Below are 92,202 nucleotides of genomic sequence, written 5' to 3' on the forward strand. Positions count from 1 at the left end.
TACGGCATTGGCAAAACCAGGCTTGCCAGTACCGGCGTTGGCATTACCGGTGTTGATCAGCAGGTAACGTGGAGCCGTTTCCTGCAGGTGCTTGCGGCACAGTTGAACCGGCGCGGCACAGAAGGCATTAAGGGTAAACACACCAGCAACGGTAGTACCCGGTGCAACTTCAATCACCACCATGTCATCACGGTTGGCGTAACGGACCTTGGCCTGAGCAATACCCAGACGAACACCGGCAACCGCCTTGAAGTCTTCAAAAACCTTGAAATTAACTGCCATTTTTTCTCTACGCCTTATGACAATGTGCCATGACAATGCTTGTATTTCTTGCCGGAACCACACGGGCAAGGATCGTTACGGCCAACCTTTGGCTCTTCACGTACAAACGGTTGGGCCTGCTCGTCAGCGGCTGGCTCCGGAGTTTCCTCTTCCGCCATCGCCGAAGCTGACGCATGTTCGTAAGTCGCGGCACGTGCCTGGGCTTCCGCCTCGGCACGACGACGCTCTTCCATTTCACGAACGTCTTCTTCCATACGTACTTTCACGTGGGACAGAACACGAACGGTATCGCGCTTGATGTTGGTCAGCAGCTGCTGGAACAGGATAAAGGATTCACGCTTGTATTCCTGTTTAGGGTTCTTCTGGCCGTAACCACGCAGGTGAATTCCCTGACGCAGGTGATCCATGGTCGCCAGGTGCTCTTTCCACAGATTGTCGACGATCTGCAGCATCACCTGCTTCTCAAAGTTGCGCATGGTTTCAACACCAACAATCGCTTCTTTCACGTCGTAAGCAGACTGAACAGCGGCCACCATACGTTCACGCAGCACTTCTTCGTGCAGGTTTTTCTCGGTAGCCAGCCACTCCCCCACCGGCAGCTCAACATCGAACTCGGACTTCAGGTGCGCTTCCAGACCAGGAATATCCCACTGATCAACAATGCTCTGTGGCGGAATGTAGTCGTTGATCGCTTCGTTCACCACGTCAGAACGAATCGCAGTCACGATAGACGAAATATCGTCCATGGCCATGATATCGTTACGTTGCTCGTACACCACGCGACGCTGGTCGTTGGCCACGTCATCGTATTCCAGCAGTTGCTTACGAATGTCGAAGTTACGACCTTCTACCTTGCGCTGGGCTTTTTCAACAGCGTTGGTCACCATCTTGTGTTCGATGGACTCACCGTCTTTCATACCCAGAGCCTGCATCATGCCGCGCATACGCTCGGACATGAACATACGCATCAGGTTGTCTTCCAGAGACAGGAAGAAACGGGTAGAACCCACGTCACCCTGACGACCGGCACGACCACGCAGCTGGTTGTCGATACGACGGGATTCATGACGCTCGGTACCAATAATGTGCAGACCACCGGCAGCCAAAACCGCTTCGTGGCGTTTCTGCCAGTCGGCTTTGATGGCTTCAACTTTCTCCGGAGTGGACTCTTCGAGGTGAGCCACTTCCATTTCCCAGTTACCGCCCAGCATGATGTCGGTACCACGACCGGCCATGTTGGTAGCAATGGTTACCGCACCAGGACGACCAGCTTCGGCAATAATCTGGGCTTCGCGAGCATTTTCCTTGGCGTTCAGAACATTGTGCGGAATTTTGGCTTTCTGCAGCAGTGTTGATACGTACTCAGAAGATTCAATAGAAGCAGTACCCACCAGAACCGGACGGCCCTTGGCAACAACTTCACGAATTTCCTCGATCACTGCATCGTATTTTTCTTTCTGGGTCGCGAACACAATATCGTTATGGTCGATACGCTGGATTGGACGGTTGGTTGGAATCACCACGACGTCCAGACCATAAATCTGGTTAAATTCGAACGCTTCAGTATCAGCAGTACCGGTCATACCACCCAGTTTCTGATACAGACGGAAGTAGTTCTGGAAGGTGGTAGACGCCAGCGTCTGGCTTTCAGCCTGAATCTTGACGTTTTCCTTGGCTTCGATGGCCTGGTGCAGACCTTCGCTCCAGCGACGACCCGGCATGGTACGGCCGGTGTGCTCGTCTACGATCACGATCTGACCGTTCTGGATGATGTAGTCAACGTTACGCTGGTAAATAGCGTGAGCGCGCAGAGCAGAATGAACGTGATGCAGCAGGGTCAGGTTCTGGGTGGCGTACAGGCTTTCACCTTCGGCCAGCACACCCGCATCCAACAGCATCTGCTCAACAAACTCGTGACCTTCTTCGGTCAGCTCAACCGAACGGCTCTTCTCGTCGACAACATAGTGACCGCTGATAGGACGATCGTCCTCACCACGCTCACCTTTTTCCAGACGAGGAGCCAGCTCATTGATCTTGCGGTACAGCTCGGAGTGATCCTGGGCTGGGCCGGAAATGATCAGCGGAGTACGGGCTTCGTCGATCAGAATGGAGTCCACTTCGTCGACGATGGCGAAATACAGTTCACGCTGTACTTTCTCCTCCTGGGAGAAGGCCATGTTGTCACGCAGGTAATCGAAACCGAATTCGTTGTTGGTACCGTAAACGATATCGCAGGCGTATTGCTCACGCTTCTCCGGGGTCACCTGGCCAGGTACCACAATACCCACACTCAGACCCAGGAACTGGTACAGCGGACGCATCCACTCGGCGTCACGACGGGCCAGGTAGTCGTTCACGGTTACCACATGTACCGACTTGCCAGTCAGAGCGTTCAGATAGGTCGGCAATGTACCCACCAGGGTTTTACCTTCACCAGTACGCATTTCCGCGATACGGCCTTCGTGCAGGGTGATACCACCAATCATCTGCACATCGAAGTGACGCATCTTCATCACACGGCGGCTGGCTTCACGACAAACAGCAAACGCTTCAGGCAGCAGGTTATCGAGGGTCTCACCTTTCTCCAGACGAGCGCGGAATTCAGGGGTTTTGGCCTGCAGTTCAGCATCACCCAAAGCCTTGATCGTCTCTTCCAACGCGTTGATGCGGGCCACCAGTTTGCCCATACGCTTGAGTTCACGGCTGTTCTTGCTGCCGAGCAGCTTCCGGAAAAGGTTACCAATCATTTTGTTTTTAAATCCAGTTTACGAATACGGTAGGCACCGGCAACAGTGCCCGGGCGGGCAGCTGTAACCGAAAATCATGACAATTTGAGGAGATTGGCGAATTATCGCAGGGTGCGATGAATGTATGCCGATGGGTCAACCGTACGACCGTTACGGTAAACCTCGAAGTGAACGTGCGGCCCGGTAGAACGCCCGGTAGATCCCAGCAGTGCAATCACATCGCCCTTGCGAACGATTTCACCTACCTTGACCTTGATTTCCTTGCAGTGGCCATAACGGGTCTTGAAGCCGTTACCGTGATTGATTTCAACCAGCTTGCCATAACCCGTCTTGTCGTCCGCCCAGGTCACAACACCGGACGCAACAGCAATAATGTCAGAGCCAGCTTTACCAGCAAAATCGACGCCAGCGTGCCAGGCAGATGCACCGGAAAACGGGTCGGAACGACCACCGTAACGGGACGAAATAAAGCCTTTACGCACCGGGATGCCCGATACAAAGGTATCCTGTTCGAATTTGCTTGAGCTGATAAGATCATCAAGAACTTCCAGCTGCTGCTCACGCTGGCCAATTTTTTCGGCAAGTTGATCAAGCACACTGCCAATCGCCGGCATCTGATAGCTGTCATCAGACATAACCGGGCCACCAATGGCAGGACCATCGGTAAAATCGAATTCTTCAGGTTCAAGACGGGTGATGTCGACCAGGCGTTCGCCCAGTGCATCAAGACGTGTGAGTCGCGACTGTAGTTCAGCCAGCCTGACCGTGAGGGCCTGCATTTCAACAGCCGTTTTTTCACGAATTTCCTGAAGCTCCTGACGTTGCAAATCGAGATCTGCCTGCCATGCTTCAGTAGTAGTGCTTTCGAGGATAAAACCTTCGTCAGCCAACCAGTCACTTAACCAGAAACCGCCAAAACCCATCGCGAAGGGCAAAGCAACCAGACACCCAAACAATAATGTTTTGGCTGGTCCGGTCAGGCGGTAAGTGCGTGACTCACCGTGGCGCTGTCCAACAACGATAATATTCATAGTCTGTCGGGAAAAATCTTAAAAGCCCAAAGTTTCTACAATCAACTGCCCATTTGAGGGCTGCCATCTTTCCCTGATGCCAAAGTCCATTGCATGAATTCCAGATCGGTTCATCCACACGATTTGGAAACAGGCAGTAATCTGCCACAGGAGCATTAACGTTTCTACCGTCAGAATCAACAAAAACAAAAAAACCGGGTCTGGAGTAACCAGAACCCGGTCTTTTTTACAATTCCGTACGGATCAGTGTGCAGCAGCAGGACGCATGTAAGCGATTGGTGCAGTTTCCTGAGTGAACTCCACAAACTCCCAGGCATCTTCCTGAGCAAGCAGTTCACGCAACAGACGATTGTTCAAACCGTGACCTGACTTGTAACCCACAAACTCACCGATCAGGCTGTAACCCAGGAGGTAGAGGTCACCCACCGCATCGAGAATCTTGTGTTTTACAAACTCGTCTTCATAACGCAGACCATCTTCGTTGAGGATGCGATAGTCATCTACAACGATAGCGTTCTTCACGCTGCCACCCAGTGCCAGATTCTTGGAGCGCATGTACTCGAGGTCCTTGGTAAAACCGAAGGTACGAGCACGACTCACTTCCTTGACGTAGGAAGCCGATGAAAAATCCAGGCTGGCTTTCTGGACACTCTGCTTGAACACAGGGTGATCAAAGTCGATTTCGAAGGATACCTTGAAGCCGTTATATGGGATAAAGGCGGCGTATTTTTCCTTGTCGTGAACTTCGATCTTGCGTTTCACGCGAATAAAGCGCTTCGGTGCATCCTGTTCCAGAACACCAGCGGACTGGATCAGGAACACAAATGGACCGGAACTGCCGTCCATGATAGGCACTTCCTGGGCACTCAATTCTACAACTGCGTTGTCGATACCCAGACCTGCCATGGCTGACAACAGGTGTTCTACGGTATCTACCTTGGCATCACCATTCACAAGAGTAGTGGCCATGGTGGTTTCACCAACGTTCAGTGCGCTGGCTGGAATGTCTACCGGGGGATTAAGGTCGGTACGACGAAACACAATCCCTGTGTTCACCGGCGCAGGCTTCAGGGTGAGATAAACTTTCTCGCCTGAATGCAGACCCACACCTGAGGCGCGGATAGTGTTCTTGAGCGTGCGTTGAGGGATCATGTCGACAATCCTGCCTTTACTGAACATTTTTCATACAATCGTCTGAATACCGATTATAACAACATTACCCGGCGACGCCACAACAGATATCAATCTGCCTGGCGACGCAGGAATGCTGGAATATCCAGATAGTCCATGTCCTTGTTCACCTGTGGCTGTGGACGAGCCACTTTGGCCGCGCCCTGACGACTGACTGTCGGGCGTTCCAGGTTACGATAATCAGTGGTGCCATCTGGTTGAACCGGAGTGTTATCGACTACCTTGCGAGCCTTTGGTTCCATTACCGGAGCCTGAACAGCAGCAGGAGCAGCACCCAGACCAGTTGCCACTACGGTTACACGCAGTTCAGCAGACATTTCCGGATCAATAACAGTACCCACAACCACGGTAGCGTCTTCAGCGGCATAGCTGCTGACGATGTCGCCCACTTCAGAGAACTCGCCCAGTGACAGGTCAAAACCGGCAGTTACGTTAACCAGAATACCGCGAGCACCTTTCAGGTTCACGTCTTCCAGCAGCGGGCTGCCAATCGCTGCTTCAGCGGCTTTGCGAGCACGGTTTTCGCCACTGGCAGAACCGGTACCCATCATTGCCTGACCCATTTCAGACATTACGGTACGTACGTCAGCAAAGTCCACGTTGATCATGCCACGCTGAGTGATCAGGTCAGCAATGCCTTTTACCGCGCCAAACAACACATCGTTGGCAGCCTTGAAGGCATCCATCAGAGTGGTAGTTTTGCCTAGAACAGAAAGCAGCTTCTCGTTGGGGATCGTAATCAGGGAATCTACATGCTCACTGAGTTGCTTCAGGCCGATTTCAGCCATCGCCATACGCTTCTTGCCTTCGAACGAGAAAGGGCGAGTTACCACGGCAACCGTCAGGATTCCCATCTCGCGCGCAATTTCAGCTACAACAGGAGCAGCACCAGTGCCAGTACCACCGCCCATACCGGCAGTGATAAACACCATATCTGCACCTTTCAGTGCTTCTGCAATACGTTCACGGTCTTCCATAGCAGCCTGACGACCAATATCCGGATTGGCACCAGCACCAAGCCCCTTGGTCAGTCCACCACCCAGCTGGATAACTGAACGCGCACCAACATTACGCAACGCCTGGGCATCGGTATTGGCACAAATAAACTCTACACCGTCGATATTGCTTTCAACCATGTGTTGAACAGCATTACCGCCACCGCCACCAACGCCGATTACCTTGATAACGGCATTTTCCAACAGATCATCTGCCAGCTCGAACATATCGCCTTCTTTCTGATTCGCCATGATTTCCCCCTTTCCTGCACGCCAGAACCCGACGTTAGAAATTACCCTTAATCCATGATGTTATCTGTGATAGCAATCCGGGTTTTGGTTTTTCTACTACTGCCGCGACAGATTTATTTTTCGACTGTTTGGCTGCATACAGCAACAACCCTACGGCAGTGGAGTAAATCGGATTATTAATCACGTCAGTCAATCCGGTTACTCCATGTGGACGTGCCAGTCGAACAGGCATATGGAATATTTCCTCTGCCAACTCCACCACACCTTCCATTTTAGCCGTTCCGCCAGTAAGTACCACTCCCGCCGGTATTAATTCATCATAGCCGCTGCGTCGCAATTCCGCCTGAATTAACGAAAACAATTCGTCATATCTGGGCTCCACAACATCCGCTAATGCCAGTCGTGACAATTGACGTGGAGGACGGTCTCCCACACTCGGCACATTGATAAGTTCATCATCACGAGCCAACTGGCGTAAAGCGCATGCGTACTTGATTTTGATCTCTTCGGCATGTTGGGTTGGTGTCAGCAATGCCATGGCAATATCGTTGGTCACCTGATCACCGGCGATCGGAATTACCGCAGTGTGACGAATGGCACCGTCAGTAAAAATCGCTATATCAGTAGTACCACCACCAATATCGACCATACATACACCGAGCTCGCGTTCGTCATCGGTCAGAACCGCATAACTGGATGCCAATTGCTCAAGAATAATATCGTCAGTCTGCAATCCGCAGCGCTGTACACAACGTTCAATATTTTGCGCCGCATTTACGGCCGCCGTAACCAGGTGCACCTTTGCTTCAAGACGCACACCGGCCATACCAATCGGTTCGCGTATGCCATCCTGATGGTCGACAGAATATTCCTGCGGCAACACATGGATTGTTCGACGATCCTGCGGTATCGCAACAGCCTGGGCAGCATCTATTACTCTTTCGACATCTGCCTCGGTAATTTCCTCACCACGAATAGCCACAACGCCATTCGAATTCTGGGAATGTACATGGCTACCAGCAATACCCGCATATACTGAATGGATACGACAACCAGCCATCAATTCGGCTTCTTCCACCGCGCGACGGATCGATTGCACAGTGGATTCAATATTCACCACCACGCCTTTTTTCATACCGCGACTCGGATGACAGCCGAGGCCAACGATTTCGATCCCACCCTCAGGTGTTACTTCGCCTACAATTGCCACAATCTTGGATGTGCCAATATCAAGCCCCACCAGCATCTTGCCTGCCTGAGAATGAACCATTACCCGGTCTCTCCCGTTGTCTGCCATCGGATTGCAGCCCCCTTGCCATAACGCAAGTCCACCTGTTTGATCTGTTGTCCATCCAGATTCGATATCAGGAGAATGAGTCGCTGCAATCGTTCGTCAAAATATTGTCGCCCAAACCTCACAACCCAGCCATTAGACAAGGATGCGTCAACACTTCGTACAGCATTAACGTTCATGGAAGTCACCTGAACGCCAGTTCCGACCAACGCCTGCTGCAGACGTCTGAAGATCCTCACCGAGTCAGACTGTACCGGGTCTGCCCCATACAGTTTCATCAACTCACTGGTATCAAAACCTTCCGGTATGGCCGACAGCCGACCAGAGGCAGTGAGAATCTGGTCATCATTCCAGATTGCTACCGGCAAATCCTCAAACACCAGAATTTGCACAGTAGCAGGCCAACGTTTACGAACCGCGACACTGGCCACCAGGGGTAATCCCTGTAATTCCTGATAGACTTTATAAACATCTACCGAAAAAAAGTTCTCGTCCTTGATCCACATGACGTGTTCTGCAAGTTCATACGGATCCAACACACTTAGTCGGCCAACAATTTCGACATCAGTCATCGGCCAATGCTTCAGTCCTTCTCGCCCCGCTACCGCCAGTACCGCCACCACCATGCAGGCCAACAACAAACGTGGCAGATAGTAGGTTATAAAAGTCGGAACCCGGATCCGGATCTTTATCGGTTCCCTCTTCTGTGGCAATGGAACCGCGCCACGCGGCGCTTCCTTGACTGCCATGATTAACGGCCCCTGACCTCATCAAGCAAGGTTAATACCAGATCACTGAAGTTCAGTCCGGCATGACGAGCCGCCATGGGCACCAGGCTATGGTCGGTCATACCAGGAGCGGTATTCACTTCCAGCAACCAGAATTTGCCATCTTCATCCTGCATAACATCAACACGCCCCCAACCACGGCAACCCACTACATCAAATGCGCTGCGGACCAGCGCTTTCAATTCGGCTTCCTTGTTTTCTTCAAGACCACATGGCAGCAGATACTGGGTATCATTGGCTTCGTATTTGGCTTCGTAATCGTAAAATTCGTGGCTGGTCACCAGACGAATCGGTGACAACACCTGATCACCCAACACGGCAACGGTATATTCACGGCCGGTGATCCACTGCTCCGCCAAAACCAGTGCATCGTACTGACTGGCGAACTCGAAACTTTCCTGCAACTGGGCAGCATCGTGAACACGACGCATACCAATGCTCGAACCTTCATGCGCCGGCTTTACAATAGCGTTGAAGTTCAACTTGCTGATGACATCCGGCCATTGGCTGTTGCGATCCAGCAAACAAGCGGCCGGAGTGGGCAAACCTGCGGCACTCCAGACCATTTTGGTCCGCCACTTGTCCATCCCCAGCGCCGATGCCAGCACACCACTCCCGGTGTAAGGAATCTGCATCCATTCCAGCAAGCCCTGAATACTGCCGTCTTCACCACCACGACCGTGGAGCGCAATAAACGCCATATCAAAATGCTCGGATGCCAGGCGAGTAGCGATGTCGTTACCCACATCAATCGCAACCGCGTTGACACCACGACTGACCAGAGCGCTATGAACAGCACTGCCACTGCGCAGGGAAACCGGACGTTCGGCAGAAGTGCCGCCCATCAGAACCGCAACACGTCCATATACAGACGGATCAAACGCCATGACCACTCTCCTGCAGCAACTGTGGCAATTGTTCAGCCAGCTGGAGAGCCAGTGAACCAATATCTCCCGCACCCTGGGTCAACAGCAGATCCCCCGGGCGCAATACACTTTTCAGCACGTCGTTAACGCCTTCACCGCGCTCGATAAACACTGGGTCGACCAAACCACGCTGGCGAATACTGCCACACATAGAGCGACCGTCAGCACCGGCAATCGGTTTTTCACCCGCCGGGTATACATCCATCAGCAACAACACATCGGCACGAGACAGGACTTTCACAAAGTCTTCATACAGATCACGAGTACGGCTATAACGGTGTGGCTGGAATACCATCACCAGACGACGCTCCGGGAACCCTTTGCGAATCGCTTCAATGGTCACTTCCAGCTCACGCGGGTGGTGGCCATAATCGTCGACCATCATGACATTGCCATCACCGACCGGAAATTCACCACAAACGGTAAAACGACGTCCCACACCTGCGAACTTCTCCAGTGCTGCCTGAATCGCGGAATCCGGCACACACTCCTCGTCAGCAACGGCAACCGTCGCCAGCGCATTCAATACGTTGTGAGCACCCGGCATACGCATACGCACATGCAACGATGGGCGATCTCCAGGACGCACCAGGGTAAATTCGGTGAACAGGCCTTCCTGCCTGAGATCAATTGCACGGTAATCGGCATCATCCGAGAAACCATAGGTAATGGTCTGACGGCTGATTTGCGGCAGAATTTCACGCACGGTCGGATCATCAATACACACCACCGCCAGTCCGTAAAACGGCAGATTGTGCAGGAACTCAACGAAGGTCTGCTTCAGACGCTCGAAATCGCCACCATAAGTCGACATGTGGTCCGCATCGATGTTGGTCACAATCGACACCATTGGCTGCAGGTGCAGGAAGGACGCATCGGACTCGTCAGCTTCGGCCACCAGATAACGACTGGCACCCAGACGAGCATTGGAACCGGCACTGTTCAGTTTGCCACCAATGACAAACGTCGGGTCCATACCGGCTTCTGCCAGAATACTGGTCATCAGACTGGTCGTAGTGGTCTTGCCGTGGGTCCCGGCAATGGCAATACCGTGACGGAAACGCATCAGTTCCGCCAGCATCTCGGCACGGCGAACCACTGGCACACGGTTTGACAATGCCTGAGCGACTTCCGGGTTGGTTGCATCAATGGCGGAAGACACCACCACAACGTCAGCGCCCACAACATTTTCGGCTACGTGACCAATAAATACGTCGGCACCAAGCGCCACCAGACGTTGAGTCACGGCAGAACTGCGAATATCGGAACCACTGATGTTGTATCCCTGGTTCAGCAGTACTTCGGCAATACCACACATGCCAGTACCACCAATACCAACAAAGTGAATACGACGGATGCGTCGCATTTCGGGAATCATCGCCTGCATCGGGCTGGCGTTGCTGGAATCAGTGGGCACGGGTCATCCTCTCGATAATATCTGCGGTGTCGCGGGTCGCGGTTGGCATCGCCAGCTTGCGGCTGTTGGCGGCCATACCGGCCAGACGGGCGCGGTCAGAATTCAGTTGGTTAACAGTCTCCAGAAGCCACTCCGGAGTAATTTCTTTTTGCTGCTTGAGCAATGCAGCACCGGCTTTCACCAGATAACCGGCATTCACTGTCTGGTGATCATCAACCGCAAACGGGAATGGAACAAATACCGCCGCCTTGCCTGCTGCTGCCAGTTCGGACACCGTCAGGGCACCTGCACGGCAAATCACCAGATCAGCCCATTGATAGGCTTCGTTCATGTCGTCGATGAAGGCTGATACGTTTGCCTCAACATCGGTTCCGGCATACGCCGCCGCCATACGCTCATAATCTTTCTGGCCAGTCTGATGACGCAGTTCCGGGCGGGCATCTACTGGCATCATGCTCCAGCAGGCCAACACCACATCGTTGAGCGCTACCGCACCAAGACTGCCGCCAACCACCAGTACACGCAGACGACGCGGTTCTTCAATCGCAGCGCTCTTCAGTGAATCCAGCCCGGCACGCACCGGATTACCAACCACCTTCGCCGTTGGCAATGCTCCCGGAAACGCCTGCAGGCTGACATGTGCAATGCGACTCAGCAGGCGATTGGTCATTCCAGCCAGCGCATTTTGCTCATGAATCACCAATGGCAAACCACACATACGTGCCGCAACACCACCGGGACCAGCGATATAACCACCAAAACCCACTACGATGGAGGCCTTGATCTGATGCATCACTTTCATGGACTGCCAGGTCGCCTGGGCAATACGCAGCGGCGCCATCAACAAACCGGCAACCCCCTTTCCACGCAGGCCTTTGATATTGACAGCATGCAGCGGAATACCATTGGCAGGCACCAGACGTTGTTCAATACCAGCTGGAGTGCCCAGCCAGTGAATGTCATAACCACGCTGCTGTAGCTCTTTGGCCACAGCCAACGCCGGAAATACATGGCCGCCAGTACCGGCAGCCATAATGAGAGCCGTACGACTCATGCTGCCGCTCCCTTGGTGGCAGAACCACCCACTTCCATCTGCTCTGCCTCATGATGAATTCGCATCACCATTCCTACCATCACACATGCCAGTACCAGACTACTGCCGCCATAACTGAAAAACGGCAGCGTCAGCCCCTTGGTTGGCAACAGACCAATATTCACACCCAGATTGATCACCACCTGAAACGCCAGCATGGAACCAATCCCCGCAGCGACATAAGCACCAAACATGTAGCCATTTTGCTGAGCTTTCCAGACCGTTTGCCAGATTCGCCCCACCAGGAACGTCAGCAGACCAATCGCGACCAGCCCGCCCACCAGACCGGTTTCCTCCGCCCAGATAGCAAATACAAAGTCAGTATGCGCTTCCGGCAAATAAAAGAGCTTCTGGATACTTTCGCCAAGGCCAACCCCCCAGATGTCACCACGACCAAATGCAATCAGGGATTGAGTTAACTGGTAACCCGTGTTGTACACATGCTCTGGCGCCCAAGGATCAAGGTAAGCCATCAGACGCTGTACCCGCCATTCCTCACTGGTTACCACAATCACTGCCAGCACAAGAGTGCCGATGGTCAATACAAAATACTGACCAGCACGAACACCACCGAGGAACAGCTGGATCATCGCCGATCCCAGCAATACCACCGCGGCACCGAAGTCCGGCTCAACCAGCATCAGCAGCACCATCACCACCAGAATCACCATGGGTTTGACGAAGCCCCAGAAACTCTGCAGCACTTCATTCTGCCGCCGCACCAGATAACCAGCGATGTAATACACAGCTGCCAGCTTGGCCAGCTCCGATGCCTGTATCTTGATAATCCCAAGGTTCAGCCAACGACGGCTACCATTTACCTCGTGACCAATCCCCGGAATCAACACCATCACCAGACCAATAAAAGCTGCAATCATCATGTGCAGCTCAAACTGGCGCCAATAGGCAATTGGAATGCGCGATATGTACAGCATTGCCACAATTCCCAGCAGAACATAAATACCGTGGCGAATCGAAAAGTACGCAGAATTACCGGTATAACTGGCAGCAATACCGGTAGATGCCGATGTCACCATCAACCACCCCATCCCCAGCAAACCCAACACCGGCAAGAAATAGACCGAATTCCATTGCCAACCCAGTTCACCCAGCTTCAGTTGCATGCGTGGACCTCCACCATGGAGCGGAAGCGTTGACCACGTTCAACGTAGTTACGGAACTGATCCAGGCTTGCACAAGCAGGAGATAGCAACACCAGATCGCCCATACCAGCACGGCTGATCGCCAAATCAAACGCTGCCTGCATATCCTCAACCACCGGACACTCAGCAACCGATTTCAGGGTTTCAGCAATACGGGCACCGTCACGACCAAAACAGATCACGGCGCCACAATAACGGGAGCACGGCTCCAGCAAGGGTAAAAAATCCTGACCTTTTCCGTCACCCCCCGCCAGCAGCCAGATGCGCCCGGAGGTTTCCGGACCCAGGCCATTCAGAGCGGCGAGCGTGGAACCCACGTTGGTGCCCTTGGAATCATTGATAAAATCTACGCCTGCAACCTCATCCACCCACTGGCAACGATGATCCAGGCCACCGAAGGTTTTCAGCGTTTGTACGGCACGGGAAGGCTCAACACCAACCGCAGCCACCAGCGCCAGCGCTGCCATGGCATTCGCCAGATTGTGACGACCTTTGATACGGACATCCGCGCTGTGAATCAGACGCTCACCATTCTGCACAATCCAGCAACCGTCCGCGTCTTCGACCAGGCCAAAATCAGAACCCTGAGGTTCTGTCAGCGTAAAACCGGTCTCACGGGCAACCCTGGTCGCCGGGATGGTGGTGTGATCATCACGATTAATCACCGCCAGCTCAGCATGAGCAAATATCCGCTGTTTGGCCGCCAGGTAATCTGCCATTCCCTCGTAACGATCCATATGATCTTCACTGAGGTTCAGAATCACAGCACCAGCCAGCTTCAGGGATGCGGTGGTTTCCAGCTGAAAACTGGACAGTTCCAGAACGTACACATCCGGCGCTTCGCCCAACAGCAGATCAAGCACCGGCACACCGATGTTGCCGCCCATTTCAGCCTTGCAACCGGCTTCGTTGAGCATATCGCGCACCAGAGTGGTGACGGTGCTTTTACCGTTGGAACCGGTGATCCCGATTACCGGACGCTGCGCCACCCGGGCAAACAGCTCAACATCGCCAACCACCTCAACACCGGCTGCCAACGCAGCCTGGATAGCAGGCTCGGCGAGAGCAATTCCAGGGCTGACAATCAGGGTCTGGTAGGCGCACAGGCGTTCCGCCGTAAAAGTTCCACAAAACAGTTGCGACTGCGGAAATTCAGCACGCAGTTCGGCCACTGCTGGCGGGTTGTCACGGCTGTCAGCCAGATCAAACGCCCAGCCCATTCGCTGGCAGTAACGGGCAGTTGCCAGTCCGGATACCCCCAGACCAACCACCAGATACTGTTTGCCCGCCATCGCAGTGCCTGTCATGACCATCCCCTTAGCGAATCTTCAGCGTGGCCAGACCGACCAGCACCAGAATGATGGTGATGATCCAGAAACGTACAATGACACGTGGTTCCGGCCAGCCCTTCAGTTCGAAGTGGTGGTGCAGCGGTGCCATGCGGAAAATACGTTTGCCAGTCATTTTGAACGAGGCAACCTGCAGGATGACCGACACGGTTTCGGCCACAAAAATACCGCCCATGATAAACAGCACCAGTTCCTGACGAATGATCACCGCCACGATCCCCAACGCTGCCCCCAGTGCCAGAGAACCCACATCACCCATAAATACCTGGGCCGGGTAAGTGTTGAACCACAAGAAACCGATACCGGCACCCACCATGGCACCACAGAACACCACCAGCTCACCGGCACCCGGGATATACGGAATATGCAGATAACTGGCAAACGCCGCGTGGCCAGCCAGATAAGAACACACGCCCAGTGCTGCACTGACCATTACGGTTGGCATGATAGCCAGACCATCCAGACCATCGGTCAGGTTCACAGCGTTACTGGAGCCAACGATGGTGAAATAGGTCAACAGGATGAACAGCAAGCCCAGCTGCGGCATCACGTCCTTCATAAACGGCACCACGAACTGGGTTTCGGCCGGACTCTGGGCGGTTGCATACAGGAAACTACCCGCCACCAGCGCCAGTACGGACTGCCAGAAATACTTCCAGCGTGCAGGCAGACCACGAGAGTTTTTCTCGACCACCTTGCGATAATCATCAACCCAGCCAATCGCACCAAACAGCAGGGTTACCAGCAGTACGATCCAGACAAAACGGTTCTCGAGGTTGCCCCACAGCAGGGTACTGATGGCGATCGCCAACAGGATCAGCACACCCCCCATGGTTGGAGTACCGGCCTTGCTCAGGTGTGACTTCGGACCCAATTCACGGATAGCCTGGCCAATCTGGTATTCACGCAGTTTGCGGATCACCAGAGGTCCAAACATCAACGACACCATAAGGGCCGTAATGATGGCGAAAATGGTACGAACGGTCAGGTAGCCTACAACCCCAAACCCGGATTGGAATTGGGACAGCCATTCCCCCAGCCACAGCAACATAAGATTTATTCCCCAGATACGACTTGCAGGGCGCGGACCACGTCATCCATGCCGGCACTGCGTGAACCCTTGACCAGCACCAACGTCTGTTCAGGGGCATTGTTTTTGATGTATTCCACAACAGCCGGTTTGTTATCAAACCAGACACCGCTGGCCCCAAACGCTTCTGCTGCAAAACGGCTTAATGGCCCGGTCGCAACCAGAACCGCTACTCCCTTTTCCCTGGCATAACGACCTGCGTCGCCATGGGCCTTGTCAGCGTCTTCGCCAAGCTCGGCCATATCGCCCAGAACCAGCCAGGAATTTGGCGCGAGGCTTATTACATCAATCGCTGCATTAAGTGAAGCGGGATTTGCGTTGTAGCTGTCGTCGACCAGAGTCAGGCCGTTAACTGCGGCCACACGCTGCATACGTCCCTTCACGGCAGTCGCTTGTTGCAGACCTGCAGCGATTACTTCAAGTGGCATACCCAACGCCAGAGCAGCCGCGGCAACGGCGAGTGCATTACGTACGTTGTGACGGCCCGGCAGAGGCAGTTCAATGGCTACCTGGGCACCGACAAAACACAGTTTGAACTGACTGGAAACCAGTCCGCATTCCAGTTCAGTGGCAGTGACATCCGCAGGCTTATCCAGGCCAAATGCCAAAATCTGGCGCTCACCGGCACGCTGACGCCACTGTTCATACGCAGCGTCATCGGCGTTCAGAACCACACAGCCATCCGCAGCGACGTGATCAATCAGTTCGCCTTTGGTTTCCACCACACCCTGCAGACTGCCAAAACCTTCCAGATGCGCACCGGCAGCGTTGGTAATGATGCCAACCCGCGGTTTTACCTGCCGGGCAGTCCAGGCGATTTCGCCACGACCACTGGCACCCAGCTCGATTACAGCGGCTTCATGCTCCGGCTGTAACGCCATCAGGGTCAAAGGTGCACCAATGTGATTATTCAGGTTGCCCTGGGTCATCCAGGTATTGAATGACTGCGCCAGCACACCGGCCATCAACTGTTTGGTTGAGGTTTTGCCAGCACTACCGGTAATTGCTACCACCGGGCCTTTAAACGCATCACGCTGCCACCCACCCAGCTCAGCCAGAGCGGTCAGAGTGTCATTAACCTGCAGACAGCGGTCTTCCAGACCAACCGGCGGCTCTTCATCGGTAATGGCCGCCACCGCACCGGCAGCCAACGCATCACTGACGAATTCGTTACCGTTAAAACGTTCTCCACGCAGGGCAACATACAGGTCGCCCGGGCGAATTTTGCGGGTATCCGTGCAAACCCCGGTACACTCCAGCTCATCGGCACGCTCCGGAGCCTTGACTCCCAGACGTTCGGCCGCCGCTGCAAGGGTAAAATCAAACAACATCTTCGCCCCCGGCGCGTTGATAACCCATTTCCAGCAGTACATCGGCATCCCGATACGGATGCCGTACTCCTGCAATTTCCTGATAGTTTTCATGACCTTTGCCGGCAATCACCAGCAAACCATCGGCAGGTGTTGCTGCCAGTGCTCCAACAATCGCACGCTCGCGATTGTGCTCGCAGACCACACGCCCGGCACCATCAACATCCAGCGCATCCACCCAGATTTGTGCTGGGCTTTCACCGCGCGGGTTGTCGTCGGTCAACCAGACCTGATCTGCCGCCAGAGCGGCTTCGGTCATCAGCGGACGCTTGCTGCGATCGCGCTCGCCGCCACAGCCGTATACCAGCGTTAATGGCCGATTCCAGGGGCGCAGCGCACCAATTACCGTACTGATAGCGTCCGGGGTGTGAGCAAAATCCACCACTACCGACGGACTACCATCACGAACGTACAGCTCCATACGCCCATCGACGGGACGCAGACTGGCAGCCGCTGCCACCAGTGCATTGAAATCAAAACCGGCAGCCGCCAGCATGCTGATCGCCATCACCGCATTAACCAGGTTAAAACCGCCAATCAGCGGCACCTGCAGGCGAGCTTCTCCCCAAGGGCTGGTCAGCTGTGCTGACATCCAGCGGCTGCTGAACTGCGGATCACGAATCATGATGTCCGCATCCTGCTCACACGACAGGGTTAACCCCGGCACTCGCAGATTGGCCTGATGGCGCATCGCCGCAATTCGGGCGTCATCAAGGTTCAGAATCGCCTGACCCAAAGGAAAATCGGTAAACAGGCGCTGTTTGGCCGCCTGATAATTATCCATGGTGCCGTGATAATCGAGATGATCCTGGGTGATGTTGGTAATCGCAGCGACCGCAAACTCCAGTCCGCTGACACGCCCTTGATGCAGGCCGTGGGACGACACCTCCATCGCCGCCAGGCAGGCACCCTGCTCTTGCATCTCTTCGAGGCAGCGCAAGGTCGTCGCCAGATCCGGTGTGGTATTGCGGGTCGGTTGCAGATCAGGCCAGATACCGTTGCCGGTTGTACCAATCACGCCACAACGTTGCCCCAGACGGCTGACCAGCTGGGCCACATACTGCACGGTTGAGCTTTTGCCATTGGTGCCAGTCACTGCCAACAAGGGCAACGTCCGGGCCTGCTGGTAACGACGCAGTAACCAGCCCGGTAATTGACTAGCGAGGTCAGGCACGCTGAATACCGGCACACCACCCGCTTCACAACGAAACCCGAATTCACCCTCTTCCAGCACGGCAATCGCACCAGCCGCCAGGGCTGCCTTGATAAAATCCTGGCCACGGGCCAGACTGCCGGCACGGGCAATAAACAGATCACCGCGTTTGACATCACGACTGTCGAGCACGATGTGATGGCATTCGCGATCCCACTCCGGCGGCACAAACATGCCCGCACCCACAATCTGGCTGATACGCATAGTGGCCATAATTACTGGGCTCCTCCGGCAATCTGCAGTCCGTTTTTGCCAACGTTATCCGGCGGCACCTGACGCAGACGCAATGCCTGTTCCATGATGCGACCAAACACCGGGGCAGATACCTCACCACCGTAGTATTCCTTACCCTGCGGATCGTCGATCACCACCACCATCACGAGATCCGGATTGGTAATCGGTGCCACACCGGCGAACACCGCGGTATAGGAAGATTCTTCATAACCATGATCACCGACCCGGTGAGCGGTACCGGTTTTCCCCCCCACGCGATAACCCATAACGCGCGCACGACTGGCGGTACCCACGTTGGACGTTACGGTTTCCATCATATCCAGCACCTGACGGGCGACTTTTTCTGACATCACCGGATGACAAGGCTCTTCACGGCGTGCCTCTGCCACCAGATAGGCAGGTTTGCGGCAACCCTGCTGGGTAAACGAGGTATAAGCCTGCGCCAGTTGCAATGGCGACATGGCGATACTGTAACCGTAGGAAGCCGTTGCCAGACGCAGTTCATCCAACTGTTCAGGGAACGGCAAAACCCCGACGCTCTCACCGGGGAAGCCAAGGCCGCTCGGCTGCCCCATGCCTGCATCGCTGAACATTTTCCACAAGGCCTGAGGACCAATGGTCTTGGCCAGGAAACGTGACCCCACGTTACTGGACTTGGTGATAATGCCAGTCAGATCCAGCACACCGTAGTTACGGTGGTCACGAATGGTTTTATTGCGCACCCGCACCCACCCCGGATTGGTATCCACCAGAGTGGTTGGCTGGAACAGACCAGACTCCAGCGCTGCCGCCACCGTAAAAGGCTTGACGGTGGACCCCGGTTCAATCACATCCGCTACCGCACGGTTACGCATATTGGAAGCCACAAAATTGGCGCGATTGTTAGGGTTGTAAGCACCTTGATTAACCATCGCCAGAATCTCACTGGTACGAGCATCCAGAATCACCGCGGACCCTGATCGGGCATGGTGAGTCTGTACTGCAGCCATCAGTTCGCGATAGGCCAGATACTGCAGGCGCAAATCAATGGTCAAAGTAATATCCCGACCAGGCTCAGCAACAGAATCAACACTGACCTGTTTGACGATATGGCCGTAACGATCTTTTACCACCGTACGTTTCCCATCCTTACCAGTCAGGTATTTGTCGTATGCAAGCTCAAGACCTTCCTGGCCCTGACCGTCAATATTCACAATACCCACAACGTGGGATGCTACTTCCGCTGCCGGGTAAAAACGACGAAAGCCTTCCTGCAACTGGATCCCATCAATCCCCAGCTCCGCAATAGCTTTGGCCAGATCCGGCTCTACCTGACGATCCAGATAAATAAAACCACGGCCCTTGGCGGCGGCCTCACGAACGGTACGCACCATCGCGTCTGCAGGTTGCCCTAAAATACGGGCAATCTCCGGAATACGAGCCAGATCAACCTGGGCCGGGTGCAAACCGATATCCACTACCGGAGTACTCACAGCCAACGGGTTACCGAAGCGATCAGTGATCATGCCGCGACGAGCCGTTTCCAGCTGCGCCCGCACAACACGCTTTTCACCCTCTTCAAACAGGAACGGCTGATCAATGGTATGCAACATGATCAATCGAACCAGAATCGCTCCCAACAGCAACCCCAATGCGACCAGAACGACAATAAAGCGCCAGCGCGGAATACTATAAGTTGACGACTCTTCGGAGTGAGCGTTCATGGCTTTAATACTCTGACGTCGTCAGCTTCCATCATGTCGAGCTCAGCGCGGGCACGCAGATCGACGCGCGTGTAGGAAATCAGGGTCCCCAGCTCCAGCACCATACGGGTTTGTTCCAGTCGCAGATCTTTGACCTGCCGGTCCAGAAGACTCCATGCCTGCATCAACTCACGATTGCTCTGGGTAATCGCAATCTGGATCAGAGCGGATGCCATAACACAGATCCAGATCAGGATATTGAACTGACTCACGGCAGACGCTCCGCAATACGCAACACGGCACTGCGCGCTCGGGCATTTCGTTTGACTTCTTCATCGTCCGGCATGATGGCTTTGCCAATGTGGCGCAGCGTCTTGCCCAGCTGATCTTCCGGAATCGCCAGACCCGGTGGCAAATCACGGCCCTTTTCAGCGGCACGAATAAAACGCTTCACCATGCGGTCTTCCAACGAGTGGAAGCTGATGACCGACAAACGACCACCCGTGGCCAGCAAGTCAATGCTGTCATCCAGCACGTTTTCGAGATCACCCAGCTCGTTATTTACCGCAATACGAATCGCCTGAAACGCACGTGTCGCTGGATGTTTGTGTTTTTCCCAGGCTGGATTGGCTGCCTTGATGATTTCGGCCAACTGCACGGTACGGGTAATGGCTTCGCGGCCACGAGCCTCTACCAGCGCACGCGCCATACGGCGGGCGAAACGCTCTTCACCGTATTCTTTTAATACACGGGCAATTTCGGATTCAGCTGTAGTAGCCACCCATTCCGCAGCACTCAGACCGGCATCCGGATTCATACGCATATCCAGCGGGCCATCACGCATAAAGCTGAAGCCGCGCTCGGCGTCATCCAGCTGTGGAGAAGACACCCCAAGGTCGAGCAGGATGCCGTTAACCTTTTCAATGCCACGCGCAGCCAGCTCGGCTTTCATATCGGCGAAGCTGGACTGGATGATGGTAAAGCGCGGATCTTCCTGTTCGAGAGCCTGGCCCGCGGCGATGGCCAGCGGGTCCTTGTCAAATCCGAACAGACGGCCACCGCTGCCAAGACGGGACAACAATAGACGGCTGTGCCCACCACGACCGAACGTACCATCAACATAGATGCCGTCCGGATGGTTAAGACAACCCTCCACGGTTGGCTCCAACAGCACCGTGGTATGGGCAAATTCACTCAGATTCATAATGACAGGCTCTTCAATTCTTCCGGCAGGTCGTCCAGCGACATTGGCTGTTGCAGGTAACGGTCGAGCTCACCATCCCAACGAGCCTTATCCCAGAGTTCCAACTTGTTGCCTTGCCCCATGAGCACACACTCACGCGACAATCCGGCATATTCTCGCAGCGCCGCGCCCAAGAGGATGCGGCCACTGCCGTCAGGTTCACAATCGGTGGCATATCCCAGCAGCATGCGCTTGATCACACGTACGCGGGCATCAAAACTCGGCAAGGCCTGTACTTTGGTTTCAATCACGGACCATTCCGATACCGGATATAGCATCAGGCAACGATCCTGAGTGTCCACCGTCACCACCAGCCCAGTCGACCCGAACCCTTCCAGCACTTCTCGTACCCGGGTTGGAATCGCCAGACGCCCTTTGGCATCGAGACTGATGTTGAACATTCCGCGAAACACGTTAGCAGCCCCAAACGACCGACTGGACAGGTTTGCACATCAACCAATCGGGCCTGCATGCCACACAGGACTGCAACTGACCATTGGACAGTGACGAAGGTTCAACCTTCGCAGACTCAGCAATTGGACATTCATCGCCACTATCCCCATATTTTTCCCGTTTGTGCCACTTTCTGACACTTTGCGACACTATAGGAATGCCCCCGTTCTTTTGCAAGTTACCAGCCTGCACTCACTTCACAAAATATGCTTTATTCACAAGCACTTAGCGCAATTCAGGGTAATAAAAAAAATCCTGTCAGACGAAATCGGTACAACCGTCATAATGCTGCAACTCACACTTCAAGTAACTTCTGAAGAAAGTGCTCTCAATGAGTGGGAAACGAGCCCAAATAGCAACAATCCATCTGTAAAACAACCCAACACAAACATCACTCAACCGTTCGGCAACATGTTTGTAAAACGGTAAACTGAGCACCCCCTCTGGAGACAAAACATGCGTTATCTGTTGAGAATTGTCCTGCGTGGCTCCGCCGTCACCCTGCCAATGGTTGTAACGGCCTGGATATTGTGGTCAGCACTGGAATGGCTGAACCATGTCGGTCTGAAGTTGCTGGAATGGATTTCAATGCCAATTCCTGAAATTCCAGGCACTGGCCTGATTGTGATGCTGGCCACCTTGCTGGTGATTGGTCTGCTGTTCCAGATCAACCCGATCAGTTGGTTATTTCAGGAACTCGAAGACTGGTTGCTGCGTTTTCCGGTAGTGAAAACCCTCTATGGGGCAGTGAAGGATTTTGCCGGGATGTTTGAAGGCAAGAAAAAACAGTCACAGCAGGTAGTGCTGGTTAATATGCCGGGACAAGGTACAGCTGTCGGATTTATCACCTCCCCGGAAACACCCCTGGCCGTCAGCAAGGTAATGCCGGAACAGGATCTGGTAACCGTTTATTTACCCATGAGCTACATGGTGGGCGGGTATACACTGTTTTTGCCACGCACCCAGATAACACCAGTGGACTGGTCTTTTGAGGATGCCATGCGTTTTGCGCTAACGGCCGGCGTATCACAGAGCACCAGTCGGTTGAGTAAGGGGAGCAATCCGGATAAAAGTTCGGATAAAAACGATGAAAATACAGACAAGAATCGCAATTCTGCAATCAAACAAGCGGGATAGCCTGGCATTTGCTAGACTTGTAGGAATGTTAAACATTGCCCTTTGATTGAGATCCAATGCATCCGCTGCTAACCCCTGAACGTCTCAAGAACTTTATTCCGTTCGACGACCTTTCTGAAAATGCCATCGGAGAATTGCTCCCACACTTTATTGTGCGAGAGTTGCCAGCACGCAAAATTCTCTTCAAACGTGGCGATGCCGAGAAATATTGTTATTTCCTGCTTCAGGGGCAGGTTGATCTGGTGGATGACCGTTTTCAGGTCAACCGTGTCGAGGGCGACGACGACGCCAACATTCTTGCCCTTGATGCAACCCACGCGATTCATCGCAACGCCGCCATCACCCAGACCGATGCAATCATTGCCGTGATCAGCCGCCAGCATGTGGAACTGATCAGTACCTGGCTGGAATTGTCGCATAGCTACCGCGAAGAGCCGGAAGAACAGGACTGGCTGGAAGCACTGCTGACGTCCGATCTGTTCAACAAGATTCCGCCCGGCAATATCCAGAAACTCATCAATCGCTTTGCCGAGCGCGAAGTCAAACTGGGGGATGTCATCATTTCCCAGGGTGACGAAGCATCGGAATGTTATGTCATCAAACGCGGCCGGGCGCTGGTCACCCGTCAAACCCCCAAAGGTCTGGAAACCCTGGCCGCTCTTGGAGCTGGCGCCCTGTTCGGTGAAGATGCCCTGATCAGCCAATTACCACGCAGCGCCAATATTACCATGAGCAGTGATGGCATTCTGATGGTGCTCAACAAAGACGACTTTGACCAGCTGCTGAAGTCCTTGGTATTGGAGTACATCGAAGAAGCCGACCTCGACGACCTCATCGAAAACAGCGACACCGGCGTGGTTCTGCTTGACGTTCGTAATAACGAAGAAATCCAGCACAATCCGATCCCGCGTAGCCGGGCCATGCCACTGGCACGTCTACGCACAGAAATGCGCAGCCTCGACAAGGTGTTCATGTACGTCATTATTGGTGGCGGTCGTGCCGAAGCCGCAGCCTATATCCTGATTGAGGACGGTTATCAGGTAAAAGTGATGCGCCAACCGGAAATTGAGAACAAACCTGCCGCCGACTCGCTGGAGTCCGACGAATAAACCAATAAGCGGCAACAGCAGCACGCGGTTGCCGTTGGCTTGTGTATAATGCGGGGCCCTGTAATTGGTTACCCCGCACACACTCCATGATACGAATTACCGAACTGCGCCTGCCGCTTGATCACATTCCGGAAGCCCTCCCTGCTGCCATCATCGACCGCCTTGGCATCGCTGGCACCGACCTTCTGAATTTTGAAGTGTTCAAACGTGGTTATGATGCTCGCAAACGCGATGCCATCGTGCTGGTGTATACCCTTGATATCCAGGTAAACAACGAAGCCGAGGTACTGGCACGTCATCAGCACGACCAGCACGTTCGTGTCGCACCGGACACCAATTACAAATTTGTTGCCCGCCTGGATGCGCCGGTCGAAGCTCGTCCGGTGATTGTAGGATTCGGTCCTTGCGGCCTGATGGCCGCACTTGTTCTGGCTCAGATGGGTCTGCGTCCGATTGTGCTGGAACGCGGCAAAAAGGTTCGTGAACGCACCAAGGACACCTGGGGGCTGTGGCGTAAAAACAAGCTCAACACCCAATCCAACGTCCAGTTTGGCGAAGGTGGCGCAGGCACGTTCTCGGACGGCAAGCTCTACAGCCAGATCAAGGACCCGCATCATTATGGCCGCAAGGTTCTGACCGAATTCGTCAAAGCTGGCGCCCCGGAAGAAATTCTCTACGTCAGTAAACCGCACATTGGTACATTCCGGCTGGTCAGCATGATTGAAAACATGCGCACCGAGATTGAAAGCCTTGGTGGTGAAATCCGCTTCGAACAGCAGGTGACCGACGTCATCATCGAGAAAGACCAGCTGCGTGGTGTAATCGTGAACAGTGAACAGGAACTGCGCACCGACCACGTCATTCTGGCTCTCGGCCACAGTGCTCGCGACACCTTCGAAATGCTCCACGAACGTGGTGTATTCATGGAAGCCAAACCGTTTTCCATCGGTTTCCGGATCGAACATCCACAGTCTCTTATCGACCGCGCCCGCTTTGGCAAAAGCGCTGGCAATCCGTTGCTGGGTGCAGCTGACTACAAAATCGTTCATCACGCCAAAAACGGCCGTGGCGTATACAGCTTCTGTATGTGCCCAGGCGGCCGTGTGGTTGCTGCGACGTCAGAAGAAGGCCACGTCGTTACCAACGGCATGAGCCAATATTCCCGTAACGAGCGCAATGCCAACGCCGGTATTGTGGTAGGCATTACGCCGGATGATTATCCAGGTGGTCCGCTTGCGGGGATTGCGTTCCAGCGTCAGTGGGAAAAACGTGCCTACGAACTCGGCGGTGGCACCTATGAAGCCCCTGCTCAACTGGTTGGTGACTTTATTAAAGGCAAGGCATCAACGTCTTTGGGGGATGTCATTCCATCCTACGAACCAGGTGTACACCTGACCGACCTGGCAACGGCACTGCCGGATTACGCCATTCAGGCAATCCGTGAAGCATTGCCTGCGTTTGATCGCCAGATCAAGGGATTCAACCGTTACGATGCGGTACTGACCGGTGTGGAAACCCGCACTTCGTCACCACTGCGCATTACCCGCGGTGAAAATCTGCAGAGTCTGAACATTCGCGGCCTGTACCCTGCTGGTGAAGGTGCCGGTTATGCCGGTGGCATCCTGTCCGCCGGAGTCGACGGTATCAAGGTTGCCGAAACAGTAGCTATTGATCTGATCAAAAGCTGTACGGCCCAATACTGATCCTATAGAAGATCGGAAAATGTCCGGATGGTACTCCAGGTGAGTACCATCCATTCGTGACAATCTATATACCTGCCAGTCTTGCAAAACTGCCGATATGACAAAAGATATTTTTCTATCAGGCATTATAACCCGCTGTTTTCGCGTAAAGTTTGTGCGAGAATCGTCAGCGGCCAATATATGAATCAGCGCAGTGAAACGCCCCGCCGTTCGGCATATTCTGGCATCATCACACTGCGTCTAAGCTCGTCCGAGCAAATAAGAGCCTCCTGTAATCTGATATTCTGGTTTTAATAAGCGTTTTGGCGGAGTACCCGTATGCCTAATCGTCTGGCTGGCTTCTTTCGAGCAGGCAGCTACACCCGTGTCCTGGCCGCTGTTGGGCTCGGATTTGGACTGAGTCTGTCTTACCTGGCTGACGGCCAGACCACCACAGCCGCAGCAACCACACCAAGCCGATCCAATGCCCCACAGGCGCAAGCCAAACAGGAATCGGCTTCAACCGCTACCACAGCCCAAGCGGCCGAGCAACCACCGGAACCCAAAGAGCCATTAACCGCTGCCAATCTGTTTGAAGCGGTCGATAGGAAGGCCAAACGTCTGGCAGGCAAACCGTACGAGCCGATTCACGCCAATACCACCCCGGCGCTGTCTGCCATGAATTACGATCAGTATCGTCTGATCCGATTCCGCCAGGACGCCGCCCTGTGGAAAGACCAGTCTCTATTTGAAATCCAGATGTTCCACCCGGGTTTCCTGTATCGCGAGCCAATTGTCCTGCACACCAATCCAGACAACTTGCGCGACGAACAGGCGTTCCGTCAGGAATTTTTCAGTTACGAAGGTGACGCCGCAGCCGTTGCTGGTGAAGTACCGGAAAACGCCGGTTTTGCCGGTTTCCGCGTGCATTACCCGATTAACAGCGCTCACTACAAGGATGAGTTTCTGGTATTCCAGGGAGCCTCCTATTTCCGTCTGGTTGGCCCAGGTCTGACCTACGGTTTGTCTGCACGCGGTCTGGCAATCGACACGGCCGAACCCAATGGTGAAGAGTTCCCGATTTTCCGTGAATTCTGGCTGGTCAAACCGGGGCCGAATGACACTCATCTGGTGATCTACGCTCTGCTCGACAGCCACTCCGTTACCGGAGCCTACCGTTTTGAAGTGCATCCGGATGCACCCACCGAAATGACCGTTGAAGCCCACCTGTATGCCCGTCAGGACATTCGCAAGCTGGGTATGGCACCACTGACCAGCATGTACATGTGGGGAGAGAACCACGTCGGTCCGGTCGATGACTATCGCCCGGAAGTACACGACTCCGACGGCCTGCTGATGGCAACCGCCAACGGGGAGTGGGTATGGCGTCCGCTGACCAATCACAAAGGCCTGCATGTGTCCTCATTCAGCGACACCAATCCGAAAGGTTTTGGTCTGATGCAGCGCGATCGTGATTTCAACCACTACATGGACCTCGACTCCCTGTACGAAACCCGCCCATCCATGTGGATCATGCCAACCAGTGATTGGGGCAGTGGTCGAGTAGAACTGGTGGAAATTCCAAGCGACAGCGAAACCAATGACAATATTGTTTCCTACTGGGTGCCATCCAAGCCATTCAAGGCGGGTGAAACCATGTCGTTCAGCTATAAACTGCGCAGTGTTGATAACTACATTCCGGAGAACACTGGCGGCAAGGTCGTTGGCACCCGTATCGGTTGGGGCGCCATTCCTGGTGAACAAAACCCACCACCCCACAGTGTGCGTCGGATTGTCGTCGACTTCCGTGGTGGTGAACTGGACAAACTGTCGCCAGATGCCCCCGTGCACGCCGACCTGTGGACGTCTTCCGGTCAGATTACTGAAATGAAAGTGGTGCGTTTGCCAGATGGAAAAACCTGGCGAGCGTCCTTCAAACTGCAACCCGATGGCAATAACCTGAGTGATATGCGCATGCACCTGCAACTTCGGGATCAGCGACTGAGCGAGATCTGGAGTTACGTCTGGTATCCAAGCGCCGTCAACTGAGCTAACCGGGAATTCTTAATCCGTCTGAACTGAAATGATGAATAGCCAGTATTCTGCAGAAAAGGCCACCCAGGACCCGGTGGCCGAGGTCGAACTGCACGACCAGATGCGCCCGGATGTCATCCGGGTGCCTGCCAAAAAAGCCAGACGGATCCTGTTTATTATTCTCAGCGTCCTGACTGCGGCCGCCGGTGTGTACACCATGTACGACATCCTCGCGGCCAACGGTCTGACCACCCTGGAGGGCATCCTGCTGGTGCTGTTTTCAGTCACCTTCTGCTGGATCGCCATGGCATTCTGGAGCGGTCTGTTCGGTTTTATCCTGCAGATGCTCAAACGTGATCCTCTGACATTGGGACCTGCAGTCAGCCCAACCCTCAATCAGTCACCGCTCACCACCCGCACCGCCGTGGTGATGCCGGTGTATAACGAAGATATCACCCGCGTGATTGCCGGGTTCGAGGCGACCCTGCGTTCCCTTGAAGACACTGGCGAAATTGCCCACTTCGATTTTTACCTGCTGAGTGACACCACCAGCCTGTATATCGCCCAGAACGAGCGTAATGCCTGGGCCCAACTGCAGGATCGTCTGGGGCCAATTGGTCAGCAATGTTTCTACCGTCGTCGTGAAAAGAATATCGGTCGCAAGGTGGGTAACCTGTCCGACTTCTGCCAGCGCTGGGGTAGCAACTACGAGCATATGATTGTTCTGGATGCCGACAGCGTTATGAACGGTGACACCCTGCTGACCCTGGTACGTACCATGGAAGCTAACCCGCGTGCGGGTCTGGTCCAAACCGTGCCGATCCCAGTGCGTCAAACCACCTTCTTCGGCCGTTTTGTGCAATTTGCTGCGGTGCTGTACAGCCCGATGCTTGCCACCGGTATTGCCTTCTGGCAAGCCGAATCCGCCAACTATTGGGGCCACAACGCCATTATCCGTGTCCGTGCTTTTATGGATCACTGCGGCCTGCCAACACTGGAAGGCAAGGCGCCTTTTGGTGGTGATATTCTCAGCCACGACTTTGTGGAAGCCGCCCTGCTGCGTCGCGCTGGCTGGCGTGTGCTGTTGCTATCCGATCTTGGTGGCAGCTTTGAAGAAGTACCGTGCAACATCATTGACTACGCCAAGCGTGACCGTCGTTGGGTTCAGGGCAATATCCAGCACCTGGGTCTGCTGAAACTGCCAGACCTGCATCCAATCAGCCGTCTGCACTTTTTTATGGGTGCCATTGCCTATATCACCTCGTTTATCTGGCTGATGATGCTGGTACTGAGTACGGCCGACGCGGTAATCCGTGCCCTCCACGCCAATGTGTATTTCACCGGGATTTACCAGCTGTACCCAAGCTGGCCGATTGATAAAACACCGCAGATCGCGGCCCTGATTATTCTCACCATCACCTTGCTGATGGGGCCAAAACTGCTGGCGATTATTCTGACCATCACCCACCGTCGTCAGGAGTTTGGCGGTACGCGGGCGATTATCAAAGGCTCAATAATCGAAACCCTGTTTGCCATCCTGATTGCACCAATCATGATGAGTTACCACGCCTGGTTTGTGTTGTCGGTATTCCTTGGCTTCAAGGTGAACTGGGATGCTCAGGATCGTGAAGGCCGTATGCTGCCATGGGGCGAGTCCATTGCCCGTACATCCCGCATGACCATTCTGGCGTTGCTCTGGGGTTGGGTTACCTACACCTATGCACCGATTTTCTTCTGGTGGTTGCTGCCAATCACTACCGGGATGGTGCTGTCATCCGCCATTGTACGTTACTCGTCCAGTCTTGATCTGGGTACAGTCTGCCGTGAAAACGGTATTTTTGTTTGCCCGGACGAAACCAACGAACCCGATGTTCTGACTCGTCTGCGTGAACTGCAGGCAGAAGAATACCCGCCACTGGAACAGCCCGCCGATACGCCGGCGCTGCCGCCGGAAAACTGGCGTGACATGCCTCACCCGCCTCTGACCCAGTATTACCGCGCGCCGTTCGCGCGCCGGTAATCCTGGCAGGAACCCGACAAGCCAGTCAGACTGGCTTGTCGGGTTCCGGATCGACCCGCAAATCGCGCGGAATCGGCATATCCGGTTTGCGCGCCGGTCTTGGCCCCTTGCCTTTGGCGAACATATCCATCTGGTAGATGTACGCCAGCACTTGAGCGACCGCCACATACAAGCCCTCCGGAATTTCGTCGCCGACCTTGGCATGTGTGTATAACGCCCGCGCCAACGGTGGTGCCTGCATACGTGGAACGTTGTGCTCCTTGGCCATTTCCCGAATCCGGAACGCCACCTCATCAGCACCTTTGGCGACCACCACCGGTGCTCGCATGCTTTCCGACTGGTATTTGAGTGCCACAGAGAAGTGCGTCGGGTTGGTAATCACCACATCCGCCGTTGGCACATCGGCCATCATGCGACGTTGTGCGGCTTCCCGCTGCAACTGGCGAATCCGGCCTTTTACCTCAGGTTTGCCCTCAGTTTCCTTATATTCGTCCTTGATATCCTGCATGCTCATGCGCAGCTTTTTCATATGACTGTGGATTTGCCAGGGCACATCCACCATCGCAATCAGCGCGGTCGACAGGCAAATCAGCAGAAACGCCATAATCAGAATATCAACCGCGCCACGCATGGCGCCTTCTACCGGCATGCGCAACAGACTGAGTGCCCCCGGAAAGAAATAGACCAACACCAACCAGGAACTGAACCCCACCACCAGCACCTTGGCCCACGACTTCACCAGCTCAACCACCGAGTTGGCCGAAAACATCCGCTTAAGACCAGCCAGCGGGTCCATCCGGCTTAACTTGGGCTCAATTGCCTTGGTCGAAAACAACCAGCCCCCCACTCCAATCGGGCCGATCAACGCCGCAACCAGCATCAGGGCCAACCAGGGCGCAAGACCAATACCAGCCTCCTGCACAGAGGTCAGCAGATGAATCGCCATCAGACGCGGATCAAACGCCGTCTCACGGTCAAATTCAAAACCGTATTTGCCAACATCGACAATACGCTCACTCATAAACGGCCCAAGCGCGTACAACCCGGCCGCTCCTAATGCCAGTACCGCGGTGGTATTCAGTTCTTTTGATCGGGGGACCTGACCTTCTTCACGGGCTTTTTCAAGCCTTCGCGACGTGGGTTCTTCGGTCTTCTCCTGCCCGCTGTCTTCTTCAGCCATGGCGGTTGCCCTCCAGCCTTACCCGGTGAGCTTGCGGGTAAAGGTGAACACTTCCTCCATTAATCCCTGAAAGCCCGACGCCATTTCACTCAACGTCAGCCAGAGAATAAAGAGGCCCACAATCATGGTTACCGGAAAGCCCAGCGAGAAAATATTCAGCTGTGGTGCCGCCCTAGTCATCACCCCAAACGCCAGGTTCACCACCAGCAGCGCGGTTAACGCCGGCAGCGAAATCACCAGAGCAGCCGCAAACATCCAGCTGCCCCATTGCACAATACTGGCGAAGGCATCCGGGCCCAGTCCTTCAAAGCCCACCGGCAAACGGAAAAAGCTGTCGATCATGATACCAATCAGCACCAGATGACCATTGAGCGACAAAAACACCAGACTCACCAGAAACAGCAACCACTGACTGATCACCACCACCGACGCTCCCTGGGAAGGATCAACGGTGGTGGCAATACCCAAGCCGGTTTGCATGGCAATCAGCTGACCCGCCAACACAAACACCTGGTTCAACAGCTCCACCACAAAGCCCAGTGCCACACCAATCAGAATTTGCTGCAGCACAATCACCATGGCCGCCACCGATAGCGGATCCACCACCGGGAACGGCGGCAGAATCGGCACCACAGCCAGGGTCATCATAATGGCCAGAATCAGGCGGATACGGGTCGGCACCAGACGAGTACCGAGCAGTGGCATCACCATCAGCAAACCGGCAATCCGGGCGAATGGAAACAGGTAACGACTGATCCAGTGCCCCACTTCAAGGGCATCGACCTCGTACATGGCGTCAGCCAATCAGGAAGGGAATATTCATAAAAATCTGGCGGGTGTAGTCCACCACCATATTGACCGCCCAGGGGCCAAGGCCAATCAGGGCCAGCATGGTCACCACCAGACGAGGCAGGAAACTCAGTGTCTGTTCGTTAATCTGGGTCGCCGCCTGAAAGGTACTGACGATCAAACCAATCACCAGCCCAGGCACAATCATGGCCACCACAATCAGCAGCACCAGATACAAGGCATGGGTAAAAATATCGCCAATATCATTTGGGGTCATAACCGGCTCCTGTCATAAAACCGCCGACGACAGAAATCCGTCGTCCATCGGCGGGCTTACTACAGGTAATGCGGGAATCGTGCCGGTTTAGCACGCGAGAAAACGGTTTTTGCAGCCAATAAAAAAGGCGGCACAAGGCCGCCGAATAACCGCATCTCAGACAACAACATCGAGCACCAACAGAACAACTGGAGAAAAACACGGGAGAAAAACTGATAACAAACCTTGGAGCAAACCCGCCAGGAACATCAGACGACAACATTCATCAGCTGGCTCACCAATAAATTAACCATAGACCACAAATCACCACTGTGTGGTTCAAACCGTACCAAATGAGTTGGCGAGCGTGCCCATAATCAGCGCCCAGCCATCAATCAGGACAAACAGCATGATCTTGAACGGTAACGAAATGATCACCGGTGACAACATCATCATACCCATCGCCATCAGGATACTGGCGACGACCAGGTCGATGATCAGGAACGGAATAAAAATCAGAAAACCAATCTGAAAAGCCGTTTTCAGCTCACTGGTAATAAACGCCGGAATCAGAACATGCAGCGGAGTATCCGCAGGCGTCGCAATATTCTGGGAGCCGCTGATACGCATAAACAGATCGAGATCGTTTTCGCGGGTTTGCCCCAGCATAAACTCATGCAGGGGTTTGACTCCGGTTTCCAGCGCCTGTACCGACGTCATCTGTTCGTTAAGATAGGGCTGAATGGCATCCGTGTTGATCTTCTGGAAGACCGGCATCATCACAAACAGGGTCAGAAACAACGACAGCCCCAGCAGTACCTGATTTGAAGGCGTCTGCTGCAAACCGATGGCCTGACGCAGAATCGCCATTACCACGATAATCCGGGTAAACGCCGTCATCATGATCAGTAAAGATGGCAACACCGACAGCAATGTCATCACCGCCAGAATCTGGATAGTGACGGTATATTCGCCACTGCCAGACGGTGCAGGTTTATACAGCAGGGCCGGAATCCCCAGGCTGGCCAAAGACTGGCTGTTATCGGCGGCCAGAGCCGTCAGCGGCGTCATCAGCAGGGCAAAACCTGCCCACACCAGCGTACGAATAGCGCCAGAGACCATAATCCAACCCCCAAATGTGCCCGAACGGGCGTACAACGGCGAACGGTTCAGATGCCCGGCATCAGACCCGTGCCAGCGTTTTTTTCAGAACCTCGGCAAATGCCGATGTAATGGCCTGGCTCCCCACCGTTTTGCCAGCACCAGCAACTGACGACTCGGCCTCTGATGCGGATGAAAATACCGTTGATGTCTCCGCCTGCTGCTGATCAAAAGCCTGCTCGGCACTGCTCTCCAGCGGCAACTCGGCCAGCGTGGTAATTTGCTGTGAGGTCACTCCCAACAACAGACGTTTGCCACCCACATCAACCACCAGCAGTTTTTCTTTTACACCGAGGTTCAAAACTCCGGCGGTGCGAATAGCGACGTCATCCTGACGCCCGGTTTGTAACCATTTGAGGTGTTGCAAACGCCGCGCCAGCAACGCCAACCCGGCAATCATCACCAGAATCAGCACCAGTGACGCCATCACCTTGCCGGTAGTCGCCATCGGGCCCGGTGCGGCTGCCGGTAGCTCGGATGCCAGCACCGGAGCCGTCAAACCCAGAGCCAACCCGCCGAGCACAACAGCGCAAAGACGTTTAACGCAGACGCTGGATACGTTCACTCTGGCTCACCACATCCGTCAGGCGGATCCCGAATTTGTCGTTCACCATCACCACCTCACCGTGGGCAATGAGGGTGCCGTTTACCAGCACGTCCAACGGCTCACCGGCCAGACGGTCGAGTTCGACTACCGAGCCCTGGTTGAGCTGCAGCAGGTTACGAATAGGAATCTGGGTGCAACCGACTTCCATGGAGATTCGCACCGGAATATCCAGAATCACATCCAGTTCCGGGCCATCGCCGTTTTGATAACGAACCTTGCCCTCGTCTTTCAGCTCTTCCAGCTGGACCTTTTCCACTTCGTCTTCCGGAATATCACCGGATTCCGCCATGGCCGCTGCCCACTCGTCAGCCAGCGCCTGATCATCCTGCTGGGCAGCGATCTGGTCTGCCAGCGCCTGAGGGTCCAGATCATCGTTTTTACTGCTCATGATGGTTTCCTCTCAACCAGTGCCGTTCCCGGCTCGTTATTGCGTCGTTTCGGTTTGATCTGGTCAATAATCTTGACCGCCAGGTTTTCACCAGAAATCCCCATCTTGCCGCGGAAAATCGGTACACCATTAGCCTGCAAAATAAATTCTTCCGGCATGTCCACAGGGATGACATCACCCGCTTTCAGCGCTGCGACCTCTCGCAGACTCATACGACGCTCAACAAGAGTGCCATGCATCGGCACCTGAGCCTCAAGAATGTCTTCGCGCAACGACTGCAACCAGCGCTCGTCAACGTCATCCACGTCACTCTGCACACCGGCATCGAGAATTTCGCGAATCGGTTCAATCATGGAATACGGCAGAGTCAGATGCAGATCACCGCCACCACCGTCGAGTTCGATATGGAAGGTACTGATCACCACTACTTCACTGGGACTGACGATGTTGGCCATCGCCGGGTTTACTTCCGATCCCACGTACTCGAAGTCAACTTTCAGTACCGGTGACCAGGCCTCAATCATGTCGTTGAACACCTGATTCAGCACCAGCTGCACCACTCGAATTTCGGTCGGCGTAAATTCACGGCCTTCGATCTTGGCGTGGCGGCCATCCCCACCAAAGAAGTTGTCCACCAGCTTGAACACCAGCTTGGCGTCGAGAATAAACAGCGCAGTACCGCGTAACGGCCGCATTTTGACAAGGTTAAGACTGGTGGGTACGTACAGGGTATGGACGTATTCACCAAATTTCATGATCTGCACACCACCCGACGATACGTCGGCGCTGCGGCGCAGAAAGTTGAACATGCTGATACGGGTGTAACGAGCAAAACGTTCATTGATCATCTCAAGGGTCGGCATCCGCCCCCGAACGATCCGGTCGTTACTGGTGAGGTCGTAAGCTCTTACACCATCCCCACCAACAGCGTCATCCTGTTCGATGGCGCCGTCGTCGACCCCATGTAACAAGGCATCAATTTCATCTTGTGACAGTAAATCCTGCACGATAGTGATTCCTTACTGCATAACAAAGTTGGTAAACAGCACGGCTTCGATATCTTCCGGCCGGAGGTTGGCCTCACGTGACAACACCAGCCCCAGTTGTTTTTGCAAGGCATCCTGCAAAGCCATACGGCCGTCGTTGGTACGCAAACGATCAAAATCCTGGTCCCCAATGATCCGGATGATTTCATTACGAATCATGGGTTCATGCAGGGTTACGGCTTCCGATACGGTTTTCTTGCGGCTCATGATTTCGATACTGGTCTGCAGGAAACGCTGACGAGTGCCGACCTGAAAACTCACCACAAACTCCGGCTTGAGAATGATGTACTCGGCCGGAATCTGCGGCTCGGCTGCCAGCTCCGCCTTTTTCTTTTCTTCTTCGGCAGCCGCCGCGGCCGCAGGATCCACTTCGGTTGCCGGCTCTTCTTTCATAAAGAAAAACCAGGCTGCCCCACCACCACCGCCTAGCACCAACAACGCCACCACAATAATAATGATCAGCTTGAGTTTGCTTTTCGGCTTGGCTTCTGCGCCTTCCTCGATTTTCAGGTCCTGATCGGCCGCCATGTCACTCTCCTGACGTTTGGGACTTTTTCCCGGTTGTCGTAATTACAGTTCAGCAAGCAATGTGCCAGCGCCATTACGTCAAAATCCCGACATTTATGACTGAACTGTCAACACAAACCCTTCACTGGCTACCTCAACAGCCAATGGCCTATCGGCGCGATACCGCAAAATACGGAACAGAAGGGATTTACCAAGTGTAGACGCTCGGGCGCGATTGGCCCGGCGCTCAGGAGTTGCCTTGTTGCAGGCGCTGGAAAGCTGCGCGGTTGGCCCATTCATCGGCCTGCCGCTGTTCGGCTTTTTGTTGCTGCTCTTCCCACTCACGGTCGAGCTTGTCGATCAGGCGTTGCAACCCGTCGGTTTTGCCTCGCTTGGTCAGATAGACCTCACGCGCACGCTCAATGCGGGCCTTGAGCAGATTAATTTGCTGGGCCTGGCCTTGCACGGCCTGTTCGACCTGCGCCAGAAATCCGAGGGTATTGTGAATGGTGGCGGCCTGGATCAGGCCAGTCGAAGGGGCGGTAATCTGGCGTCGATAATCATCGGCATACTCCAGCAATTGCTGGCGCTGCTCTTCTTCTTCCAGCAACTTCTGCTGCAATTGCCCCCAGTCGGCCAGCGCCTGCTGCTGCTGTTGTTGTGCCTGGCGATAAACCGGTAACAGGCGTTTGCCTCGGGGATGGCGGGGTTGGGGTAATTCATTCATCGCTGTCTCCCCGTATCAGATTATTGGCGCGCGGGTGTTTTCGGCAGCAACTCGTACAGCTGTTGCTGGCTTTCTTCCAGAGTCGAACCTTCGTCAAGACGTTGACGCAGCATAGCCTTGATTCTGGGAAGAGCCTCAATCGCAAAATCGAGCATAGGATCAGCGCCTTTCTGATAAGCCCCCACCGCAATCAGATCCTGATTCTGGCGATAGTGCGCCACCAGCTGTTTTAACAATTGCGCCCGCTGCAGCCAGTCGGTATCCACAATGTGTGGCATTACCCGGCTGACCGACGCTTCGACGTCAATGGCCGGATAATGACCTTCTTCAGCCAGACGTCGCGACAACACAATGTGGCCATCCAGAATCGCCCGACTGGCATCGGCAATCGGGTCCTGCATATCGTCGCCTTCACTCAGCACGGTGTAAAACGCGGTAATCGAACCACCTCCGGCCGGGCCATTACCGGTACGTTCAACCAGCTTGGGCAGCTTGTTAAACACCGACGGCGGATAACCCTTGGTCGCCGGAGGCTCCCCCACCGCCAGTGCAATTTCGCGCTGGGCCTGGGCGTAACGGGTAAGGGAATCCATCAGCATCAGCACCTGCAATCCCTGATCACGGAAATACTCGGCAACCGCCGTGCAGTACTGGGCCGCGCGTAAGCGCATCAGCGGGGAATCATCGGCGGGCGAGGCCACCACCACCGAACGGCGCAGACCTTCCTCGCCGAGAATGTCGTCGATGAACTCCTTCACCTCACGACCCCGTTCACCAATCAGCCCTACCACCACGATGTCGGCGTTGGTAAAACGGGTCATCATGCCCAGCAGCATACTTTTGCCGACCCCGGAGCCGGCAAACAGACCGATACGTTGACCACGCCCCACGGTCAGCATGCAGTTGATGGCACGAATCCCGACGTCGATGGGAGTACGGATCGGATCACGCTGTAATGGGTTAATCACACTCCCCTGCAGATTGCCGTGCTGAGCGGCCACCAGCGGACCTTTGCCATCTAACGGTCGTCCTGCTCCGTCCAGCACCCGCCCCAGTAATGGATAACCGACCGGAACGTCGGCACTGCCTTGTAATGGCCAGACTCTGGCACCGGGCTGTACTCCATCGACCTGTTCGATTGGCATCAGGAAAATACGCTGCTGGTCGAACCCCACCACCTCCGCTTCGATATCGGTGCCGGGCTTGCGCTCAACCAGACAACGATCACCAACCCGGACGTTGAGGCCCACTGCTTCGAGGGTCAGCCCCACCATACGCACCAGCCGACCACTGACGCGAATCGGCGGCGGTGTGGTTGACGGTGTGATATGACGCCAGCAATCAGACAGCATCAGGATTCTCCTCGCTGTTCTCTTCGCTGGATGGCTTGGATTTCAGATCGCTTTCCTGATTGTTTTTCAAGGCGGCAGAGACCGCAGATGCAGAGCCTGCTTGTGCGGCCTCTGGCAGGTCGTCCAGATCGCCAAAACCTTCGAGGTCCTGAGCCTCTGCGGCTGTTATTGGTTCAGGCTGGGGTTCAGGTTCAAACGCCAGTTCATCCGCTACCAGGTCTTCGGGCACAGATTGCGATTCAAGCGCCAACTCTGGTTCGTTGTGATCCGATGCGTCGGACTCAGCCATCAGTTGAGCGGCCAGACGTTCAGCCTCTTCCGCTTGCAAACGGGCTTCTGCCGCCAGACGTTCGGCTTCTTCGGCTTTACGCTCCAACTCCTGATGCTGCCATTCCAGCTCGTGGCTCAACTCCTGTTCCAGAGATACCGCGGCCTGCTCCATATTCGGAGCGGCCTGCTCCAGTAATGGCAGGGTTTCCTGCATCACATGCTGCAGCTGGTCATACAGGCTGAATTCGGCGCGGCTGTGTGGGCTTTGAATTCGGCATTCACCACTGCTCAACTGGCTGTCGGCGCGATAATGCAGTTCCAGTCCGGTTTCCAGCAGATGATGATCGAGGCACGCGGCATCCGCCGGGCTTACCCAGATCTGTACCTGATTCTGTTCAGACTCCGGCAACCGGGCGATAGTGGCGTTAACGTAGTCAAGAATCCGGCGGGCACCGTCCTGTAATTCGTATCCCAGTACCTGCTCACAACTGCGCTGGATCAGAGTCGCCAGCACTTCCGGTAATTCGAGATCACGCTCCAGCAGAGATTTGCGCACAATCGCCTGCAAGGCTTGTAACGCGCGCACTTCATCGTCGATTTCCTGACGGGCTTTAGCCAGCCCCTCGTCGCGCCCCTGTTTCAGCCCTTCGCCCTTGCCTTCGTTTAATCCCTTGTCATGGCCCGCTTTACGACCTTCCGCAAAGCCGGTGTCATAACCCGCCTTATGGCCTTCCTGCCGCCCTTCCACCAGCCCCTGTTCGAGGCCGGCATTCCAGGCTTCGCGGCGGATATTTTCCAGCTCTTCGGCGGTGGGCAGAATAATCTCGACTTCATCGGTTTCCGGTACGGGTGGCTCCGGTGCCTTGCCGCGCCGCGACGCCATACGATCACGGGCTTCACGGCGTGCCATCACCAGCGCCAGGTTGTCGCGTTCCAGCGCGTAGCCCGGCTCTTCGGTCCAGAACGGCAACGCCCAGGGTTTGGCATCATCGCCGTCATTCATCACGGCATCACGTGGATCACGCCCCATGCACCAGTCTCCTTTCCACCAACGTTACAGCATGGCCTCGCCACCACCACCCAATACGATTTCACCAGCATCGGCAAGACGGCGGGCAATGGTGAGGATTTCTTTCTGCGCCCCTTCCACCTCGCTGACCTTGACTGGCCCCTTGTTCTCGAGGTCGTCGCGCAGCAGCTCGGCCGCCCGTTTGGACATGTTCTTGAAGATTTTTTCCTGTACCAGTGGATCAGCACCCTTGAGTGCCAGCACCAGCAGGTCGCTGGACACTTCACGCATAAGCGCCTGAATACCGCGGTCGTCAACATCAGCAAGGTTATCGAATACGAACATAAGATCCTGAATCTGGGTACCGAGGTCTTCGTCAATTTCGGTAATGCGTTCGAGCAGTTCCGCTGCCATGGTACTGTCCACCAGGTTGACAATATTGGCCGCCACTTTGACGCCACCCATTGAGGTCGTCTGAGATCCACCCTTGCCGGAAAACTGACGCTCAAGAATGTCGTTGAGTTCTTTCAAGGCCGCCGGCTGCACCGCCTCCAATGAAGCTACACGCATGATGATATCGAGGCGCACCTTGTCATCAAAGTTCGAGAGGATTTCGGCCGACTGGTCAGGGTCAAGATAGGAGACCACAATAGCTTGAATCTGCGGATGTTCGTGACGAATCAGGTCAGCCACCTGCCGTGGCTCCATCCACTTAAGGGAATCAAGGCCAGACGTGTTACCGCCCAACAGAATACGGTCGATCAGAGCACCGGCTTTGTCAGCACCCAGCGCCTGGGTCAGCATGTTCCGAATGTACTCGTCAGAACCCAATCCCATACCGGTTTGGCCACTGACAGCTTCGAGGAATTCCGAGACAACGCCTTCAACTTGAGACTGGTTAATATTCGACAGGGTTGCCATGGCGGTACCGACCTTCTGTACCTCTTTGGGCCCCATGTGTTTGAGAATCTCGGCAGCGTCTTTTTCACCGAGGCTCATGAGCAGGATAGCGGCCCGCTCCACCCGACTGAGTTTGGAAGCATCGTTATCAGGCATTTTCTTCGTTCACCCATCGAATCATGACTTGCGCCACTCGAGCCGGATCTTCGGCGATCAGACTCTTAAGGGCATCCAGCTGACGCTCATAGGTTTCGGAAGCGCCCGGCAACAGGAACTCATCCATACCGGCAATAGAGACCTTGTCATCGTCGAGTCCAGCCTCAGCGTCTTCCAGTTCACCCAGCAGCACAGCATCCTGTTCCTCGCCTTTCTGGGCGAGACTCTTAACTGTAGGCCGGATCACACCGAAGATCAGAATCAGGATAAAAAGTCCGGCGAGAATCTGTTTCATGATTTCCCAGAACCATGGTTGGGTCCAGAAATCCGGGTCACCCAGACCTTCATCCACCTTGCCCATAAAGGGTGAGTTGATCACGTTGACGCTGTCACCACGGGCGGCATTAAAACCAACCGCATCTTTTACCAGGGTTTCCAGCCGCAGCAGGTCGTTGTCGGTCCAGGGCTGATATTCCACCACGCCGTCGGCATTGGTCACCGCCCGGTCATTTACCACCACGGCGACGGTCAGGCGCTGCAGACGTCCAGTCTGGTGCTGTTTGATGTTGATGGTGCGGTCCACTTCATAATTGCGGGTCGCTTCGGAACGACGTACCCCGTTGCCAGCCCCACCGGCGGCGGCATTACGGGCATCTTCCGGAGCACCGGCATCGGCCGGAGGCTGGTTCGACAGCGCGCCAGGAATACCACCAGCCTTGTCCCCCCCATTGGCTTCATCTATCAGTTGTTCGCTGCGCAGCGCTACCAGGTCAGGATTAAACAGCTCCTGCGCCTGCTCCATACGAGTGAAATCGATATCGGCAGATACTTCAGCTTTGTAGTTTTCAGTGCCCAGCACCGGTTTGAGAATGTTGTTCACCGCTTGAATAACGTTTTCTTCGACCTTTTGGGTGTACTCCAGCTGTTTGGCCGCCAGAATTTCGTCACTCTTGTCTTCGGTTTTGGAGAGCAGATTGCCGTACTGATCCACCACAGACACATCGGCGCGGTCCATTTCGGACACACTGGACGCCACCAGATTTACAATCGCCTCAACCTGGTCACGCGACAGGTCACGACCCGGATACAGCTCCAGAAATACCGACGCACGAGGACGGCGCTGGTCACGCACAAACACCGACTGTTTTGGCAGCGCCAGATGAACACGGGCATTACGCACGGATTTGACGCTGGAAATGGTACGCGCCAGCTCCCCTTCCAGACCCCGACGATAGCGGGCATCTTCAATAAACTGGCTGGTACCCAGGGTGCTGTCCTTGTCGAGCACTTCGAGGCCAACGGTCTTGTCGTCAATCAGGCTGGCAGAGGCCAGTTTCAGACGGGCATCATGCAGGTCAGCTGCTGGCACCATCAGAATCTGGGTAGCAGGATCGATTTCAAACAGGATATTTTCACGCTGCAACACCTCGATGATTTCCTGGGCGTTGTGATCCTGAAGACGGGTAATCAGGGGTTTCATGGTCGGTTCATGCGACCACAACATCATGGCAATGGCGAGAGCAACCACCAGAGCAACACCGGCAATGGTCGCAACCTGGCGACCCATCGGCAGCTTGTTAAAGCCTAATAATACCGGATGACCGGATGACGCAGCCGCTTGCTCGATCCGGGTGCGATCAACACCGGAATCAGCAACATCAGCGGTCTGGGCGGGTACATCTGCCATGGTCAAATCTCACTGTCAGATTAAAGACGCCGGTACAAACAAGAATCACCGGGCCTGGGCGCAGGAGGTTCTCAGGTGGTTCGCACAACACTCAGCAGACTGAGCAATGAACCGTCGGAATTCCGGCACCGGTTATAGCGGCATATTCATGATGTCTTTGTAAGCCTCAACCAGCTTGTTACGCACCTGGGTCATAGCCTGGAAAGACACCGATGATTTCTGCATCGCAATCATTACTTGTGGCAGATCAACACTGGTGTCGCCCTGCTCAAAGCGCTGGGCCAGATCACTGGCGGTCTGCTGGTTCTGATTCACCGAACCAATGGCATTACGGAACATGGTCTGGAAATCAGCACCGGTGCTGGTCGCGCCAAACGGATTGTCGTCACGACTGGAAGCAGCAGGACGATCAACCCCAGCCACATTGCTGACGCCTGTGGTTTCACGGATACGGCTGTCCAGTTCGGCACGGAAAGCCGATGGCTGAGCCACACTGGCTGGTGCTACAGGAGCCTGTTTGGCCATGGTTACCGCGGCCTCTTGCTGGCTCCGCAGCTGTGTTTTGATTTGACGCATTTGCATAAGCACTGAGTTCACATCAACACGATCCACCATATCCCACTCCCTATCTTTCGCGGTTATTACCGGGCTGTTCAGTTACTGTGACGAGCAAACGTCGATTTATTGTCGTTTTTCTCGGGATAGACGCGTCTTTTGCGTCAATACCAGTACCTACAGCAACTTGCTTGCCAGTTTTTTACCAATCGTCTTCTGTTTGCCACTCAACGTTTTTTTGTCTTTGCCGATAGCCCAGACAGATCAGCCATTTTTGTGCCAGAAGGCATTCGGATTTTTTTCGGCATCTTGTCAATCGGCGTCTACGCTTAGGTAAACAGGTTACCCAGACAGGAAGAGGTATGAGTCAGACAGTCACGATCCAGTGCGGCGAACGCCTGAGTATTGAACGGGTTGAGAGTCTGTACAGCGAAATGGAAACAGCTATTCGGGACGCGGCCGATATCGAACTGGCCGCCGGTCAGGTGCAATTTTGCGATACCGCCGGCCTGCAACTGATTCTCGGGCTGTTTATCCGACTGCAGATCAATAGCCAACAATTGCGCTGGGCTGAGCCGAGTGAAGTTATTTACGAAACCAGTGCCCTTCTTGGACTGCAGGATCGTTTGGGACTACCGAAACGAGCTGTCTGAGCCCCAACCACTTTATTTTTAATCCTGCACCTTTATCGCGGTGCACCTCTGGTGTTACTTCACCGAGGTTTGGCAACTAACGGGAGTTACAACATGCCAAGTATCTTAGCGGTCGACGATTCTGCGTCCATGCGCCAGATGGTGTCGTTTACCCTCAAGGGTGCCGGCTATCAGGTCAAGGAAGCCAGTGATGGCGTAGAAGCCCTGGCCGAAGCCAAACGTGCCAGGTACGACCTGGTGCTGTCAGACGTCAACATGCCCAACATGAACGGTATCGAACTCTGCAAGAACCTGCGTCAGCTGGGTGATTACAAGTTTGTGCCGGTACTCATGCTCACCACGGAGTCCGCCGGTGATATGAAGATGCAGGGCAAACAGGCAGGGGCAACCGGCTGGATCGTCAAGCCGTTCAACCCTGAGCAACTGCTGAGCACCATCAAGCGCGTATTGGGGTGATTCCATGAGCATCGATCTTTCGCAGTTTCACCAGGTCTTCTTTGAGGAAAGCTTCGAAGGCCTGGACGTGATGGAGAGCGAACTTCTCGCACTGTCACCGGAGAGTGTCGATGCCGAGACAGTTAACACCATCTTCAGGGCAGCCCACAGCATCAAGGGGGGCGCCGGGACTTTCGGTTTTATGCAAGTCTCGGAATTCACCCATCAGCTGGAAACCTTGCTCGATGAGATTCGTGCAGGACAACGGACGCTGGAGAAGTCCCATGTCGACCTGTTCCTGCAATCGGTCGACTGTCTGCGGGCCATGCTCACCAGTCTCAAAGACCACGAAGCACCGGATATGAGCCGCGCCGAAGAGCTGAAAAAACAGTTCATCGCGATCCTCAAGGGAGAAGTGGCCAGTTCCCCGGCCAACGAAGCCGATGCACCCGCGCCAGAAACGGCAGCAGATGCTGGTCCCGAAGGCTGGGTCGTACGTTTTATTCCGTCTACCGACCTGCTGCAAACCGGTAATGAGCCGTTCCGGATGTTCCGTGAACTGCAATCCTTGCTGGAAGACGGCAGCCAGCTGCAGATTGAAGTCGACAGCAGCAGGCTTCCAGAGTTTGAGAACCTTCAACCAGAACAGTGTTATCTGAGCTGGACCCTGACCGTTACCGGTGCCATCAACAAGGCCGATATCGAAACGGTGTTCGAATGGGTTGTGGATGAGTGCGACATTACCTACCGCCGTCTGGGTGAAGCTGCCAGTGCCGACAACGCCAGTACCGACAACGCCGGTGCCAACAATGCCAGTGACAGTTCCAGTGAAAGTGAAAGCAGCAGCGATGCTGCCAATATCGCGACCGACACAAATAATGTAACGGTAGCCAGTGTCGCTGAAGCTCCGGCTCCGGTACAGGCACAGATCACCAGCATTCCGGTTGCAGATGCCACCCAGGCACCCGCCCCCAAACCCGCCAAGAGCGCTGATCAGTCTTCGATTCGTGTTTCGATCGACAAGGTCGACAGCCTCATCAACATGGTGGGCGAACTGGTGATCACCCAGTCGATGCTCGGACAACTGGGGCAAGATTTCGACATGTCGCGCCTCGCCCGATTGCAGGAAGGCCTCAGCCAGCTCGAACAGAACACCCGTGAGTTGCAAGAAAGCGTCATGAAAATCCGCATGATGCCGATCAGCTTTGCCTTCAGCCGTTTCCCGCGGCTGGTACGCGATCTTGGCGCCCAGCTGGGCAAGAAGGTCAATCTGGTCATGCAGGGTGAAAACACCGAGCTGGATAAAACCGTGATGGAAAAAATCGGTGACCCACTGGTGCACCTGGTGCGTAATTCCCTCGATCACGGCCTCGAAACCACCGAAAAACGCATTGCCTCTGGCAAAAACGAAACCGGCACCATCACCCTTAACGCCTTTCATCAGGGTGGCAACATCGTGATCGAAGTACGCGATGACGGTGCTGGCCTGAACGAAGAAAAGATTCTGCAAAAAGCTCGCGATCGTGGTCTGGTAGCCCAGCATCAGGAACTCAGCTCGGAAGAAATCCACCAGCTGATTTTCCTGCCAGGTTTCTCCACCGCCGATGTGGTCAGTGATATTTCCGGACGTGGCGTCGGTATGGACGTGGTCCGCCGAAATATCAGTGAGCTCAACGGCACCATCGAGGTGAAATCCAACCGTGGCACCGGTTCAACCTTCGTGATTCGCCTGCCCCTCACCCTCGCCATTCTCGATGGCCAGCTGGTGCGGGTACGGGATCAGACCTACATCTTCCCGCTGGTATCGATTGTCGAATCCATCCAGCTGCAGAAGCAGACCCTCAACAACATCACCGGCAGCCAGCCGGTCATGAAGTTGCGTGAGGAGTACATCCCGATTGTTCGCCTCGACCAGATTTTCCATCTGCGTCACCGCAATGAAAGTGTCGACGACGCCATGCTGGTAGTGGTGGAAGGCGACAACGAGAAGATCGGCATTGTGGTAGATGACCTGCTGGGGCAGCAGCAAGTGGTGATCAAGAGCCTGGAAGCCAACTACCAGAAAGTCTCCGGCGTGTCCGGAGCCACCATTCTGGGCGACGGCACCGTAGCCCTGATTATCGACATCTCCGGTATTGGTAAAAAAATCGAACACCGGGGAGCACAGCCCGGCAAAGAACAGGCAGCGTAGGTGAACCTATGACAGCAGTAGCAGATTCAATCTCGATGGAAAGGGCCGCTCAGGATGAACAGCAATACCTGACCTTCATCATGGCCGGTGAGGAGTATGGAGTCGATATCCTCGCTGTTCAGGAAATCCGGGGGTGGGAACAGTCCACCGTTATTCCCAATGCCCCCGACTACATCAAAGGGGTAATCAACCTGCGTGGCACGATCGTGCCCATCATGGACCTGCGTGCACGATTCGGCCTGGACCGCGTCGAGTACAGCCCGGTAACCGTGGTGATCATTCTCAAGGTCGATGGCCAGCACGGTGAGCGGGTCATGGGGATTGTGGTGGATGCCGTTTCGGACGTTTACACCATTGCCGAAGGCACCACGCGCCGGGCACCGGAGCTGAGTGAAGACAACAACTCGGTATTCATCAAAGGGCTGGTCAACGTCAACGACAAGATGGTGATCCTGCTGGACGTAGCCTCGCTGCTGTCTATTCCGGGACGATTATCGGACAACTGATTCATATCCATAGCGACCGTAAGTCGCTACTTCAGGCCGGAGCCGCCCGAGGCGTACCGCTCCGTGAGAATTGGCATGAGATGCTGACAGGAAGGTAATTATGAGTTTTCTGAAAAATCTGTTCGGTGAACAGAATCAACAGCAACTGCTGGAACAGCAGAACCAGCTGCAAGCCCAACAGAAGCAGATGCAGGACCAACAGGACACCCTGCGCGAGCAACAGGAAAAAATTCGAGAGATGTCCTCACTGCTGGCGGCCCTCGACAAAAGCCAGGCGACCATAGAATTCCAGATGGATGGCACCATTATTACAGCCAACGACAACTTTCTGTCTGTATTGGGTTATCGTCTGGATGAAATCAAAGGCAAGCATCACAGCATGTTTGTGGATCAGGCCTACGTCAATAGCGCAGAATACCGCCAGTTCTGGGCAGATCTGGGCGCAGGCCGCTTCCAACAGGCGGAGTACAAGCGGATTGCCAAAGGCGGCAAGGAAGTCTGGATTCAGGCGTCCTACAACCCCATGTTTGATGCCAATGGCCGACCTTACAAGGTCGTGAAATACGCAACCGACGTGACTGCTCAGAAAAACGCCATGGAAGAATACAATCGCGTGGCACGTGACCTGGAAGCCAAGGTAAACGCCCTCGACAAAAGCCAGGCCTGTATCGAGTTCCTGATGGATGGCACCATCATCACCGCCAACGATAACTTCCTGGGGGCGATGGGCTACAAGCTGGATGAAATCAAAGGCAGACACCACAGCATGTTTGTGGATCAGGCCTACGTCAACAGCCCAGCCTATCGCCAGTTCTGGGCCGATCTGAATTCGGGTCGTTTCCAGCAAGCGGAATATCCTCGGATAGCCAAAGGCGGTCGTGAAATCTGGATCCAGGCTTCGTATAACCCAATCCAGGGGGCCGATGGCAAGCCCTACAAGGTCGTGAAATACGCCACTGACATCACCGCCCAGAAAGAACAGGCCAAAATCAACGAGAAAAACTCGCACATCGCCAACGCCCTGAAGCTGTGTCAGGCCAACGTGATGCTGGCCGACAACGACATGAACATTGTGTACATGAACGACTGCCTGGTTGAGATGCTGAGTGATCGGGAAAAGGATATTCGAAGTTCGATTCCTTCTTTCAACACAAACAAACTGATAGGCACTCAGGTCGATATTTTTCACAAGAATCCATCACATCAGAAAAATATCATCCAGAGTTTGAGTAAGCCTCTGAAAACGGTTTTGACACTAAATGACGTTGTTATCAATCTGACAGCATCTCCATGGCTGGACTCTGATGGCAAACGGTTAGGAACCGTCGTGGAATGGCTAGACCGTACCGATGAAGTCTCGACCGAAAAAGAAATTGACTCAATTGTGGACGCTGCCGTACGTGGAGATTTGTCACGTCGAATAGACGTTCATGGAAAGAGTGGATTCCAGCTAAAACTGGCTGAAGGTCTCAACCGCCTGCTGACCATTTCCGACAGCGTGGTGAGTGACACCATCCGGGTGTTTGATGCCCTCGCCCACGGCAACCTCACCCGTCGCATTGACGATGAGTACCAGGGTTCCTTCAACAAGCTTAAACAGGACGCCAACGCCACCGTTGAACGCCTGACCGACATCATTACCCGCATCCGCGAAGCTGCGTCCACCGTTTCCACCGGTGCCAGCGAAATCGCTCAGGGTAACGCCGACCTCAGCCGCCGTACTGAATCGCAGGCGTCCAGTCTCGAAGAAACCGCATCCAGCATGGAAGAAATGACCAGTGCGGTGAAACAGACCGGTGACAACTCCATGCATGCCAACGAACTGGCTTCCGCTGCCAAGCAGAAAGCCCAGACCGGTGGCCGCGTGGTCAGCAAGGCCGTTACCGCGATGGAAGAAATCAACAGTGCCAGCAAGAAGATCGCTGACATTATCAGTGTGATCGACGAAATCGCCTTCCAGACCAACCTGCTGGCCCTCAACGCCGCGGTAGAAGCGGCGCGAGCCGGTGAACAGGGTCGAGGCTTCGCGGTAGTAGCCGGTGAAGTACGTAACCTGGCGCAACGCTCTGCCGGTGCCGCCCGTGAGATCAAGGATCTGATCCGCGACAGCGTCGACAAGGTAGACGCCGGTACGTCTCTGGTGAACGAATCCGGCCGCACTCTCAACGAAATCATTGATGCTGTTGACCGTGTATCCGAGATGATCCGTGAAATCAGTACCGCTGCCCGTGAGCAGTCTGCCGGTATCGAGCAGGTGAACGCGGCCGTGGCACAGATGGACGAGATGACCCAGCAGAACGCTGCACTGGTAGAAGAAGCTTCGGCAGCCGGTGAAGCCATGGCCGAACAGGCCCGCTCAATGATGGAAATGATGGAGTTCTTCACCATCGACGGCCATCAGCCAATGCGTACCACGTCAGCGCCATCAGCCCATCGTGCCGCGCCAAAAGCAGCCACCGCACCAGCGGGCAGAGTGAACGGTACTAATGGCTACTCGGTGAGTGGTGGTGACGACGACGACTGGGCGGAGTTCTGATTTATGGCAGTAGCACCAGTGCGTTCCGTCAGCCCCGCCGCCATGGCAACGGAATTCCAGATGACCGATGCCGACTTTGCAGCGATTGCGGCGAAAGCCAGTCGCTATACCGGCATCGTGCTCGGCGAGCACAAACGCAGCATGGTGTACAGCCGGATTGCCCGCCGCCTGCGGGCAACCGGTCTGGGAAACTTTCGGGATTACCTCGCGTACCTGGAAGCCAACCCCGACAGCGAGATGGAAAATTTCATCAATGCTATTACCACCAACCTCACCTCTTTCTTCCGGGAACCGCACCACTTCAAGTTCCTGGAAGAGGAACTGCTGCCAAAACTGAAACGCACCAACGCCAACAGCCGCCGCATCCGGATCTGGTCGGCGGGCAGTTCGATTGGCCAGGAAGCCTACAGTATTGCTATTTGTGTGTTGCGAGCCAAATTTCCAAAAGACTGGGATGTACGCATTCTGGCTACAGATCTCGACTCCAGTGTCCTGGAAACCGGTCGTAATGCCGTCTATCCCATCGACCACCTGGACCCGGTGGAGGACGAACTGCGGCACAAGTATTTCCGGATCAGTCCGGATGGTCGCAAGATCACCCTGATTCCGGAGGTGAAATCCCTGGTGTCGTTCAAAAGACTGAACCTGCTTGAACCCTGGCCAATGAAAGGTCCGTTCGATCTGATTTTTTGCCGCAACGTGGTGATTTATTTCAACAAGGACACCCAGCGGGTTCTGTTTGATCGTTATGCCGACATGTTGCCACCGGAAGGTCATCTGTTTATTGGCCATTCGGAAAACCTCGCCGGGGTATGCGATCGCTTTCAGAACCTGGGGCAGACCATTTACCGGAAGATCCGTTGATGAGAATAGACAGCCGCCCCGTTCAACCGTCGGTCAGTTCCGGCTTTGAACACGTAAACCGCTACTGGGATGACGTTCACCAGGTATGGGCTGCCAAGATCCTGCCGGGTGAGTTTTACGTATCGACCCAGGGCGAAATGATCGTCACTGTGCTGGGCTCCTGTATTGCCGCCTGTATTCGCGACAAGGTGCGCGGCATTGGTGGCATGAACCACTTCATGTTGCCCGAACAGAACGAATACTCGTCGGACGTCTGGGGTGGCAACCCCGGTACCACTGCATCACGTTATGGTAACTGGGCGATGGAATTTCTGATCAACGAAATTCTCAAGCGTGGTGGCCGTCGCGAGAACCTTGAGGTCAAGCTGTTTGGTGGCGGCCAGATGATTGCCTCCATGACCGATATCGGCCAGCGCAACATCCTGTTTGCCTACAACTACCTGGCCAGTGAAGGACTGAAAGTCGCTGCGTCTGATGTCGGTGATGTCTATGCTCGCAAAGTGCTGTATTTCCCTGATACCGGTGCCGTCAAGGTACGCCGCATCAAGGACATGAAAAACGATACCCTGCTCAAACGCGAAAACTCCTACCGCAAGCAAGTGGAAACCACTGCCCTCGTACAGAGCGGTGGTGTGGATCTGTTCTGACATCCGTGTGCTGACAGGAGCCTTGTGATGAACAAAATTCGTGTACTGGTCATCGATGATTCGGCACTGGTGCGCAAGATGCTGACCGTTGTTCTGGCGGAATGCCCGGATATCGAAGTGGTTGGCACCGCGAATGACCCGCTGATTGCCCGTGACAAGATCAAACAACTGAACCCGGACGTCCTGACCCTCGACGTCGAAATGCCCAGGATGAACGGCATCCAGTTCCTCAGCAACCTGATGCGACTGCGGCCAATGCCCGTGGTAATGGTATCGACCCTCACCGAAGCCGGTGCACCGGTAACGCTGGAAGCACTGGAAATTGGCGCGGTGGATTACATCGCCAAACCCCAGGCTGAAGACGAAGCCCAGCTGAAAACCTTTGCCCGTAATCTGGTCGACAAGGTACGCATGGCAGCCAACGCCAGGGTGCGGGCCCTCACCGACCAGCATCAGGTGCGCTTCCGCCAGAAACCCATGGCCAGTGATGGCAATTACAAACGCTGGGTGGTAATTGGCTCCTCTACCGGTGGCACCGAAGCCATCAAGGAAGTGCTGCAGGATCTTCCTGCCAACTGCCCCCCCATTCTGATTACCCAGCATATTCCAGCGGTGTTCAGTGCCTCGTTTGCCCAGCGTCTCGACCGCACCGTTGAGCCGGAGGTAGTCGAAGCCTGTAACGGTCTGGAAGTGCGTCCGGGGCGTGTGATTATCGCCCAGGGCGATCACCACCTGACCTTCCGTAAAGAAGGCGATCGGGTGTTCTGTGTACTGAATGCCGCCGCTCCGGTAAACCGCCATCGCCCTTCGGTAGAAGTGATGTTTGATGCCATCACCTCCGTACGCCCCGCCAACACACTGGTAGCGGTGATGTTAACCGGCATGGGCGCCGACGGTGCCGCTGCGATGAAACGACTGCATAACGGTGGAACCCTTACTATTGCTCAGGATGAACATACATCCGTAGTCTGGGGAATGCCGAAAATGGCGACGGAATATGGCGCCGTGGACCAGGTGTTGCCACTCCAGAATATCGGCCATGCGCTGCTGGAGCTGGCGCGCACGGCCTGAGTAGCTTCCACCGAATACTGACAGGCACACAGCAGTAGCGCCTACGCTCACAAAAGCCATCCCGGTATGACGGCTAACCCCCCGTTTCCGTTAATACATCTATCTGCAGCGCTGCCATCTGCCGTGCAAGTCAGGATATTTGTGCTAGACATATAAGAACCGGGGAAACATACGACTAACAGATTTTCAGAGGTGAACTATGTCGGTCGACACCAACCTGTCCAGCGATGGTCGTGAACTGACTATCCGGGTTTCAGGACGCTTTGATTTCAGTGCTCATCAGGCCTTCCGTGACGCTTACGAGAACCTGGCACCTGACGCCAGTTCCTACATCATTGACCTGCGGGATACCTCGTACCTCGATAGTTCGGCACTGGGGATGTTATTACTGCTGCGTGATCATGCAGGTGGTGATAGTGCCCAAATCAGTGTCATCAACTGCAATGCCGATGTGAAAAAAATCCTGAAAATATCCAACTTTGAGCAGCTGTTCAGGATCTACTGATCTTGTCAGACAAACGTGTCAGGGAGAATCAGATGACGGGAATCCGAGTGCTGATTGCCGACGATAATCTTGTCGACCGCAAACTTCTGTCACGTATCGTGCGAAATCAGGGTAACACCGTCGTCGAGGCAACCTGTGGCGAAGAGGCTATCCTGGCGTTTCGGGAACATCACCCCGACATTGTCCTGATGGACGTGCTGATGCCGGGTATCGGCGGCAAGGAAGCGGCCCGTTGTATCAAAGCCGAAGCCGGTGAGGATATGGTCCCGATTATTTTCCTCACATCACTGACTGATGCTCACGACCTCGCCGCCTGCCTCGAATCCGGGGGCGACGACTTTATGAACAAGCCTTATAACCCGGTGGTACTGGAGGCCAAGATCCGCTCGTTTTATCGCATGCGCGATATGCATCGGACCTTGCAGGCACAGCGCGATACCATTGCTGTTCACAACGACCACCTGATCCGTGAACAGGAAACCGCCAAAGCGGTTTTTGATAACGTCGCTCACCACGGTTGCCTATCCTCACCCAATATCCGCTACATGCTCTCCCCGCTGGCCGTTTTTAATGGTGATGTACTGCTCGCGGCCCGCTGCCCAGGTGGCGGTATGCATGTATTGCTGGGGGATTTCACCGGCCACGGTTTGCCAGCCGCCATTGGTGCCATGCCCATGGCTGAAATTTTCTACGGCATGACCGCCAAGGGGTTTGGTATCCGCGATATCGTGCGCGAGATCAACCTCAAGCTGCACAACATCCTGCCGGTCGGTTTTTTCTGCTGTGCAACCATGGCTGCGCTGGACTTTGACAACAAGACCACCAGCCTGTGGATGGGCGGAGTGCCTGATGGTTACCTGTTGCGCAGCAAGAACCGCGAACTGGAGCCTCTGTGCTCCACTCACCTGCCGCTGGGCGTGCTCAGTAATGCCCGCTTTAACGACTCCGTCATCGACCTCAACTTCAACAACGATGACCGTCTGTTCTTCTGGTCGGATGGCATTCTTGAAGCACGTAACTCCGCAGGAGAAATGTTTGGCCAGGAGCGTCTGGAACATGTCATGCGTTACAGCATCAGCCCAACGCTGGTATTCGAGGATATCCAGACCGCTCTCAGCGAGTTTCAGGGCACTCAGAAAAACGATGACGATGTGACCCTGCTGGAAGTCGTTATGATGGATCGTGAACTACTGGGGGAAACCCCTGTCGGCCCGGCAAATGCTCCGGCCAGTGGCCCGCTCGACTGGTCGCTCAGTTATCGTCTGGGTCCACAAAGTCTGCAAACCTTTAATCCTCTGCCACTCATGATGCACATCATCATGGAAGTACCGGGATTACAGAGTATTAACGGACAACTCTATTCGGTGCTGTCAGAGTTGTACTCGAATGCACTGGAACACGGTGTACTGGGCCTCGACTCCAGCCTCAAGCATTCGCCGGAAGGATTTATGCGCTATTACCAGGAGCGCGAAACACGTCTCCAGCAAATGGGAAATGGCCACGTCATTATTGAGATGGAACACTCAGGTAATGTCGAGCATGGCCGATTGGTCTTGCGCTTCCGTGACAGCGGCCCAGGGTTTGATTGGCAAACAATGGTCAATCGCAGCCGTTGCACACCGGGGGACGCTCACCGATACTGTGGCCGAGGCATTCCACTCCTGAGCAGTATCTGCACGTCATTGGAATACAAAGAAAAAGGCAATGTGGTTGAGGCTGAAATTATGTGGCCACCCACAGCAGAGGGATAACGCATGAGCAGCCAAGAACACTTTGATAATGAATCCCTGCAGACACTACAAGAAATCATGGAAGATGAATTCAACGAGCTGATCGAACTGTTTATCAGTGATTCTGGCAAACGTTTACCTGCCATGGAACTGGCATGGGAAACCCGCAACGCCGTCGGCCTACGCATGGAGGCACACTCGTTCAAAGGCTCCAGCGCCAACGTCTGTGCCCGTGAGCTATCGCGCTTGAACATGGAGCTGGAAGACCTGTTGCGCGACCGCACTCCTGACGACAGTGAGTGGCAAGAGTTGCACAACAAGATCAACGCCATTCGTGCCGAAACCGGTGTCGTTCACGACTATTTTCAGCAAATGCTGCAAGCCTGATCGCTCCATAATCCCGTCGGCGCCAATCGGTTGGCTGGCCCGAACCTTGCAAAATCATCTCAGCAACCTTTCGCTCACCTGCTCCGGGAGCTGTGATGATTCCATTGATGCATTCCTCTGAGCTGCGCCCTGCAGCCACTCAAACGGCTAACCCTGCTGGCACAACCAGCACCAGTACCAGCAATGGCGCGGGCAGCGGAACATCTGCAGCCAACACAGGTAATACAGCCGACAGCGATAATAGTGGTGCCAGCAGTGGTTTTTCTGAATTACTGGGGCAGATGCAACCCGGCAACGGTGGCAAAGCTCTGCCTCTGTCCGGCGGCAATCGTTTGCCTTTGGGCCAAACCAACACCGCCATGGCCAGCAGCCTGCTGAGCAATGGCCAGGCAGTCGCTGGCCTCGAAAACGGTTTGCCACTCCGTAATCTCGCCACCCGTCTCAGTGCCACCACCACAGTGGCACTTGACGCGGCTACCGCCGATGCCAACGCAGAAAGTGCCACCAGCATGGACGCCTTTCCCATGGCCAGTGATCTGTTACAACAGATTCGGCAGGCGTTTCAGCCCGGCAAACTGGCGGCGGGTTCGGCGGGTATGGATAGTGCGGGCAAGGATACCGATGACGAGACACTGACAGATGACGCACTGACGGGCGAAAACGCCAACAGCCTGGCAGCACTGTCCGCAGTATTGCCGCTAACACCTCCGCCAGCCGTTCCCACCAACGCAGCCACAGATTCCGCCTTACCAGCCATGCACGATGTTCGCCGCTTTGGTGACAGCCCAATCAATGGTGTTGACTCAGCCGCCGATGGCAGTGCCAGCTCAACTGACAATAACCGTCTGGATAACAGCAGTCTCACCAGCAATATCACCAGCAATCTGGCCGATAACGCTGCTAACGATAGTGGCCAAAGTGGCGCCCAGAACAGTAACGGCAGTAACAGCCTGGATGCGCTTGATCTGACGGCGAGCAATCGCACCAGTACCGGCAGCGCTTTCAGTACCCAACTGGCACAGCACAGCCGGGTTGATACCAGCCAGACCAGCACGGCGGCAAACAGCACAACGCAAGACCCATTACTGAATAACCGTAACGACGCCCGTCTGGCGCTGGATGCCGACACCGAAGCCTGGGGCCAGCAAATTGGCAGTCGCATCATGACCCTGATCGGCAAGGATATTCAGGAAGCACGTATTCATCTTGATCCGCCGGAACTCGGCTCGCTGGAAATCCGTATGACGGTGGACTCCCAGGATCAGACCCGCATCCAGATTCATGCCCAGCATCCGCAAGTGCGGGATGTACTGGAAGCCCAGTCGAACCGCTTGCGGGATGCCCTCGCCCAGCAAGGTCTGAGCCTGAATGAATTCAACGTATCGGATCAGAGCCAGCAACAGGCGGGTGCCGGCTCTGGCAATCAGGGTGATAACAGCGGTAACGGAACTGGCGGCAGTGGTCAGGACACCACTGCAGAGGCGGTTGAGCTGGATGCTGACAACCCGGCGGTGCGGGTTACCCAGCATCAGAGACTGGTCAGTACCTACGCCTGATCGGCCCGGAACAATTCGCCAAGAACAATAACAGCAGGCCCGAAAGGCCTGCCAGAACCTGAATTAACCCAGCACTTCCAGCGCGTAACGGGCGATCTCCAGATCTTCGTCGGCCGTGCCACCCGCCACACCAATGCCACCCAGGGCAATACCCTGACAGCTGATGGGCAGACCGCCGTTAAACAGCGCCAGGCCGCCATTGCTCAGTTCAATTCCGGTCAACGGACGCTCACGCGCCACCTTGCCAAACGCACCACTTTCACGACGGAACAAGGCCGATGTCACCGCCTTGCGCTGACTGACTTCCACCGGACCCGGCGCGGCGTTGTCCATACGGGAAAAACCGAGCAGATGGCCACCGGCGTCAACAATGCAGATCGAGGCAAACACGTTGATTTCGGCGGCTTTTTCTTCAGCACGCAGCAGCATGTTTTTGACTTGCTGGCTGGTCAGATGATTCATGGCATGTCCTGTCTTGTTGGCAAACGGGCGCGCATGGTAACGAGCCACAGCCGTACAGGAACAATTGCTTTTATGCCGAACCTGATTGTTTTTGCAGTGTGATTGACAGGTATCAGCATGGGAATGGGCTTTCCGCACATCAGTACATATGCAACACTTATACAAAGCTCTACAGGTTTTGCATCATGCGTATGGGTCTGATTCTGGGCGACCAGTTAAGTCTGCAACTGCCTACCTTGCGGGTGTTGAATCCGCAGGACGATATTCTGGTGATGGCGGAAGTCGCCGATGAAACCAGTTACGTGCCCCACCATCTCCAGAAAATTGCACTGATCTTCAGTGCCATGCGACACTTTGCCAACCAGCTTCGGCAGGCGGGCTGGCGTGTGCACTACCACTCGTACGACCCCGCTTCAGATCTCAAGAGCCTGTTGGCGGTGGTGACCCATGTGCAGCAACAGAGCCCTGCCAGCGAGGTGGTGCTGACCCGTTGTGGTGAATACCGTCTGCAACACAGCATGGATAACCACTGGTCGAGCCAGCTTGGTGTTCCGGTCACGGTGTTTGAGGATGACCGTTTTATCTGCCCACCGGGCTGGTTCCAGCAATGGGCCAGCCAGCGCAAACAATTGCGGATGGAGTTTTTCTACCGGGAAATGCGCCGTCTCACTGGCCTGCTGATGGTGAACGGCGAACCGGCCGGTGGTGAGTGGAACCTCGACCACAACAACCGCAATCCATGGAAAGGTTCACCGCCCCTGCCCGCACACCCGGTCGAAGCCACCGACAGCATTGATCAGGAAGTGCTGGCGCTGGTACAGCAGCATTTCAGTCACCACCCAGGCCAGTTGCAGCCCTTTTATTGGCCCACCACACGCGCCGCAGCACTGGACGAACTGCAGCGATTTCTGGACCAGCGCCTGCCGTGGTTTGGGGATTTTCAGGATGCCATGGTGACCGGCGAAGACTTCCTGTTTCACAGTCGCCTGTCGGCCGCTATCAATATCGGGCTGCTTGATCCGCTGGAAGTGTGCCGGGCTGCCGAACAGGCCTGGCAACAGGGCAAGGCACCATTAAATGCCGTCGAAGGTTTTATCCGCCAGATCATCGGCTGGCGCGAATACGTACGGGAAATCTACTGGCTGAAAATGCCCGATTACGCCCAGCTGAATCACCTCGGCTACCAGCGCTCCCTGCCCCGCTATTATTGGGACGGCAACACCCGCATGAAGTGTATGTCGGAGTGTTTCCGTACCACCTTCGATCATGCCTGGGCCCATCACATCCAGCGCCTGATGATCACCGGCAATTTCGCCCTGCTGGCGGGCATCCGGCCGGTCGAAATCTGCGACTGGTATCTGGCGGTGTATGCCGACGCTTTTGACTGGGTCGAATTACCCAACACACTGGGGATGGTGATGCACGCCGACGGCGGTCTGCTGGGCAGCAAACCCTATGCAGCTTCCGGCCAGTACATCAATCGGATGTCCGACTACTGCCGCAACTGCCATTACAAGGTGAAAACCGCCGCCGACGCCAACAGCTGCCCGTTCAACAGTTTGTACTGGCACTTTATTGAGGAAAACCGTCAGCACTTCGAGAAAAACCCGCGCATGACCATGATCTACAAATCGCTGGAGCGCCAGAAAGACGAACAGCGTCAGCGGGTGCAAGAACGGGCCCGTTACCTGCTGGAGCATCTGGATGAGCTGTGATCGGTACCGGCAACGGAGTGAGTGATATGGCCCATAAAAAACTGCATTTGCCAGAACGTATCTGCCCGGTGTGCCAAAGGCCGTTCAGCTGGCGCCGCAAATGGGCTGACTGCTGGGATGAGGTGAAATACTGCAGCGAACGTTGTCGTCGTCAGAAAAACCGGCCAGATTCCCGGTCGTGCTCCCAAACTGCCAAGGACACTCTGAATAACTCTGAATAACTCTGCGCGAGTTATTCAGAGGGGCCCTAAGGAAGATTCGGAGTCGGAACCACGTCCGGCTCGTCACGGCGACTAACGGCCGACGGCGTTGCAAGAGCTGAGCGTTGATGCTCCGGTAACAGACTGCCCGCCAGCACAAAATTGTCACGCCCATTGGACTTGGCCCGATAAAGGGCAGCATCGGCTTCTTCCAGTATCGCACCCAAATCACATTCACCACTAACAATGGCGGCAATGCCCATACTGCAGGTGATGTTGATCACCGGAGCCTCAACCAGCGGTGATTGCACCAGCTGCTGCCGAATCCGGCAGGCGACTCGCACCAGCTCCACCGGGTGGCGAAACCACACCAGTGCCAGAAACTCCTCACCACCATAACGATACAGATGGTCTTCCTCACGCAAGGCCGAGCTGACGCGCACCGCAAATTCCTGTAACACCTGATCGCCCACGGTATGGCCATGCTGGTCGTTAACCTTCTTGAAGTAATCAATATCCAGCATAATCACGCCGAGCATCTGGCCAGCCTCACGGCGCAAGCCGTATTCAGCGATTCGCTCCAGACGCAAATCGAGGCTTTTTCGATTCCATACCCCGGTGAGAGCATCGCGGAAAGAATCGTCGCGCAAGCGGTCGATGGCGGCCGCCAACTGTGGTACCCGCATCAGCACCGCACCGATATAAAGCTGGTTATCCAGACGATGTTTGCTGATCGCTGCCACAATCGGAATCTGCTCGCCACTGCGGGTTTGCGCCCGAATGCGGGCTGGATCATCCAGACTCCAGCAATCTTGCTGGTCATCCGCCAAAAATGCCTGCAAACGCTGTAACGCCTCTTCCTCAGCCACAGCCGGAATCAGATCAGTCAGAACCCGGGTTCGTAATATGCGGCTGTCGAATCCAAATAACTGACAGGCTCCGCGGTTGGCTTCCAGAACCCGGCCATGACGATCAAACAGCAATACAGCCGTTTGCGCAGAGTTCCACACCAGTGCCAGTTTGGTCTGCGCCAGATGCCGAGCCTCTACTTCATCGTTTAATAATTCCGCCCAACGATCAAGGCGGATCACACTGACATAAAGAGCACCAAGACTGACAAGCCCAGTGAGCATCACAAACAGGGCAATCGACAACACCATAGGCAGCCATTGCTGTGACACCATCTGCTGCAACACCCAACCGGCCAGAATCGGGAACACCAGAATCGGAAACAGCAAACGTCTGAACAAACGACCACCTTCGGTGCGACGCCACAGTACATAACGCACCAGACTGTCTTGCGACACCAGCGCCGTAGTCAAAAAAAACAGCAGAAAAGCGATACAGGTGTGAATGGCCATGGTCGAAAACATGGCCATTCCCCACAAGGAGGAGGGCTCATAAAGATAGGCAAACAGGCCGACCATAACAGGGCATAAACCGGCAGACAACAGCACGGAATAGATCCAGCGATCACGCGGCCGATACTGACTGGACGACTGCTGCATCAGCAACAACGCAGCAATCATAAATACAATTGCGGTGGCTTCAGATGGACGACCAGGATAGACATCGCTCTGCAGATCGGCGACCAGCAACTGGTCAAACCCAACATCGAGTTGTAACCAGTATTCCAGCAGGGTCAGCAGGCTCCCAATGGCCAACAACAACGCCACCGCGGCGGTCCGACGCCGCTGTTCTGGCTGCGGGTGATAGGTAGTTAACAATCCAGCTCCCAGCAGGACAAAACCCAATGCGGTATTTACCTTCATGGTCGGATATCCCGCAATACCACGGGTTAACCAATCGATACCTGCAAACCAGCCAAACAGCACCAGCGCTGCCAACAGCAACAGTAATCCTCCCACCCCATACGCCAGACGATGTGTGGTTAAAGAGGAAGCGCCTTCATTGACCCGTTGCATATCCATGTCGACCTCTGGAACATGCAGCCAGTATAGCCCTGCTGTTTAATGCTGCCGAGCCTGCATCAACATCACGGATCAGCGGTCACAATTTGTACAATTGACAGCACAACATATACAAACTTCGTGATGCAATCCCGCTTTGCCCTATTCGCATCAGAATGGGGCTGAACGGGTTTGAAGCTGCCAAAAGCTTATTTGCCTTCCAGTGCCAACTGCGCCTGACCACTCTTCGAGGCTGTACTGGAGAGTTCCGCCCCACCTTCTGCATACCCGTCACGGTTGGCCTCGGAATCTGCGATTACAGTCCTATGGGCAAGCGCTTCCTGCAGCTCGTGGTCAGCACGTGCTTCTTCCCGTAACTGTCGGCCCAGTTCTTTTTTGACCCGCACACCAAGGGTTACAAAACCGTCGGCCTGACTGATCAGATTACCACGGCCAGTCTTGAGAGATTTCCAGGCGTCGTCCCAGCTGCGGTTGACCGAATCGAGCTGGTTGCCCACTTTCTCGAACTTCTCAACAACCACCACCAGCTTGTCATACAGACGGCGGGCATGGTCGGCCAGCTGTTCGGTATTACGATTACGGCGCTCCAACGCCCAAAGGCTGGCAACGGTGCGCAAGGTCGCCAGCAGCGTGGTTGGCGTGACCACCACAATTTTCTGCTCAAAGGCCTGGCTGAACAGGCTTTCATCCTGCTGGAAGGCCAACATAAAGGCCGGTTCTACCGGCATGAACATAAATACCAGCTCCGGTGAGTTCAGACCCGGTAACTGCTGGTAAGCCTTGGCGCCAAGGCCACGGATATGGTTACGCACCGATTCCACATGACGACGAATCGCGGCCGCACGGCTGCTGTCGTCATCGGCGTTAACGTAGTCGGTATAGGCGGTCAGCGACACCTTGGAGTCAATGATCAGGTGTTTGCCATCCGGCAGGTCCACAATCACATCCGGACGCAGTGCCTGACCGTCTTCGTCCCGAAAACTCTGCTCGCGACGATATTCCTCGCCCTTACGCAGGCCAGAACGCTCCAGCACGTTTTCCAGCACCATTTCGCCCCAGTTCCCCTGGGTTTTGTGCTCACCGCGCAGTGCGGTGGTGAGGGCATGGGCCTCATCGGTGATCTGCTGGTTCAGACGCTGCAACTCGCTGATCTGATTCTGCAGGGCCGCGCGGTCCTTGCTGTCACTGACGTAAACGTCTTCGACTTTCTTGCGCAGGCCATCGAGCTGTTCACGGAACGGGTTCAGTACCGCATCAAGGCCGAGTTTGCTGTGCTCACTGAATTGCTGCTGCTTCTGCTCAAAGACTTTCTGCGACAACAGCTCGAAGTCTTTCAGCAATTGCTCGCGGTTGTTCTGCAACAAGGCCAGTTTTTCGTCGGAGTGTTGTTGCTCCAGTACCCGCGCCTGCTGTTCGCGGGCGAGTTCGGCCTGACTCTGGCGCAGCTGGGTTTGCAGCAGGTTGAGCTGATCGCGGGATTTCTGCTGGAACGATTCCAGCTGCTCGCGTTGTTGTTGCATCAGGCGCTCTTGCTGTTCGCGCATCTGTGCTTCCTGATGCTGGATACGTTCGCGGTGCTGTTGTTCCTGCTGCTGTACCTGCTGTTGCTGGCGTTGCCATTGCAACTGCAGGGCATTGGCGCGTTCGCGCCAGCGCGTGGCTTCCAGTTCCTGCTCGTGTACGGCCATACGCGAGGTGTCCAGCTGCTGCTGCAGCTGCTCGGCCAGCGCCGTTAATGGTTCATAACGAACGCGCAAATCGTCCAGTTCAACCGCCTGTTCAGCCAGCTGCTGTAAAAGATCTTCATAACGATGACGCTGCCAGCGATACACCACCAGACCACTGACCATCATGGCCAGCGCCGCCGACACCAGAATGTCGGCCCAACCGTCGAACAGAATTGGCATAAAAATCAGAAACGCCCGTGAAATCCGGCAAGAAAGCCGTGGTAGGCCACATCAGCAAAGTGGCCCTGGTTGTATTCCAGCAGCAGGGCTACCGGATATTGCGGAGACTGGAAACGGACACCCGCGCCCCAGTCAAAGGCGCAACCGTGACCGTGCCAGCGTCGCTGTTCATCGGTCAGGTCAAGATCACTGGCGCCACAGTTCTGGCCTGCCAGTGCATACGGCGCAACGGCGGTGGGCAATTGCACCCGCAGCCGCCAGCCAGCATTCAGGGAACGATAACGTCCACGATTGGTGAACTGTTCGTAAGGATAATCGGAACCGGATTCGGTGTTGTCCGAGGTTTCAGCGCGGCGTTCGTTTTGCCACAGCATGTTGATCCCCAACCCCAGCCACGAAAATGGTTCAACACCCACTTCGACATGTAGCTGGTTGGCCAGCACATCCCAGGCCGGACTAACGACCGTTGCACCAGATTCATCCGTCACCAGACGTTCGGGAACATCCACCCAGGCCATGCCCAGCGCCAGTTCCTCGTAGGTTTTGAAGGCATGTGCCGGTAACACCAGTGCCGCCAGACAAATACCCAAAGCCTTGCGTAACACCATGATGCCCCTTGCCGCTCAGGCCAGCAGTTGATCCAGACGGGATACCACCCAGTCCGGATTGGACAGAGCAATGTCTTCGCCGTGGTTATAACCGTAGGTAACGGCCACCGTGGCAATACCAGCCGCTTGGGCGGCACGAATATCGTGACGGGAGTCGCCCACCATCAGGCTATTGGCCGGTTTAATCGCCAGCTGCTCACAGACATGTAGCAGCGGTGCCGGGGATGGCTTTTTCTCGGCCAGATCATCACCACACATCACCACCGCGAAGGTATCCTGCCAGCCGAGCGACTGCAGCAGCGGCACGGTAAACAGACGCGGCTTGTTGGTCACCAGCGCCACCTGAACCGATTTGGCCAGCAGTTCGTCCAGCAAGGTCTGAACACCGGCAAATACGCCGGTGGCGTGATCAAGCGCACCCAGGTAGGCCTCGTTAAACAGGGCTCGGGCTGGCTCCACTTCGGTAGCGGGCAGCGCCATGGCCTGTAACTCGTTACCATCGGCCAATGCCCGACGCACCAGCATTTCCGAACCATTACCAACCCAATGGCTGACCTTTTCTGTACCCGCCAGCGGACGCTCAAGCTGCAACAGCATGCGGTCCACCGCGGCGGCAAGATCGGGCACGCTGTCGATCAGGGTGCCGTCGAGGTCAAACATCACCAGCGCCGGGCCAGACTGGCCGGCGCTGTGGTTGAAATGCTCACTGATGGCGGGCATCCAGCGCATGATCAGCCTTTCACTCGTGCCAGTTCGGCACGCATCTGGTCAATCACGGCTTTGTAGTCTGGCTGGCTGAAAATCGCCGAACCGGCCACAAACATATCGGCACCGGCCGCTGCGATTTCGGCAATGTTGTCGACCTTGACGCCACCGTCAATTTCCAGACGGATGTCATAACCACTGGCATCAATACGGGCACGCGCCTGACGCAGTTTATCCAGAGTCGCCGGAATAAAGGACTGGCCACCAAAGCCCGGGTTAACCGACATCAGCAGGATCACATCCAGCTTGTCCATCACGTAGTCCAGGTAGTGCAGCGGAGTGGCCGGGTTGAATACCAGACCAGCCTTGCAACCGTAGGACTTGATCAACTGCAGGCTGCGGTCGATGTGATCAGAGGCCTCCGGGTGGAACGTAATGTAGGTGGCACCCGCTTCGGCAAACTCACCAATCAGGCGATCCACCGGGCTGACCATCAGGTGCACGTCGATCGGTGCTGCAATACCACGAGCATCCAGATGCTTTTTCAGCGCCTTGCACACCATTGGGCCAATGGTGAGGTTCGGCACATAGTGGTTGTCCATCACATCGAAGTGCACAACATCGGCACCGGCATCCATGACCGCGGCAACGTCGTCGCCAAGGCGGGCAAAATCAGCAGACAGAATAGAAGGAGCAATCAGGAATTCAGACATGGTGACTCGGGTATGAGATGAATGAGCCCGCTATTGTAAAGTCACTCCCGGACACTGGGAACAGCTTTTGCAGCTTCCGAAGCAACGGCTGCCAGTGTCAGAAAAATGAATCACGATACTTCACAAGAGCGCCTACAAAAGCGCATACAAACACGACGCCTGCCGTCCGTGCTGCTGGCACTCACGGCAGGCTTGGGATTGCTGGTGCCGCCGGTCGCGGCAGAGGACCCACCAGCCGCATCGACCGGCACTGCAACCGATGCCACGGCCGGTCAGGCTACGGAGGCCACCGCTGCAAACACCGATGGTAACAACGCTGGCACCGCTAATGCAGACTCTGCGACGACTGCCGATACCGCAGCCCCACCTCCGGCTCCACCAAGAGTCACTCCCGACACTGGCAAAAACCGGCGTACGGCGGTGTACCAGTATCTGCAAGGAACCCTGATTGCGGGTGAGAGGGTCAAACTCGTTGCCAATGACGAGCCCTTCGGTGGGTTGTTTGTGCAGGAAAGTGCCGGCAAACCGCAGGGAGCTGCCCTGATCCTGCATGACCGCGACCAGCATCTTTTATGGCCAGAGATGATTGCACCGCTGCAGCAACAGCTACCGCAATACGGCTGGGCGACGCTGACCATCGAACTCACCGATGCGCCGCTGTATCAGGTGCCACCGGCCAGCCAGTACAAACCGGCTGGGACGCAGGAAACTCCGGCTGACGGTGCGCCCACGGCCAATAACGGCACCACCGCTACAGCCGCCACAACAACCGATAGCGCCGCATCTCCCGCAGCAGCAACAAGCCCTGCAAGCAACGATGTACAACCGCCGCCACCACCACAGGCAGCTGCGGATACACCACCAGCGCCTGCCGGTCCGGACACCGGCACACCATCGACCAGCAGCGATACTCCCGGCACCACGCCCGATACTGGCTCCACCGCCAACAACAGTCAGGCGCCAGTGGGCGATACCAGCACGCCAGTCGCGGCAGAGCCCAAACCCCTGACCCTGCAACAGCGTCAGGCCATCTGGCAGGCGCAGACCATGGCGCGCATTACAGCGGCAATGGACTATCTGGAAACCCGCGGCCAGCTGAACCGGGTGGTGATTGCCAGCGGCCATAACAGCAGCTGGGCCATCCGTTACGTGCAGGAACACACCGAACTGAACGAAAAAGGCGACGCGCAAGCTGGCCTCAATCTGGTGTTATTGCAGGCCAACAATCACCCGGCGGCCGCACTGCCACTGATCAGCAGTCTTCCCGAGATAGTTGTACCGGTGCTGGACGTCATCAGCAGCCAGTACCCGCCCGACCTCCCTGAGGCTGAAATCGAAGCGCGGGCCGGTGCCATGCGTCATCAGCGCCATGCGCGCTACCGCCAGTACAAGCTGGTGACAGTAGCAGGACGAATTGATAACGATGAACTGGTGCGGCTGGTACGCGGCTGGTTAAAAACCAATGCGGCAGGAACAGAATTAGGGCGGCGCTGACCGGGCAGGCTCAGAAACCCCTTCTATACTGTTTTTAGCCAAAGGACAAAACAGGAAGTCTGTTATGCCAACACCTATATTTGTAACCGCCGCCAGTATTGCCGCCGAGCTGCATCAGGCCATGCTGGAAGCCAAAGGTCTGGCCCTCACCGCCAAGAATGCCCGTGCACTGGCGGTACGAGCGGGCTCCAAAACGGTCGGTTTCAAAGCCATTACCCATTTTATTGATGAGTTGGCCAGCGACATCATTCGCCAGTCCCAATACATCAACGGCGTATCAGAAGGTTTGTCGCAACAGGCCGTATCGCTCTGGCGCGCCAATACTGCCGCCGACAAATTCCAGTGGATTGAACGCCAGCAGCTGGCTCACGGTGAATCCCTGCGTAACGCCATGCGCACCTGTTACGACGAACGTGAACATCTCTCGCAAATGCTGACCCGTGGTATCCGCGAGCTGGAAGCGCAGCTGGAGGAAGGTGACAAACACATTCGTACTGCCAACCTGATTGCCACCTCCAGCAAGGTTGAAGCTTCATCTGCGGGTGATTTCCGCGCCCAGCTGGAAGTGATTGCTGCCAATATCACGGCAACCGCCAACCAGATCCGTCAACACCTCAGCACGGCTCGTCGCCTGCTAAATCAGAAACACACCTGAGACAGGAGACCCCATGCAAGCCAACATCATCTACGAGGACGGAGATCATCGCTGGATCATGTTCGGCCGCGATCCGAACAAGTCCGACGGTATCATCGACACCAACCAGTACATGATCCAGAGCGGTGATCAGGCCATGTTGCTTGATCCGGGCGGTATTGAGTTGTTTGCACCGATGCTGTCAGCGGTTCTGAAATTTGTGCCGACCGACCAGATTACCCACCTGTTTGCCAGCCACCAGGACCCGGACATTATTTCCTCGCTGGGGTTGTGGGATCAGGCACTGCCCAACGCCAAGCTGTATTCGCCCTGGCTGTGGGAAAGTTTTATTCGTCACTTTGGTATGGAGCGTATCCAGTATTGTCCGATTCCGGATGAAGGCCTGACCCTGGGGCTAGGCCGAATCCAGGTGCAGTTTATCCCGGCGCATTACCTGCACTCGTCTGGCAATTTCCACGTCTACGATCCAAAAGCCAAGATCCTGATGAGTGGGGATGTGGGGGCCGCGCTGGAAGGTACCGATGCGCCGTTGTTTGTCGACAACATGGCGGCGCACACCCCGAAAATGCGCAAGTTCCACCAGCGCTGGATGCCCTCCAACGAAGCCAAACTCGACTGGGTGCGGCGTGTGCGTCAGCTCGATGTAAACGTGATGGCACCTCAACACGGCCGTCTGTTCCAGAAACAGCACGTGACCGAGTTCCTCAACTGGTTTGAAGAACTGCCCGTGGGCATTGCTATTCGTTAAGTCCAACTGTCCACACTAAAGAACAGTCAGACCTCCAGAACCACCATTGGGTGGTTTTCGGAAACAGATAGTTGGTATCAATAACTGTGATCGTCGCCACGGCACAGCTGGAGTAGCATGATTTTTTTATGTGCTGCAGGTTGTGTCCGTGTCATCCACTGCTCCTTCCCCTTCTATTCGTGATCTGCTATCCAGTCTCATGTGGCCGGTGTTTGTGCCAGGTGCAACCACCGCCACGGTGCAAACCGCGGTGATGGTATTGCTGCCTCTGTATGTTCTGGAGTTGGGTTATGACGCCTCGATTGCCGCCCTGATACTGGGAACTCGCGGAATCGGCCAGCTGATCGGTGATATTCCTGCCGCCATGGTCGCCGGGCGCTGGGGTGACAAGGCCAGTCTGCTGTGCGGCACCACAGGTTACTGCGTGGGTTACGGCATCATCGCCGTGGTAACCGACCCCATGCTGCTGGCCGTGGGGGGATTTATCGCCGGTTTTGGTATGTCGTTTTCCCTGATCGGCCGCCAGGCCTATGTCACTCAACGCGCAGCACCGCATCAACGTGGCCGGGCCATTTCCCTGATGGCCGGAGCCATGCGGGTTGGTGCCCTTCTCGGCCCATTAATCGGTGGTCTGGTCGCCAGTGCCATCGGTTATCAGAACAGTTTTATTGGTCTGGTGATCCTGTGCCTGCTGTCACTGCTAATCGTGCTGTTCGGTGCCGAGTCCGGCCAGGCCGAAAGTGATCACAGCTCCCATAGCCCGCGCGCCATTGTCGAAGTGATCAGCGAATACCGCCACACCTTCATGACCGCCGGGCTCGCCATGATCAGTCTACAATTCATGCGAGCCGGACGAGTAACCTTGTTACCGCTGGCCGGTGCCGCCATTGGTCTGGATGTCGCCAGTATCGGTTTTATTGTTGCAGCGGCAGCGGCGGTGGACACCCTGCTGTTTATGCCATCGGGCATTGTGATGGACAAAAACGGCCGCAAGCCGGTGGCCGTCGCCAGCCTGCTGATTTTTGCCATCGGTCTGGCTCTGGTCGGCTGGGCCGACAGTTACGCGACTCTGCTGGCAGCTGCACTGCTGGTTGGTTTTGCCAACGGCATCAGCGCTGGACTGGTGATGGTACTGGGATCAGATCACGCTCCTGAAAAAGGCCGCGCCCGTTTTCTGGGGGTCTGGAAGCTGGTGTCCGATGTCGGCAATGCTGCCGCGCCCATCGCTATTGGTGGCTTGCTGGGCATCACCACACTTCTGGTCGGAACCCAGCTGGTAGCCCTGACCGGTGTAGCCGGATTGGCCATGGTCAGCCGAATGAAAGAAACCTTGCAACGTCCGCATGCCGGGCAGTCGTAACACGGACACCGGGAGAGAATCATGCAACCTGTATTACCACTGGAATGCTGTACTGCTTTTATCTGGAAACCGGTCAATGGCCCGGCCTGCAGCCCGCCATTGATCCGTTATGGATTCGCCAACAGCCAATACGGCACCTGCCTGCTGGGCTGGACCGAACAGGGACTGTGTTATCTGGGGTTTGTTGACAGTACCGACCAGGCGCGTGCCAAGGCGGAATTACATTCACGTTGGCCACGCTCAAAAGTACAGGCTGATCCGGAGGGGGTGATCCAGCGTCAGCAGGATTATCTGCAGCCGCTGGAACGCGGCGAAGACATTCGCGCACCGGTAGTGCTCTGTGGCAGCCCGTTTCGTTTGCAGGTATGGCAAGCCTTGCTGACCATTCCACGCGGACAGACCACCAGTTATGGCCAGCTGGCGGCGATTCTGGGAACGCCCAATGCCGCCCGCGCCATTGGTGGCGCCGTAGCCGCCAACCCGATTGGCTGGCTGATCCCCTGTCATCGGGTTATCAATCAGGATGGCGGCCTGGGCGGCTATTACTGGGGGCTGGAGCGCAAACGCCAGATGCTGGAAAACGAAGGCGCGCTTAAAATGAAGACCCCGGCTGGGTAAGAAACTCCAGCTCTTCCGGGGTGGAGACCCGCCCCAACACCGCATTACGGTGCGGATATCGACCAAAACGGTCAATAATTGCCTTGTGGCGAATTTCAGCCTCCAGCGACGCTTCAATGCCATTTCCCTTGAACAGCGCCAGCGCCCAGTCGTGAATCACGGGCGCTTCGCTGTGCATAAACGGCATATACAGGAAGTTACGCTGAATCTGGGTCAGCTCTTGCTCGGCGCCCTGACGCATGGCTTCTTGCGCCAGCACCAGCGCCTGACCATCAGCAGCAAACGCCACTGGCGAATCCCGAAACAGGTTGCGGGAAAACTGGTCGAGCACAATTACTTCGGCCAAACGCCCCAGCGGCTCCGTACGCCAGCCGTGCAATTCACCGTTCACCGCCTGTTGCCAGGTCTGGCCAAAACGCTGACGGAGCTGCTCGTCAAAATCAGGGTCCTTACGGAACCAGTCACGCGGATCGGACTCTTCAAACCAAAAGTCGATTACTTGCCAGAACATGGTGAAAACCTTGGTCGATCAAAAAGCCGATGGTAACGGCAGCTTTGGCGAACGTCACCAGCTTCTGTATTGCCAAATATTGGCGCCTCAGTTTCAAACTTAGAGCATATGATTGACGTCATCCACTATTCATTACTCAACACCGTGATATAGTCGAGGCCAGGATTGTACAGAATTCGCAGGAAACTATATGCGCCGCATTACCAGAGAAGAGTGTCCACCCGAGACTTTACATCGTCTGCTGAATGGTGTGACATTTTTCAAGGAACTGATCCACAACGACCCGTCCCAGTTCGAACTGCTGATGAGCGTATCCCGTTTTGGTATTGCCGATCAGGGAGAGATCATCCTACACAAGGATGAGGCAGCTAATATTCTGTATTTCCTTCTGCGTGGTGAGCTGGATGTGCTGGCTGATGATAATCTGGTCTCCCTGAACATCATCAATGCCGGAGAGATGCTGGGTGTGATGGCCATGGTACTGGACCAGAAACGTTCTGCATCCCTGCGTGTGCGCAGCCGCAATGCCATTCTGGCCGGTATCAGCTACGAACACTTCCAGGACATCAACGATTTCAACGTGTTTTCACTGGAAACCAAGCTGAGTTTCTTCCGTATGCTCAACTCCAACGTGCGCTGGAACGTCGAGAAAAACCGGATTGCCAATCCGAACCATCCGCTGGTGCCACGTCTGCGTACCATTCCGATTTTCACCGGTCCACGCAACACCGAAGCAGAACTCGAGGCCCTGCACAAACAGGCACACGTACTGTGTGAACTGCTCAGTGACTGGAACGCCTCTCTGGTTAACGCCTGATCAGTTTTACGACCTTGCTTACCTCAGGGTCTAATGGACCCTGAGTGTAATGTCTATACCGTCATTCCCGGCAATTACCTATGTAGCAGAACCAAAGTATCGGCATGTTCCATACATGAGTGCTTTTCCACCCATCGACCACTGACATAGAATGCCCCACTTTTCATTTTTTGGGGAATATCCCTTCGGGAGATTTATGTTTGACACAATCGATTTGATCGTCATCTTACTGGCGATCCTTGGGTTATTGGGCGTTGTTCTGGAAGAAGTTATTCACGTCAACAAGGCACAATCTGTTCTGTTTTTTGGTGCAACGTCCTGGGTACTGTTGTTTCTGTCATCAATGGACAGCGACATGGGGCACGCCGCTGTTATCACAGGTCTGGAAGAAAACATCGGTGAAATCGCCAGCCTGTGGTTGTTCCTGATTTCCGCCATGACTTTTGTGGTGTATCTGAACCAGAAAGGTCTGATTGAAACTCTGATCTACAAGGTACTGCCAAGCCGAGTCAGCGAGCGTACCCTTCTGATCATGACTGGTACTTTCGCGTTCCTGTTTTCCTCGATTGTTGACAATATCACGGCAACCCTGATCTGTGTGGCCCTGGTACTATCCCTGAATCTCGACCGTCGCAAGACCTTGCGTTTTGCAGCCGTGGTCATTTTTGGCGTGAACTCCGGTGGTGTTGCCATGATCACTGGCGACGTCACCACCCTGATGATCTTCCTGGAAGGCAAGGTCACCATCACTGAACTGATTCTGCTGTCCCTGCCTGCATTTGGCGCTGTAATGGTACTGGCCGTACTGCTGGCACGCCCACTGAACGAAGTGGCCGTGATTCAGAAAAAGAGCCACCCTCTGGCCAAAGTCGATTACGTTATCGCCATTATTTTTGCCCTCACCATTCTGAGCACCATCACCGGCAACGTGATGTTTGATATTCCACCAGTACTGACCTTCCTGACCGGTCTGTCCATCATGTTCCTGGTAGCCCGTGCCTTTGGCCAGGACACCGAAGATGACCCGATCATGAACTATATCCGTCGTATCGAGTTCGACACCCTGATGTTCTTCCTGGGCATCCTGCTGCTGGTAGGTGCACTGAAAGAAATCCACGCCCTCGACACCTTCGTAAAACTGTACGATGTACTGCCTCCATGGGCTGCCAACTACCTGATGGGCCTGCTGTCAGCACTGATCGACAACGTGCCACTGACTGCAGCGCTGTTGAAAGCTGACATCCATATGGACCTTGAAGGCTGGTTGTCTCTGACTTACGCAGTCGGTGTAGGTGGCTCCCTGCTGGTCATCGGTTCGGCCGCCGGTATCGTGGCCATGAGCAAGCTGGAAGATCTGACCTTCGGTTCATACCTGAAGTACACAGCTCCGCTGCTGATTGCCTATTCATCAGGCTTTGTAGCGTCCCTGATGCTGGCCCGTATTCTGGCCTGATCAGCAAGTTGGCAAAGCGGTTTATGGTCGCTTTGCCCCTGATCACCAGCCAGACAAGCTGCATCAACAAAAACGCCACGTATCCACGTGGCGTTTTTGTTTTCGGGCGAATGCTGTACGGCTTGCCATCCACCCGGATACTCACGGGCAGCGACCATAACCGTCGAGTGTTAAAATTTCATGGCAGGCGGATCCGCACTTCGACTTCACCACCGTCAATATCGTTCTGCAGGCTGGTAATACTTTCACTGATTGGTTTGACCTCAGTCTGATCCTTTTCGGTTTCATCCCACAGAATCTTGCCCGATACCCCAACTCGGCTTTCCGGCGCCTGACGCTCGAACATATCGTCCGGTAACAGGTGCGACGGGCTTTCATCGTTGCTGTTGTCCCATTCCATATTGGGTAATGTCAGATTTAGTGGTTGTTTCTCACGAGCCTCCAGACGCGCCTGACGCTGGCTGGGCAACTCGGGTTTGTCCTGAATCCGGCTGTTGGCACGATCAAGATCGGTTAATGGCATGGCGACCTTGAGATTGATCTCCGGCACCGCCTCTTCCGGGTCAGCACTCAGCACAGCCGTACTGGTCAAGGTGCTTTTAACTCCCCGCAAGATGGGCTGTTCGTCATCACCATGGCAGCCTGCCAGGCCAAATATCCCGAGGATCAACAGACACAGACGCCGCCTGATCATGCGGTGCCCGACAACGCTGTATTTACCCACTTGTATCTCCGATATCACATGCACGGTTATTCGCTGTCTTCGATTACCTTTGGCGCAACTGGTTCAGCGCATTGCCAGCTCAAATCAGCCACATCCAACCCAGAGTCTGCCGACACTGCCAGTCCGGCGACCAGTATAATTCCGTCAGGATTTGCCAGCACCGGCCAGAGATCACGTAACCATAAAGGCACTCCACGCTCCTGCCACAATTGTGACAGGCGTTTGGCTGGTCGTCCGACCATGCGGATCACACAGCCAGATGCCAACCCGGCTGCCGGTAACAGCTGCCACTGCGCGTGTTTCTGCAAGGCAGACTGCAATACCGGACTGATCAGCAGGGCACCGCCCGCCCAGTTCATCGAAGCCGGTAACACTTCTCGCAATGGCCAGACCAGTATCTCAGGCAACTGCGCAGGCAGCAGATACAATAGACCGCGATGCCGACGCACTTGCCAACTCCCCAGTCGTACCAGAGGCTGACGATCCTCTGCCGCTTCCATACTGCGCCACAGATCCCGCAACACCGCCTCATCACCAGGCAAACAGCCATGACTGGCCAGCCAGGCCCGCAACAGATACAGATGCAAAAACGCCGGCAGCTTGTTCACCGCGTTCAGCTGCAAACAGGTTGAAGCCCCCAAAGGCCAGAGGTTGGGCTGCTCGCATTGCGCCAGACGCTCCGCGACCAGCCACTGCAAGGCTTCGGCATCGGCCTGCAAACGCGCCCGACTGCGCAACAGCGGCGCACGCACACCGGGAAATTGAGATTCCAGTAACGGCAACAGGTACTGACGCCACCAGTTACGCTCGTAACGGACATCCTGATTGGATTCATCCTCAACCCAGTCACGCCCCGCCAGCCAACCCTGTGCATCTGCCCAATCAGCCAACTGCTGCCGCGAGACCTCCAGCAAGGGCCGACCGATCCGAATATTGCGCGACGGATCAAGCCAGCGCTGGGCACGCATTCCCGCCAGCCCGGCCAGCCCGGTTCCACGGCGCAGGCGCATCAACAGGGTTTCGAGCTGATCGTCGGCATGATGCCCCAACAGCAACCAGCTGTTGGCCGCACAATAACGCTGGTAAACCTGATAACGCGCCACCCGCGCCGCATCCTCGATGCCATCGCCCTGATTACGCACCTGCACGCGTTCAACCTGTAATGGCACCTGCAAAGACGCACAAACCTTCTGGCAGAACTCCGCCCAGGCATCGGCATTGGGCGACAACCCGTGATGAACATGCAACGCCGCAATCGGCAAATGGGGAGCAAACTGATCGCGCCACTGCACCAGCCAGTGCAGCAACACCAGAGAATCCAGCCCACCACTGAAGCCCACCCAAAACCCTGAACAGGCAGATGAGTCGTCAGTCGCGAGTGGTTTCAGAAAACGCTGAAAAGAATCCGGCCAGACAGGCACAACAACTCCGGGATCATTCAGAAAGAGGCAGCGATTGTATCACCGCCTCTTGCGCCTGCCCGTCAGACAATAACGACCAGCCAAAACAACCTTCGGAACAGCGAGTATCAGCTCCCTACGGAGAACATGGCTTCCATGTCTTTACGGGAGTGGGAGGCGAACGCAAACATGGTATCGGTATCACGCAGGCCATCGATCTTGTGTATGCGGTCGGTGACAATGGCCGCCACCGCTTCGTTGTTGGCAGCTTCCAGAAGCGCCACCAGATCGTAACGACCGGCAACGGAATACACCTGACGAATACCATCAATTTCCAGCAACTGCTGGGCAACCTGGTTTACCTGCAGGCTGGCGGCCTTGATCAGAACAATAGCGGTGGTCATAGCGGGCTCCATTACAATCATTGAATATTCAACTATTACAATGTACCAGACAAAGCGTACAAATCCATGATCAGCAACGCTTTGGTCGTCAGATTCTCGCGGTCAATCTGGCAACAGCAGTGGTCTGCCAACCCGCAGCGGCTCTCAGTCCGGACGCGCCTCAATGACCGGCTGCCGATAACCAAAACACAAACCACCCTCGGCACGCGGCTGCAGCCACACCTCGCCCTGCAGCTGGCGAGCGATATCCCGCACAATGGCCAATCCCAGCCCGGTGCCCGGAATGTTCTGAAAACGATTGTCCCGCACAAAGGGTTCGAACACCTGTTCAAGCATATCCGGGGCAATCCCCGGCCCCTGATCTTCAACCCGCAGTTCCAGCCAGTCGGCATTGCACAGCACGGATACCGTCACCTGGGTGCCCGCCGGGCTGTAACGCAAGGCGTTGTCGATGGCATTCACCAGCACCCGCTGCAAACGACCCGCATCCGTATGCACAATGCCGTCATCGAACTGCCCTACCCCAAGATCAATTCCACGTTCATCGGCCACCGGCAGCATGATCTCGACCACTGCGGCCAGCCATTCCTGCAAGTTTACGTCAGTCAGAACAAGGTCAGAACCATCGTTGATACGAGCCAGATCCAGCAGCTGGTTGACCAGCTGCCGCAGACGTTGCACTGCCATCTGAATGGCAGGCAAACGCTGCAGCAGCTCGTCGGCGGAATGTAATGAACGCAGGTTATCCAGCATCAGCTGCAGCGAACTGACCGGCGTGCGCAACTCGTGGGCAGCATCGGCGACAAAGCGTTGCTGCTGGCGCAATAGCCATTGCTGACGTCCAAACAGCTGGTTGACCGCCTGGGTAAACGGCAGGATTTCCGCCGGAACCCGTTGCGACTCCGGTACCGGCTCACCATCCGACAGGTGCTGTGGCAACTCGGCACTGAGCTGCAACAGCGGCTGGAAACTGCGGTGAATCAGCCAGCCCACCAGCCACCAGAGCAACGGTAGCAGCAGCAAGAGCGGTAAAAAACTTTGCCAGAAAGCATCCATAATCAGCTCGTTGCGCACTTCCAGACGCTGTCCCACCAGCAGGCCCGAATCACTGCGCACCAGCACGCGCCAGCGCTCATCGGGCTGGCTTCGGGAGACAAGCTCCTGCAGTCCATCGTGCAGTCCATCCCCCTGTCCGGTGTCGACACCATCCGGCACCACAAACCACTGAGCTGCCGATGCCAGCGGCAGGATAACCAGCGCATCCTCAGCCCCCGAGTCTTCAACATCCACCTGCAATTTGCCGCGTTCGGCCACCTGCAATAACTGCTGTAACAGGTCATCCTGGGTATGACGGGCTTCATGAAAGGCCAGCCATGCCGACAACAGGCCACTGACCAGCGCCGTCAACAACACCAGCGCCAGCAGTCGCTGGATCAGTTGTCGCTGTAACGACGGACTGTTCATACCGGTTTTTCCACCATCCAGCCCAGACCACGAACATTACGAATGCTGTTGACGCCGAGCTTGCGCCGCACCGAATGAATCAGAAACTCCACCGCATTACTTTCAACTTCTTCGTTCCAGCCATAAATCCGGCTTTCAAGCTGCTGTCGGGACAGGATAGCCCCCGGTTTCTGCAGCAAGGCATGTAACAAGGCAAACTCCCGCGCCGATAACCTCAGAGCCTGTTCACCGGCCTGAACTTCGCGGGTTGCCGGGTCGAGAGTCAGAAAACCATTGGTTAACAAGGGACTGGCGTTGCCCTGATGACGACGACTGACAGCCCGGATGCGGGCCATCAACTCGTCATTGGAAAAGGGTTTGACCAGGTAATCATCCGCGCCCAGATCCAGCCCGGAAATACGATCGGTAACCTGATCACGGGCAGTGATAATAATCACCGGCAGGGAAACACCGTTGTCGCGGGCTTTTTGCAGCAACTGCAAACCGTCGATATCCGGCAAGCCGAGGTCGAGCAAGCCGAGTTGATAATCCTCCAGCGTCAGCGCCGATAACGCCTGCTGTCCCTGGGTGACCCAATCCACCGCCATACCGGCATCCCGTAATGACTGGCGAATCGCCTCTCCCAGCAGGAAATCATCCTCGACCAGTAATACCCGCATCTTGTGCCTCCACTGTCATGAATCCTGCAACAACCGCGCTAAACTCGACCTTCCGGATTATCCGGCCACCAGCAATTGCTGCTGACACCGGCGTTGTTCCCAAAACACGGCCACCACCACTACCAGCGCAAACAATACCGATGAACCAGCAGTCCCCAGCGCCAGACCACCGTGCGACAGGGGTTTGGTCAACCAGTCACCAAAGGTCGCACCGAACGGCCGGGTTAACACAAAAGCCAACCAGAACAGCAGCGTATTGGGTAACCAGCGCCAATACCATGCCAGCAGAATTGCCAGCAGCACGGAAGAAATCAGCACCGCTCCCATCGCAAACCCCAGCCCCATATCATCCGCCAGAAAATCCCCGGCGGCAGTGCCAAGGGTGTTGGCAACCAGAAACGCCAGCCAGTACCAGACTTCACCAGCCCGGCTGCGCACATCTTCGACCCGCACACTGCCTTCGGCTTTTTGCCAGCCCAGCAGAATCAATACCAGCAAGGCCACCAGCAGTAACGAACCAGCGGCATAACCAAGGCCCAGCGTACGATCAATAAAATCGGAAATGGCAGTACCAGCGATGGCGCTGGCGGTAAAGGCCAGCCAGTAGGTTACCGGACGATAACCATCCTGGGATATTTTCAGAATGGCACTACCCACAAACAAAGCCAGAAAAATGGCAATGGTAACGGCATACCCCAGATCCCAGGTCATGGAAAACAGGTCGGCACCGGTTTCGCCGAGGGTGGTAGAAGCAATCTTGATCACCCAGTACAGGGTGATGATTTCAGGAACGCGGGCTTGCACCCGCGATACAGAAGAAGCGTATTCCGACATGCTGACTCCGACGTGGTGAATTCAAAACCACGCCAGCATAAGCACCCGGCCTTAGCGCAAACTTAGCGCCGACACTTTGTGAGCCCGCTTAACCAAACACCAACTCAACGGCTTTTTCGCCGAACTCGAACCGCAGTTCCTGCAGCTGGTCGTCGGTCGGGTTAACCCGCCATTCATCGCCGAGGCGAATATCACATCGAGCGCTGTCGTTGCGGTATTCAATCACCACCGGGCAACCGCCTTCCATTGGCACCAACAGTTTGCCGAGACGCTGGCAGAAACGTTCGTCCATGCGTTCACCGTCGAGCTGGATACGAATACCGCTAGCAAAGGCCAGACGTGCCTGGCTGATTTCCATCGCGGTACGCCCCGTGGCCTTGAGGCCGCCGGAATAGGAGTCGTGGCTGATCATGGCTTCGACAATCAGCACCTTGTCCTTGGCTACCACATGGCGCACCTGCTCGTAGATGTCCGAGAACAGCGCCACTTCCATACGGCCGGAACGGTCGTCGAGAGTGACAAAACACATGTTGTCGCCGCGCTTGTTTTTCATCAGACGCATATCCACCACCAGACCGGCGAGTTTCTGCGGCTTTTTGCTTTCCTGCAGATTCACCAGACGGGTTGGCGCCAGCTGACGGACTTCCAGTTCGTACTCATCGAACGGGTGTCCGGTTACGAACAGACCGAGGGTGTCTTTTTCGCCTTGCAGACGTTCTTTCAGAGTCCAGTCACGCAGGCTACGGTGGCGCTCGTACGGATCGGTTTCCGACGCGGTTTCGGCTTCCACCTCACCAAACAGGTCGAACATACCCGAGGCTTCGTTAGCCGCGGTCTGGCCTGCGCCTTTCATGGCGTCTTCGATACTGGCCATCAGCACCGAACGCGGCGCGGTGATTTCCATACGGTCGAAAGCACCACAACGCACCAGGGCTTCCATCACCCGTTTGTTGAGCTTTTTGATGTCGACGCGCTGGCAGAAATCGAACAGATCGCGGAACGGGCCACCGGCTTTGCGGGCTTCGATAATGGCGTTGATCGGGCCTTCACCCACACCTTTTACCGCCCCAAGGCCATAAACAATGGCCTCGTCATCGTTAACGGTGAAGCCGAAGAATGACTGGTTAACATCCGGCAGGATGATCTCCAGCCCCATCTCGCGGCATTCTTCAATAAAGATCACCACCTTGTCGGTGGTCTGCATATCGGCGGTCATTACCGCCGCCATAAACGGCGCCGGGAAGTGCTGCTTCAGCCACAGGGTCTGGTACGACACCACCGCATAGGCAGCCGAGTGCGATTTGTTAAAACCGTAACCGGCGAACTTTTCCACCAGGTCGAAGATTTTCATCGCCAGATCAGGATCAACGCCCTGACTGATAGCACCGTCGCGGAAGGTATCGCGCTGTTTGGCCATCTCTTCCGGCTTTTTCTTACCCATCGCCCGGCGCAGCATGTCCGCCCCACCGAGGGTATAACCGGACAGAACCTGGGCAATCTGCATTACCTGTTCCTGGTAAACGATTACCCCGTAGGTCGGTTCCAGCACGTCTTTCAGGCTTTCGTGCTCAAAGTCCGGATGCGGATAGGCCACCTTGGCGCGGCCGTGTTTACGGTTGATAAAGTCGTCCACCATGCCCGATTCCAGCGGGCCCGGACGGAACAACGCCACCAGAGCGATCATGTCTTCGATGTTGTCCGGCTGCAGACGCCGAACCAGATCTTTCATACCGCGCGATTCCAGCTGGAACACCGCCGTGGTACGGGCTTCTTTCAGGAGCTTGTAGGAGGCCGGGTCATCGAGCGGAATGGCGCTGATGTCCACCGGCGGCAGCCCTTTCAGGGCTTGCTTGCGATTGATGGTTTCCAGCGCCCAGTCGATGATGGTCAGGGTCCGCAGACCGAGGAAGTCGAACTTCACCAGACCAGCTTCTTCAACGTCGCCCTTGTCGAACTGGGTCACCAGACCAGCACCGCCCGGTTCACAGGCGGTGGCCGAGAAGTCGGTGAGTTTGGTTGGTGCAATCACCACACCACCGGCGTGTTTACCGGTCTGACGGGCGATACCTTCGAGCTTGAGGGCCATTTCCCAGATTTCCTGGGCCTCTTCGTCTTCACCCAGAAACTCTTTCAGCAGCGGCTCGGTTTGCAGCGCTACTTCGAGGGTCATGCCCGGATCACCCGGAATCAGCTTCGACAGCTTGTCGGCCAGACCAAACGACTTACCCTGCGCCCGCGCTACGTCTCGCACTACCGCCTTGGCGGCCATGGTGCCGAACGTCACGATCTGGGATACCGCCTGACGACCATAGTTGTCGGCTACGTAGGCGATCACCTTCTCACGGTTTTCCATACAGAAGTCGATGTCGAAGTCGGGCATCGACACACGTTCCGGGTTCAGGAATCGTTCGAACAGCAGGTCGTATTCGAGTGGATCAAGGTCGGTAATTTTTTGCGCATAGGCCACTAGCGAGCCGGCACCCGAACCCCGCCCCGGACCAACCGGAATATCGTGATCCTTGGCCCACTGGATAAAGTCCATCACGATCAGGAAGTAACCGGGGAACCCCATCTGGATAATAATATCCAGCTCGAACTTCAGACGGTCATCGTAGGGCTGGCGCTTTTCCAGATACTGCGGTGAGTCTTTGGGGATACCGGCCAGAATCACATCCAGACGTTCTTCCAGACCCACCTGCGAAATCTTGCGGAAGAAATCGGCTTCACTCATGCCTTCCGGAATCGGATAGTCCGGCAGGAAGTATTTGCCCATCAACACTTCCACCGAGCAACGACGGGCAATTTCCACCGTGTTGGCAATGGCCGATGGAATATCGTGGAACAGCGCCGTCATTTCCTCGGCGCTGCGGAAATACTGTTGCTCGCTGTACTCCCGCGGACGGCGTTTGTCTTCCAGCGCATAACCCTGGCCGATAGCAACCCGGGTTTCGTGGGCTTCAAAATCGTCGGCCTTGAGGAATCGCACATCGTTGGTGGCAACCAGTGGCACCCGGTGACGGGCACCCAGCGCCAGAAACGCCTTCACCAGGGTTTCATCACCCTGCCGACCGGTACGCTGCAGTTCCAGATAAAAACGGTCACCAAACACCTGGTGATATTCCATCACCAGACGCTCAGCCGCATCGAGTTTGCCCTTCAGCACCCGCTGGCCCACATCACCATCACGAGCCCCCGACAGCAGGATCAGGCCGGTGTTTTTCTCAAACAGCCACTCCTTTTTGATCATCACCTTGTCGTAATGCTGGTCATCCATAAAACCACGGGAAATCAGCTCACGCAGGCCCAGATACCCTTCCGGTGTCTGGCACAGGGCGGTGATCCGGAATGGCGCCTGCAGGTCTTCCGGGTTTTCGAGCCACAGGTCAGCGCCCAGAATCGGTTTGACGCCCTCACCCAGACAGGCCTTGTAGAACTTCAGCAAGGCGTACATGTTGGCCTGGTCGGTCAGGGCAACCGCCGGCATATTCATGCCCTTGGCCGTTCCCACCAGTTTTTTCACCCGCACAACACTGTCGTACAGGGAGAACTCGGAGTGGACACGGAGGTGAACGAAGTTGGCGATCGTCATGGCAGCTAACCGGAATGGGCAAAAACGGACAGAGAGTTTACAACAGATCATGCCGACACGCTGGCCGGGTATATCCGGCTCCGGCGCCCGCACCGGTGTGGAAGCCGCAGCGTCAGGCAGGTTTACAGCCGGAACCGGACCAGCTTTCCCGGTCTTCGATCTGGCTCCCACGCTCCCGCGTGGTAGCCGCAAGGTCAGGCACATACCCACGCAGGAGCATGGGAACGAGGTCAGGGTCTACCGTAGACACGGTACTCTGGAGAAGGGCTAAAGTTTTAATGCCTCGCTAAGCGGCTAGCGTTAGCGAGTCCAGTGGAGGCCGTCTTTTGGCCGGAACGATGCTTGAACAACCTTTTATATTTCATTGGTTTAGCACCGATAAAGACAGTGTTATATCTTTTGATCTTTGATCGTTTAGAAACTTTTGACTAGTAGTTATGACCCAGCCATTTTGATGACTATTAACAGTGCCGTATTCTTTAGCGACGTCTACCGGAACTTGCAGTGCCTTTTTAACTGCGCCATTAGACTCAAATAAAATCACCACCAAAAAATCGAAATCCCATGAGCGAATAACATTAAGCTGTGTTGAAGTAGCACCTTTAATCTTGCGGGATTTGACCTGATACAGCTTACCGTCAGGCGCTTCTATATCCGCGCCAGCTCCAGAGATTTCAAGAAGCCTACCACCGTAATGCTTGTGTACCAGATATTCCGCGTATTCACCTACGATATTACTAGTGCGACCAAGTGCAATTGTTAGTTTATTCGAATATTCATTGAACTTTAGCCACAGGTCTTTTACGTCTTCCATTGCACTCTCTTATAAAATATAAAGCTCAGCATAGCGGGACGACTTTGACGTGCAGCGGGCAAAGCCGGCCACTGTTGATACTGTTGTTATCATACGATATTATCAGTAGTACAATGTAACTCATGAGTCACTGCCACCACACTTCGTCTTTACCACAACTAGGGCATTTCAATACCTTATCAAATGTCACTCTTTTGCAAGAAGCGCAAACTTTCCTACCTCCAGGAACAAAACCAAGGGCCTGTCCTTTAATATTTGATTTTATATTGTTTTTTGTTTCATAATCTTGACTGACTCGTTTTCCACCATCAATTAATAAAACAGAAGCACTCAATACATCATCCAATATATCTTCATTTTTTCCTTCAATAAAAGAAGAGATCTTTTCCCATGCAATGGGCTCACTTTCTTCTATTATCTTACGACCTACTACATTTAGTATATTAATTCTAAAATCAGAATATTCACGCAAAACTATCTCGTAGTTATCTTCTTGTATTGAGTACATTAAAAGACTCAAGCGAACTGATTCTCCAACCATCCATGGACCAATCCAATTATGTTTTTCTTCATGTATACGTTTCCAAGCATACTCTGTATAGTCAAATAATTCATACGCAATCAGCATAAAGCTTTTTACATCTTTCATCTCTAGTGCTAGTTTAGCTTTTTTTATTTTAGATAAAAGCATTTCAAGCTTATCAGCTTCAATTTTTTGTAGAATTTCACTTTTAGCTTTTTCAATCGTTTGCTGCAAGGTTATCTGATGCTTTCCAATAGCGTCCAGCATTTCAGTTTTATTGGCTTCAATTAAATTGGCAATTTTCTGATTTTTTTCGTTTTCTAACCTAGCTTTATCCTTCTCTATCTCAACAAGCAAAATATCACGACTTCTTAAATATTTAAAACCTTCTCGAGCCAGGTCAACACCAGCACCTATTAGCATTACAATAATAGATAGATCACCCACTTTCTGTTTATCACTTTGATCGCTTATTTGATTATTCATGATTCACCTACAAACCTTCATATCACTGACAGTTTTATTTATGAGCATGCGCGTTTTGCTGGCGGCTCGTTTTGCTGCAAAAGAGGGATAAGCATCTGACTTTCATTGAAAATATCCTTATCGCTATACAGGCAACCACCGAAAATACGCGCATGCGCGTTTTACGGTTTATCAGGCACACAAAGCATTTGTAGCCACGCCTTACCATCCCTTATTTCAGTGGTTTACGCTAACAGCTGCGGCCAAAACGGGCAAGCCATCCGATAAAAACGGGTGGGGCCGCCTGGGCACGGAATCCATCCATCTGGCTCCCACGCTCCTGCGTGGTAGCCGCAGCGTCAGGCACATTCCCACGCGGGAGCATGGGAACGAGGTCATAGTCATACCACTCTGGCTCCAGTGTGATAGCCGCAGCGTCAGGCACATTCCCACGCGGGAGCATGGGAACGAGGTCGTAGTCATACCACTCTGGCTCCAGTGTGATAGCCGCAGGTTTACCACTCAGGGTCAGGCACATTCCCACGCGGGAGCGTGGGAACGAGGTCGTAGTCATACCACTCTGGCTCCTGCGTGATAGCCGCAGGTTTATCACTCAGGGTCAGACACATTCCCACGCAGGAGCGTAGGAACGAGGTCGTAGTCATACCACTTTGGCTCCCGTGTGGTAGCCGCAGTGTCAGGCGCATTCCCACGCGGGAGCGTGGGAACGAGGTCGTAGTCATACCACTCTGGCTCCTGCGTGATAGCCGCAGGTTTACCACTCAGGGCCAGGCACATTCTCACTCACGCAGGAGCACGGGGACGAGGCCAGGAGCGCCGGCAAGGGATAACCGTTCTGCATAGCGCCCGACAGGCTGCTGGTCTTTCTGTTAGTCAGCGGCTGAATCAGGATCTCTACAAGCATTTCATGCGATCTTCTGTATAATTTTCGCTGTATTTAACTGTATGTATAGACAGCCTTAATGAGAACGATCGAGATGTGTGCCGGCGCCGGTGGTCAGGCGCTTGGCCTTCATAATGCCGGATTTATTCACAGCGTACTGGTCGAACTGGATCACCACGCCTGCGAAACCCTGCGTCTCAACAATCACCAGCTGCAGCTGGGCTGGGGGGAGATTCTCGAAACCGATCTCAAGCAGTTCGCGGAACAGGAGGCCGGCCGATACTTTGGCCAGATCGAACTGGTTGCCGGCGGTGTCCCCTGCCCGCCGTTCAGCAAGGCCGGACAGCAGCTCGGCCCTGATGACGAACGCGATCTGTTTCCGACCGCCCTGAAAATCGTTGCAGCGGTACGCCCCTACGCGGTCATGCTCGAAAATGTGTCCGGCTTGCTGGATCAGAAATTCGATGCCTATCGGCACCAGCTCGAAGCCGAGTTGTTGCGTCTGGGTTACGAAAGCCGTTGGAAGCTTCTGCAGGCTGCAGACTTCGGGGTGCCACAACTGCGCCCCCGCGTCATTCTGGTGGCCATGCCAGCCAGATTGATGAAGCACTTTCAATGGCCGGAACCCACCGTGAGTACCCCCGTCAGTGTTGGTGAAGCCTTGTTTGATCTGATGGCCGCCCGAGGCTGGCCTGGGGCTGACGCCTGGAAAGACAAAGCCTGCAGCATTGCCCCGACTCTGGTCGGAGGCTCCAAAAAACACGGAGGCCCGGATCTCGGCCCCACCCGCGCCAAGCGCCAGTGGCAGGCTCTGGGGGTGAATGGCCATCGGGTCGGAGACCCCGATGAACTGCCATCTCCCGACTTTGTCGGGGTGCTGGGCCGCGACGGCAGTATCCGCCCCGGCTTTGAACATATGCCCTTGCTAAATGTACGAATGGCCGCCCGGATTCAGGGATTCCCGGACCACTGGCAATTTTTTGGCAGCAAGACCCACGCCTATCGGCAAGTCGGTAATGCCTTCCCGCCACCGGTTGCCGAGGCCGTCGGCAAACAGATCATGAAGGCCCTGAAAACCGGGCTAAGGAAAGGAAGCAAAGTCGCATGAGTTTGATACAGGATGCCCGCACAAAACTGCACCGCGATCTGATTGCGCAGGAAATTTTCTGTTATTGCCCATTGTCAGCAGCAGACCAGAAAAAATACGCGCAGCCGTGGATTGCCAGCAATGCTGACTCCGGCCAGAAATCCAGCTGCCAGATTGGCAATGGTTTATTGGCAATGATGGAGTCTAAAACCGGCTTGTCCGCCATCGTCCAGAAGCAGAAACCCAAGGGGCAGACATTAGGTAACGCCTTTGAATCACTCTGCGCCAGCTTCCTGCAAGATACCTTTCCATATCTTGCACACCTTCGCCCAGGACATTGGCAAATCGCCAAATCCGCCAGTCGAGCAAGTGGGGTTATTGGCCAATACGAGCAATACAGCCATCTGGCGGAGCTGGATCGACTCGCCGAGGCACATGCTGAATTACGCAACTTCCTTGGCGATGGTTACACCATTGCGCCTGACGTAGTGATTGCGCGACTTCCCGAAACAGACGAACAGATCAATCAGAGCCATGCCATTGTCGATCCCGATAACGCACGGAACAGCATGCTCCGCAGCGCCAACCATGCGGATCCTCAATCTCCCTCTGCCCTGCTGCACGCCAGTATTTCCTGCAAATTCACCATGCGTTCAGATCGTTCGCAAAACACCCGCACCGAAGCCCTGAACCTGATTCGCAGCCGTAAAGGGCGTGTTCCGCATATTGTCGCGGTTACCGCCGAACCCATGCCAGCCCGCATTGCTTCACTGGCGATCGGCACCGGTGACATCGACTGTGTTTATCACGTTGCCCTGTATGAGCTGAAGCAGTGTCTGGAGCAGCTGGACCGGGATGATCTGGTCGACTCTCTCAACAGCATGATTGAAGGCAAGCGCCTGAAAGACATCAGCGACCTGCCACTGGATCTGGCGATCTAATAAACGCACAAGCTACTTCAATGCAAGAACGACGAAAACCTTCAATATATATCCAGAAGAACTACCCTCGTCGGATAACATCACATACCATCGCCCGCTTGCCCGACCGCAGCATGGCTGCGGCTTCCAGATCCATCCCTACACCAGCAGGTAACGATGAACGCCATGTCGTGTCCTTATTTCGAGCAGTCGCTGTGCCGCTCCTGTGCCCTGTTAGATATTCCCTACCAGCAACAGATCGCCGACAAAACCGCAGCGCTGCAACAGCTGACCGGCATTGAAGCATCACGCTGGTTGCCGCCTTGCATCAGCCAGAGTCTGGGTTTTCGCAACAAGGCCAAAATGGTGGTGCTGGGCGTGGCGCAGGCACCGGTGGTGGGCATTGAACTCAGCGCCGAACAGGGCTTCAGCGCCCAGCCATTAACCGACTGCCCGCTGTATCCGGCCAATATGCAGGCACTGCTGGGCGATTTGCCGGAGTGGATTCGCAGCTCTGGTCTCCCCCCCTACAACCGCCACAAGCGCCGTGGTGAGCTGAAATACATTCTGCTCAGCCACAGCCGTCGGTATGACCAGTTTATGCTGCGTCTGGTGCTCGGCAGCGATAAATGCATTGAGCGTATCCGCCAGAACCTGTCGCGTTTGCTGCAGCAGCATCCGGAAATTCAGGTCGTAAGTGTGAATATCCAGCCGGTGCATATGGCACGTCTGGAAGGTGACGAAGAGATTTTCCTCACCGACAACCAGCTGCTGGAAGAAGAGTTCAACGGCATTCCGCTATTCCAGCGTCCCAAGAGTTTCTTCCAGACCAACCCGGACGTTGCCGAGCAGCTGTACGGCACCGCAGCCCGCTGGGCGCAAGCGACCGGCGCGCATCATATCTGGGATCTGTTCTGTGGCACCGGTGGTTTTGCCCTGCATTGTGCACCGTTCGCCGAGCGTGTTACCGGCATCGAGATCGAACCGGAAGCCATCGCCTGCGCGCGCCAGTCAGCGGCCCGCATGGGCATCAACAACCTTGAATTCGATGCACTGGATTCCGCCGCGTTCAGCCAGCAACAACAAGGCAGCGCCCCGGATCTGGTGATTGTGAACCCGCCACGCCGAGGCCTGGGCACCGAACTGGTGGAGCGTCTGAACCAGATCGCCCCGCGTCATATCATCTATTCCAGCTGCAACCCGGAAACCCTGACCCGCGATATTGCAGGGCTCAATTACGAGGTGGTGCAGGCACAGTGGTTTGATATGTTCCCGAACACCGACCATATGGAAGTGTTGGTGGAATTACGCCGTACAGGCGTTTGATAAAGCGCCGGTCTGGTGATCAAAACCAAACCGGCCCGATCGCCCCAATAAATCCAGGTCGCTCTGACCGCTGCGCTGCTTCCGCTCCTGTCTGTAGCCCATACGGATTATCCAACCGTTCTCACCGCGCAAAAAGCAGGATTTTGCCCAACCTGCCGTTATGATTTCATCGAACAGAAAGTTGTTTGTGGATACAACGAATCTCGGGCTACCCTGCTTTGTAGCCAATCTGCTGCGCATCCCCTCCCCCTCTGACACTCGTTCAGAAACATCTGCGTAGCCTTTTTCTGCCCGATCTCCGAGGTTTTACTGCATGCACGCATCCGCTGGACGGCAGTCCTTTCAGCAAGGTATTCAGGCGCTGTTGCCGCTGGCCCCCGGCGTTTTGCCATTTGGTCTGGTCACCGGGGTTACGGCCGCCAATCAGGGTTATTCATTCTTTGAAATTCTCGGCATGACCCTGCTGTTTTACGCCGGTTCGGCGCAAATGGCAGCGCTGCAGCTGCTTAACGAACAGGCTTTGCCACTGGTGATCCTGATTACCGTGGTGGTGATCAACCTGCGCTTTCTGATGTACAGCGCCGCCCTCGCCCCGCATATGCACCGGCTGCCGGCGAAAGCCCGCTGGCCGCTCGGTTATATGATTTCCGACCAGTCGTTTGCGCTGTCGATGGTGCGTAACCAGCAACAGCCACACGCGCCGATGGATCTGTGGTTCTTCGCCGGTTCCTCGTTCAGCATGTGGCTGGTATGGCAGGTATCGGTGATTCTCGGGGTGATGGTGGGCAGTGGAATTCCGGCCAGCTGGTCGCTCGACTTCGCGATTCCGCTGTCGTTCCTGGCCATTCTGGTGCCGGCGATTCGTAACTCGGCAAGCCTGTCGGCGGCACTGACCGGTGGCCTGGTCGCAGTACTGGCACACGGCCTGCCCTATAACCTCGGTCTGATAGTGGCGTCGGTGAGCGGCATTGCCGCGGGCCTGCTGGTTGAAACCCGCAAGAAACCGGCCGCAAGCCACCAGCAAGGAGCCAAGGCATGAACGATCTGACCCTGTGGGGATTATTCGTCGCGGTAGGGATCGCCACGCTGGTGTTACGGCTGGCGTTTATTGAAGGACATGGCCGCTGGAGTGTGCCACCGCTGCTGCAACGGGCATTGCAATATGTTCCCGCCAGTGTGCTGGCAGCACTGGTAGCACCGGCGGTGGTGCTGCCACCAGCGGGCAGCGATGTACTGGTCGATTGGCCACGTCTGCTGGCAGCGGTGATTGCGGCGTTAATGGCGTGGTTTTTCCGCAACACCCTGTACAGCCTGCTGGCCGGTATGGGCAGCCTGCTGGCCATGCAAAACCTGCTGCCGCTGTGGATTGGATAATCAGAACACGCGGGAACGCAACAAACCGGTATAGTGAACCCCAAGTAGAAGCCTATCCAAACGCGATACAGGAGTTTCCGCATGAAAACCGGTTTGTTAACTGCTCTGATGCTGCTCGCCAGCACACCGCTGTGGGCCGATGAAATCCGCGCTAACGATTCCTACCAGCGCCATTGCGTGTATACCCACACCGCCAGCGAAACCTTCTGGCAAGGTGCCTGCAGCGAAGAATTCAATTACGCCACCAACGAACACCGGGTGGTATTTGAAGACAAGTCGATCCTGATCAGCGACTACGAACCCATGCGCCATGAACTGCCGTGGATGATGCTGCAGCTGAACGGCGAAGCTGCAGTTGCCTATTTGCACCACCGCAGCTGGACTTCCTACAGCAGCCTCGACCTCGGCACCGCACTGGATGTTTGTGATGGCCCGGATGAAAGCGGTGGTTGTCAGTAAAAACGTCAGTCAGTAAAAACGTCAGTCAGTAAAAACGTCAGTCATTAACAACGTCAGCCCGTTGCCTGCTCAGCCCCTCGGACAACCCTTCACAGGTACTGATCAGGCATTACGGGTAAGGGCAAAACGGTTCAGCAACTCGTCCAGCCAGTAAGCACACATCATCATCACCAGCAGCGCCACTGCCACTGAACTGATGCGATACAGACTGGCGTAAAGAATATCGGCCCCCGGCTGCAGGTATTGCCCGAACAGGATACCAATGGTGGTGAGCGCCCCGAAGCCCATCGCTGAACCGGCACGTTCCGCCAGATGCAGACGCGCAGCAATCATCACAGTGATAAACATCGCCAACACCACCAGCACCAGATGATCAATCAGGTCGTAGAGCAGAATCTGCGTCACCAGCGCCAGCGCACAGCCATACAACGCCCCGCGCACCCGATTCCAGCAACTCAGCACCGAACCGGAATAGGTCATCGGGAACAGCACCAGCATGGTGGCGACCTGGGCCGACAACGAATCACGCAGGTCGAGCACCTGAAACACCACATAGGATGCCGATGCCAGAATCGTCCCCATCAGCATACGGTGATTGATCTGGGCATGACTCAGGCTGACTACCGGCGGTGGCCCCGGTTTTTCCGGCTCCGGAATCAGCCAGTACAACAAGGCCGCCACCACCACCGACAGGCTGGATGACAACAGGGTCGCCACCATCATGTCGTGCAACTGTGCCGGGCTGTAGCTGGCCAGGTTCAACACCGTCGATAACGTAATCAGCCCCGACACCCACAGCAGCAGATACGGCGTGGTGATCATAAAGCGGAAGTGGTAACCGAACACAAAGGTCACCGCCATCCACATCAGCAGCGGATAGGGCTCGAACAGCGCCTGCAACAGCCACAGCTCGACGATATTCACCAACACACCGGCAATAAACTGACAGGCCACCATCCGGTTGAACACCGGCACCATGCCCATTAACAGCATCGGAAACACGGCAAAAAACACACCGAACGGCCAGTTCATCAGTTTGCTGATCGCAAATCCGGCGGTACTGCCAATGGCCAGACGCAGCAACCGGCGCTTGTCGAATGGGGTTAACCCGGTTGGCATAACCGCACTCAATACACGTAACGCAGCAAACTGATCAGCTGCATCTGCCATTTGCCGAGGGTATCCAGCAAGGCACCGTGAGACGACAACAACATCACCGTCGCCCGCGAACCACTGACCAGACTCAGCGGCAAGCCGTGATCCGGTTCCGCATCCAGATAGACCCGCACCCGCTGCGCATCACGCACCCAGCGATCACTGTCATCCGGCTTGGCCAACTGCCCATTGGCCAGCAGCTGACCCGCGGCAACGCCCATATCACGACTGTCCAGTTCAGCGCTGAACAGCTGCCCTGGAAGGGCATCAAACACCACCCAGGCTTCGGCACCATCGGCAATATTGGCCAGACTTTTCTCCCGAAAATCCGCCGCAATACGCGCATCGTCGGTTGCTACCAGCGACAACAACGGCTGCCCAACCACGGCCTGTGCACCCACTTGCAATTGCAGGTTGGAGATCACACCGTCTTCCGCCGCCCGCACCACGGTGCGATCGAGGTTGAGCTGGGCCTGCGCCAACTGGTTGGCCGCCAGACGAATCTGCAAATTGCGGGCACCACTTTCGCCCAGCTTCACCGCCACCGAATTACGACTTTCACGCGCCGCCTGACGACGAGCCTGCGCCGCCTGCACACTGGAGCTGGCACGATCCAGATCCTGCTGGCTCACCACCTGACGCTCGTGCAACGACTCCATCCGGCGATACTCGCGCTCTGCTTCCTGCTGCTGCACCTCGGCCTCGTTCAGCGCCGCCTCGGCATGAGCAAGGTCCGCCTGCAATGCCTCGTTGCCCTGCCCCGCTTCAATCATCGCCAGCTCAGCATGCTCCAGTGCCAGCTGATAATCGCGATCATCAATACGGAACAACACATCACCAGCCTTTACCGCCTGGTTATTGTGCACATTCACTTCCAGCACCGTGCCCGACACACGCGGCGCTACGGTTACCACCGGCCGTTGCACCATGGCATAGGAGGTCATGGGTAATTTCACATCCAGAAACAGGATGTAAGCCAGAATCAGCAGAAACAGCACCGTTGCCCGCCGCATCCAGCGATTAAAATGAATATCAGGCGTCATGCGGAGGCTCCAGCTGTAACTGACGGGCGTTCAAAATCAGGGTTTCCAACATGCCGGACAACAACTCCAGCTGCTCGGCCGACAGGCCTGCCAGAATCCGGCTACGCCCTTCCTCAATACGTGCCTGCACCTTCTGCAACAACACATGCCCTTCCGGGGTAAACCACAGCGTACGGCGCCGTGCATCCACATCGCAGTTACGACGCTCAACAATGCCATCCTCGACCAGACGATTCATGGTGCGCTGCAACGACGGCTGCTCAATGCCCATATGCTGCGCCAGCTCACTCTGACTACAGCCCTCGCCCAGACGCTGCAAATGCAACAACGCCATCCAGCGCGACTGGGTCAGCCCCATATCCGCCATCCACAAATCCACTACAGAACGCCAGGTTCTGGCCGCGATGGCCAACTGCCATCCGATATGACTACCCAGAACAACCTCCAGAATCATTAGCACGCTAACTATAAAACTGGCGGCAGGGTACATTGCTTAGCAAGCTAACTAAATAAGCGAAAATGGAACAACCGGTTGCAACCACAACGGACAATGGCGGGTCTGAGCGGGACAAACCAACAGAACTCAGCGCACGCACACAGAGCACTCCGGGGTATAACGCCGAGCGCCCCACTCATAAGAATCCTGAAAAACGTAGCAATCATCCATAGAAGCAGGCTTGGCAGCGGCCTGCTGCTGGTATCCAATACGCGGGATAAATCCTGGCAGGCCTTGTATCTGCAATGGCTCCCGCCAGAATCACGTCAGTGGTATTGATGTTGGCAGGCGAACACTCAGCAGGCTCGCGCCCACTCCATGACCCCTTCCCCATTCATCCAACACGAGAAAGATGATTGATGAGCAGCCTCCGCAACGCATTTGCGAAATTGCAGGAACAATGGCAAGGCTACGATGCAAGCCAGGACACCACCGGCGATCTCTACAATCGCATTCGAATCAACCTGCTGGAGCTGATCGAAACCGCCAGAGAGGATATGTACCGGGAAGAGTATCTGCGCTTCAAAAAAGATGTGATCCAGTATCTGTGTGAGATCTGTGACAGCCAGCGCGATAAAGACCTGCTGAAACGTTTTGCGGCGGGGATTCTCTCCCCTGAGGAACTGACATTTATTCTGGCGAATACCACGGCGAAACGTTCGTAATCATTGGCTGAGACAGATCAAAAGCCACTCAATCCTGCATCAAAGCCCGCTGAAATCTGGCTTTTCAGAAACACAGCACAGCCATCACTCTTGCTCCACGGAATCAACGGAACATTCAGAAACCAATCGAAACAGCTCGGGCACTCAGTAATGCCTATGCTTGTAACCGATGATGACGCTTGATCGGTGCCCCCACATGCCCGACGCTCCAGGAGGAATATCTGTGACCCCGTCGCAAGCATCTCCAGCCGAGAACCAAGCTACTAAAATCTTTCAAATTAGTAGTTAATTGTACCACGTTGTCCTTTTCGTCGACTCCGATCAGGCCAGCGGCTGGAGCGAAAGTGATGTGGTTGTACGCTGGCACCAACTGTTCAACGGCAATGCCTTGTCCCAGCGGTTCGTTCGTGAAGAGCCTTTATCGGAAGCCGAGCAAAACCGTTTGCACATCCTGATTGACGAATGGCGCGCACGGCTCTGCGATATCAGCTGGTTTATGCGGGTATTAAATGAAGCAATTGCTCGTGAAGCCAA

General features: G+C 55.2%; 85 protein-coding genes and 1 pseudogene (1 of these 86 running past the window's edge). 34 read left to right on the forward strand and 52 right to left on the reverse strand.

Annotation, left to right across the window (positions count from 1 at the left end; genetic code table 11):
* The 19 genes from argJ to mraZ form a co-directional block, all read right to left on the reverse strand.
* A protein-coding gene (argJ, locus tag OUO13_RS12440) for a bifunctional glutamate N-acetyltransferase/amino-acid acetyltransferase ArgJ (RefSeq protein WP_283174211.1) crosses the window boundary here: on the reverse strand, positions 1-282 show its start. Its footprint begins 936 nt before the window's first position; 282 of the gene's 1,218 nt are visible here — the first part of the coding sequence; its start codon is at positions 280-282; its stop codon lies beyond the left edge, outside the window.
* A gap of 14 nt (positions 283-296) precedes the next feature.
* Entirely contained in the window at positions 297-3,029 is a 2,733-nt protein-coding gene (secA, locus tag OUO13_RS12445; protein WP_283174212.1) for a preprotein translocase subunit SecA, read from the reverse strand.
* A gap of 101 nt (positions 3,030-3,130) precedes the next feature.
* Entirely contained in the window at positions 3,131-4,060 is a 930-nt protein-coding gene (locus OUO13_RS12450) for a M23 family metallopeptidase (protein WP_283174213.1), read from the reverse strand.
* A gap of 243 nt (positions 4,061-4,303) precedes the next feature.
* Positions 4,304-5,212, reverse strand: coding sequence for a UDP-3-O-acyl-N-acetylglucosamine deacetylase (gene lpxC, locus OUO13_RS12455; RefSeq protein WP_283174214.1), 909 nt, complete (start codon positions 5,210-5,212; stop codon positions 4,304-4,306).
* 89 nt (positions 5,213-5,301) lie between these two features.
* Positions 5,302-6,474 carry a cell division protein FtsZ gene (gene ftsZ, locus OUO13_RS12460; protein ID WP_283174300.1) on the reverse strand — a complete coding sequence of 391 codons (1,173 nt, stop codon included), beginning with the start codon at positions 6,472-6,474 and terminating at the stop codon, positions 5,302-5,304.
* A gap of 58 nt (positions 6,475-6,532) precedes the next feature.
* Positions 6,533-7,768: a cell division protein FtsA gene (gene ftsA, locus OUO13_RS12465; protein WP_283174215.1), complete on the reverse strand. Its 1,236-nt coding sequence runs from the start codon at positions 7,766-7,768 to the stop codon at positions 6,533-6,535.
* Positions 7,768-8,541, reverse strand: a complete 774-nt coding sequence (locus OUO13_RS12470) for a cell division protein FtsQ/DivIB (protein WP_283174216.1) — start codon at positions 8,539-8,541, stop codon at positions 7,768-7,770. Before OUO13_RS12470 ends, ftsA begins: the two co-directional genes overlap by 1 nt.
* A gap of 2 nt (positions 8,542-8,543) precedes the next feature.
* The gene (locus OUO13_RS12475) at positions 8,544-9,467 is read right to left on the reverse strand and encodes a D-alanine--D-alanine ligase (RefSeq protein WP_283174217.1); all 924 of its coding nucleotides are present in this window, start codon (positions 9,465-9,467) and stop codon (positions 8,544-8,546) included.
* Entirely contained in the window at positions 9,457-10,893 is a 1,437-nt protein-coding gene (gene murC, locus OUO13_RS12480; RefSeq protein WP_283174301.1) for a UDP-N-acetylmuramate--L-alanine ligase, read from the reverse strand. Before murC ends, OUO13_RS12475 begins: the two co-directional genes overlap by 11 nt.
* A 19-nt stretch (positions 10,894-10,912) precedes the next feature.
* A complete protein-coding gene (gene murG / locus OUO13_RS12485) occupies positions 10,913-11,977 on the reverse strand; it encodes an undecaprenyldiphospho-muramoylpentapeptide beta-N-acetylglucosaminyltransferase (RefSeq protein ID WP_283174218.1) in 1,065 nt (354 codons plus the stop codon).
* Positions 11,974-13,140, reverse strand: coding sequence for a putative lipid II flippase FtsW (gene ftsW / locus OUO13_RS12490; RefSeq protein WP_283174219.1), 1,167 nt, complete (start codon positions 13,138-13,140; stop codon positions 11,974-11,976). Before ftsW ends, murG begins: the two co-directional genes overlap by 4 nt.
* Positions 13,131-14,486 carry a UDP-N-acetylmuramoyl-L-alanine--D-glutamate ligase gene (murD, locus tag OUO13_RS12495; RefSeq protein WP_283174220.1) on the reverse strand — a complete coding sequence of 452 codons (1,356 nt, stop codon included), beginning with the start codon at positions 14,484-14,486 and terminating at the stop codon, positions 13,131-13,133. The genes ftsW and murD overlap by 10 nt, the downstream gene beginning before the upstream one ends.
* Before the next feature lie 10 nt (positions 14,487-14,496).
* Entirely contained in the window at positions 14,497-15,579 is a 1,083-nt protein-coding gene (mraY, locus tag OUO13_RS12500) for a phospho-N-acetylmuramoyl-pentapeptide-transferase (RefSeq protein ID WP_283174221.1), read from the reverse strand.
* 5 nt (positions 15,580-15,584) lie between these two features.
* Entirely contained in the window at positions 15,585-16,949 is a 1,365-nt protein-coding gene (locus OUO13_RS12505) for a UDP-N-acetylmuramoyl-tripeptide--D-alanyl-D-alanine ligase (protein WP_283174222.1), read from the reverse strand.
* Positions 16,939-18,414, reverse strand: coding sequence for a UDP-N-acetylmuramoyl-L-alanyl-D-glutamate--2,6-diaminopimelate ligase (locus OUO13_RS12510; RefSeq protein ID WP_283174223.1), 1,476 nt, complete (start codon positions 18,412-18,414; stop codon positions 16,939-16,941). The genes OUO13_RS12505 and OUO13_RS12510 overlap by 11 nt, the downstream gene beginning before the upstream one ends.
* A gap of 2 nt (positions 18,415-18,416) precedes the next feature.
* Positions 18,417-20,138, reverse strand: coding sequence for a peptidoglycan D,D-transpeptidase FtsI family protein (locus OUO13_RS12515; protein ID WP_283174224.1), 1,722 nt, complete (start codon positions 20,136-20,138; stop codon positions 18,417-18,419).
* Complete coding sequence (locus OUO13_RS12520; protein WP_283174225.1) at positions 20,135-20,389, reverse strand: cell division protein FtsL; 255 nt, start codon at positions 20,387-20,389, stop codon at positions 20,135-20,137. The genes OUO13_RS12515 and OUO13_RS12520 overlap by 4 nt, the downstream gene beginning before the upstream one ends.
* The gene (rsmH, locus tag OUO13_RS12525; protein WP_283174226.1) at positions 20,386-21,321 is read right to left on the reverse strand and encodes a 16S rRNA (cytosine(1402)-N(4))-methyltransferase RsmH; all 936 of its coding nucleotides are present in this window, start codon (positions 21,319-21,321) and stop codon (positions 20,386-20,388) included. Before rsmH ends, OUO13_RS12520 begins: the two co-directional genes overlap by 4 nt.
* Entirely contained in the window at positions 21,318-21,761 is a 444-nt protein-coding gene (mraZ, locus tag OUO13_RS12530) for a division/cell wall cluster transcriptional repressor MraZ (protein WP_283174227.1), read from the reverse strand. The genes rsmH and mraZ overlap by 4 nt, the downstream gene beginning before the upstream one ends.
* Positions 21,762-22,269: 508 nt before the next feature.
* Here mraZ and OUO13_RS12535 point away from each other — a divergent pair.
* The 5 genes from OUO13_RS12535 to mdoH all read left to right on the forward strand — a co-directional run bounded on the left by OUO13_RS12535 (position 22,270) and on the right by mdoH (position 29,795).
* Positions 22,270-22,950 carry a DUF502 domain-containing protein gene (locus tag OUO13_RS12535; RefSeq protein ID WP_283174228.1) on the forward strand — a complete coding sequence of 227 codons (681 nt, stop codon included), beginning with the start codon at positions 22,270-22,272 and terminating at the stop codon, positions 22,948-22,950.
* Between the two features lie 56 nt (positions 22,951-23,006).
* Positions 23,007-24,059, forward strand: coding sequence for a cyclic nucleotide-binding domain-containing protein (locus OUO13_RS12540; RefSeq protein WP_283174229.1), 1,053 nt, complete (start codon positions 23,007-23,009; stop codon positions 24,057-24,059).
* Positions 24,060-24,145: 86 nt separating this feature from the next.
* The gene (locus OUO13_RS12545) at positions 24,146-25,762 is read left to right on the forward strand and encodes an NAD(P)/FAD-dependent oxidoreductase (RefSeq protein WP_283174230.1); all 1,617 of its coding nucleotides are present in this window, start codon (positions 24,146-24,148) and stop codon (positions 25,760-25,762) included.
* Positions 25,763-26,080: 318 nt separating this feature from the next.
* On the forward strand, positions 26,081-27,790 hold the full coding sequence (locus OUO13_RS12550; protein WP_283174231.1) for an OpgD/OpgG family glucan biosynthesis protein: 1,710 nt from the start codon (positions 26,081-26,083) through the stop codon (positions 27,788-27,790).
* 34 nt (positions 27,791-27,824) lie between these two features.
* Positions 27,825-29,795 (forward strand): glucans biosynthesis glucosyltransferase MdoH, encoded by a 1,971-nt coding sequence (gene mdoH / locus OUO13_RS12555; protein WP_283174232.1) that lies wholly within the window; start codon positions 27,825-27,827, stop codon positions 29,793-29,795.
* A 25-nt stretch (positions 29,796-29,820) separates the two neighbouring features.
* Here the strand turns inward: mdoH and flhB are convergent, their stop codons facing one another.
* From flhB to fliE, 14 genes are all read right to left on the reverse strand, one after another.
* On the reverse strand, positions 29,821-30,975 hold the full coding sequence (flhB, locus tag OUO13_RS12560) for a flagellar biosynthesis protein FlhB (RefSeq protein WP_283174233.1): 1,155 nt from the start codon (positions 30,973-30,975) through the stop codon (positions 29,821-29,823).
* A gap of 18 nt (positions 30,976-30,993) precedes the next feature.
* Positions 30,994-31,767, reverse strand: coding sequence for a flagellar biosynthetic protein FliR (fliR, locus tag OUO13_RS12565; RefSeq protein WP_283174234.1), 774 nt, complete (start codon positions 31,765-31,767; stop codon positions 30,994-30,996).
* Between the two features lie 4 nt (positions 31,768-31,771).
* A complete protein-coding gene (gene fliQ, locus OUO13_RS12570) occupies positions 31,772-32,041 on the reverse strand; it encodes a flagellar biosynthesis protein FliQ (protein WP_283174235.1) in 270 nt (89 codons plus the stop codon).
* Between the two features lie 318 nt (positions 32,042-32,359).
* Positions 32,360-33,091, reverse strand: coding sequence for a flagellar type III secretion system pore protein FliP (gene fliP / locus OUO13_RS12575; protein WP_283174302.1), 732 nt, complete (start codon positions 33,089-33,091; stop codon positions 32,360-32,362).
* Between the two features lie 112 nt (positions 33,092-33,203).
* Positions 33,204-33,746 carry a flagellar biosynthetic protein FliO gene (gene fliO / locus OUO13_RS12580; protein ID WP_283174236.1) on the reverse strand — a complete coding sequence of 181 codons (543 nt, stop codon included), beginning with the start codon at positions 33,744-33,746 and terminating at the stop codon, positions 33,204-33,206.
* Positions 33,721-34,176, reverse strand: coding sequence for a flagellar motor switch protein FliN (gene fliN / locus OUO13_RS12585; protein ID WP_283174237.1), 456 nt, complete (start codon positions 34,174-34,176; stop codon positions 33,721-33,723). The genes fliO and fliN overlap by 26 nt, the downstream gene beginning before the upstream one ends.
* The gene (gene fliM, locus OUO13_RS12590; protein ID WP_283174238.1) at positions 34,173-35,183 is read right to left on the reverse strand and encodes a flagellar motor switch protein FliM; all 1,011 of its coding nucleotides are present in this window, start codon (positions 35,181-35,183) and stop codon (positions 34,173-34,175) included. Before fliM ends, fliN begins: the two co-directional genes overlap by 4 nt.
* Positions 35,184-35,195: 12 nt before the next feature.
* Entirely contained in the window at positions 35,196-35,750 is a 555-nt protein-coding gene (locus tag OUO13_RS12595) for a flagellar basal body-associated FliL family protein (protein ID WP_283174239.1), read from the reverse strand.
* Positions 35,751-35,976: 226 nt separating this feature from the next.
* Complete coding sequence (fliJ, locus tag OUO13_RS12600) at positions 35,977-36,456, reverse strand: flagellar export protein FliJ (RefSeq protein ID WP_283174240.1); 480 nt, start codon at positions 36,454-36,456, stop codon at positions 35,977-35,979.
* Positions 36,457-36,476: 20 nt separating this feature from the next.
* Complete coding sequence (gene fliI, locus OUO13_RS12605) at positions 36,477-37,808, reverse strand: flagellar protein export ATPase FliI (RefSeq protein WP_283174241.1); 1,332 nt, start codon at positions 37,806-37,808, stop codon at positions 36,477-36,479.
* Complete coding sequence (locus OUO13_RS12610; protein WP_283174242.1) at positions 37,798-39,108, reverse strand: FliH/SctL family protein; 1,311 nt, start codon at positions 39,106-39,108, stop codon at positions 37,798-37,800. Before OUO13_RS12610 ends, fliI begins: the two co-directional genes overlap by 11 nt.
* A 24-nt stretch (positions 39,109-39,132) precedes the next feature.
* Entirely contained in the window at positions 39,133-40,143 is a 1,011-nt protein-coding gene (gene fliG, locus OUO13_RS12615; RefSeq protein ID WP_283174243.1) for a flagellar motor switch protein FliG, read from the reverse strand.
* Entirely contained in the window at positions 40,136-41,830 is a 1,695-nt protein-coding gene (gene fliF, locus OUO13_RS12620) for a flagellar basal-body MS-ring/collar protein FliF (protein WP_283174244.1), read from the reverse strand. Before fliF ends, fliG begins: the two co-directional genes overlap by 8 nt.
* Before the next feature lie 132 nt (positions 41,831-41,962).
* Positions 41,963-42,445, reverse strand: coding sequence for a flagellar hook-basal body complex protein FliE (fliE, locus tag OUO13_RS12625; protein WP_283174245.1), 483 nt, complete (start codon positions 42,443-42,445; stop codon positions 41,963-41,965).
* 302 nt (positions 42,446-42,747) lie between these two features.
* On the opposite strand from fliE, the gene OUO13_RS12630 reads away from it, so the two are divergent.
* The 12 genes from OUO13_RS12630 (at position 42,748) to OUO13_RS12685 (ending at position 55,466) form a co-directional block, all read left to right on the forward strand.
* Positions 42,748-43,038, forward strand: coding sequence for an STAS domain-containing protein (locus OUO13_RS12630; RefSeq protein ID WP_283174246.1), 291 nt, complete (start codon positions 42,748-42,750; stop codon positions 43,036-43,038).
* Positions 43,039-43,131: 93 nt separating this feature from the next.
* Entirely contained in the window at positions 43,132-43,494 is a 363-nt protein-coding gene (locus tag OUO13_RS12635) for a response regulator (RefSeq protein ID WP_283174247.1), read from the forward strand.
* A 4-nt stretch (positions 43,495-43,498) separates the two neighbouring features.
* Complete coding sequence (locus OUO13_RS12640; protein ID WP_283174248.1) at positions 43,499-45,664, forward strand: chemotaxis protein CheA; 2,166 nt, start codon at positions 43,499-43,501, stop codon at positions 45,662-45,664.
* Positions 45,665-45,672: 8 nt separating this feature from the next.
* Entirely contained in the window at positions 45,673-46,170 is a 498-nt protein-coding gene (locus OUO13_RS12645) for a chemotaxis protein CheW (protein ID WP_283174249.1), read from the forward strand.
* Between the two features lie 100 nt (positions 46,171-46,270).
* Positions 46,271-48,706, forward strand: a complete 2,436-nt coding sequence (locus tag OUO13_RS12650; RefSeq protein WP_283174250.1) for a methyl-accepting chemotaxis protein — start codon at positions 46,271-46,273, stop codon at positions 48,704-48,706.
* A 3-nt stretch (positions 48,707-48,709) separates the two neighbouring features.
* Positions 48,710-49,570: a CheR family methyltransferase gene (locus tag OUO13_RS12655; RefSeq protein WP_283174251.1), complete on the forward strand. Its 861-nt coding sequence runs from the start codon at positions 48,710-48,712 to the stop codon at positions 49,568-49,570.
* The gene (cheD, locus tag OUO13_RS12660) at positions 49,570-50,217 is read left to right on the forward strand and encodes a chemoreceptor glutamine deamidase CheD (RefSeq protein ID WP_283174252.1); all 648 of its coding nucleotides are present in this window, start codon (positions 49,570-49,572) and stop codon (positions 50,215-50,217) included. The genes OUO13_RS12655 and cheD overlap by 1 nt, the downstream gene beginning before the upstream one ends.
* Positions 50,218-50,244: 27 nt before the next feature.
* Complete coding sequence (locus OUO13_RS12665; protein WP_283174253.1) at positions 50,245-51,288, forward strand: protein-glutamate methylesterase/protein-glutamine glutaminase; 1,044 nt, start codon at positions 50,245-50,247, stop codon at positions 51,286-51,288.
* Positions 51,289-51,487: 199 nt separating this feature from the next.
* Positions 51,488-51,793, forward strand: a complete 306-nt coding sequence (locus OUO13_RS12670) for an STAS domain-containing protein (RefSeq protein WP_283174254.1) — start codon at positions 51,488-51,490, stop codon at positions 51,791-51,793.
* 32 nt (positions 51,794-51,825) lie between these two features.
* Positions 51,826-53,544, forward strand: coding sequence for an ATP-binding SpoIIE family protein phosphatase (locus tag OUO13_RS12675; protein WP_283174255.1), 1,719 nt, complete (start codon positions 51,826-51,828; stop codon positions 53,542-53,544).
* A gap of 3 nt (positions 53,545-53,547) precedes the next feature.
* Complete coding sequence (locus OUO13_RS12680; RefSeq protein ID WP_283174256.1) at positions 53,548-53,910, forward strand: Hpt domain-containing protein; 363 nt, start codon at positions 53,548-53,550, stop codon at positions 53,908-53,910.
* 95 nt (positions 53,911-54,005) lie between these two features.
* Positions 54,006-55,466 carry a flagellar hook-length control protein FliK gene (locus tag OUO13_RS12685; protein WP_283174257.1) on the forward strand — a complete coding sequence of 487 codons (1,461 nt, stop codon included), beginning with the start codon at positions 54,006-54,008 and terminating at the stop codon, positions 55,464-55,466.
* Between the two features lie 63 nt (positions 55,467-55,529).
* Here OUO13_RS12685 and OUO13_RS12690 read toward each other — a convergent pair whose 3' ends face one another.
* Positions 55,530-55,928, reverse strand: a complete 399-nt coding sequence (locus tag OUO13_RS12690) for a GlcG/HbpS family heme-binding protein (protein ID WP_283174258.1) — start codon at positions 55,926-55,928, stop codon at positions 55,530-55,532.
* A 185-nt stretch (positions 55,929-56,113) separates the two neighbouring features.
* On the opposite strand from OUO13_RS12690, the gene OUO13_RS12695 reads away from it, so the two are divergent.
* Together OUO13_RS12695 and OUO13_RS12700 are read left to right on the forward strand one after the other, a co-directional pair.
* A complete protein-coding gene (locus OUO13_RS12695) occupies positions 56,114-57,643 on the forward strand; it encodes a cryptochrome/photolyase family protein (RefSeq protein WP_283174259.1) in 1,530 nt (509 codons plus the stop codon).
* Between the two features lie 26 nt (positions 57,644-57,669).
* Complete coding sequence (locus OUO13_RS12700) at positions 57,670-57,864, forward strand: DUF2256 domain-containing protein (RefSeq protein ID WP_283174260.1); 195 nt, start codon at positions 57,670-57,672, stop codon at positions 57,862-57,864.
* 26 nt (positions 57,865-57,890) lie between these two features.
* On the opposite strand, the gene OUO13_RS12705 is transcribed toward OUO13_RS12700, so the two are convergent.
* The 5 genes from OUO13_RS12705 to rpe form a co-directional block, all read right to left on the reverse strand.
* A complete protein-coding gene (locus OUO13_RS12705; RefSeq protein ID WP_283174261.1) occupies positions 57,891-59,774 on the reverse strand; it encodes a GGDEF domain-containing protein in 1,884 nt (627 codons plus the stop codon).
* A gap of 188 nt (positions 59,775-59,962) precedes the next feature.
* A complete protein-coding gene (locus OUO13_RS12710) occupies positions 59,963-61,681 on the reverse strand; it encodes a DNA recombination protein RmuC (RefSeq protein WP_283174262.1) in 1,719 nt (572 codons plus the stop codon).
* Positions 61,682-61,686: 5 nt separating this feature from the next.
* Positions 61,687-62,289, reverse strand: coding sequence for an outer membrane beta-barrel protein (locus tag OUO13_RS12715; protein WP_283174263.1), 603 nt, complete (start codon positions 62,287-62,289; stop codon positions 61,687-61,689).
* A gap of 15 nt (positions 62,290-62,304) precedes the next feature.
* Positions 62,305-63,018: a phosphoglycolate phosphatase gene (locus OUO13_RS12720; RefSeq protein ID WP_346429354.1), complete on the reverse strand. Its 714-nt coding sequence runs from the start codon at positions 63,016-63,018 to the stop codon at positions 62,305-62,307.
* Positions 63,019-63,020: 2 nt separating this feature from the next.
* Positions 63,021-63,707, reverse strand: a complete 687-nt coding sequence (gene rpe, locus OUO13_RS12725; RefSeq protein WP_283174264.1) for a ribulose-phosphate 3-epimerase — start codon at positions 63,705-63,707, stop codon at positions 63,021-63,023.
* Between the two features lie 105 nt (positions 63,708-63,812).
* Between rpe and OUO13_RS12730 the strand changes: the two genes are divergently transcribed.
* The 5 genes from OUO13_RS12730 to OUO13_RS12750 all read left to right on the forward strand — a co-directional run bounded on the left by OUO13_RS12730 (position 63,813) and on the right by OUO13_RS12750 (position 68,582).
* A complete protein-coding gene (locus tag OUO13_RS12730) occupies positions 63,813-65,201 on the forward strand; it encodes a DUF3530 family protein (protein WP_283174265.1) in 1,389 nt (462 codons plus the stop codon).
* Between the two features lie 64 nt (positions 65,202-65,265).
* A complete protein-coding gene (locus OUO13_RS12735; protein ID WP_283174266.1) occupies positions 65,266-65,856 on the forward strand; it encodes a hypothetical protein in 591 nt (196 codons plus the stop codon).
* A 13-nt stretch (positions 65,857-65,869) separates the two neighbouring features.
* On the forward strand, positions 65,870-66,604 hold the full coding sequence (locus OUO13_RS12740; protein ID WP_283174267.1) for an oxygen-binding di-iron domain-containing protein: 735 nt from the start codon (positions 65,870-65,872) through the stop codon (positions 66,602-66,604).
* A 148-nt stretch (positions 66,605-66,752) separates the two neighbouring features.
* On the forward strand, positions 66,753-67,964 hold the full coding sequence (locus tag OUO13_RS12745) for an MFS transporter (protein ID WP_283174268.1): 1,212 nt from the start codon (positions 66,753-66,755) through the stop codon (positions 67,962-67,964).
* A gap of 21 nt (positions 67,965-67,985) precedes the next feature.
* Positions 67,986-68,582: a methylated-DNA--[protein]-cysteine S-methyltransferase gene (locus tag OUO13_RS12750; protein ID WP_283174269.1), complete on the forward strand. Its 597-nt coding sequence runs from the start codon at positions 67,986-67,988 to the stop codon at positions 68,580-68,582.
* Here the strand turns inward: OUO13_RS12750 and OUO13_RS12755 are convergent.
* Positions 68,557-69,093: a DUF924 family protein gene (locus tag OUO13_RS12755; RefSeq protein ID WP_283174270.1), complete on the reverse strand. Its 537-nt coding sequence runs from the start codon at positions 69,091-69,093 to the stop codon at positions 68,557-68,559. The genes OUO13_RS12750 and OUO13_RS12755 overlap by 26 nt on opposite strands.
* A 190-nt stretch (positions 69,094-69,283) precedes the next feature.
* On the opposite strand from OUO13_RS12755, the gene OUO13_RS12760 reads away from it, so the two are divergent.
* Together OUO13_RS12760 and nhaD are read left to right on the forward strand one after the other, a co-directional pair.
* Positions 69,284-69,910, forward strand: coding sequence for a cyclic nucleotide-binding domain-containing protein (locus tag OUO13_RS12760; protein WP_283174271.1), 627 nt, complete (start codon positions 69,284-69,286; stop codon positions 69,908-69,910).
* A gap of 196 nt (positions 69,911-70,106) precedes the next feature.
* Positions 70,107-71,363, forward strand: a complete 1,257-nt coding sequence (gene nhaD / locus OUO13_RS12765; RefSeq protein WP_283174272.1) for a sodium:proton antiporter NhaD — start codon at positions 70,107-70,109, stop codon at positions 71,361-71,363.
* A gap of 178 nt (positions 71,364-71,541) precedes the next feature.
* On the opposite strand, the gene OUO13_RS12770 is transcribed toward nhaD, so the two are convergent.
* The 9 genes from OUO13_RS12770 to OUO13_RS12810 form a co-directional block, all read right to left on the reverse strand.
* Entirely contained in the window at positions 71,542-71,955 is a 414-nt protein-coding gene (locus OUO13_RS12770) for a hypothetical protein (protein ID WP_283174273.1), read from the reverse strand.
* Positions 71,956-72,113: 158 nt separating this feature from the next.
* The gene (gene tilS, locus OUO13_RS12775) at positions 72,114-73,508 is read right to left on the reverse strand and encodes a tRNA lysidine(34) synthetase TilS (RefSeq protein ID WP_283174274.1); all 1,395 of its coding nucleotides are present in this window, start codon (positions 73,506-73,508) and stop codon (positions 72,114-72,116) included.
* A 107-nt stretch (positions 73,509-73,615) separates the two neighbouring features.
* On the reverse strand, positions 73,616-73,891 hold the full coding sequence (locus OUO13_RS12780) for an Lrp/AsnC ligand binding domain-containing protein (protein WP_283174275.1): 276 nt from the start codon (positions 73,889-73,891) through the stop codon (positions 73,616-73,618).
* Positions 73,892-74,035: 144 nt separating this feature from the next.
* Positions 74,036-75,355 carry a sensor histidine kinase gene (locus OUO13_RS12785; RefSeq protein ID WP_283174276.1) on the reverse strand — a complete coding sequence of 440 codons (1,320 nt, stop codon included), beginning with the start codon at positions 75,353-75,355 and terminating at the stop codon, positions 74,036-74,038.
* Positions 75,352-76,014: a response regulator gene (locus OUO13_RS12790; protein WP_283174277.1), complete on the reverse strand. Its 663-nt coding sequence runs from the start codon at positions 76,012-76,014 to the stop codon at positions 75,352-75,354. The genes OUO13_RS12785 and OUO13_RS12790 overlap by 4 nt, the downstream gene beginning before the upstream one ends.
* A gap of 57 nt (positions 76,015-76,071) precedes the next feature.
* Positions 76,072-76,848: a COG4705 family protein gene (locus OUO13_RS12795; protein ID WP_283174278.1), complete on the reverse strand. Its 777-nt coding sequence runs from the start codon at positions 76,846-76,848 to the stop codon at positions 76,072-76,074.
* A gap of 88 nt (positions 76,849-76,936) precedes the next feature.
* Entirely contained in the window at positions 76,937-80,437 is a 3,501-nt protein-coding gene (gene dnaE / locus OUO13_RS12800; RefSeq protein WP_283174279.1) for a DNA polymerase III subunit alpha, read from the reverse strand.
* 361 nt (positions 80,438-80,798) lie between these two features.
* Entirely contained in the window at positions 80,799-81,251 is a 453-nt protein-coding gene (locus OUO13_RS12805) for a DUF6998 domain-containing protein (protein ID WP_283174280.1), read from the reverse strand.
* A gap of 127 nt (positions 81,252-81,378) precedes the next feature.
* The gene (locus OUO13_RS12810; RefSeq protein ID WP_283174281.1) at positions 81,379-82,260 is read right to left on the reverse strand and encodes a hypothetical protein; all 882 of its coding nucleotides are present in this window, start codon (positions 82,258-82,260) and stop codon (positions 81,379-81,381) included.
* Between the two features lie 962 nt (positions 82,261-83,222).
* On the opposite strand from OUO13_RS12810, the gene OUO13_RS12815 reads away from it, so the two are divergent.
* The 6 genes from OUO13_RS12815 (at position 83,223) to OUO13_RS12840 (ending at position 88,309) form a co-directional block, all read left to right on the forward strand.
* Positions 83,223-84,251 carry a DNA cytosine methyltransferase gene (locus OUO13_RS12815; RefSeq protein ID WP_283174282.1) on the forward strand — a complete coding sequence of 343 codons (1,029 nt, stop codon included), beginning with the start codon at positions 83,223-83,225 and terminating at the stop codon, positions 84,249-84,251.
* Positions 84,248-85,171: an NgoMIV family type II restriction endonuclease gene (locus tag OUO13_RS12820; RefSeq protein WP_283174283.1), complete on the forward strand. Its 924-nt coding sequence runs from the start codon at positions 84,248-84,250 to the stop codon at positions 85,169-85,171. Before OUO13_RS12815 ends, OUO13_RS12820 begins: the two co-directional genes overlap by 4 nt.
* 156 nt (positions 85,172-85,327) lie before the next feature.
* Positions 85,328-86,476, forward strand: coding sequence for a 23S rRNA (uracil(747)-C(5))-methyltransferase RlmC (gene rlmC, locus OUO13_RS12825; RefSeq protein ID WP_283174284.1), 1,149 nt, complete (start codon positions 85,328-85,330; stop codon positions 86,474-86,476).
* Between the two features lie 313 nt (positions 86,477-86,789).
* Positions 86,790-87,515 (forward strand): AzlC family ABC transporter permease, encoded by a 726-nt coding sequence (locus OUO13_RS12830; RefSeq protein ID WP_283174285.1) that lies wholly within the window; start codon positions 86,790-86,792, stop codon positions 87,513-87,515.
* Positions 87,512-87,850 (forward strand): AzlD domain-containing protein, encoded by a 339-nt coding sequence (locus tag OUO13_RS12835; protein ID WP_283174286.1) that lies wholly within the window; start codon positions 87,512-87,514, stop codon positions 87,848-87,850. The genes OUO13_RS12830 and OUO13_RS12835 overlap by 4 nt, the downstream gene beginning before the upstream one ends.
* An 81-nt stretch (positions 87,851-87,931) precedes the next feature.
* Positions 87,932-88,309 carry a hypothetical protein gene (locus OUO13_RS12840; RefSeq protein WP_283174287.1) on the forward strand — a complete coding sequence of 126 codons (378 nt, stop codon included), beginning with the start codon at positions 87,932-87,934 and terminating at the stop codon, positions 88,307-88,309.
* A gap of 102 nt (positions 88,310-88,411) precedes the next feature.
* On the opposite strand, the gene OUO13_RS12845 is transcribed toward OUO13_RS12840, so the two are convergent.
* From OUO13_RS12845 to OUO13_RS12855, 3 genes are read right to left on the reverse strand one after another with little or no spacing between them, the layout of a single operon-like run.
* On the reverse strand, positions 88,412-89,479 hold the full coding sequence (locus OUO13_RS12845; protein ID WP_283174288.1) for a DUF2955 domain-containing protein: 1,068 nt from the start codon (positions 89,477-89,479) through the stop codon (positions 88,412-88,414).
* Positions 89,437-90,507, reverse strand: coding sequence for an HlyD family secretion protein (locus OUO13_RS12850; RefSeq protein ID WP_283174289.1), 1,071 nt, complete (start codon positions 90,505-90,507; stop codon positions 89,437-89,439). Before OUO13_RS12850 ends, OUO13_RS12845 begins: the two co-directional genes overlap by 43 nt.
* A complete protein-coding gene (locus OUO13_RS12855; protein ID WP_283174290.1) occupies positions 90,497-90,961 on the reverse strand; it encodes a MarR family transcriptional regulator in 465 nt (154 codons plus the stop codon). Before OUO13_RS12855 ends, OUO13_RS12850 begins: the two co-directional genes overlap by 11 nt.
* A gap of 401 nt (positions 90,962-91,362) precedes the next feature.
* On the opposite strand from OUO13_RS12855, the gene OUO13_RS12860 reads away from it, so the two are divergent.
* Both OUO13_RS12860 and OUO13_RS12865 read left to right on the forward strand, forming a co-directional pair.
* Complete coding sequence (locus OUO13_RS12860; protein ID WP_283174291.1) at positions 91,363-91,668, forward strand: hypothetical protein; 306 nt, start codon at positions 91,363-91,365, stop codon at positions 91,666-91,668.
* Positions 91,669-92,017: 349 nt separating this feature from the next.
* Positions 92,018-92,202, forward strand: a pseudogene (locus tag OUO13_RS12865) (hypothetical protein); the annotation flags it as partial.

The sequence above is a fragment of the Parathalassolituus penaei genome, assembly GCF_026626885.1.
In the GTDB taxonomy this organism is placed as follows: domain Bacteria; phylum Pseudomonadota; class Gammaproteobacteria; order Pseudomonadales; family Oceanobacteraceae; genus Oceanobacter; species Oceanobacter penaei.

Excerpts from the sequence above, each read along its gene's own strand:
- OUO13_RS12550 (WP_283174231.1), top strand. The coding sequence starts at position 26,081 with ATGCCTAATCGTCTGGCTGGCTTCTTTCGAGCAGGCAGCTACACCCGT.
- OUO13_RS12730 (WP_283174265.1), top strand. The coding sequence starts at position 63,813 with ATGAATCACGATACTTCACAAGAGCGCCTACAAAAGCGCATACAAACA.
- rlmC (WP_283174284.1), top strand. The coding sequence starts at position 85,328 with ATGAACGCCATGTCGTGTCCTTATTTCGAGCAGTCGCTGTGCCGCTCC.
- OUO13_RS12665 (WP_283174253.1), top strand. The coding sequence starts at position 50,245 with ATGAACAAAATTCGTGTACTGGTCATCGATGATTCGGCACTGGTGCGC.
- OUO13_RS12505 (WP_283174222.1), bottom strand. The coding sequence starts at position 16,949 with ATGTTGTTTGATTTTACCCTTGCAGCGGCGGCCGAACGTCTGGGAGTC.
- OUO13_RS12450 (WP_283174213.1), bottom strand. The coding sequence starts at position 4,060 with ATGAATATTATCGTTGTTGGACAGCGCCACGGTGAGTCACGCACTTAC.
- murD (WP_283174220.1), bottom strand. The coding sequence starts at position 14,486 with ATGACAGGCACTGCGATGGCGGGCAAACAGTATCTGGTGGTTGGTCTG.
- fliG (WP_283174243.1), bottom strand. The coding sequence starts at position 40,143 with ATGCCTGATAACGATGCTTCCAAACTCAGTCGGGTGGAGCGGGCCGCT.
- fliI (WP_283174241.1), bottom strand. The coding sequence starts at position 37,808 with ATGCTGTCTGATTGCTGGCGTCATATCACACCGTCAACCACACCGCCG.
- OUO13_RS12675 (WP_283174255.1), top strand. The coding sequence starts at position 51,826 with ATGACGGGAATCCGAGTGCTGATTGCCGACGATAATCTTGTCGACCGC.
- dnaE (WP_283174279.1), bottom strand. The coding sequence starts at position 80,437 with ATGACGATCGCCAACTTCGTTCACCTCCGTGTCCACTCCGAGTTCTCC.
- rpe (WP_283174264.1), bottom strand. The coding sequence starts at position 63,707 with ATGTCTGAATTCCTGATTGCTCCTTCTATTCTGTCTGCTGATTTTGCC.
- OUO13_RS12695 (WP_283174259.1), top strand. The coding sequence starts at position 56,114 with ATGCGTATGGGTCTGATTCTGGGCGACCAGTTAAGTCTGCAACTGCCT.
- OUO13_RS12810 (WP_283174281.1), bottom strand. The coding sequence starts at position 82,260 with ATGAATAATCAAATAAGCGATCAAAGTGATAAACAGAAAGTGGGTGAT.
- OUO13_RS12655 (WP_283174251.1), top strand. The coding sequence starts at position 48,710 with ATGGCAGTAGCACCAGTGCGTTCCGTCAGCCCCGCCGCCATGGCAACG.
- OUO13_RS12640 (WP_283174248.1), top strand. The coding sequence starts at position 43,499 with ATGAGCATCGATCTTTCGCAGTTTCACCAGGTCTTCTTTGAGGAAAGC.
- ftsZ (WP_283174300.1), bottom strand. The coding sequence starts at position 6,474 with ATGTTCGAGCTGGCAGATGATCTGTTGGAAAATGCCGTTATCAAGGTA.
- fliN (WP_283174237.1), bottom strand. The coding sequence starts at position 34,176 with ATGAGCAGTAAAAACGATGATCTGGACCCTCAGGCGCTGGCAGACCAG.
- OUO13_RS12805 (WP_283174280.1), bottom strand. The coding sequence starts at position 81,251 with ATGGAAGACGTAAAAGACCTGTGGCTAAAGTTCAATGAATATTCGAAT.
- OUO13_RS12535 (WP_283174228.1), top strand. The coding sequence starts at position 22,270 with ATGCGTTATCTGTTGAGAATTGTCCTGCGTGGCTCCGCCGTCACCCTG.
- OUO13_RS12785 (WP_283174276.1), bottom strand. The coding sequence starts at position 75,355 with ATGAACAGTCCGTCGTTACAGCGACAACTGATCCAGCGACTGCTGGCG.
- OUO13_RS12545 (WP_283174230.1), top strand. The coding sequence starts at position 24,146 with ATGATACGAATTACCGAACTGCGCCTGCCGCTTGATCACATTCCGGAA.
- OUO13_RS12635 (WP_283174247.1), top strand. The coding sequence starts at position 43,132 with ATGCCAAGTATCTTAGCGGTCGACGATTCTGCGTCCATGCGCCAGATG.
- OUO13_RS12595 (WP_283174239.1), bottom strand. The coding sequence starts at position 35,750 with ATGGCGGCCGATCAGGACCTGAAAATCGAGGAAGGCGCAGAAGCCAAG.
- OUO13_RS12645 (WP_283174249.1), top strand. The coding sequence starts at position 45,673 with ATGACAGCAGTAGCAGATTCAATCTCGATGGAAAGGGCCGCTCAGGAT.
- OUO13_RS12685 (WP_283174257.1), top strand. The coding sequence starts at position 54,006 with ATGATTCCATTGATGCATTCCTCTGAGCTGCGCCCTGCAGCCACTCAA.
- OUO13_RS12470 (WP_283174216.1), bottom strand. The coding sequence starts at position 8,541 with ATGGCAGTCAAGGAAGCGCCGCGTGGCGCGGTTCCATTGCCACAGAAG.
- OUO13_RS12860 (WP_283174291.1), top strand. The coding sequence starts at position 91,363 with ATGAGCAGCCTCCGCAACGCATTTGCGAAATTGCAGGAACAATGGCAA.
- mraZ (WP_283174227.1), bottom strand. The coding sequence starts at position 21,761 with ATGTTCAACATCAGTCTCGATGCCAAAGGGCGTCTGGCGATTCCAACC.
- OUO13_RS12820 (WP_283174283.1), top strand. The coding sequence starts at position 84,248 with ATGAGTTTGATACAGGATGCCCGCACAAAACTGCACCGCGATCTGATT.
- OUO13_RS12650 (WP_283174250.1), top strand. The coding sequence starts at position 46,271 with ATGAGTTTTCTGAAAAATCTGTTCGGTGAACAGAATCAACAGCAACTG.
- ftsW (WP_283174219.1), bottom strand. The coding sequence starts at position 13,140 with ATGCAACTGAAGCTGGGTGAACTGGGTTGGCAATGGAATTCGGTCTAT.
- OUO13_RS12515 (WP_283174224.1), bottom strand. The coding sequence starts at position 20,138 with ATGAACGCTCACTCCGAAGAGTCGTCAACTTATAGTATTCCGCGCTGG.
- OUO13_RS12795 (WP_283174278.1), bottom strand. The coding sequence starts at position 76,848 with ATGTCGGAATACGCTTCTTCTGTATCGCGGGTGCAAGCCCGCGTTCCT.
- fliE (WP_283174245.1), bottom strand. The coding sequence starts at position 42,445 with ATGGTGGATCGTGTTGATGTGAACTCAGTGCTTATGCAAATGCGTCAA.
- OUO13_RS12790 (WP_283174277.1), bottom strand. The coding sequence starts at position 76,014 with ATGCGGGTATTACTGGTCGAGGATGATTTCCTGCTGGGAGAGGCGATT.
- fliR (WP_283174234.1), bottom strand. The coding sequence starts at position 31,767 with ATGTACGAGGTCGATGCCCTTGAAGTGGGGCACTGGATCAGTCGTTAC.
- rsmH (WP_283174226.1), bottom strand. The coding sequence starts at position 21,321 with ATGAATCTGAGTGAATTTGCCCATACCACGGTGCTGTTGGAGCCAACC.
- OUO13_RS12610 (WP_283174242.1), bottom strand. The coding sequence starts at position 39,108 with ATGGGGCGTGATCCACGTGATGCCGTGATGAATGACGGCGATGATGCC.
- OUO13_RS12510 (WP_283174223.1), bottom strand. The coding sequence starts at position 18,414 with ATGGCCACTATGCGTATCAGCCAGATTGTGGGTGCGGGCATGTTTGTG.
- OUO13_RS12540 (WP_283174229.1), top strand. The coding sequence starts at position 23,007 with ATGCATCCGCTGCTAACCCCTGAACGTCTCAAGAACTTTATTCCGTTC.
- OUO13_RS12830 (WP_283174285.1), top strand. The coding sequence starts at position 86,790 with ATGCACGCATCCGCTGGACGGCAGTCCTTTCAGCAAGGTATTCAGGCG.
- OUO13_RS12835 (WP_283174286.1), top strand. The coding sequence starts at position 87,512 with ATGAACGATCTGACCCTGTGGGGATTATTCGTCGCGGTAGGGATCGCC.
- OUO13_RS12750 (WP_283174269.1), top strand. The coding sequence starts at position 67,986 with ATGCAACCTGTATTACCACTGGAATGCTGTACTGCTTTTATCTGGAAA.
- OUO13_RS12705 (WP_283174261.1), bottom strand. The coding sequence starts at position 59,774 with ATGGATATGCAACGGGTCAATGAAGGCGCTTCCTCTTTAACCACACAT.
- fliF (WP_283174244.1), bottom strand. The coding sequence starts at position 41,830 with ATGGCAGATGTACCCGCCCAGACCGCTGATGTTGCTGATTCCGGTGTT.
- mdoH (WP_283174232.1), top strand. The coding sequence starts at position 27,825 with ATGATGAATAGCCAGTATTCTGCAGAAAAGGCCACCCAGGACCCGGTG.
- murC (WP_283174301.1), bottom strand. The coding sequence starts at position 10,893 with ATGCAGGCGATGATTCCCGAAATGCGACGCATCCGTCGTATTCACTTT.
- OUO13_RS12815 (WP_283174282.1), top strand. The coding sequence starts at position 83,223 with ATGAGAACGATCGAGATGTGTGCCGGCGCCGGTGGTCAGGCGCTTGGC.
- OUO13_RS12710 (WP_283174262.1), bottom strand. The coding sequence starts at position 61,681 with ATGCCAATTCTGTTCGACGGTTGGGCCGACATTCTGGTGTCGGCGGCG.
- nhaD (WP_283174272.1), top strand. The coding sequence starts at position 70,107 with ATGTTTGACACAATCGATTTGATCGTCATCTTACTGGCGATCCTTGGG.
- OUO13_RS12780 (WP_283174275.1), bottom strand. The coding sequence starts at position 73,891 with ATGACCACCGCTATTGTTCTGATCAAGGCCGCCAGCCTGCAGGTAAAC.
- OUO13_RS12700 (WP_283174260.1), top strand. The coding sequence starts at position 57,670 with ATGGCCCATAAAAAACTGCATTTGCCAGAACGTATCTGCCCGGTGTGC.
- OUO13_RS12755 (WP_283174270.1), bottom strand. The coding sequence starts at position 69,093 with ATGTTCTGGCAAGTAATCGACTTTTGGTTTGAAGAGTCCGATCCGCGT.
- secA (WP_283174212.1), bottom strand. The coding sequence starts at position 3,029 with ATGATTGGTAACCTTTTCCGGAAGCTGCTCGGCAGCAAGAACAGCCGT.
- OUO13_RS12855 (WP_283174290.1), bottom strand. The coding sequence starts at position 90,961 with ATGATTCTGGAGGTTGTTCTGGGTAGTCATATCGGATGGCAGTTGGCC.
- OUO13_RS12845 (WP_283174288.1), bottom strand. The coding sequence starts at position 89,479 with ATGGCAGATGCAGCTGATCAGTTTGCTGCGTTACGTGTATTGAGTGCG.
- OUO13_RS12670 (WP_283174254.1), top strand. The coding sequence starts at position 51,488 with ATGTCGGTCGACACCAACCTGTCCAGCGATGGTCGTGAACTGACTATC.
- OUO13_RS12720 (WP_346429354.1), bottom strand. The coding sequence starts at position 63,018 with ATGCGCTGGATGCCCGCCATCAGTGAGCATTTCAACCACAGCGCCGGC.
- fliP (WP_283174302.1), bottom strand. The coding sequence starts at position 33,091 with ATGACGCCGCTGACGGCTCTGGCCGCCGATAACAGCCAGTCTTTGGCC.
- OUO13_RS12690 (WP_283174258.1), bottom strand. The coding sequence starts at position 55,928 with ATGAATCATCTGACCAGCCAGCAAGTCAAAAACATGCTGCTGCGTGCT.
- flhB (WP_283174233.1), bottom strand. The coding sequence starts at position 30,975 with ATGGCTGAAGAAGACAGCGGGCAGGAGAAGACCGAAGAACCCACGTCG.
- OUO13_RS12850 (WP_283174289.1), bottom strand. The coding sequence starts at position 90,507 with ATGACGCCTGATATTCATTTTAATCGCTGGATGCGGCGGGCAACGGTG.
- murG (WP_283174218.1), bottom strand. The coding sequence starts at position 11,977 with ATGAGTCGTACGGCTCTCATTATGGCTGCCGGTACTGGCGGCCATGTA.
- fliJ (WP_283174240.1), bottom strand. The coding sequence starts at position 36,456 with ATGAATGAATTACCCCAACCCCGCCATCCCCGAGGCAAACGCCTGTTA.
- OUO13_RS12475 (WP_283174217.1), bottom strand. The coding sequence starts at position 9,467 with ATGGCGTTTGATCCGTCTGTATATGGACGTGTTGCGGTTCTGATGGGC.
- OUO13_RS12740 (WP_283174267.1), top strand. The coding sequence starts at position 65,870 with ATGCAAGCCAACATCATCTACGAGGACGGAGATCATCGCTGGATCATG.
- OUO13_RS12760 (WP_283174271.1), top strand. The coding sequence starts at position 69,284 with ATGCGCCGCATTACCAGAGAAGAGTGTCCACCCGAGACTTTACATCGT.
- lpxC (WP_283174214.1), bottom strand. The coding sequence starts at position 5,212 with ATGATCCCTCAACGCACGCTCAAGAACACTATCCGCGCCTCAGGTGTG.
- OUO13_RS12840 (WP_283174287.1), top strand. The coding sequence starts at position 87,932 with ATGAAAACCGGTTTGTTAACTGCTCTGATGCTGCTCGCCAGCACACCG.
- fliQ (WP_283174235.1), bottom strand. The coding sequence starts at position 32,041 with ATGACCCCAAATGATATTGGCGATATTTTTACCCATGCCTTGTATCTG.
- OUO13_RS12630 (WP_283174246.1), top strand. The coding sequence starts at position 42,748 with ATGAGTCAGACAGTCACGATCCAGTGCGGCGAACGCCTGAGTATTGAA.
- ftsA (WP_283174215.1), bottom strand. The coding sequence starts at position 7,768 with ATGGTTCATTCTCAGGCAGGCAAGATGCTGGTGGGGCTTGATATTGGC.
- mraY (WP_283174221.1), bottom strand. The coding sequence starts at position 15,579 with ATGTTGCTGTGGCTGGGGGAATGGCTGTCCCAATTCCAATCCGGGTTT.
- OUO13_RS12735 (WP_283174266.1), top strand. The coding sequence starts at position 65,266 with ATGCCAACACCTATATTTGTAACCGCCGCCAGTATTGCCGCCGAGCTG.
- OUO13_RS12680 (WP_283174256.1), top strand. The coding sequence starts at position 53,548 with ATGAGCAGCCAAGAACACTTTGATAATGAATCCCTGCAGACACTACAA.
- OUO13_RS12715 (WP_283174263.1), bottom strand. The coding sequence starts at position 62,289 with ATGGTGTTACGCAAGGCTTTGGGTATTTGTCTGGCGGCACTGGTGTTA.
- cheD (WP_283174252.1), top strand. The coding sequence starts at position 49,570 with ATGAGAATAGACAGCCGCCCCGTTCAACCGTCGGTCAGTTCCGGCTTT.